The sequence below is a fragment of the Paenibacillus sp. JQZ6Y-1 genome (assembly GCF_040719145.1).
GTDB classification, from domain to species: domain Bacteria; phylum Bacillota; class Bacilli; order Paenibacillales; family Paenibacillaceae; genus Saccharibacillus; species Saccharibacillus kandeliae.
On sequence record NZ_JBFDUZ010000003.1, the window covers coordinates 173,015 to 288,357 of the forward strand.

The 115,343-nt window shown below is 47.6% G+C and carries 103 protein-coding genes, 1 riboswitch and 1 other annotated feature (2 of these 105 running past the window's edge); of the genes, 38 read left to right on the forward strand and 65 right to left on the reverse strand.

What is annotated here, in order from left to right:
- From ABXR35_RS17005 to ABXR35_RS17015, 3 genes are all read right to left on the reverse strand, one after another.
- Positions 1 to 783, reverse strand: the 5' portion of a protein-coding gene (locus ABXR35_RS17005) for a DEAD/DEAH box helicase (RefSeq protein WP_367063103.1). The gene continues 666 nt to the left of window position 1, outside the view; the window shows 783 of its 1,449 coding nt (coding positions 1-783); its start codon is at positions 781 to 783; its stop codon lies off the left edge, out of view.
- 234 nt (positions 784 to 1,017) lie between these two features.
- The gene (locus ABXR35_RS17010) at positions 1,018 to 1,794 is read right to left on the reverse strand and encodes an SDR family NAD(P)-dependent oxidoreductase (RefSeq protein ID WP_367063105.1); all 777 of its coding nucleotides are present in this window, start codon (positions 1,792 to 1,794) and stop codon (positions 1,018 to 1,020) included.
- 164 nt (positions 1,795 to 1,958) lie between these two features.
- Entirely contained in the window at positions 1,959 to 2,417 is a 459-nt protein-coding gene (locus ABXR35_RS17015) for a chemotaxis protein CheX (RefSeq protein WP_367063107.1), read from the reverse strand.
- 451 nt (positions 2,418 to 2,868) lie between these two features.
- Between ABXR35_RS17015 and ABXR35_RS17020 the strand changes: the two genes are divergently transcribed.
- Positions 2,869 to 3,771 carry a LysR family transcriptional regulator gene (locus ABXR35_RS17020; RefSeq protein WP_367063109.1) on the forward strand — a complete coding sequence of 301 codons (903 nt, stop codon included), beginning with the start codon at positions 2,869 to 2,871 and terminating at the stop codon, positions 3,769 to 3,771.
- Between the two features lie 116 nt (positions 3,772 to 3,887).
- Entirely contained in the window at positions 3,888 to 4,697 is an 810-nt protein-coding gene (locus ABXR35_RS17025; RefSeq protein ID WP_367063111.1) for a histidinol-phosphatase, read from the forward strand.
- Between the two features lie 433 nt (positions 4,698 to 5,130).
- Here ABXR35_RS17025 and ABXR35_RS17030 read toward each other — a convergent pair whose 3' ends face one another.
- The 9 genes from ABXR35_RS17030 to ABXR35_RS17070 all read right to left on the reverse strand — a co-directional run bounded on the left by ABXR35_RS17030 (position 5,131) and on the right by ABXR35_RS17070 (position 13,931).
- Positions 5,131 to 6,090, reverse strand: a complete 960-nt coding sequence (locus ABXR35_RS17030) for a DMT family transporter (protein WP_367063113.1) — start codon at positions 6,088 to 6,090, stop codon at positions 5,131 to 5,133.
- Positions 6,087 to 6,725 carry a GNAT family N-acetyltransferase gene (locus tag ABXR35_RS17035; RefSeq protein WP_367063115.1) on the reverse strand — a complete coding sequence of 213 codons (639 nt, stop codon included), beginning with the start codon at positions 6,723 to 6,725 and terminating at the stop codon, positions 6,087 to 6,089. Before ABXR35_RS17035 ends, ABXR35_RS17030 begins: the two co-directional genes overlap by 4 nt.
- 18 nt (positions 6,726 to 6,743) lie before the next feature.
- Positions 6,744 to 7,487: a metallophosphoesterase family protein gene (locus ABXR35_RS17040; protein ID WP_367063117.1), complete on the reverse strand. Its 744-nt coding sequence runs from the start codon at positions 7,485 to 7,487 to the stop codon at positions 6,744 to 6,746.
- A 55-nt stretch (positions 7,488 to 7,542) separates the two neighbouring features.
- Positions 7,543 to 8,535, reverse strand: coding sequence for a metallophosphoesterase (locus ABXR35_RS17045; protein ID WP_367063119.1), 993 nt, complete (start codon positions 8,533 to 8,535; stop codon positions 7,543 to 7,545).
- A 202-nt stretch (positions 8,536 to 8,737) separates the two neighbouring features.
- Positions 8,738 to 9,517: a DUF3891 family protein gene (locus ABXR35_RS17050; protein ID WP_367063121.1), complete on the reverse strand. Its 780-nt coding sequence runs from the start codon at positions 9,515 to 9,517 to the stop codon at positions 8,738 to 8,740.
- Positions 9,518 to 9,565: 48 nt separating this feature from the next.
- On the reverse strand, positions 9,566 to 10,363 hold the full coding sequence (locus ABXR35_RS17055; protein WP_367063123.1) for an AAC(3) family N-acetyltransferase: 798 nt from the start codon (positions 10,361 to 10,363) through the stop codon (positions 9,566 to 9,568).
- 159 nt (positions 10,364 to 10,522) lie between these two features.
- Complete coding sequence (sdhB, locus tag ABXR35_RS17060; RefSeq protein WP_367063125.1) at positions 10,523 to 11,311, reverse strand: succinate dehydrogenase iron-sulfur subunit; 789 nt, start codon at positions 11,309 to 11,311, stop codon at positions 10,523 to 10,525.
- 139 nt (positions 11,312 to 11,450) lie between these two features.
- Complete coding sequence (sdhA, locus tag ABXR35_RS17065; protein WP_367063127.1) at positions 11,451 to 13,193, reverse strand: succinate dehydrogenase flavoprotein subunit; 1,743 nt, start codon at positions 13,191 to 13,193, stop codon at positions 11,451 to 11,453.
- 69 nt (positions 13,194 to 13,262) lie between these two features.
- Entirely contained in the window at positions 13,263 to 13,931 is a 669-nt protein-coding gene (locus ABXR35_RS17070; protein ID WP_367063129.1) for a succinate dehydrogenase cytochrome b558 subunit, read from the reverse strand.
- A 326-nt stretch (positions 13,932 to 14,257) separates the two neighbouring features.
- Between ABXR35_RS17070 and ABXR35_RS17075 the strand changes: the two genes are divergently transcribed.
- Both ABXR35_RS17075 and ABXR35_RS17080 read left to right on the forward strand, forming a co-directional pair.
- On the forward strand, positions 14,258 to 15,235 hold the full coding sequence (locus tag ABXR35_RS17075; RefSeq protein WP_367063131.1) for a LysR family transcriptional regulator: 978 nt from the start codon (positions 14,258 to 14,260) through the stop codon (positions 15,233 to 15,235).
- 260 nt (positions 15,236 to 15,495) lie between these two features.
- Positions 15,496 to 17,607 (forward strand): CPBP family intramembrane glutamate endopeptidase, encoded by a 2,112-nt coding sequence (locus ABXR35_RS17080; RefSeq protein WP_367063133.1) that lies wholly within the window; start codon positions 15,496 to 15,498, stop codon positions 17,605 to 17,607.
- A 209-nt stretch (positions 17,608 to 17,816) separates the two neighbouring features.
- On the opposite strand, the gene uvrC is transcribed toward ABXR35_RS17080, so the two are convergent.
- The 3 genes from uvrC to dnaI form a co-directional block, all read right to left on the reverse strand.
- Positions 17,817 to 20,108 carry an excinuclease ABC subunit UvrC gene (uvrC, locus tag ABXR35_RS17085; RefSeq protein WP_367063135.1) on the reverse strand — a complete coding sequence of 764 codons (2,292 nt, stop codon included), beginning with the start codon at positions 20,106 to 20,108 and terminating at the stop codon, positions 17,817 to 17,819.
- A 523-nt stretch (positions 20,109 to 20,631) separates the two neighbouring features.
- Positions 20,632 to 20,949 carry a thioredoxin gene (gene trxA / locus ABXR35_RS17090; protein WP_367063137.1) on the reverse strand — a complete coding sequence of 106 codons (318 nt, stop codon included), beginning with the start codon at positions 20,947 to 20,949 and terminating at the stop codon, positions 20,632 to 20,634.
- A gap of 253 nt (positions 20,950 to 21,202) precedes the next feature.
- Positions 21,203 to 22,165, reverse strand: a complete 963-nt coding sequence (gene dnaI, locus ABXR35_RS17095; protein ID WP_367063139.1) for a primosomal protein DnaI — start codon at positions 22,163 to 22,165, stop codon at positions 21,203 to 21,205.
- A 313-nt stretch (positions 22,166 to 22,478) separates the two neighbouring features.
- On the opposite strand from dnaI, the gene ABXR35_RS17100 reads away from it, so the two are divergent.
- Positions 22,479 to 22,730 (forward strand): hypothetical protein, encoded by a 252-nt coding sequence (locus tag ABXR35_RS17100; RefSeq protein WP_367063141.1) that lies wholly within the window; start codon positions 22,479 to 22,481, stop codon positions 22,728 to 22,730.
- 33 nt (positions 22,731 to 22,763) lie between these two features.
- Here the strand turns inward: ABXR35_RS17100 and ABXR35_RS17105 are convergent, their stop codons facing one another.
- A complete protein-coding gene (locus ABXR35_RS17105; protein WP_367063143.1) occupies positions 22,764 to 24,335 on the reverse strand; it encodes a replication initiation and membrane attachment family protein in 1,572 nt (523 codons plus the stop codon).
- A 431-nt stretch (positions 24,336 to 24,766) separates the two neighbouring features.
- On the opposite strand from ABXR35_RS17105, the gene hemQ reads away from it, so the two are divergent.
- Both hemQ and ABXR35_RS17115 read left to right on the forward strand, forming a co-directional pair.
- Positions 24,767 to 25,516 (forward strand): hydrogen peroxide-dependent heme synthase, encoded by a 750-nt coding sequence (gene hemQ, locus ABXR35_RS17110; protein ID WP_367063145.1) that lies wholly within the window; start codon positions 24,767 to 24,769, stop codon positions 25,514 to 25,516.
- A gap of 329 nt (positions 25,517 to 25,845) precedes the next feature.
- On the forward strand, positions 25,846 to 27,927 hold the full coding sequence (locus ABXR35_RS17115) for a methyl-accepting chemotaxis protein (protein WP_367063147.1): 2,082 nt from the start codon (positions 25,846 to 25,848) through the stop codon (positions 27,925 to 27,927).
- A 160-nt stretch (positions 27,928 to 28,087) separates the two neighbouring features.
- On the opposite strand, the gene ABXR35_RS17120 is transcribed toward ABXR35_RS17115, so the two are convergent.
- Complete coding sequence (locus ABXR35_RS17120; protein WP_367063149.1) at positions 28,088 to 28,342, reverse strand: hypothetical protein; 255 nt, start codon at positions 28,340 to 28,342, stop codon at positions 28,088 to 28,090.
- Position 28,343: 1 nt separating this feature from the next.
- Positions 28,344 to 29,537 (reverse strand): NAD(P)/FAD-dependent oxidoreductase, encoded by a 1,194-nt coding sequence (locus tag ABXR35_RS17125; protein ID WP_367063151.1) that lies wholly within the window; start codon positions 29,535 to 29,537, stop codon positions 28,344 to 28,346.
- A gap of 714 nt (positions 29,538 to 30,251) precedes the next feature.
- Here ABXR35_RS17125 and ABXR35_RS17130 point away from each other — a divergent pair.
- The 7 genes from ABXR35_RS17130 (at position 30,252) to ABXR35_RS17160 (ending at position 36,042) form a co-directional block, all read left to right on the forward strand.
- The gene (locus ABXR35_RS17130; protein ID WP_367063153.1) at positions 30,252 to 31,250 is read left to right on the forward strand and encodes an NAD(P)/FAD-dependent oxidoreductase; all 999 of its coding nucleotides are present in this window, start codon (positions 30,252 to 30,254) and stop codon (positions 31,248 to 31,250) included.
- Positions 31,251 to 31,665: 415 nt separating this feature from the next.
- Complete coding sequence (locus ABXR35_RS17135) at positions 31,666 to 31,857, forward strand: hypothetical protein (protein ID WP_367063155.1); 192 nt, start codon at positions 31,666 to 31,668, stop codon at positions 31,855 to 31,857.
- A gap of 37 nt (positions 31,858 to 31,894) precedes the next feature.
- Entirely contained in the window at positions 31,895 to 32,581 is a 687-nt protein-coding gene (locus ABXR35_RS17140) for a TraX family protein (RefSeq protein WP_367063157.1), read from the forward strand.
- Positions 32,582 to 32,732: 151 nt separating this feature from the next.
- Positions 32,733 to 32,960 (forward strand): hypothetical protein, encoded by a 228-nt coding sequence (locus tag ABXR35_RS17145; RefSeq protein WP_367063159.1) that lies wholly within the window; start codon positions 32,733 to 32,735, stop codon positions 32,958 to 32,960.
- A 332-nt stretch (positions 32,961 to 33,292) separates the two neighbouring features.
- The gene (locus ABXR35_RS17150) at positions 33,293 to 33,949 is read left to right on the forward strand and encodes a hypothetical protein (protein WP_367063161.1); all 657 of its coding nucleotides are present in this window, start codon (positions 33,293 to 33,295) and stop codon (positions 33,947 to 33,949) included.
- A 166-nt stretch (positions 33,950 to 34,115) separates the two neighbouring features.
- Positions 34,116 to 34,724 (forward strand): hypothetical protein, encoded by a 609-nt coding sequence (locus tag ABXR35_RS17155; RefSeq protein WP_367063163.1) that lies wholly within the window; start codon positions 34,116 to 34,118, stop codon positions 34,722 to 34,724.
- 448 nt (positions 34,725 to 35,172) lie between these two features.
- Positions 35,173 to 36,042, forward strand: a complete 870-nt coding sequence (locus ABXR35_RS17160; RefSeq protein ID WP_367063165.1) for a hypothetical protein — start codon at positions 35,173 to 35,175, stop codon at positions 36,040 to 36,042.
- A gap of 298 nt (positions 36,043 to 36,340) precedes the next feature.
- Here ABXR35_RS17160 and ABXR35_RS17165 read toward each other — a convergent pair whose 3' ends face one another.
- Positions 36,341 to 37,168 (reverse strand): hypothetical protein, encoded by an 828-nt coding sequence (locus ABXR35_RS17165; protein ID WP_367063167.1) that lies wholly within the window; start codon positions 37,166 to 37,168, stop codon positions 36,341 to 36,343.
- Between the two features lie 224 nt (positions 37,169 to 37,392).
- Between ABXR35_RS17165 and ABXR35_RS17170 the strand changes: the two genes are divergently transcribed.
- On the forward strand, positions 37,393 to 38,115 hold the full coding sequence (locus tag ABXR35_RS17170) for a metallophosphoesterase family protein (RefSeq protein ID WP_367063169.1): 723 nt from the start codon (positions 37,393 to 37,395) through the stop codon (positions 38,113 to 38,115).
- A 214-nt stretch (positions 38,116 to 38,329) separates the two neighbouring features.
- A complete protein-coding gene (locus ABXR35_RS17175) occupies positions 38,330 to 38,539 on the forward strand; it encodes a hypothetical protein (RefSeq protein WP_367063171.1) in 210 nt (69 codons plus the stop codon).
- A gap of 257 nt (positions 38,540 to 38,796) precedes the next feature.
- Here the strand turns inward: ABXR35_RS17175 and ABXR35_RS17180 are convergent, their stop codons facing one another.
- Positions 38,797 to 39,159, reverse strand: a complete 363-nt coding sequence (locus ABXR35_RS17180; protein ID WP_367063173.1) for a HesB/IscA family protein — start codon at positions 39,157 to 39,159, stop codon at positions 38,797 to 38,799.
- Between the two features lie 451 nt (positions 39,160 to 39,610).
- Between ABXR35_RS17180 and mqnE the strand changes: the two genes are divergently transcribed.
- Together mqnE and ABXR35_RS17190 are read left to right on the forward strand one after the other, a co-directional pair.
- The gene (gene mqnE, locus ABXR35_RS17185; protein ID WP_367063175.1) at positions 39,611 to 40,717 is read left to right on the forward strand and encodes an aminofutalosine synthase MqnE; all 1,107 of its coding nucleotides are present in this window, start codon (positions 39,611 to 39,613) and stop codon (positions 40,715 to 40,717) included.
- Between the two features lie 324 nt (positions 40,718 to 41,041).
- Positions 41,042 to 42,118, forward strand: a complete 1,077-nt coding sequence (locus tag ABXR35_RS17190) for an NAD(P)/FAD-dependent oxidoreductase (protein WP_367063177.1) — start codon at positions 41,042 to 41,044, stop codon at positions 42,116 to 42,118.
- Between the two features lie 139 nt (positions 42,119 to 42,257).
- Here ABXR35_RS17190 and ABXR35_RS17195 read toward each other — a convergent pair whose 3' ends face one another.
- Positions 42,258 to 42,512 carry a YuzB family protein gene (locus ABXR35_RS17195; protein ID WP_367063179.1) on the reverse strand — a complete coding sequence of 85 codons (255 nt, stop codon included), beginning with the start codon at positions 42,510 to 42,512 and terminating at the stop codon, positions 42,258 to 42,260.
- Between the two features lie 299 nt (positions 42,513 to 42,811).
- Between ABXR35_RS17195 and ABXR35_RS17200 the strand changes: the two genes are divergently transcribed.
- The gene (locus tag ABXR35_RS17200) at positions 42,812 to 43,060 is read left to right on the forward strand and encodes a NifU family protein (RefSeq protein WP_367063181.1); all 249 of its coding nucleotides are present in this window, start codon (positions 42,812 to 42,814) and stop codon (positions 43,058 to 43,060) included.
- Positions 43,061 to 43,146: 86 nt separating this feature from the next.
- Here the strand turns inward: ABXR35_RS17200 and ABXR35_RS17205 are convergent, their stop codons facing one another.
- Complete coding sequence (locus ABXR35_RS17205; protein WP_367063182.1) at positions 43,147 to 43,917, reverse strand: SDR family oxidoreductase; 771 nt, start codon at positions 43,915 to 43,917, stop codon at positions 43,147 to 43,149.
- A gap of 244 nt (positions 43,918 to 44,161) precedes the next feature.
- On the opposite strand from ABXR35_RS17205, the gene ybaK reads away from it, so the two are divergent.
- Positions 44,162 to 44,641, forward strand: a complete 480-nt coding sequence (gene ybaK, locus ABXR35_RS17210; protein ID WP_367063184.1) for a Cys-tRNA(Pro) deacylase — start codon at positions 44,162 to 44,164, stop codon at positions 44,639 to 44,641.
- A gap of 149 nt (positions 44,642 to 44,790) precedes the next feature.
- On the opposite strand, the gene ABXR35_RS17215 is transcribed toward ybaK, so the two are convergent.
- From ABXR35_RS17215 to ABXR35_RS17290, 16 genes are all read right to left on the reverse strand, one after another.
- Positions 44,791 to 45,633, reverse strand: coding sequence for a MetQ/NlpA family ABC transporter substrate-binding protein (locus ABXR35_RS17215; protein ID WP_367063186.1), 843 nt, complete (start codon positions 45,631 to 45,633; stop codon positions 44,791 to 44,793).
- A 79-nt stretch (positions 45,634 to 45,712) separates the two neighbouring features.
- Positions 45,713 to 46,390 carry a methionine ABC transporter permease gene (locus ABXR35_RS17220; RefSeq protein WP_367063188.1) on the reverse strand — a complete coding sequence of 226 codons (678 nt, stop codon included), beginning with the start codon at positions 46,388 to 46,390 and terminating at the stop codon, positions 45,713 to 45,715.
- Positions 46,387 to 47,406: a methionine ABC transporter ATP-binding protein gene (locus tag ABXR35_RS17225; RefSeq protein ID WP_367063190.1), complete on the reverse strand. Its 1,020-nt coding sequence runs from the start codon at positions 47,404 to 47,406 to the stop codon at positions 46,387 to 46,389. The genes ABXR35_RS17220 and ABXR35_RS17225 overlap by 4 nt, the downstream gene beginning before the upstream one ends.
- 131 nt (positions 47,407 to 47,537) lie before the next feature.
- Positions 47,538 to 47,690: riboswitch (SAM riboswitch) on the reverse strand.
- Between the two features lie 313 nt (positions 47,691 to 48,003).
- On the reverse strand, positions 48,004 to 49,014 hold the full coding sequence (locus ABXR35_RS17230) for a COX15/CtaA family protein (RefSeq protein WP_367063192.1): 1,011 nt from the start codon (positions 49,012 to 49,014) through the stop codon (positions 48,004 to 48,006).
- A gap of 213 nt (positions 49,015 to 49,227) precedes the next feature.
- Entirely contained in the window at positions 49,228 to 49,584 is a 357-nt protein-coding gene (locus tag ABXR35_RS17235; protein WP_367063194.1) for a thioredoxin family protein, read from the reverse strand.
- A 28-nt stretch (positions 49,585 to 49,612) separates the two neighbouring features.
- The gene (locus ABXR35_RS17240; RefSeq protein ID WP_367063196.1) at positions 49,613 to 51,238 is read right to left on the reverse strand and encodes a putative polysaccharide biosynthesis protein; all 1,626 of its coding nucleotides are present in this window, start codon (positions 51,236 to 51,238) and stop codon (positions 49,613 to 49,615) included.
- Positions 51,239 to 51,497: 259 nt separating this feature from the next.
- Positions 51,498 to 51,983, reverse strand: coding sequence for a DUF456 domain-containing protein (locus tag ABXR35_RS17245; RefSeq protein WP_367063504.1), 486 nt, complete (start codon positions 51,981 to 51,983; stop codon positions 51,498 to 51,500).
- Between the two features lie 228 nt (positions 51,984 to 52,211).
- Positions 52,212 to 52,964, reverse strand: a complete 753-nt coding sequence (locus tag ABXR35_RS17250) for a Cof-type HAD-IIB family hydrolase (protein WP_367063198.1) — start codon at positions 52,962 to 52,964, stop codon at positions 52,212 to 52,214.
- A gap of 943 nt (positions 52,965 to 53,907) precedes the next feature.
- Positions 53,908 to 54,789 carry a metal ABC transporter permease gene (locus tag ABXR35_RS17255; RefSeq protein ID WP_367063200.1) on the reverse strand — a complete coding sequence of 294 codons (882 nt, stop codon included), beginning with the start codon at positions 54,787 to 54,789 and terminating at the stop codon, positions 53,908 to 53,910.
- On the reverse strand, positions 54,779 to 55,699 hold the full coding sequence (locus ABXR35_RS17260) for a metal ABC transporter permease (protein ID WP_367063202.1): 921 nt from the start codon (positions 55,697 to 55,699) through the stop codon (positions 54,779 to 54,781). Before ABXR35_RS17260 ends, ABXR35_RS17255 begins: the two co-directional genes overlap by 11 nt.
- Positions 55,700 to 55,709: 10 nt before the next feature.
- Positions 55,710 to 56,531, reverse strand: a complete 822-nt coding sequence (locus ABXR35_RS17265; protein WP_367063204.1) for a metal ABC transporter ATP-binding protein — start codon at positions 56,529 to 56,531, stop codon at positions 55,710 to 55,712.
- Between the two features lie 208 nt (positions 56,532 to 56,739).
- Positions 56,740 to 57,747 carry a metal ABC transporter solute-binding protein, Zn/Mn family gene (locus ABXR35_RS17270; RefSeq protein WP_367063206.1) on the reverse strand — a complete coding sequence of 336 codons (1,008 nt, stop codon included), beginning with the start codon at positions 57,745 to 57,747 and terminating at the stop codon, positions 56,740 to 56,742.
- A 336-nt stretch (positions 57,748 to 58,083) separates the two neighbouring features.
- Positions 58,084 to 60,102, reverse strand: a complete 2,019-nt coding sequence (locus ABXR35_RS17275; protein WP_367063208.1) for a peptidoglycan D,D-transpeptidase FtsI family protein — start codon at positions 60,100 to 60,102, stop codon at positions 58,084 to 58,086.
- A gap of 462 nt (positions 60,103 to 60,564) precedes the next feature.
- Complete coding sequence (locus ABXR35_RS17280; RefSeq protein WP_367063210.1) at positions 60,565 to 62,601, reverse strand: peptidoglycan D,D-transpeptidase FtsI family protein; 2,037 nt, start codon at positions 62,599 to 62,601, stop codon at positions 60,565 to 60,567.
- Between the two features lie 279 nt (positions 62,602 to 62,880).
- Positions 62,881 to 64,035, reverse strand: a complete 1,155-nt coding sequence (locus ABXR35_RS17285) for a transglutaminase-like domain-containing protein (protein WP_367063212.1) — start codon at positions 64,033 to 64,035, stop codon at positions 62,881 to 62,883.
- Positions 64,036 to 64,138: 103 nt separating this feature from the next.
- Complete coding sequence (locus ABXR35_RS17290) at positions 64,139 to 64,588, reverse strand: ATPase (RefSeq protein ID WP_367063214.1); 450 nt, start codon at positions 64,586 to 64,588, stop codon at positions 64,139 to 64,141.
- 227 nt (positions 64,589 to 64,815) lie between these two features.
- Here ABXR35_RS17290 and ABXR35_RS17295 point away from each other — a divergent pair, with 227 nt between their 5' ends.
- Positions 64,816 to 65,157, forward strand: coding sequence for a toprim domain-containing protein (locus ABXR35_RS17295; RefSeq protein ID WP_367063505.1), 342 nt, complete (start codon positions 64,816 to 64,818; stop codon positions 65,155 to 65,157).
- A 175-nt stretch (positions 65,158 to 65,332) separates the two neighbouring features.
- On the opposite strand, the gene cyoE is transcribed toward ABXR35_RS17295, so the two are convergent.
- Entirely contained in the window at positions 65,333 to 66,241 is a 909-nt protein-coding gene (gene cyoE / locus ABXR35_RS17300) for a heme o synthase (protein ID WP_367063506.1), read from the reverse strand.
- A gap of 392 nt (positions 66,242 to 66,633) precedes the next feature.
- Between cyoE and ABXR35_RS17305 the strand changes: the two genes are divergently transcribed.
- Entirely contained in the window at positions 66,634 to 67,629 is a 996-nt protein-coding gene (locus tag ABXR35_RS17305; protein WP_367063216.1) for a metal-dependent hydrolase, read from the forward strand.
- A 377-nt stretch (positions 67,630 to 68,006) separates the two neighbouring features.
- On the opposite strand, the gene ABXR35_RS17310 is transcribed toward ABXR35_RS17305, so the two are convergent.
- Genes ABXR35_RS17310 through ABXR35_RS17320 form a run of 3 tightly spaced genes read right to left on the reverse strand, consistent with a single transcriptional unit; the run spans position 68,007 to position 71,044 of the window.
- The gene (locus tag ABXR35_RS17310; protein WP_367063218.1) at positions 68,007 to 68,957 is read right to left on the reverse strand and encodes an ABC transporter substrate-binding protein; all 951 of its coding nucleotides are present in this window, start codon (positions 68,955 to 68,957) and stop codon (positions 68,007 to 68,009) included.
- A gap of 54 nt (positions 68,958 to 69,011) precedes the next feature.
- Positions 69,012 to 70,037: a FecCD family ABC transporter permease gene (locus ABXR35_RS17315; protein WP_367063220.1), complete on the reverse strand. Its 1,026-nt coding sequence runs from the start codon at positions 70,035 to 70,037 to the stop codon at positions 69,012 to 69,014.
- The gene (locus ABXR35_RS17320; protein WP_367063222.1) at positions 70,037 to 71,044 is read right to left on the reverse strand and encodes a FecCD family ABC transporter permease; all 1,008 of its coding nucleotides are present in this window, start codon (positions 71,042 to 71,044) and stop codon (positions 70,037 to 70,039) included. The genes ABXR35_RS17315 and ABXR35_RS17320 overlap by 1 nt, the downstream gene beginning before the upstream one ends.
- A 310-nt stretch (positions 71,045 to 71,354) precedes the next feature.
- Between ABXR35_RS17320 and ABXR35_RS17325 the strand changes: the two genes are divergently transcribed.
- Complete coding sequence (locus tag ABXR35_RS17325) at positions 71,355 to 71,540, forward strand: hypothetical protein (protein WP_367063224.1); 186 nt, start codon at positions 71,355 to 71,357, stop codon at positions 71,538 to 71,540.
- Positions 71,541 to 71,596: 56 nt separating this feature from the next.
- Here ABXR35_RS17325 and trpS read toward each other — a convergent pair whose 3' ends face one another.
- Positions 71,597 to 72,586 (reverse strand): tryptophan--tRNA ligase, encoded by a 990-nt coding sequence (trpS, locus tag ABXR35_RS17330; protein ID WP_367063226.1) that lies wholly within the window; start codon positions 72,584 to 72,586, stop codon positions 71,597 to 71,599.
- A gap of 339 nt (positions 72,587 to 72,925) precedes the next feature.
- Positions 72,926 to 73,299 (reverse strand) — a binding site (T-box leader).
- 161 nt (positions 73,300 to 73,460) lie between these two features.
- On the opposite strand from trpS, the gene ABXR35_RS17335 reads away from it, so the two are divergent.
- On the forward strand, positions 73,461 to 74,438 hold the full coding sequence (locus tag ABXR35_RS17335; protein WP_367063228.1) for an aldose 1-epimerase: 978 nt from the start codon (positions 73,461 to 73,463) through the stop codon (positions 74,436 to 74,438).
- A gap of 530 nt (positions 74,439 to 74,968) precedes the next feature.
- On the opposite strand, the gene ABXR35_RS17340 is transcribed toward ABXR35_RS17335, so the two are convergent.
- Positions 74,969 to 75,376: an O-methyltransferase gene (locus ABXR35_RS17340; protein WP_367063230.1), complete on the reverse strand. Its 408-nt coding sequence runs from the start codon at positions 75,374 to 75,376 to the stop codon at positions 74,969 to 74,971.
- Between the two features lie 588 nt (positions 75,377 to 75,964).
- On the opposite strand from ABXR35_RS17340, the gene ABXR35_RS17345 reads away from it, so the two are divergent.
- The gene (locus tag ABXR35_RS17345) at positions 75,965 to 77,662 is read left to right on the forward strand and encodes an S-layer homology domain-containing protein (protein WP_367063232.1); all 1,698 of its coding nucleotides are present in this window, start codon (positions 75,965 to 75,967) and stop codon (positions 77,660 to 77,662) included.
- 597 nt (positions 77,663 to 78,259) lie between these two features.
- On the opposite strand, the gene ABXR35_RS17350 is transcribed toward ABXR35_RS17345, so the two are convergent.
- Complete coding sequence (locus ABXR35_RS17350) at positions 78,260 to 80,065, reverse strand: M3 family oligoendopeptidase (RefSeq protein WP_367063234.1); 1,806 nt, start codon at positions 80,063 to 80,065, stop codon at positions 78,260 to 78,262.
- Positions 80,066 to 80,288: 223 nt separating this feature from the next.
- Here ABXR35_RS17350 and ABXR35_RS17355 point away from each other — a divergent pair, with 223 nt between their 5' ends.
- Together ABXR35_RS17355 and ABXR35_RS17360 are read left to right on the forward strand one after the other, a co-directional pair.
- Positions 80,289 to 80,441 carry a YycC family protein gene (locus ABXR35_RS17355; protein ID WP_367063236.1) on the forward strand — a complete coding sequence of 51 codons (153 nt, stop codon included), beginning with the start codon at positions 80,289 to 80,291 and terminating at the stop codon, positions 80,439 to 80,441.
- A complete protein-coding gene (locus tag ABXR35_RS17360) occupies positions 80,438 to 80,668 on the forward strand; it encodes a hypothetical protein (protein ID WP_367063238.1) in 231 nt (76 codons plus the stop codon). Before ABXR35_RS17355 ends, ABXR35_RS17360 begins: the two co-directional genes overlap by 4 nt.
- A gap of 424 nt (positions 80,669 to 81,092) precedes the next feature.
- On the opposite strand, the gene ABXR35_RS17365 is transcribed toward ABXR35_RS17360, so the two are convergent.
- The 3 genes from ABXR35_RS17365 to ABXR35_RS17375 form a co-directional block, all read right to left on the reverse strand.
- Positions 81,093 to 82,823: a methyl-accepting chemotaxis protein gene (locus tag ABXR35_RS17365; protein ID WP_367063239.1), complete on the reverse strand. Its 1,731-nt coding sequence runs from the start codon at positions 82,821 to 82,823 to the stop codon at positions 81,093 to 81,095.
- Positions 82,824 to 82,989: 166 nt separating this feature from the next.
- Positions 82,990 to 83,706 carry a DUF2225 domain-containing protein gene (locus tag ABXR35_RS17370; RefSeq protein ID WP_367063241.1) on the reverse strand — a complete coding sequence of 239 codons (717 nt, stop codon included), beginning with the start codon at positions 83,704 to 83,706 and terminating at the stop codon, positions 82,990 to 82,992.
- A gap of 55 nt (positions 83,707 to 83,761) precedes the next feature.
- Complete coding sequence (locus ABXR35_RS17375) at positions 83,762 to 84,139, reverse strand: globin domain-containing protein (RefSeq protein ID WP_367063243.1); 378 nt, start codon at positions 84,137 to 84,139, stop codon at positions 83,762 to 83,764.
- Positions 84,140 to 84,855: 716 nt separating this feature from the next.
- On the opposite strand from ABXR35_RS17375, the gene ABXR35_RS17380 reads away from it, so the two are divergent.
- Positions 84,856 to 85,665 carry an NAD kinase gene (locus ABXR35_RS17380; protein ID WP_367063245.1) on the forward strand — a complete coding sequence of 270 codons (810 nt, stop codon included), beginning with the start codon at positions 84,856 to 84,858 and terminating at the stop codon, positions 85,663 to 85,665.
- 111 nt (positions 85,666 to 85,776) lie between these two features.
- Here the strand turns inward: ABXR35_RS17380 and ABXR35_RS17385 are convergent, their stop codons facing one another.
- A complete protein-coding gene (locus tag ABXR35_RS17385; RefSeq protein WP_367063247.1) occupies positions 85,777 to 86,439 on the reverse strand; it encodes a YutD family protein in 663 nt (220 codons plus the stop codon).
- Positions 86,440 to 86,459: 20 nt separating this feature from the next.
- On the reverse strand, positions 86,460 to 87,353 hold the full coding sequence (gene lipA / locus ABXR35_RS17390; protein ID WP_367063249.1) for a lipoyl synthase: 894 nt from the start codon (positions 87,351 to 87,353) through the stop codon (positions 86,460 to 86,462).
- A gap of 213 nt (positions 87,354 to 87,566) precedes the next feature.
- Here lipA and ABXR35_RS17395 point away from each other — a divergent pair, with 213 nt between their 5' ends.
- Positions 87,567 to 88,805, forward strand: a complete 1,239-nt coding sequence (locus ABXR35_RS17395; protein WP_367063251.1) for a multidrug effflux MFS transporter — start codon at positions 87,567 to 87,569, stop codon at positions 88,803 to 88,805.
- A gap of 282 nt (positions 88,806 to 89,087) precedes the next feature.
- Positions 89,088 to 89,483: a hypothetical protein gene (locus ABXR35_RS17400; protein ID WP_367063253.1), complete on the forward strand. Its 396-nt coding sequence runs from the start codon at positions 89,088 to 89,090 to the stop codon at positions 89,481 to 89,483.
- 140 nt (positions 89,484 to 89,623) lie between these two features.
- Here ABXR35_RS17400 and ABXR35_RS17405 read toward each other — a convergent pair whose 3' ends face one another.
- Positions 89,624 to 90,169 carry a hypothetical protein gene (locus ABXR35_RS17405; protein WP_367063255.1) on the reverse strand — a complete coding sequence of 182 codons (546 nt, stop codon included), beginning with the start codon at positions 90,167 to 90,169 and terminating at the stop codon, positions 89,624 to 89,626.
- A 407-nt stretch (positions 90,170 to 90,576) separates the two neighbouring features.
- On the opposite strand from ABXR35_RS17405, the gene ABXR35_RS17410 reads away from it, so the two are divergent.
- The 3 genes from ABXR35_RS17410 (at position 90,577) to ABXR35_RS17420 (ending at position 95,254) form a co-directional block, all read left to right on the forward strand.
- On the forward strand, positions 90,577 to 91,164 hold the full coding sequence (locus ABXR35_RS17410) for a biliverdin-producing heme oxygenase (RefSeq protein ID WP_367063257.1): 588 nt from the start codon (positions 90,577 to 90,579) through the stop codon (positions 91,162 to 91,164).
- A 39-nt stretch (positions 91,165 to 91,203) separates the two neighbouring features.
- Positions 91,204 to 93,747, forward strand: a complete 2,544-nt coding sequence (locus ABXR35_RS17415; protein ID WP_367063259.1) for a diguanylate cyclase domain-containing protein — start codon at positions 91,204 to 91,206, stop codon at positions 93,745 to 93,747.
- 502 nt (positions 93,748 to 94,249) lie between these two features.
- The gene (locus ABXR35_RS17420; protein ID WP_367063261.1) at positions 94,250 to 95,254 is read left to right on the forward strand and encodes a cation diffusion facilitator family transporter; all 1,005 of its coding nucleotides are present in this window, start codon (positions 94,250 to 94,252) and stop codon (positions 95,252 to 95,254) included.
- A 111-nt stretch (positions 95,255 to 95,365) separates the two neighbouring features.
- Here the strand turns inward: ABXR35_RS17420 and ABXR35_RS17425 are convergent, their stop codons facing one another.
- Positions 95,366 to 96,013, reverse strand: a complete 648-nt coding sequence (locus tag ABXR35_RS17425) for a hypothetical protein (protein ID WP_367063263.1) — start codon at positions 96,011 to 96,013, stop codon at positions 95,366 to 95,368.
- A gap of 156 nt (positions 96,014 to 96,169) precedes the next feature.
- Between ABXR35_RS17425 and ABXR35_RS17430 the strand changes: the two genes are divergently transcribed.
- Entirely contained in the window at positions 96,170 to 97,096 is a 927-nt protein-coding gene (locus ABXR35_RS17430; protein WP_367063507.1) for a dipeptidase, read from the forward strand.
- Between the two features lie 29 nt (positions 97,097 to 97,125).
- Here ABXR35_RS17430 and ABXR35_RS17435 read toward each other — a convergent pair whose 3' ends face one another.
- The 3 genes from ABXR35_RS17435 to ABXR35_RS17445 all read right to left on the reverse strand — a co-directional run bounded on the left by ABXR35_RS17435 (position 97,126) and on the right by ABXR35_RS17445 (position 99,774).
- Positions 97,126 to 97,464, reverse strand: coding sequence for a DUF3139 domain-containing protein (locus tag ABXR35_RS17435; RefSeq protein ID WP_367063265.1), 339 nt, complete (start codon positions 97,462 to 97,464; stop codon positions 97,126 to 97,128).
- 214 nt (positions 97,465 to 97,678) lie between these two features.
- A complete protein-coding gene (locus ABXR35_RS17440) occupies positions 97,679 to 99,394 on the reverse strand; it encodes an ABC transporter ATP-binding protein (protein WP_367063267.1) in 1,716 nt (571 codons plus the stop codon).
- A gap of 155 nt (positions 99,395 to 99,549) precedes the next feature.
- On the reverse strand, positions 99,550 to 99,774 hold the full coding sequence (locus tag ABXR35_RS17445; RefSeq protein WP_367063269.1) for a hypothetical protein: 225 nt from the start codon (positions 99,772 to 99,774) through the stop codon (positions 99,550 to 99,552).
- Between the two features lie 284 nt (positions 99,775 to 100,058).
- Between ABXR35_RS17445 and ABXR35_RS17450 the strand changes: the two genes are divergently transcribed.
- Together ABXR35_RS17450 and ABXR35_RS17455 are read left to right on the forward strand one after the other, a co-directional pair.
- A complete protein-coding gene (locus tag ABXR35_RS17450; protein ID WP_367063271.1) occupies positions 100,059 to 100,652 on the forward strand; it encodes a sigma-70 family RNA polymerase sigma factor in 594 nt (197 codons plus the stop codon).
- Complete coding sequence (locus ABXR35_RS17455; RefSeq protein ID WP_367063272.1) at positions 100,649 to 101,761, forward strand: hypothetical protein; 1,113 nt, start codon at positions 100,649 to 100,651, stop codon at positions 101,759 to 101,761. Before ABXR35_RS17450 ends, ABXR35_RS17455 begins: the two co-directional genes overlap by 4 nt.
- A gap of 58 nt (positions 101,762 to 101,819) precedes the next feature.
- Here ABXR35_RS17455 and ABXR35_RS17460 read toward each other — a convergent pair whose 3' ends face one another.
- The 5 genes from ABXR35_RS17460 to ABXR35_RS17480 all read right to left on the reverse strand — a co-directional run bounded on the left by ABXR35_RS17460 (position 101,820) and on the right by ABXR35_RS17480 (position 108,728).
- Entirely contained in the window at positions 101,820 to 102,818 is a 999-nt protein-coding gene (locus tag ABXR35_RS17460; RefSeq protein WP_367063274.1) for a Gfo/Idh/MocA family protein, read from the reverse strand.
- 357 nt (positions 102,819 to 103,175) lie between these two features.
- Positions 103,176 to 104,681: an alpha-glucosidase/alpha-galactosidase gene (locus ABXR35_RS17465; RefSeq protein ID WP_367063276.1), complete on the reverse strand. Its 1,506-nt coding sequence runs from the start codon at positions 104,679 to 104,681 to the stop codon at positions 103,176 to 103,178.
- 137 nt (positions 104,682 to 104,818) lie between these two features.
- Positions 104,819 to 105,802 (reverse strand): helix-turn-helix domain-containing protein, encoded by a 984-nt coding sequence (locus ABXR35_RS17470; RefSeq protein WP_367063278.1) that lies wholly within the window; start codon positions 105,800 to 105,802, stop codon positions 104,819 to 104,821.
- Between the two features lie 292 nt (positions 105,803 to 106,094).
- Complete coding sequence (locus tag ABXR35_RS17475) at positions 106,095 to 107,501, reverse strand: NAD-dependent malic enzyme (protein ID WP_367063280.1); 1,407 nt, start codon at positions 107,499 to 107,501, stop codon at positions 106,095 to 106,097.
- Positions 107,502 to 107,837: 336 nt separating this feature from the next.
- Positions 107,838 to 108,728: a LysR family transcriptional regulator gene (locus tag ABXR35_RS17480; RefSeq protein ID WP_367063282.1), complete on the reverse strand. Its 891-nt coding sequence runs from the start codon at positions 108,726 to 108,728 to the stop codon at positions 107,838 to 107,840.
- A 183-nt stretch (positions 108,729 to 108,911) separates the two neighbouring features.
- On the opposite strand from ABXR35_RS17480, the gene ABXR35_RS17485 reads away from it, so the two are divergent.
- Positions 108,912 to 109,820, forward strand: a complete 909-nt coding sequence (locus tag ABXR35_RS17485) for a DMT family transporter (RefSeq protein WP_367063284.1) — start codon at positions 108,912 to 108,914, stop codon at positions 109,818 to 109,820.
- 312 nt (positions 109,821 to 110,132) lie between these two features.
- On the opposite strand, the gene ABXR35_RS17490 is transcribed toward ABXR35_RS17485, so the two are convergent.
- On the reverse strand, positions 110,133 to 111,278 hold the full coding sequence (locus tag ABXR35_RS17490) for an NADH:flavin oxidoreductase (RefSeq protein WP_367063286.1): 1,146 nt from the start codon (positions 111,276 to 111,278) through the stop codon (positions 110,133 to 110,135).
- A 354-nt stretch (positions 111,279 to 111,632) separates the two neighbouring features.
- On the opposite strand from ABXR35_RS17490, the gene ABXR35_RS17495 reads away from it, so the two are divergent.
- Positions 111,633 to 112,241, forward strand: coding sequence for a TetR/AcrR family transcriptional regulator (locus ABXR35_RS17495; RefSeq protein ID WP_367063288.1), 609 nt, complete (start codon positions 111,633 to 111,635; stop codon positions 112,239 to 112,241).
- A 54-nt stretch (positions 112,242 to 112,295) separates the two neighbouring features.
- Here ABXR35_RS17495 and ABXR35_RS17500 read toward each other — a convergent pair whose 3' ends face one another.
- From ABXR35_RS17500 to ABXR35_RS17515, 4 genes are all read right to left on the reverse strand, one after another.
- On the reverse strand, positions 112,296 to 113,051 hold the full coding sequence (locus ABXR35_RS17500; protein WP_367063290.1) for a 2'-5' RNA ligase family protein: 756 nt from the start codon (positions 113,049 to 113,051) through the stop codon (positions 112,296 to 112,298).
- Between the two features lie 277 nt (positions 113,052 to 113,328).
- On the reverse strand, positions 113,329 to 114,180 hold the full coding sequence (locus ABXR35_RS17505) for a MetQ/NlpA family ABC transporter substrate-binding protein (protein ID WP_367063292.1): 852 nt from the start codon (positions 114,178 to 114,180) through the stop codon (positions 113,329 to 113,331).
- Between the two features lie 77 nt (positions 114,181 to 114,257).
- Entirely contained in the window at positions 114,258 to 114,911 is a 654-nt protein-coding gene (locus tag ABXR35_RS17510; RefSeq protein ID WP_367063508.1) for a methionine ABC transporter permease, read from the reverse strand.
- Positions 114,912 to 114,930: 19 nt separating this feature from the next.
- Positions 114,931 to 115,343, reverse strand: the 3' portion of a protein-coding gene (locus tag ABXR35_RS17515; protein ID WP_367063294.1) for a methionine ABC transporter ATP-binding protein. It continues 349 nt past the right edge of the window; the window shows 413 of its 762 coding nt (coding positions 350-762); its start codon lies beyond the right edge, outside the window; it ends in the stop codon at positions 114,931 to 114,933.

Here is a 115,343-nt window from a genome sequence, read left to right on the forward strand (position 1 = left end):
CTTGGATTCTACTTCGGCAATTTGCTCAGTATCGTTCACAAATACGATCGAGCGCGGCGCTTTGTAATGACGCAGCACACGGCGCAGTGTATCGACTTTGTCGCGTTCCTCGGTTACAAAATACACATGATCAATCGTAGACGCTGTTTGTCCCGGCTCGATGCCGACGATCGCATGATCCTTCATCTCGCGATGAGCGATGCTGTGAATCTCTTCGTTGATCGTAGCAGATAGGAAGACGAGCTGACGGTCACGTTTAGCGCTTTTGATAATCCGATGTACATCCGCGCCGCCGCCCAGTCCCAATACCTGATCGACTTCATCAACTACGATGGTGTTAACATTGTGCATTTTCAGCTTGCGTACATTGATCAGCTCGTTGATACGTCCCGGCGTACCAACCGCGATATGCGGATGACGACGCAGCTTTTCGATCTGACGCTTGATTGCCGCGCCGCCGATCAGACCCAGTGAAGTGATGCCTTTCTCTTCACCATAACGCTCGCACTCGCGAACAATCTGCATCGCCAGCTCCTGCGTTGGTGCGAGAATGAGCGCCTGCATATCCTTTTGTTCTGGATTGATCTTTTGCAAAATCGGCAGCAAATATGCCAACGTCTTGCCGCTACCTGTCTGCGATTGTGCAAGCACATCGCGTCCTTCTAAAATAAGCGGAATGCTCTGCTCCTGCACCGGTGATGGTGCGGTAATGCCATAACGGGACAACGCATCATTCAGCGATTCGCCAATGCCCAGCCCAAGAAAATTTACGTTCGTTTCCATAAGTTTCATCCTTTATCTTTCCATAATATAGCGCAAAGGCAGTCTGCCTGTAGACTAGCATCCTGTCACACTGAACTGCTGCTTGAGCGAAAGTCGGTCATGGCTTTGCCATAGCACTACATAGTGCAATCGCCATACACATTGCCATTATCCACCAACCGATAGTTCAAGCTGTGCAGCAAGTATCATTATATCAGCAATCTGCCCCGATCCGCATCCAATCTACGCCTTCTTTTATTTGCGATCAAAAAACGAATAGGTCAGCCGATCCACCAAACGCGGCATCAGCTGATAAAAACGCAGCGCAAACCCGGCGTAACGCGGCAAATCAACCTCCTCGCGCCGCCGCTCCATCATGCGTATCATCTCGCGGCACACTTTATCCGTGGACAGCATAAATCGGCTCACATTGCTCACATATGCGCCTGTTGGATCGGCACGGTCAAAGAAAGCCGTGTTGATCGGCCCGGGGTTCACAGCAGATACAGTAATGCCGCTGTTTCGCAGCTCTTGACGCAACGAATTGGTAAAACCTAATACAGCAAACTTGGTCGCCGTATACGCAGTCGATTTGGCAGTCGGAAATTTGCCTGCCATCGACGCTACATTGATAATCTGACCACTGCCGTGCTCTAACATGGATGGCAAAATAGCTTTGGTACAGCGAACGATGCCCATATAATTTACATCCATCATCTGCGCATATTCATGCACATCCGTTTCCGCCAGTGTGGTGAATTGTCCGTAGCCTGCATTGTTTAGCAAAATATCAATGCGTCCGTACTTGTCCAGTACTTGCCGCACCACTTGCTCCACATCATCCTGCTGCTGCACATCCATACGATATACGCCATGCTCACCGTGCAAGCCAGCCGATAACTTGTTTAATTTATCCTCCGAACGGGCAGTCAATATGGGAATGGCGCCTTTCTCCGTTAATAACTGCGCCATATGAGCGCCCAATCCACTTGAAGCGCCAGTAATGAATACGATTTTGTTGTTCAATGTCAACGCCAATCCCTCCAGTCTACCTTATTTTAGGTGATGCGTGGTGACATATCCAGCCCAAACAAAAAAGCCGTTCTTCTCCCTCTATCAAAAGGGCGAAAGAACAGCCTGCTTGTTTACTGATGATACCGTATTCGGATGATACAAGAGCCAAACCATATCTTGGATTAGGATACCATAACCTGAATATCCAGCTCACCGATGCCATCCATGATCAATGGGATCGTCAATGCTTTGGTAGACATAAAGCCTGTTACCGCGCTCGTTTTCATTACTTTCGGTGGTGTAATATCCACCGTTACGCCTTGATTGGATAAAATCGTGCTCGCGTTACCGCTGATCATATTACCCAGCTCGGAAATCGCGCTTTGTCCCATCTCATCCATCTCAGTGAGTACAAAACCGCCCATCATAGCCGAAACCATACGTAGTGCAACACTCTCATGGATACCAAAAATAATATCTCCGCTCATTTGTCCTGTCATACCAATTTGAATCCAGATATGATCATCAACCAGCTCGATATCTTTGATACCGAGACTGCCTGTAGAAGGAGAGACCTGAACGACCTGACCAATCACGAGTCTCGCTGCTTCCAAAAATGGATTAATAACTTCCGCCTTCATACCTTAATGCTCCCCTCCACTTGTGGGTTAATATTTTAAATGAAACTTATGACCTATAATTAATATGCTCATTATACCTTATAACCTAGGACAATTCATCCAGAAACATAGTAATAATCCATAATTTTAAAAATTATTTTACATATTTCGAATTCAATCGACATGAATATATTTTATTAGGTATAAAGGCCGGTTCAACGGACTTTTTTATGGGTCCATTTGACGACTTTTTATTATTATCGGAAGGTAGCTAGGTTTTATGTAGACCAAATGCTGTTGTTTTATTCAAATTTCAGTGTTTTTCTGGTAAAACTTTCGTCGCATTCCGCTGCAAACGATGTATTATCGCTTTTGCAAAACTTGCGAAATGAAGAATTGGATTTTCAGCATCATTGCTGGTTTTTCGGCAATCCACTATAATTTACTCACAGGTGTACATAAGGAGGAACTCATGAATATCAGTCAACTGGAAACATTATTGACCATTTCGCGGACGATGAGCTTCCGTAAAGCAGGCGAGCTGCTGAATCTGACGCAGCCTGCGGTGTCCGCCCAGATCAAAAGTCTGGAGGACGAGTTCAAGACGGTACTGGTGAACCGGAACCAACCGGTAACACTGACCGATCAAGGAACAGTCTTTTTGGAGCATGCCGAGCAGATTTTGGCTGTTGTGGAACAGCTGAAGCAGCGACTGGCAGATCTGGATGAGACTCCGCAGGGGCGTATTCTGCTTGGTACAACAACTTCATTTGCCATTCAGATTCTGCCGCGCGTGCTTGCTTATTTTCAAAATCAATTTCCACTGATCAAAACGATGATTCATTCGATGCCTTCCTCCCAAATCTATTACAGTGTGGAAAATGGTATGGTTGATGTTGGAATCGGTTATCTGATTGAACGCAATCCGAACCTTGAAACTTCCATTCTGTATTATGATATGTTCGAGCTGGTCGTTTCTCCCCAGCATCCGCTGGCCCGTACCAAAAAGGCAACCATTCAGGATTTGCAGCATCTGCCGTTTATCATGCTCTCGCCGGATACGGTTGGACGCAAATTCGTGGATGATGTATTCAAAAAGCACGGTGTCGTGCCAGAGATTATTATGGAACTGTCCAGCAGTGAGGAAGTGAAGCGCATGGTCGAGATCGATCTGGGCGCTGCTATCATCTCCCGCCAATCCATCTCTAGCGAGCTGCGTCATGGCACACTGGTGATGATTCCAATGCCGGAGTTTGAAGTGAGCCATCCGGTTGGTCTGATCTACAAATCCGGTCGTTATCTCAATTCTGCGATGCGCCAGTTTCTAGACGACCTGAAAGGCATGCCGGAAGACCGCTTTATCAGTTCTGAGTAAATCAACAGGATATCTGTACGAAGTTCCGATTCTCGTGTGTGACAACCGGCAATTATGCTTGCTGTACCGGTTGATTCGCACCCTATTCCCATTGAAGCAAAGGAGCCTTTTTGCCAATGAAATTCGATCTTCATACTCACCATTATCGCTGTGGACACGCGGATGGCGACATCCGAGACTATATTGAAGCCGGTATTGCCGCCGGATTGCAGGTGATCGGCATTTCCGATCATACGCCGTATTTCGGCTTTGACGAAGACCAAGCCTTTCCTAATATCTCTATGGGCAAAAGCCAGCTATCTGCTTATGTGCAGGAAGTACTGGATTTGAAAAAGGAATATGCGGGCAAAATCGACGTCCTGCTGGGCATCGAATCTGACTATTTCCCTCATCATGCTCATTTGTACAAACAACAGTTGGATCAATATCCATTTGACTATATTATTGGCTCTGTCCATTTCAGCAGTGGTCGCAGCATCTTCGATACTTCACGCTGGCAGGAGCTAGACAACGCCGAGCAGATCGCTGTCAAAGAAGAATATTTCCGCATGATCGGCGAATCTGCCCAAAGTGGCATGTTCCATATCCTCGGTCATATCGACGCGATGAAAAGCAACTACCCAGCCTTCACCGACATCGAAGCGCCGCACGCACTGGACAAAATGCTGCAAACCATCGCCTCCTCCGGCGTCGCCATCGAGGTCAACACGTCCGGCAAAATCAAGGCCTGCGGGCTCTGGCACCCGATCGATGCGATTTTAGAACGCGCCCACCATTTCGGCGTAGAAATCTCCTTCGGCTCCGACTCCCACATCCCCCAACGCGTTGGCGACGACTTTGACTTAGTTGCCCAGAAGCTACGCGATATTGGTTATACCGAATGGGTGTATTACAAACAAAAACAACGCCAAGTTGTGGCGTTGTAACGTTACTAATTAAGTATATAATTATCCCATACAAGCCCTGCTCACCAAAGCAGGGTTTTTTAACTTTCCCACCCAATTGCGTAGATTCCTGCGGCTCCACGGGAGTCTGTTTCCCTATCCACTTACAGAGCGATTGTCGCCCCAAGCTCCAAATGCCGATTTTCCAGCCATACTCCCACATAAAAAGAAACCCGCCAAGTCGACGGGTCTTTGCATATACCAAAAAGGGGGTCTTACACTATGTATCTTACCTGCTCCCTGTTAAAGTTAGATTGCAACCACATTGCAATTGCATAACATTCACCAACAAGAGCATGACGACATCCGGTGATAGAATGTCCCATCATTTATACCCCATACCGCACCATCTAGCACTATCCACCACGATGTCTTTCTAAAAAGACAACACGCCACTGAATCGATACCACTCTTACTAATGTGTTCCAGACGCATTCGCCGCATCACTCGCTGCTACACGTCGCTCCCGATTCACCAGCACAATGCTACAGGTGACCAGCGCCAGAGCTGCAAACGACCAAACGGATGCTTTTTCATGCAGCCAGAGCGCTGACAGAATCACGCCGAATGGCGGTGACAAGAACAGATACATCGATACCTTGCCAACCTCATTGTACTTCATCACCGTATTCCACAGTGCAAATGCCCCCGCCGACAGCAGCGACAGATACAGCAGCATTAGTAGCCCTGTCCCATCCCAATCAAACGGAAATGGATTCCCAGACGCACAGCCGACCACAACCAGCCCGATTCCGCCCCAGAACATCTGCCGTCCTGTCAGACTAATCACTGGCTCAAAAGCCGCCTGACGGCGTGCCAGCACATTGCCTACACCACCAGATAGAGCGGACAGCAGCATTAGCAGCTCTGCAACACCAAACGCCAGATGCTGATTCCCGCCTGACGCCATCCCCATCACCGCAATACCGCCAAAGCCAAGCAGTAAGCCCAGCCATTTACGCGTAGACAGACGTTCCGTACGCACCAGCCAGCGCACTGCCAGCAACTGAAATAACGATACCGAGCCTGAAATGATCGACATCGTCATCCCTGAGCCATTGCCCAGCGCCGCATATACAAAAATATATTGCAAAAAGGTCTGTGTCAGCGCCAACACCACGAGCGAGGAAGCCGGAATACGCGCCGCCGGAACGCCGCGTGGCTTTAATAGCCATGCCAAGCCCATTAGTAGTAATCCTGACAATACAAATCGATAGCCCGCAAACAGCCACTGAGCGAATAGGTCGCTACTGCCAATATGCAGATGCGCATAGCTTAATTTGATAAACGGTAATGCACTTCCCCATAGCATCGTTGCCAGCACCGAGCTGACGACGACGCCAAGTCGACTTGTAAACCAGCGTTCCACCGTCATGGCGTCACAGAATCGCCGCCATGTTCACGCGATGACGAATACAGCGCAGCCCGGTTCTTGCGCAGCTGGAATTCACTTTGAGCAACTGAGTATACGATAATGCCCATTTCCTGCCAGTAGCTCTTAATACCGGAATTGGAAGGCGGCTGCTGACGCATACCGTTCTTTTCTAGTACGCGGATCGACAGATCGTTTTTGATATGACAGCGACCGACGATATGGGACAATCCCATTTGCTCAAAGCCAAAGCTAATCAGACTGCCTACCGCTTCGGTTGCGTAGCCTTTGCCCCAGAATGTTTTGCATAACGCAAAGCCAATTTCCGCACGCGCGGCATGCTCATCCCAACGCTGAAAGGAACAAACCCCATACATCGACTCCCCGTCTCGGGACATAATCGCAAAATGGATCGAACTCATACTACGAAACGCTTCCTCTACTCGGCGTCCCAACCGATCTGGCTGTAGCACCTGATATTCCTTCATCTCCGGTGTACCGTACAGATAAGTAAGCACCTGCGGATCGCTAGCGCAGTCCCACCAGCGCTCCACATGCTCCGCTGTAAGGCGACGCAGCACCAGCCTGTCGGTATGCAACTCGGGCACAGCTTGTTTCAAATCCTGTTTACTCAGCATCGCCATTCCTCCGCTTTCTTACTTCTGCAATGCCCGGTAGATGCCGGTACGCAGTTCTTTAATATAATAATCCATCGCCGGAATGTCGGCGTCAATGGCATCCTGTACGGCTTGCTCCACATCATACGGAATACGGGCAAACTGAATGGAATACGGAACCGGCTCGGTAGCATCCGCTTCGCCTTCTAAAATAACATAGGATGCCCCTTTGCCATCCAGCGGATTACCAACGCTACCGGTATTGAACAGCACGCGTCCATCCAAATGCTGCAAATACGCATTATGAATATCGCCGTAGCCGACCAGTTCAGGAATTTGAGGTGACGAAGCTTCTCTACCATCCTGCACCGGAGCAAACATATTCATCCGACTTTCCAGATCGTCCCACGGCTGTACCCGCTGAAACACACTTTCCGGCGAAGCATGCACAAGCGAGATCAATCGTCCGCTCAAGGTAAAGTCATATCGCAATGGCAGCGAATCCAGAAACGCCAATCGCTCCTCACCTAGACGACGGTGATGCCAGCCGAACAGCTCATCATTGTTGCTCATGCGCACGATTAACTCCTCCCAGTTACCGCGCAGCACGACTTCACAACGTTCTCGCACACTGTCTGTAATAGAGACCGAATCTGGTCCCTTGCCTACAATGTCGCCAAGACAAAAAATGCGCCGTATCCCACGGCGATCAATATCATCCAGCACCGCCTGCCAAGCAGGCATATTTCCATGAATATCTGATACAAGTGCAATACGTTCCATGATTTCCCCCTCCATCCTGACCGTTTGCCAGCATGATTCCATACGTGCCTGCAGATCAGGTCGACGCGCGGTGCAGTGTAAAGATGGTCAGCTCCGGTCGGCACATAAACCGTACCGGTAGCTGCGACATCCCGATTCCCCGATTCACATACAGTGGCAGATGACCCTCTTTGCCAGCCTTGTAGCCGCCCATCACATACTTGCGAGAGCCTTTTGGCGTAATAACCGCTCCAATCAGAGGTACCCGAATCTGTCCGCCGTGACTATGCCCAGACAGCTGTAAGCCGAATTGCAATTCTTCCGGTATGCGGTCAGCGTAATCTGGTTCGTGCATAAGCAGAATACGGCAGGCATTCTCTGGAATGCCTTTGGCTCCTTTATGTATGTCTGGGTTGCCCAGCAGTTGGTCATCCAAGCCAGCGATAGCCAGCACACCGTCGTCGCGGGTGATCACATGATTTTCGTTAATCAGCATCTGGAATCCACCTTGGCGCATCTGCTCCGATACCGCCAATACATCATCCAAATAGTCGTGATTGCCTAACACGGCGAATTTGCCTAAAGGTGCCTGCATCCGCTTTAGAATATCAATTCCACCATTCAGTTCGCTGGCGTATTCATCCACCATATCGCCAGTAAAGCAGAGCAGATCGGGCTTTTCGCCCATAATCACATCCGCCAGCTTGTCTAGATCGCTAGTATTCTTGCCCATGCCGAGATGCATATCGCTAAATTGCACCAATCGCATCCCATTCAAGCTGGGTGGCAGATTGGGAATGTCCAACGAAATATACACCTTTTCCAGCCAGTTCGGTTCACCGATCCAAGTGTAACTAAGTCCGCCCAGACCAAGTGCAGCGCCAGCCGCAAGACTACCTTTTAGAAACTGACGACGACTAAAGGTGCGGGCGTGCTTCGAGTCATTTTGATTACTATTTGAATTGATAGATGTCCATACACGCAATTCCGGGGAATGGATACTCCCGAAGCGGGTATATGCTTGAGTGTGATATGGCTTCAGGCGTGTTCCCTCCATTTCCCATGACAACGATAATTCGCTTTGATCATTATACGTCTGATATAGATATAATGATTATTTTGCCGAATCCTTGCGCCGCCGTCAAATGTAGAGGAGAGAAATGGAACATCATACAGCGCCTATTGCCAGTAATATCACCTATGTTGTACTGCGTTACCTGATATATACTCGACCTCGAAACATCATCTGTTCGTCATAGTAGAACGTATGCTTATACCGATTCCTTGCCGCGGAATACCACTTCCTGCACTTGCTCCTCTGACGCCTCATATGCCGCTTCAATGCCCTTTTCAGCAATAAGAGACTTGGATACTTCACGATAGATGATCGACGTTTCAAACGGCTGCAGGAACGGGAAAGGGTCAAGTACTACCTGCCGCTCATCTAGCCATGTTGGCATAATCGTCTCGTGGTTGGCGGCATCCAGCTTTTTGCCAACCTCAAAGCCCTTTTTCCACCATTCCATTTCGTCTTCCTTGGACACGCCCGGCTCGTTCAGACATACATACAGTGACAGATCGTCGCATAGCTCCAGCACCGCGCGATGGTAAAGTAGCTCCTCTTCGCCCGGTGAGGTCTGCTGCTTAATCCGCTCCTGACGCTTCTTCTCCTCATCCAGAAAATCACGTCCAAACGAGTTCTGTGCACCATATTCGCCGATCAGCGCACCGTAATGGAAGCTGGCAAGCATCCCAGCATACGGACACATTTCTTCCAGCTGATCAATCCCATAGCGATAAAACACCAGCTTCGCAGGCTCTGGAAAATCCAAAAATGAAAATGGACGCGCCTTCACTTCATTCCACATCGGAATCTGATCCAGTGGAATCCAGCCGCGGTCATGCTGCTCGCAGCCGAGCAGCACGTCTTCCCAGCGCTGCTGATCGCGCGAAGGCCCTTGATCCATTTGACGGGAAATCGCTCCCGATATGCGCGCATGGTCATGCTGCCGTATCATAATAAATGAGTCTTTGCGTTCTCTCCAGATCATATTTGTTAGCCCCCTTGTTCTGTACGTGCTATCACTATCTATATATCCTTAGCGGTTCTGTTCCAACCAGCTTGCTGCATAATCCACCAAGCCCCGTTGTTGGATCAATTTAGTAGTAGCATTTCCGATGGTTCCGGTTACAACGAGATGTGGACAATCACGCTCCAGATCAGCACCAATCCGATCAAAATCATCCGAATCAAAATTCAGATCGCGGAACCGTACCCATTGCTTGCCTTTATCCGTCGTTATCGGTGCATCCATGAAAATCTGCTTTTTCCCTTTCCATTCACTATGATATTCCGCCAGATGAATCGAGGTGTTGGTGTGATACGTCGTACCTAGCATCAGCACATATCCATTCGCATCGTATAAATGCTGTAGCGGCGATTGATCACCCAATCCATAATCAAGCGGATGCTGCTCTGCCCATGCCTTCGCATGCTTGCCACGAATCGCAAACGATACATGGGGATGATGGCTACGATGTACATCCCGCTGCTTACGGAATGTCTCAGCAATCACACCCATGCCTGACGTCACCGTAAAGTCTGGATCGTACGGCGGCATACTTTCGCGGATCAGATCCCACCAGCGCTGCTCAGCAGGCGGATAACGCCATAATTTCGGATCGGTCAGCTGCGATGTCTGCGTTGGCATCATCAGCGTGCCTTCTGAACCGAGTACATCTTCTAGCGCAAGAATGACGGTCTCTGCACCACCGGGAATCCAGCCGCCAATTTGTTTCAGCGAGGAGTGCAGCAGTACATTCATGCCTTGTTGCACGCCAAGCGCTGCAAATTCCGTTTTCAATTGGTTATAGCTAATCGGTCGTTCTGTAATCATATTCATTCCTCCGGTCCTATCCTGTTTCTATGTATATTCATTATGCGAGACCAAACAGATATGAAAAAGCGGGCCGCACGATTGTGTGCCACCCGCCTTCACCGAAAGATGCACGATGAGCGCATTTTCGTTCTGTATTTACTGCCGGTCTATACCAAATTATACACTCAACCAGCGTTTAAACATACGTTTGTTCGTTTCCTTGTTCAGATCCGCGATGGATGTAGTGAGCGGGATACCTTTCGGGCAAGAGCGCACGCAGTTTTGCGAGTTCCCGCACGCTTCGATACCGCCTTCGCCCATGATCGCATCCAGACGTTCTTCCTTGTTCATTTCGCCCGTCGGATGCGCGTTGAACAGGCGTACCTGAGACAATGGTGCAGGACCGATGAAGTCCGTTTTTTCGTTCACATTCGGACAAGCTTCCAGACAAACGCCGCATGTCATACATTTGGACAGCTCATATGCCCATTGACGCTTTGTTTCTGCCATCCGCGGTCCCGGACCCAGATCATACGTACCGTCGATGGGAATCCATGCTTTGACCTTTTTCAGTGCGCTGAACATGCGACTGCGGTCGATAACGAGGTCGCGTACGACTGGGAAAGTTTTCATCGGTGCAATCGTGATCGGCTGCTCCAGCTTGTCAACCAGTGAAGAACAAGCTTGGCGCGGTTTGCCATTGATCACCATGGAGCAGGCTCCGCATACTTCCTCTAGACAATTGGACTCCCAACATACCGGTGCGGTGTCTTTACCACCACTGTTTACCGGATTCCGTTGAATTTCCATCAGGGCGCTGATGACGTTCATGCCCGGACGATATGGAATCTCGAATTCCTCGTTATACGATGGGCCTTCCGGTTGATCCTGACGGGTGATGACAAACTTCACTTTCTTGGCTGTCTGCTGTGCTGCCGGGTTGCCGGTGGTTACTGCTTCCGCCATTGATAATGCCCCCTTGTTTGGACAATAAGATAGGTTGCGTGTGCAACATGATGCTAATCAGGCTCCCTGTTGCATTGTTTCCTTCACAGGAAGCCTTAAATCAATGAAACCTGACAGTATACGAAATAGACGTGACGTCTTAGCTTTTGGAATAGTCGCGGATACGCGGTGGAATGAGCGATACATCTACTTCATCGTAGGAGATCTTCGGTCCATCCGGTGTCCATGTAGCAACAGTTGTTTTCAGGAAATCTTCATCATTACGATTCGGGAAGTCTGGCTTGTAATGCGCGCCGCGACTTTCGTCACGCATCAACGCACCCAGCGTCATCGCTTCAGCCAGTTCCAGCATGTTCCACAGCTGGCGGGTAAAGGCTACACCCGGATTGTTCCAGCGAGAAGCATCGTTGACGTTGATTTTGTTATAACGCTGCTTCAGTTCCTTGATCTTATTGATCGTAGCTTGCAGCTTGTCGTTATAACGAACAACCGTCATATTGTCGGTCATCCATTCGCCCAGCTCACGGTGAATGACATAGGCATTCTCCGTACCATCCATGCCGAGCAGACGCTCATACTTGTCTTCCTGCTGCTTACGCGCGCTGTCGAAGACGCTTTGCGAGATGTCAGCGGACGATTTTTTGAGACCTTTTACATATTCGACTGCTTTTGGACCGGCGATCATGCCGCCGTAGATTGCGGACAGCAAGGAGTTGGCGCCCAAACGGTTTGCACCATGGTATTGGTACTCACATTCACCGGCTGCGAACAGACCTGGAATATTGGTCATCTGATTGTAATCGACCCACATGCCACCCATCGAATAGTGAACGGCTGGGAAGATTTTCATTGGAATTTTGCGCGGATCGTCGCCCATGAATTTTTCATAGATTTCGATGATACCGCCCAGTTTTACATCCAGCTCTTTCGGGTCTTTGTGAGACAGATCGAGATAGACCATGTTCTCATTATTAACACCCAGCTTCTGGTTGACGCAGACATCGAAGATTTCGCGAGTTGCGATATCACGTGGCACCAAGTTACCGTACGAAGGATATTTTTCCTCCAAGAAGTACCATGGCTTGCCGTCTTTGTATGTCCAGATACGTCCACCTTCACCACGCGCCGATTCAGACATCAGACGCAGCTTGTCGTCGCCCGGAATAGCAGTCGGGTGAATCTGGATAAATTCGCCGTTCGCGTAATTTACGCCCTGTTGATACACGGCACTTGCCGCTGTACCTGTATTGATAACCGAGTTGGTCGTTTTACCGAAAATAATACCGGGACCACCGCTCGCCAGAATGACCGCATCTGCACCAAAGGTAACGATCTCCATCGTACGCAGATTTTGTGCAGCCACACCGCGACATACACCTTCATCATCCAGTACGGCATTCAGGAACTCCCAGTTTTCGTACTTAGTAACCAGACCGGCTGTTTCCCAGCGGCGCGCCTGCTCATCCAGTGCGTACAGCAATTGCTGACCTGTGGTCGCGCCCGCGAAAGCGGTACGGTGATGCTTCGTTCCACCGAAACGACGGAAATCGAGCAATCCTTCTGGTGTCCGGTTGAACATAACGCCCATCCGGTCCATCAAGTGAATGATGCCCGGTGCTGCGTCGCACATCGCCTTAACCGGCGGCTGGTTGGCAAGAAAGTCACCGCCATAGACTGTATCGTCAAAATGCAGCCAAGGCGAGTCGCCTTCCCCTTTGGTATTAACTGCACCGTTGATGCCGCCCTGTGCACATACGGAGTGCGAGCGTTTCACCGGTACGAGTGAGAATAAATGAACGTGAACGCCAGCTTCCGCCGCTTTGACGGTTGCCATCAGACCAGCGAGACCGCCGCCCACGATGATAATATTGGATGTTGCCATAAGAAATTACCCTCCCCTTATAACGTGCCTGCTCCGGCAAATGAGCAAGGAATTCGCTCCACCGGTAATTTATGCAACTAGATGACGAATACTTTCAAATGCAACAGTCGGGTCCTGGAATTCCATGTTGCGGAATGCCACCATGGACAGCAGGAACATGATTGCTACAACCACGAAGATGGTCATACAGATATAGCTGGATACACGCTGCGCGCGCGGTCCTACCGTAATGCCCCACGTAACGAGGAAGGACCAGAGTCCGTTAGAAAAGTGGAACGATGCGGAAACAACGCCGATCGCGTACAATACAAAGGTAACGGGATTGGTCATAATATTGTGCATGATCCCGCCAAGCTGTTCATGCGTAACATTGCCCAGAGCAACTTGGAAACGTGTATCGTACACGTGCCATGCCACATAGACGAATGTAATAACACCGGTTACACGCTGAAGCGTATACCGCCAGTTGCGTTCATTGCCAAAATGGTTATTGTTCGGCTTCGCCTGATAAGCGATATACAGCCCGTAAATACCGTGATACAGCAGTGGCAAGAAGATAAACACAAGTTCCAAAACGAGGACCAGCGGCAAACCGTTCAAAAATGCCACGCCTGCGTCAAAGGATTCCTTTCCCCCTTCGTATGCGGAAAAGTTGGTGATCATATGCTCGATAAAGAACAATCCGAGCGGAATGATCCCGAGCAGCGAGTGCAGCCTTCTGGCGTAGAAGCCTTTCATGAATGACGTTCCCCTTTCATAATAAGAGCGTTTTCATTGCGACAAGCATGTAAAATGCCGCCTAGACTCGGATAGACGGTAATGGATCGGACCTCCGGCTACCCTTGCATAGGAAGTTCCCCATCTTCCGTAGCGTTGCAACCTGTTATTTAGAAATCAGCGTATTTTGACGTTACAGACACTCCATTTGAGGAGGCTGTCACATAAAATTACGTTGTGAACAAGTTGTGTCTTTTTCATGTTACTCTAAATTGTCTTATAATGGAATTGCAATATAATTATTAATTGTTATAACTTTTTTGCATAAGAGAGGAGACTTTTGTCAGATGATTGAAGATCTGGATGTGTTTGCAGTCGTTGTGGAGCAATCTAGCCTCAACCAGGCTTCACGACTGCTCAACCTGTCGCAACCTGCCTTATCGCGTAAAATTGCCAAATTGGAGGAACAGCTGGGCGTATCGCTGTTCAATCGTAACGGAAAGCGGCTGGAGCTAACCGCCATCGGGCGGCTAACGTATACATTTGCACTAGAACAGCGTCAGCAGCAGCTGCGCTTTTTACAAAGTCTGAATCGGTATAAGTCAGAAGAACAAACCACCGTCACCTTCGGCGCTAGCCTGACTACATTGCAAACGACGATGCCACCACTCGTCCGCAGCTTTACCGAAAAGCATCCGTATGCCGAAGTGAAGCTGATTACAGGCAAGACCCATGAGATTGTCAATGACATTCGTGACAAGCGGGCAGACATCGGCATCGTCGCTTCGTCGATTCATGAATCGGGCTTAGTATGCGCGCCGCTGTTCGACGATCATCTGGAACTGGTTATTCCCAAAAGTCATCCGCTGGCTGACCAAAAACAGCCGGGTATGCAAAGTTTACAAGGATTGCCGATGATTATGTTTTCCAAAGGCACGTGGTATCGCAAGCTGATCGACGATGTATTCCACCGTTATATGGTGATGCCGGATCTGCGGATGGAGATCGATTCGTTTGAAGCAATCGTTCGTTTGCTGCCGATCTGTATGGCGGCGGCACTGCTACCACGCTCGTATATTGGCGAGCAGCTGCTATCCAGCAATGAATTGGTATCCCTGCATATCCCAGAGCTAGAGCAGACGCGGCGCACGACCTGCCTGATCTACAATGAAGCCGCCGAGCTAGGCAGTGCTGCCCGCCAGTGGATTGCTGATACAACTGCTAACTTCAGCAATCGTTCGCCGATGATCCGCGATGCCAATATTCGAGTAGAGGACAATCCGCCGCTGCTAGAAAATGAGCAATTATCGCCGGATGAAGAGTAAGAATGATACTCCCTTTCCAGGCGTTGCAGCGACTGTCCGATCTGCATACAATCCCGTTATAAACGAAGGTGTAGTGCTTTTGCAATGGGTAGCCGATTGCGCTACACTTGCATTACGCATACCTGTCATCGCCCAACGCTTGGTGACAGTACAGAGAAAGCTGATTATGGCATGGTTTTTTACGGTTAATACGCCGTATAGATACCGTATGCCGCTGCTGTATACATGCCATCATTTATTTTCATTACAAGGAGGAACTCATGAATCCCACAGGACAGCCCGTACAATTGAAACCCAATTATAAAATACTGGGCATACTCGCTATCATCGGTCTGGTTTTCTTTCTATTTACACAGGTGTTTCCGATTACGCCTTCCGATACGCTGGAAACCGAACAGACTGCATCCATTACGTCACAGCAAGCGATACAAAAGGCGGAAACGTTCCAATCCAGTCTGCCCCTCAGTGAGCAGGAACGCAGCAATCTCGGTACGCCTAGCGTTACCTATGTGACCAATCCAGAACTAAGCGGTTATATCGCGCGCGAGAAGCTGGGCAGTGACTACAGCAAATCCGTAGAAAAGCTCGCTCCCTATGATGTATTCCGCGTACATTACAGCAATCCCCAACATTCTGTAGATATTGATGTACATATGAACACGGGCAATGTGGTTGGTTTCAAGATCGGTCAAATGTCGAAGTCGCTGACTGATTTGACTACTGATTCTCCATCCAACAACGACGGATCGCTCACGCTTTCGGAAAAAGAAGAACTGGCACATCCACTACTGCTGACGCTCGGCTATGATCCTTCCAAGCTGAAATTGCAAAGCACCGAAGATCAGCCGGGTCTTGATTATATCGTGGACGGCGCCAGCATCGGCGAAGCTCAGCTGCATCTGAAGCTGGCATTTGACGAGAATCAAGTTGCTTCATTGGAGCCTGTGCTAACACCACCTTCATCCTATACTAGCTATATCAAATCCCAGACCAATCTAGCGATTTGGTTGACGATTGGTGGTTACGGCTTCTTCACACTTGTACTCGGCGTACTTGCCATCGTATTCGCTTCGATCAAGCGCCGCCATACTTCTTTTAAAAGAGGGATTCTGCTTAGTATTATCTATTTTGCCGTATCCATTATTAGCGTCGTCAACATGTGGCCGTATCTGGAACGCCTGTATGGCGGCAACTCGTATGGCGAAGTGATATTGCTCGTTATGGTCGCGCTGCAACTGGTGCTAAACGTGCTGATGGCAGTGCTGCTATACTTCTCACTCGTGGGCGGAGATGCCTTGTGGCGCGAGCGCGGTATGAATATGTGGCCGCGTCTACATGAAAAGGGCTATGGCAAATACGTACTACACAGCGCAGCGATTGGTTATCTGTTTGCCATCATCCTGCTGGGCGTGCAATCAGTTATCTATCTGCTACTGGAAAATTCGCTCGGCGTCTTCTCTTCCAGTGACGATTCCAGCTCACCGTACAATATGGTGATTCCAGTTCTACTGCCGTTACTCGCTTGGATGGCAGGTATCGGTGAAGAGGGCGTCTACCGCCTATTCGGGATCGGCATGCTGAAAAAGCTGCTGCGCAATACATTTGTCGCGTCTGCACTGACCTCCATAATCTGGGCGCTCGGTCATACGCTGTATCCGATCTATCCCGTATATTCACGTCCGATTGAGCTGCTGATCATCGGTCTGCTGTTCAGCCTTGTATTCCTGCGCTATGGCTTTATCGCTGCTGTCTTCGCTCACGTGATGTTCGATACGATTCTGATGTCGTTCAGTCTGATGCTGACTGGCGGAGCCAGCAATGTTGCGTTCGGTATTTTCTATATCATCATGCCAGCGATTATCGCTTATCTGATCTATCTGTATGCGCGCAACAAGGGCGTAGATAACGCGTATCCACCGTACACACCACCGCAGCAGCCGTATGCTCCATTCCCGGGTGCTGTACCGGAAGGCGAACAACCATACTATCGTCCAGATCTACCACCACCGAGCAATGTGCCTAACGACCCGCAGCGCTTCCGTATGTACGAGGAACCGCAGCAAGGTCAATCACAGCCGTCTCATCCGCAACAATCGGAACAGCAGTCATCACAGACACCATATGACGGGCATTCTATTCAACAGGGAACACCAGCAGTACCGCAACAACCAACAGAACCATCTGTGCAAGCCGAGTCTCCATCGACGCCTATGCAACCGCCTGTAGAGCCTTATACACCTAATCTGCAAAAGCCAGTTACGCCTACAGAGAACGAAAGCACAACCAAGCCATCGGAGCAGGATGACTCTACTACACAACGGAACGACTCTGATCCACTGGACAAAGACGACGATCCTTATCGTAAACCTTGAATCTCGAATCTTAGTTAAAGTGTCCTGCATCACCCATTCAAACGAAACATCCATTCGTAAATAGAATAATATAAGAAAAGCCCTGACCTGTAACGGTCGGGGCTTTTTCTTATGGATTCGCTAGCATTACAACTATACAATTCCACTTACCTTGCTCATTCTTCGTGTCATTCTTATAGTCCATTCAACTAGCACATTTCATGCTATTCCTATTCTTCCTTCAACGCATCCAAAATCGTGCGCGCCAGCTTATCGCCAATCGACAGCGGGCGGAAATCTTCAATGCTCGCCTCACGAATTTTTTTCACCGAGCCAAAATGCTTGAGCAGCTGCTTACGCCGCTTCTCCCCGATGCCCGGAATACTATCCAGCTGCGAGACGACCATTGACTTGGCGCGCTGCTCACGGTGGAATGTAATCGCGAATCGGTGAACCTCGTCCTGAATCCGCTGCAATAGGTAAAATTCCTGACTATCGCGTGCCAGCTTAACCGCTTCCGGTGGATCGCCAATCATCAGTTGCGCGGTACGGTGCTTCGCATCTTTGACCAGACCGCATACCGGAATAAACAAGCCCAGCTCATTTTGCAGTACATCAATCGCCGATGAAATCTGACCTTTCCCACCATCGACTACGATCAGATCAGGCATCTCCAGATTTTCCTTGAGCACACGCTCATATCGGCGGCGAATGACTTCACGCATCGTGCCATAGTCATCGGAGCCTTCTACCGTGCGTACTTTGTATTTGCGATATTCTTTGCGCGCAGGCTTACCATCTACAAATACGACCATCGCTGATACGGGATTAGTCCCCTGAATATTGGAGTTATCAAACGCTTCAACCCGGTGCAGATTCTCCAAACCGATCGCTTGACCGAGATTTTCGGCAGCCTTGGAGGTACGTTCCTCATCGCGTTCAATCAAACGGAACTTCTCGTCAAGCGAAACGCGGGCATTGTCCTGCGCCATCGTAATCATCTGCTTTTTCAAACCACGGCGTGGGATCAGCACCTTCACACTCAGCCATTGCTGTAATAATGCCGCACTGCTAATTGCATCCATAGAATCCTTGCCACGATTAGCAGCTTCGCCTTCGACAGCACCAGCTTCATCCGATCCATCCGGCGCTTGAATTGCTGCTTCGTTAGAAACCGAAGAAGCGTTCACGTTGTCTTCTGTACCTGTATAAGAAGCCGCTGCCGCTTCAAAGGCAGTCTGCTCAGCGCTTTCTTCATCAGCATCCTCAGCAGCCAATTCTTGCGCATCAATACGCAGCCATGATGTCTGGTTTGGATTGGCAGATGAGCTGTCCGAATCTTCCGGCGTAGCTTCGTCATGCTGCTGTGCTTCCTCAGCCTGCTGTGCAGCCGATTGTATCGCATATGCCTCACCCTGCTCTGCGACACGTTCCGTTACATCATTGAAGCCAGTCGCTACGTCGTTACGGTCGACATCAACATCATGTAACCCTTGCTGTTCAGCAGCATCCAACGCCACATCATCCGCTCTGTTCAGATCGACAAATAATTCCTCTGCGGGCAGCATAATTTCCTGCGGCATTGCCGGATTATCACTATAATACTGAGTCACATACGACATAAAGTCATTGTATGGCTCGCCGTAAAAAGGAAAGACCGACGCATGACGCTCGATCATTTTGCCTTGACGCACGTACAGAATTTGCACGCACATCCAACCTTTATCCACAGCAAAGCCAAACACATCGCGGTCTTTGGCATCTGCCATCGTGATTTTTTGCTTTTCCATCAACGCATCAATATGGCGAATCTGATCGCGCAATTCCTTCGCACGTTCAAAATATAAATCCTCCGCCGCTTCTTCCATTTTGCGCTGCAAATCCTTCTTAATCTCTTCATGACCACCGCTCAGAAAACGTGTAATCTCCTGACGAATATCCTCATAGGATTTCTCTGGCACTTCATATTCGCAAGGCGCCAGACATTGCCCCATATGATAATACAAACAAACTTCCTTCGGCATTACTTTGCATTTACGCAGCGGGTACATCCGATCCAGTAGCTTTTTCGTCTGCTGCGCGGCAAACGCATTCGGATACGGTCCAAAATATTTTGCCTTATCCTTCAGCACTCGGCGCGTCACTTCCAGCCGTGGATGAGCTTCATTCGTAATCTTGATATATGGAAAGGTTTTATCGTCCTTGAGCAGAACATTATATTTGGGCTGATGCGTTTTGATCAGGTTACACTCCAAAATAAGTGCTTCCATATTACTACCAGTAACAATGTATTCAAAATCGCGAATATCCGCGACCAAACGCTGTGTTTTGCCGTCATGACTGCCTGTGAAATAAGAGCGGACACGGTTTTTGAGAATTTTCGCCTTACCGACGTAAATGATCGTGCCTTCCCGGTTTTTCATCAGGTAACAGCCCGGCAGATCAGGCAGCAGTGCAAGCTTATTGCGAATGTTATCCATCGCATGCTCCTGTTCCTGAATTGTTTCGTAGTGCGAATCCATAGACTGCTCCTTTCTGTCTCTGTACGCAGATTGCCGATTCTGCCGAAGAACCTCACCTGTCTATAAAAGAAGGTAACTCCCCTCGCATCGACCTGCTTCTCTGTTGTATCGGAATTACCGTTATCATCGTTCGTTCGGGTAGATAGCTTGTTCCATATAGCACTATAAAGAACAGCAATCGCCAAAATGATGACTACTACCTATTAACCGCATCCGGCGTACTTGCCGCGCGCTTGCGGATACATATGCTATATCCTCTTCTTGACCATTTCTATCCTATACATCAACATTCTCACATGCTTTATAGCACTGATCTACTTTGATATAGCAACATATGTTCTATTCTATTATAAAACAATAGACTCTCAGTAATCCATCCCTATCTATCCAATCCACCCATTCCATGATGAAGGATAAAGGCATACAGCAAACAACAATGACGCCCACACGACAAAAATACGGCAACCGCCCAGATGGACAGTTGCCGTATCATATTGCATGACATTCAAGAATGAGATGCGAATTATTGGTGTTTTGCCAGGATCGATTTCAGGGAGTCTTTGGAGTTCAGACCTACCACTTTATCAACTGGTTGACCGTCTTTGAAGAAGATCATTGTTGGGATACTCATTACGCCGAAACGGGAAGCCGATTCAGGGTTTTCGTCAACATTGACTTTAGCGATTTTTACGTTGTCGCCAAGTTCAGTGGACAGCTCATCCAGAATTGGAGCTAGCATTTTACAAGGTCCGCACCACGGTGCCCAGAAGTCTACCAGTACTGTGCCTTGTCCTTCCACTTCGTTTGAGAACGTTTGATCAGATACATTAACGATTGCCATGGAAAAATCCTCCTCATGAATACATTTATTTGAAATATTACTTATTTAAACAACGAATGCTGTCATTACAACACTATTATAACACAGAAAACCGCATTCCGAAACAATAAATACGAATTTTTAATATATAACTTTATTTTAGTAAGTTATATCCAATTTGAAACTATGTTATAAAAGATGTCTTTTTTTATTATAATCGTTTCGCACAAAAAAGGAATCTTCTTCATCAGAAAATCATAATCCAGCTTTTGGATTAAAACGTGTCCATATTGCCGCGCTTATTGTCGCCGCTCACACTAACCACTTCCACAAAAGGCGCAATCCGATTCAACAGACGCTCCCCTTTATATCGTTCCTCGCCGTCTTTATTCGTAAAGCTGAGATGCTGTAGCAATGCCTCCAGCGAATAATTCGAGGTATAAAAGGTCGGCTTTCGCTCCATCCGATAGTTGAGAATCGCGCCGAGTACATGGTCGCGCGCCCACGGATTGAGATTCTCTGCGCCAATATCATCAAAGATGAGCAGATCCGTATTTTTCATCATCTCAATCGTTTCCTTCAGTCGATTGTTATCCTGCATCATGAATTTCAAATCTTCCACAAATTCAGGCATATATACAATCACGCCGGTATAACCGACTTTTGCCAGCTCATGCAGCATATACGACATCAAAAAGGTTTTGCCTGTACCAAAGTGCCCGACCAGATACAGCCCTTTGTCAGTCAGACCGTTTTGTTTGACTCCATTAATATAATTAAAAATTTGCTTCACCGCCGGTACGCGCTCCATATCCTTGGATACGATCTCGACAGCGTTATAGCCTTCATTCAGTGCACGATCATCCACATAAAAGCTGCGAATGCGCTCGCGTACTTGAAGTTCGTGCTGATGCACAAGCTGCTTCTGGCAGGGCGTTTTGCGTTCATGCAGACGCGCTCCATTCTCGGATGGCTGCACAACCAGATTTGTATAATGTCCCTGAAAATCATTCGGGCATTTATCCAGTCCGGGGCAATTATCGCAATGACGCCGATCCCCGACGTATTGATACAGTTTACTTAAATTGGTCAGCAGCTCCTGATCGGTCAGATCTGGGTGCTTGCTTCGCAGTTCCAGTACCAGCGGGTCGCCGAGCAGCTGTGCGGCAATTTTATTCGATTGTTCCCGAAAACGAGAATTTTTCATCTGCCGCAGCAGATCACCGATGGATTCCATGGTGGTTGGCTCCCTTCAAATGTAATGGTTTTGGTGTGTTTTACTTTGCATTGTTTGGAAGCGGGTGGAGATGAGTGCTGTTGAGGAACAGCGCTTCGGAAAGGGATGAAGGCACGGACTCCGGTGGAGCCGCGGGAATCTACGGAATGGGATTTACTTGTAGATTCCCGCGCTCCAAAGTCGTCCTTTGCCTTCATTCCCTTTCCTTCGCTCCGTGCAAAGCGTTTATTTGGGTGCTTGTAAGGTGTAAAGCAATCCCCACTTGTGGGGAGTAGTATGAAAAGGGCGATTGATGCTGGGTGGTTCTTTGTGAATGTCTGTATCTAGGTTGGGCATGGTTATTCTACTTCATAAAGTAAAGCCATTTGTAGGCTACTTAGAAGCTGTTAGAAGCCATTGGAACTGGTGTAATATTGGGTATGACTTTCCTGATCAGACGGAATATTTTCAAAATATCGAACGGGTGTTGCTCTTTTCCCGTTCTTTTATTGTACTGTTCTTTTGTGGGATGGGCTATTGTTTTATTTGGTGGCAAAATGGGCACAAGCAGGCTGCGGCAGCCTGAGATTGGAGGCTGGTGCGGCCTGCTTGTGGGAGTTTAGCTTCCGTTTTTGCCGGATTGCATTTGTTCGGCTAGGCGCATAACTTCGGCGAGTTCCTCTTCGGAAATGCCGGATGGTTGGCCTTTGGTATTTTCGACGATTGGGATTTCCGGTTTGGGACGGGCGTTGCGGTTGTAGGTGCGACCGGGTGCGCGTTTGCCACCGGCAGCAGCTGCACGTCCGCGTGCAGGATCACTAAGCTGAACGTCGAGCTTTTGCTGTTCGCGTACGTAGCGGACGGCTTTTTCGTATGTGTCGACCTGCTGGTTGAGCATATTGGTCACGATCCAGTCGACGAATTTGCTGCTTAGGCGCTCGCCGGGCTGCGACATTTTGATTGCCAGCAGATAGTGAATGAGTACATTCATCACTTCTTCAGGCAGTTTGTAATTAATATCGATATGTTCAAATATATCGTGAATGCTGTTCGGTACACTGCCGGGATAGAACATTTCCAGCACTCTTGTGTACGGATGATTGCGTAGCATCATATTGTACTGGTGGATATCGCATTTGCCAGTAAACTGGCGCGGTACCTCCAGATAGTATTCCATCTCTACCGCGTACTCGACTGGCAACTCCTGTGTCTGCTCTGGCTTTTCGGCGGTCTCGGCAGCCTGCTCGGCTTCCTGCTGTTTGCGCAGCGAAACGACCTTCGCTTCATAAATCTGTCGTTCCTCGGTACGCTTTTTGCCTTGTCGAAATTGCAGATTGGCGCGGCGCTGGATTTCTTCCTCAGCAAGCTCCCCAGCGGAAGTAAATACCCCATCCTCATCCAACATACGACAGATGTCTTGAATATCCAGCTTGAATTTGTAGGCGATATAGCTCAGTACATTCATCTGCTCCGGTTGGAAACGTAATTGCTCCACCTGCGCTCGATTGCGGGAGCCACGCGGGAAGTAACGGATAATATCCGCATAGTTGATCAGATCTTCCTCGCTTACTTTATGCTGACGACTGCGCGGCTGTGCGGTCACTTCAGTCAGTGCCTGCTCCAGCTCGTAGTCGATCACATGCGTATTCAATTCGAAAATATCGTAAAACGGCTGCGAGATATTTTCCCGCTGCAATGATGGATGCTCCCATCCTTCCGGCTGTGGTGCAAAAAACTGTTCCCGCAGCGACAGCACAGCAAATTTGCCGATTTTGTCCCGCAGCAGCAAGGTCAGATGCTGGGTTCGGAAGAACTCGCCCGGTGATAGCGGCGGTTGAAGCTCGTATTCATATATATAATCATCCTGCTCTGGAAAATACACACGGCTCGTTTGCAACAGACCGACCGCTTCTAGTAGCGAAGCCTGCTCCATCAGCTGCTTGCGTCCCCGCTCTCCTGGCTCCAAGCCAAGCGTCAGAAACAGTCCGCGCTGCTGCTCAGCTGCGGAATATCCGACTCGACGAGCATCGACCTGCTCACACAGCAACCGATACAAACTGATGGCAAAAGCGCCAGTCAGCGGCTGGTACACCAGATTCAGCATCCGTTCGTCCAGACTGCTCAAGCCGAATTCCCGGTATACGCAGTAACGATGATTTTCAGTAAAATGTAGTAAATTCTTGATGCGCATAGTCCGCCCCCCTTCTATTTGCGCTTCATAATGCGGAATTTCATTCTACCACAAAACCAATCGCGCAGGCGGCAAAAAGAAGTTCAAATTCGCGACAAAATCATCGTCGCTCGGGCTGAATATCCATCGTTTGCCGACATACGCCAGATCGCCTGTTTTTTTGTGTTGATCCGGTATTTGCGTTTCCTTACAATCACCGCGACGTTAAGCTGAACAGCATATTCTCATCTACAACGTTTCTTTTGTAGACAATGAAACAAGCATGAACAGACTGTGAAGTCAATTGCCCTGTCCATGTGCTTGCGGTACAATGGAGTGGTTAGATTTTGCATGCTTCGTCTGTCTCTCTGCTTGCCTTTTACCTAAGTCGTAGTAGACAGGCGATCCGAAATAAATGTATTTTATCAACCATTACAGGAGTGAATTATCATATGAATGAAGCTGTAGCTACATTGGAAGGCTGGTATGCCTTGCATGATTTCCGTACCATCGACTGGACAGCATGGAAAGCGACAGATGACGAAGAGCGCGCTGGCGCGTTGGAAGACCTGAATGTGCTGCTGGATCAGTGGAATAGCATTAGTGAAGCAGGCACCGGTAGCACTGCGACCTATAGCATTGTCGGTCAAAAAGCGGACTTTGTCTTTATGCACCTGCGCGAGACGCTGGAAGAGCTGAATGAGATCGAAACGGAATTTAACAAAACAGCCTTCGCCAAGTTTACGCAAAAAGCATATTCCTACGTGAGCGTGGTCGAATTGAGCAGCTATATGGCTGGCAATAGCGACGAAGATCCGATGCAGAATCCGCACGTCGTTGCCCGTCTGAAACCGGCACTACCCGGCTCACGCTATATTTGCTTCTATCCGATGAACAAAACGCGCAATCTGGGCGACAACTGGTACATGCTTCCAATGGAAGAACGCCGTGAGATGATTCGTAGCCATGGTCTGATCGGACGCAGTTACGCTGGCAAAGTAAAACAAATCATTACCGGCTCGGTCGGTTTGGATGACTGGGAATGGGGCGTTACCTTGTTCTCCGACGATGCTCTGCAATTCAAAAAGCTGGTCTACGAAATGCGCTTTGATGAAGCCAGCGCACGCTTTGGCGAATTTGGCGCCTTTTATGTTGGTAGCCTGCTGAATAGTCAGAAATTCGACGACATGCTCAAGCTGTAATCCTTACTTCTGTATAGCAATTTCGATGCCTTATCGTTCCTTTCCATCGACGGAAAAACGATAAGGCATTTTTTGTAGTGTATATTATTGTAATATTACATAATCATGCAAAATAGTAAGCGATACTACCTATCATTCTCGTTTATATCCTATGATTTACTATATTTTTACAAAATAGGAGACTGAAACATTGATTTTATAGAAATTTTTGTCGAAAAAGGTAATCTTTCAGAGAGCAGCAGACGATATAAACAACAAGCTGATTTACATCGACTTTCTCAGACAGAACGTCAGCAAAACTAGATGACCGTGAAAAGAGGGGAACGCTTATGTCATTGAAATTCAAATTGATTTTGCTTGTCGTATCTGCCGTCGTGCTGATCGCTGTACCTGTGGGGGGAATTGCGTTATATGCGATCAAGGGCGAAGCTACAGAGTCCGTTCACAATGAATTACAAAACACTGTTCAAAGCGCCGTCAGTCAAACCCAAGGATGGGTTAATACCAATCGAAAAATATTAGAAACGATGGGTAGCTACATTCAAGATAATATTCCACTCGATCAAGTTACTGTCAAACAATTATCCGTTTACAAAAATGAATATAATAACGGTAATATCTCCGATATGTATCTCGGTCTGAGCAATAATAAGCTTGTAGATGGAAGCGGCTGGGTACCAGAAGCTGGTTACGACCTTCGCACACGTCCTTGGTATATCAACGGCAAAGCTGCTGGTAAGCTTGCAGTTAATGATCCATATCTCGATATGAGCAGTAACAAATACTCCGTACCCATGACTATGCCAATGAAAGATGCCAATGGCGACTTTGCCGGTATTCTGGCTGCCGATATGTACCTCTCCACCATTACCGACTATATCAACTCTATCAAAACACCGGGTGGCTTCAGCTTCCTGCTCGATGGCAAAGGGACCGTATTGTCCTACCCAAATGCAGATTTTGTCAACAAACCGTTGTCTGAACAAGCAGACTATAAATCCATCGCTGCCACACTGTTAGCAAGCGATGCTGGCAATGTGACATACAGCTATAATGGTGATCCACAGCTGATGTACTTCCAAAAGCTACCTGACACTGGCTGGGTCATTGCGACTTCCATTTCCGAAAAATACGCGTTTGCTGAATATGTAAAATTACGCAATAATATCGCGCTTGTGCTGATTGCACTTACTATCATCCTCGTCGCACTTGCTGTGATTAGTGCAACTCGCATCGTAAAACCACTCATCAAACTCAAAGAAAATGCACAAAAAATGGCGGAAGGCGATCTGACCAGACAGGTTACCGTCAAAGGCAAAGACGAAATCGCCCAGCTCGGCACCGCATTCAATACGATGTCTACCTCCCTGCGCGGCTTGATCCGTACCGTTTCTGGTTCGGCAGACAGCGTGAACGACGCTTCCCAGCAAATGCACCGCAATGCTGCCAATTCCGGGGATATTGCGCAACAAATCTCTACCGTTATCGAAGAAATTGCCCGTGGCGCCAATGAACAAGCAGAATCAATCCAAAGCGGTGCAGAAATGGTTGGCGATATGACATCCTCGTTGGATAAAGTATCGGGTCATGCCGAACAAGCTGCCAGCATGATCGGCAGTGTCAACGAAGCTATGACACGCGGTACAGATGCCATTGCCCGTCAGTCCTCCTTGTCGCAAGCGAGTCAAGAAGCGACGGGACGCGTCGAATCGTCCAATACGCTATTGCTGCACAAGCTGGATGAGATCGCCAAAATCACACAAGTTATCCGTGAAATCAGCAGCCAAACAAATCTGCTGTCGCTGAATGCTTCTATTGAAGCAGCACGTGCTGGTGAACATGGACGCGGCTTTGCTGTCGTTGCTAGCGAAGTGCAAAAGCTAGCTGAACAAGCTGCTGGTTCCGCCGAAGACATCAATCGTCTGCTGGGCGAGCTGCAAGAAGCAGGCAAACAAAGTACCGAGGTGCTGGGTATTTTCCGCGACACCAATACACAGCAGCTTGGCTCGATGAACGAAACCAAAGCTTCCTTTGACGAAATTCGCGAATCGGTAGACGGCATTATCTCTCGCATCACGCTCGTGTTGTCCGGTGTGAACGATGTACAGTCCGGCGCCGCTCGCGTCTCCGATGTAATTACAGGTCTCGCCGCTGTTGCCGAAGAAAGTGCAGCTGCAACCGAAGAAGCAGCTTCGTCCACATTGGAGCAAACACAATCCATTTCTAGCATCTCTACATCGTCCCGCAATCTGACCGAAAGCGCCGACCTGCTGCTGCAAGAGATTGGACAATTCAAAGTGGAAAGCACAGACGATGCGACTCCAGCATCAAATGCTGCACCTTCCGACAAAACAGAAAGCAACGAGACACCTAAAGGTAAAAAAGACGGCTTCTTCCGCCGCTCGGCTTAACGCTAAGCCATAATTATCATATAGAACAGCAAAAAGCAGGTTTTCCGATAATGGAAAACCTGCTTTTTTGTATCATCCGCTATATTCATTTCAGATGGAGCTTTGCTGGTATCAACAATTACTTGAAGCAAGCTATTGTTGATTGCGTCGTGCACGATATTCAGTCAGCATCTAGGGCAGAGCCGTCCTGTCGGGAAGCCAGATAATCCTGTTCCTCCCGATCACGGGTACGGCTTTTGTCCTTGAGCCGTTCGATGGCTGGCAGAATGAGAATATCCACTTCCTGCTGGATGATATAAGCAAGATCATACTTGCTCTGATCCTCCAGAAAGCCGCCGACTTCCATTAAACCGTTATATCGGTCCAACTCCTCGCGTGTGAGTAGACCGCGCACCTGAACGCTGCAATGTCGCATCTTAGAAGAATTTACCTTTTTTCAGTGCCAGCGATACGCCGCCGATGATGAACAGCCAGCGAATATCGATTACTTTTTTCAGTTGTGCAGCTACGAAGCCTTTCAGCTTGCGGTCGCCTACGATACCTACTGCTTCGCCTTTACCCAGGGAAGCTACAGTACCTTTGTTGTGGAAGACGAATTTCTTCGGCTGTTGACCACGGATCGAAGCTACGATATTTTGTGCAACTACTGGACCTTGTTGCATAGCGATTTGTGCAGTTGGAGGGTACGGACGACCTTCTGGGTTGAACATCAAGGCGCTGTCGCCGATGATGTAGATGTCGTCATGACCTGGTGCATGCAGGTACTCGTCGATTTTGACGCGACCACGCATGTTCTCAAAGCCAGCTTCTTCTACGATACGGTTACCACGGATACCACCTGTCCATACAACAGTGTTGGCAGGGATTTTTTCCAGATCGTCGCCAACGACTACGCCGTCAGGCTGACATTCTTTGATCGCAATACCGATTTTGAAAGTAACGCCTTTGTTTTTCAGAACGTTCATTGCATACTCAACCAGCTCTGGATCGAAGCCTGGCAGTGCAGTTGGAGCTGCTTCCACGTTGTAGATTTTAACGAGGGAACGATCAATACCGTGCTTGCGGCACAGTTCAGGGACACGATCAGCAAGCTCGGCTACGAACTCGATACCTGTGAAGCCGGCACCGCCGACAACAAAGCTCAGACGCTCTGGTTTTTGATCTTGTTTGTAAGCTACGAATTGACCTTCGATGTGCTCACGGATTTTACGGATGGAGTTGATGCTGCGAATCATCATCGCATTTTCCATCATGCCCGGAATACCAAATGTTTCCGGCTCGCCGCCCAGGGAGATAACGAGGTAGTCGTAAGACAGTGTACCGTCTTCCAGAACAACCTTTTTCTCTTGTGGCAGGATTTGTTTGATGTTGGATTTAACCAGATCAACTTTGAATTCGTCAACCAGTTTGGAGATTGCTACTTGTGCGTTCTCCTCTGCATCGGTACCTGCAGCAGGCATATGCAGATGCGTAGTGAAGTAATGATAGTCGTGACGGTTAACCAGTGTCACGTCAGCCTCATTATAGTTCAGTTCTTTTTGAAGACGTTGTGCTGTCATCAGACCGCCGTAACCAGCGCCCAGAATGACGATTTTTGGAATGCTACTCATGTCAGTTTTCCCCTTCCAGATTTGTTCGATTATAGGTAATTGAAAATAATCTACTCATTATTAACCATACTTCCGATACCGGTTTGCAAAAATACCGGAAATCAGCAAAGTATGGGCTGTATTCCGGGTGAACGAGCTTTCCTGCAACGATTGTATAATTGTGAAAATATACACAACAGTATGCAGAGATACGCGTTTCAATAAAAGTACTATGTTATATCTCACATAACATTGTAACCTTTATTGCTTCTTTTTTCAAAAAAATTTTGACTTTTTTCAAAAAAATGTTCGTTTTCTGTCACAAACCAATATCGACACAACTGAAATGATAGCGATTTTCAGACAAAAGATCAAGAGTTAAATTGACTTTATCTGCAATTTTCACGTTTTATTCTTTTTCCGTCGTCAAATGGACGTTTATTCGTTTGTTATGCGGTAGAAGCGGCATTTCTCTACTCCACTCTATCTCGATATTTGTGCCGATCCATACTTCGTATGTAGGAAGTGGTATACCTCTCTATGATCCACCACCTGTAATTAGTACCTTTTCTTTTCCTTTGAAAATCGTTCTCACTCGACTTATAATGAATAGACTGGTGTTGACCGGATGAATCGCTGTTAGTTCGTCATCCGCAATCCTATATATACAGAACATTATTGCATTATGCGCTGCTTACAAGCCGCAATCATTTAACCCTTATGGAGGTGTACACGGTGACATCTACAACCACCGGAGAACGTACTGATATTATTATTATTGGCGGAGGTCCTGCGGGCATGTTTGCCGCATTTTATGGCGGTATGCGTCAGGCATCCGTGAAATTGATCGAAAGTATGCCACAATTGGGCGGACAGCTGGCTGCCCTTTATCCTGAAAAATACATTTATGATGTCGCCGGTTTCCCGAAAGTGACAGCGCAAGAGCTGGTTAACAACCTGCAACAGCAGATGAACCTGTTCGACGCTGATATCCGACTGGAGGAAAAAGTAATCAGCGTGGAGAAAAAAGGGGATCGTCACTTTGTCGTGACTACCGATAAAGGCACCCACGAGAGCAAAGCAGTGATCATTACTGCTGGCGTTGGCGCATTCGAACCACGTCGTCTGGAGCTGGAAGGCGCGGACAAATTTGAAAAGCAAAATCTGCACTACTTTATCAGCGATCTGAGCCGTTTCGCTGGACGTAAAGTGCTGATCAGCGGCGGCGGCGATTCCGCAGTCGACTGGGCACTGATGCTGGAGCCTATCGCAGCCGAAGTCACACTGATTCACCGCCGCGACAAGTTCCGCGCTCATGAGCACAGTGTAGAGAATCTGATGGCTTCGGGTGTGAAAGTAATCACGCCAACGGAAATCATCGAGCTGCATGGCGAAGAACAAATTGAGCGCGTTACCCTTTCTCATGTAAAAACGAAAGAAACGCAAGAAATCGAAGTGGACGATGTGATCGTTAACTTTGGATTCCTCTCCTCCCTCGGTCCAATCGCGGAATGGGGAATCGAGATCGATAAAAACTCCATCGTCGTTGACTCCCGTATGGAAACCAACGTTGAAGGTATCTTCGCTGCTGGCGACATTACGACATATCCGGGCAAATTGAAGCTGATTGCTGTCGGCTTTGGCGAAGCACCAACGGCGATCAACAATGCAAAAGTATATGTTGATCCTGATGCGAAGCTGTCTCCGGGACATAGCAGTAACTTGAAGCTGTAATTTACGCTAGCTGTAAATAGATTTACCTATAAACAAATCAATTAGAGTTGTAGTGGCATTCTGATCGCGCAAGGAAATATCATCATTTCAATGAAGCATATTCCTCGATTGTATGCACCTTCTGCCATATGCACAAAGCGCCTGTTCCGCTGTATCGGTTATGATGCACGGAAAAGGCGCTTTTTTGCTGTCAATGTTGTTAATTGTTCAACTTTTATAGGGCAAATGCGATGTTTTTTGTCGTATAGTATAAAGAAGTGAAGCAAACTGCTTTAAATTGGGTTATTTCAAATCAAACGTAATACAATGGCAGCCTTGGGGCTGAATAGATCATTATTCGTTTCTGCCTAGTGTTTGCCTATTTATGAGGTCTGCTATGCGGACATATGCTTATATTGTAAAGGAGGTTTACGGCTTGAGCATTGGTGTATATCTGATTCTTCGCGTGGTGATTTCGCTTGTACTAGCTGTCATCGGCGGTATGATGGTCATTCTTGGACGCAAATTTTTCAAACAGACGAGCAAGGCAGCGGGTATCGGCTTTGTTGTCTTCGGTCTGCTCGTTATTTCGCTTGCCGTGCGTGGCGTCATTATGAATTTCGCCTGATTGTTAGCGGCTCGAATGAACGTCTTGGAGGTGCGGCATGCTGCAATGGCTCGCAATGATTACGATGCTGATTGATCATCTAGGATATGCTTTTTTTCCAGATGAGCGTTATTTGAGAGTAATCGGGCGGCTCGCATTCCCGATTTACTGCTACTTTATTGTGGTCGGCTACAGCTACACCCGCAACAAAGGCACCTATGCCAGTCGGCTGTTAACCATTGCGGTATTGGCACAGTTTCCGTTTATGTTCGCTTTTAACATTCAAAACCTGAACGTTGTGTTTACGCTGCTGTTCGGTCTGCTGCTTATCATCGCGATAGATCGGATTCCCAAGCGCTATGTTGCGTTATCCATTCTGCTGGCGCTTGTCGTAGCATGGATCGCTGAAGTGCTGCATACGGATTATGGAGCATATGGTATTCTGCTAATTCTCATCTTCCGGTATGCAAAGGGCTACTGGCGGGTGCTTCTGCATCTGGTCATGGATATTCTGTTCGTGCTTGGTCATCTGAACAGCTCAATCCAGGTGTATAGCATACTTGCCACATTGCTCATTACAATCAGCGAGCAGATGCAGGCCCAGCATACAGCAAAATCGCCTGCTGAACGTCCTTCGTGGCTGGGCTGGTTACAGCCGCCGCGCTGGTTGTGGCGCGCTTTCTATCCCGCTCATCTGGCGATCATTGCTATCATCGTACAAGGAAGCGCCTACGGTTATCTGTAGGTGCTTTTTTTACCGATACCATGAAGATTTTCCGATTTTTTCTGTTTTTATATAAAAAGCTATCGCCAGATGAACGGGCATGGAGTATAATCTTTACCGGAACAATTCCGCCGTCATCCAGGCGGTTTTAAATATAGGAAGGGGCTCCTCCATGAAATCGAACAAAAAACATAACCTGACTGAAGACATTCATTTTTTTACAGCAGGGCTGTCTGGTAGTCTAATTACCGTATGGCAAGAAGATGCTGCGGGTGTCTATTGTGAAATCGGGCGTGGATATGTTGAAGCTTACACCAACAAGTATGTGCGTGTGCGTAATTTGCAATCCGGAACGAAAAGCCTGTACAGTCGCGATGTAACGATGTTTCAAACAGACTGAGTGAACAACGGACGAATAAGGTAGGGATATTCAAGCATACTGCTGATTGAACGACATGAACCACTGTTTCCTGCATGAGCGGGGAGCGGTGGTTTTTTTGTGCATTTCGATGATGGTGTCTGGTCTACACTTCTACGCAGGTATCGTGCGTGGAGCATGTTTGCTGTGCGTATTTCCCTTCTTTTATGTGCTGAATTGATGAACAAAAGCTGAAAATGATTTTAGCTCCTGTTCACGCGTCGTTCATTTCACGCACCTATACTTCATCTCAGAGCCGAACCAATCACAAGCGATTCAGCTATAACGGCTCTCACTCAAAGGAGGAATTTATAATGAAAACGAAAACTCTGCACATGTTGTCTGGCGTTGCCCTGTCTACTGCTATTCTGGGAGGTACATTCGCTTCGTTCAGCACTGCCAGCGCAGCGACTCCGGCATCTACCGTCATCCATAAAACAACTGCCGTCACGGCGCAAAACACAACCGCTCAGGCGAAGCCTGCTGCACTGACCGAGGAGCAATGGGCAGCGCAACAAGCAGCACAAGTGCAAGCACCAGACACGGATGCTCCAACGCCCATGAATAATGAGGCTGCTGCACCTGCTCCACTACCGGATGAGCAATTGAACCAAAATACTCAACCGGCGCCAGCGCCTACCAAACCTGCTGTCAAAGCAGCATCTATCAATAAAGTGAGTACAGCCAGCGAGCAGGATCTAGTTATTGGTAAAATCAAAGCGATTACCGGTAACAAAATCACCATCTACCGCTCCAAAGACGAAGATTGGGACAGCCCTTCGTACAACGGAGCAACCGTCACCTATACCTTGACTGAATCGACACCAATTACGACCGTCCTGCATGACGAAGACGGCGATGTGATCAAGGAAACCAAACAAAACCTCTCCAATCTAAACGTCGGCGATCTGCTTGCTGTCCATCTTGCTTCTGGCAGCCAGAAAGTCATCGAAGTTGAGTTGATGAAATAATCTCTTCATTTGGCGCAGCTGATCCATTCCTTAATGAATATTAAGAACTTATTTATACAACTTCAGACTTTATTCATTGGGAGTTCATATAGCCAGCCTATACTTTGTAACAGTAAGACAGTCACCTGGCTTACACTAACCTTAACATTTCGGGAGGAACTCTATAATGAAAGCACTGAAAGTTATATCCGGTATCGCATTATCCGCAGCTCTGCTGGCTGGCACCGCTGCTGCATCCGTTTCCACTGCTAGCGCAGCTACAACAACCAAGGCAACGACCACCAAATCGACAACAACGAAGTCTAGCACTGCCAAAGCAGCAACCGCTAATACAAATGCGATCGTTGCTAAAGTAAAATCAGTAAGCAGCGGCAAGTTAGTTGTCTACAAATCGTCCACTCAACCGGATATTCCAAGCGGTACGGAAGGCTCTACAGCTCCAAAAGCTGGCGAAGCTCCACCAAGCGGTACAGCGCCTACAGCTCCAGCAGATGGCGTAGCCAAAGCCAATGCAGGCGGTCAACCACCTAGCATGAGCTTTAGCACTACCGCAACTACACTGACTACAACCAGTGCAACAAGCGTCGTTAGTGTAACCCGTACAGCGAACAGCACCAAAGCAACAGAAACGAAAAAATCTCTATCTTCCTTAAAAGCCGGTGACGTTGTCTTCATTACGCTAGCATCGGGTAGTACAACCAAAGTTAGCAAAATCGAAATCATGCCTGCTCAAACAGCTACCAAAACAACCGCAAAAACAACAAGCAGCAAATAATCATCATTATCTTGCAGCCTCAAGGCTATACCATTGGCAGCAAGAACGTACGGCGTTGGTACCACTGCCTGACAGCGTCGCTGCATAGGTATATTCACGATTGCGCATACGTCATATCGCTATTATTTATAAATAAGAACCGCTACCGATTTATTCGTTGGTAGCGGTTCTTTTTGTGCAATTTCACTGCGTCTAGCTCCTGTTATCCGTCTTACAAACGAAATTCAGCACTCTTTTTAAATTTTTTTATTAAAATTCAATCTAATGTTCAAAATGTATACAACCCGCATCACTATAGGCTTTATGAAGATGAAATGGTGTTGTCAAAGAGCGAATATGAGAGATTTTTAAGCTTTTGTTCATATAGAGTTCATATAGCCTGGGTACACTGCGTTGGAACATATTTTTAAACATCATGTTCAGCAATATTAAGGAGGAATGAACAATTATGAAGACAACTTGGAAAGTACTCTCCGCATCGGCATTCTCAGCAGTATTGCTCGCTGGCACAGTCTCTACAACATTCGTATCCGCAGCTTCCAATGAACAAAGCAGTAATGGTAGCAACGGACGTGCAGCTCAAGTACAACAAGCTCCGGCAGGCTTTGGCCCCGGATCTCAACAGCAAAATCAAACGCAGGCGAAAAGCTCGTCTTCTAATAGCGCAACAGCACCAACTGGTGAGCTTCCTGCTCCTCCACCAGCACCAGCAAACGGCGAAGCACCAACGCCACCAGCACCACCGGCATTGCCAGATGGAGCAGCACATGAAAATCGTGTAGATGGTCACATCACAAAAATCAGTGGCAGTTCGATTACCGTAGAACGACCAACGCCACCGACACCACCAACTCCACCGGTGAATGCGGACCAATCGACCAAAGCTACAAAAACAGACAAATCGGTGAAAACAAGCAAAACGTCTAACCGTTCGACCTCTGTTCAACGTGATACGTATGGACAGAATAAACCCGCCCAACCATTGCCTTCTGTAGGTAAAGACACGTATGGCGGCAGTTCAACCGTAACTGTAACCGACTCGACGTATATTGTAAAAGTAAGTGGCGATCCGAAATCTGGCATCACCGAAACGAAACTGTCCTTGTCCGATCTGAATGTGGGTGATCATATCGCCGTCGTTCTGGCAAGTGACAGCAAAAAAGCTACTCGCATCGAAGTACGCGAAGAGCCGAAAGCACCAGCAAATGGTGAAGCGCCTCCTGCACCGCCAGTTCCGGGTAAAGATGCTCCAACTCCACCGGATGCTCCACCAGCACCACCGGTAGCAACAAATGAATCCACTTCTTCGGAATCTTAATTCCTTCGGGTCTGCATCAGCTTGTACAGGTGAATGCAGCTAGAATATAGCTAGCGTGATCGACAACAAAGAACCCGTATCTCTGAGTTATAGAGATACGGGTTCTTTTCTATTCCTATTTTGTGATCTTCTATTGGTCATTGCTATCCTGCTCTATCTTCGTTCGTATCCTTGCTTAGAACATGCTTCTCGGCTTAGAACGCGCTTCTCGGTCATCAAGTACGTTGGTTGCTGTTAACCGTAGTAGATGCGGAAAAGAAAGATCAACGAGGATCAATGAATCGCCAGCCCAGTTTACTTAACCTGCCGACGTTGTGGATGCACTGCTGTCGGTGGCAGAGTCAGAATTGCTGCTGTCAGCGGATGCTCCGCCTTCGTTGCCTTGCGGTGCTCCACCAGCGCCGCCACGGCCACCCATACCGCCGCCTTGCATGCCTCCACCCATACCAGCAGATAACTGGATCTTGTCGGCTGCGGAAGAATCGCTGGCGTTCAGCCATACGCTGATGATGTCGCCTTCTTTCAGATCAGAAACGGATTTGGTTGTCGTGCTCATCTCATTGTTCTCCATCGTCGTGGCGGAGATTTCCGTACTGTCGGAGACAGTAATGGTGATTGTTTCGTCAGAGAACATATTTTGTCCGCCACCTTGTCCCTGTGCATTACCGCCACTACTCTGCGAAGTCGATGTAGACGAAGTTTCACTGGATTGTCCGGCTGGTGCTTGCGTGCCTTCATTCGGTGGAGCGGTTGGCGTCTCGCCATTCGGTACAGCAGGTGGCGTCTGACCCCCATCAGCTGGGGAAGCGCCGCCGTCGCCCGGTTGTCCTTGCGGCGGTGTACCGCCTCCTCCACCACCCATCGCGGATGGATCCATATTGGATTTGTACAATGTGATCGTATTGCCGTCTACCGATTTGATTTTACCAAATAGATCGGCTGCTTGTTGATTCTGCATACTGTCTGTTGATGCAGCAGTATGATCGGCTGCGGATGAGCCGTCGGTTGTTGATGTGCTTGTTGCTGTCGTTGCCGCGCTGGTTGCTGCTGTATTCGTACCGGTGCTGCATCCTGCCAGCATCGCGATTGCCATTGTTGTACCTAAAACGATGGTCCATTTCTTCATGTTCGTTGCCTCCTTGTGTTGTAGCCGCTGCTGTCATCCAAGTTGTATTCGGCTATAAAGGCATTGTAGAAAAGGCTTGTGAACTGCGCGTGAACACTTTCTAAAAAAATTTTAAGGTAATTTATGATATGATAAACGGAAATATTGTTTATTATTTCAGTATGATTTTCACATCACAGGTTGAGCCTGTACATCCCCGTATTGTATGCAGAGGAGGAATCCCCATGACACAGCGTATGATTGCTATCAGCGATATTCACGGTGAGGTTGACCTGCTGAACCAACTGCTTGAACTAACGGAATATGATCCTGCACAGGATCAGCTTATTTTGCTCGGTGATTATGTCGATCGGGGCAGTGATGCACGCGAGACGTTGGAGCGCGTGATAGAATTGGTGGATCAGGGCGCGGTTGCCCTACTTGGTAATCATGAGGATCTGATGCTAACGGCGCTGACCAGCGGACGCGAAGCGGATTGGAATCGCTGGCTGAAAGTGAATGGCGGACTGGCTACGCTGCAAAGCTATGGGTTTACCCGCGAGCAGCTCATTACGCTGTCTGGTGAAGATTTTCATTTGCCGGATCTGCATAATGATGTGCTGGATCGACATCTGGCGTTTATCCGTACCCTACGACTGTATTATGAGACGCCCCATTATATTTGTGTGCATGCTGGCATTGAACCCGGCAAAAGACCAGAGGAATGCTCTAGACGCGAGCTGATCTGGATTCGCGAAGCGTTTCATAACGGATATGATGGTGACAAATTCATCGTATTCGGTCATACGCCCACGTTTTATCTATATCATGACAATAGCAATTTCGAGATTTATTACGGCACGAACCGGATTATTGGCATCGACGGCGGCGCGGTATATGGCGGTCAACTCAATGCGCTTGATCTGACCAACGGCACAGCGTATTCGGTGCGCAAAGTACAGGCATAAAGCTTATTGTGCAACACCTCGGTTTGCACGGCTCCTATAGTAAATATGTATCCGTTTCGTGACGAATAGCCAGAATATTTGTCATAGGGGGATATAGCTTTTACAATAGATGATAGGGCTGTTATCTAACAATGATAATAGCTACCGGCAAACCGAGAGATGCTGCTACTTTTCCTTTTCTATTGGTTACCGATGAACAAACTAGGAGGCGCCCATGAACGAAAGCACAGAACGCAAATTAACCACCAATGTCCATTTCTTCGCCGCCGCCCTGTTTCAGGAACGGATCTACGCCTGGCAGCCCGGCTTTAGTGTAGAGCATGGTGTGATCGAGCGAATCGGCAGTGATTACATAGCACTGAGAAATGAACTGGGAGACTTAACCTTTTATCAGCGTAACCAGACAATCTTTGTCAACAAGTAAGTCTGCCACCAACAGCACGATGGGGTGCTGACGGCTGGCGGATTTTCAGTTTGTACATAATGGATTATCTAGTCTATGATCAGCATCGACATTCGCCTATGAGCATCTAAGCTACAAATAAAATATCAGCACAAAAAAGCACCTGCTCTACAGAATGAACGTCTGTAGGCAGGTGCTTTGTACGTACTATGTGCTTTTCGCAATTCCAACATACTCCGAGTATTGTTATACCAGCGCACGGATTATGCGCCATACACTCAATCCTCGCAAGGCTGAGCCAATACTTCGTCCTCTTGGCGCGTGCGGAACGACGAACCGCAACCACAAGTCGCAATTGCATTCGGATTATGAATGGTGAAACCGCCAGATAGACCGGATTCTTCAAAATCGATCTCCAGACCGTTCAGAAACTTGAGGTCTTCCTTATCGACAACTACCTTCATATCCTGAATCGTCATATATATATCCTGTTCGGATTCCTCGCTGTCAAAGCCCATCGCATACGAAAATCCGCTGCATCCGCCGGCATTGACGCCTACGCGAACAAACAGGCCGGGAATGTCCTGGTCAGCCATGATTTCCTTCATGCGTGTTGCTGCTGCATCACTGATTATAATCATCTGTATTCCCTCCTTTTCCCTTTCCATTATACTCCTCCGCAGAGAGGGTCTCAAGGCATATTCCTGTATGAAAATACCCCATTTTTTAAGCATTTGTGTTGCCCGTGTCCCAGTAGAGGTTTATAATGGATAAGTGAACGCTGACATCAAATGTCGAATTTTCGTCATAAACAATTCTCTTTTTAGCCTTATTTTTCGTTGTACCTTTTTTCACAAATATAGTCTTTTGCTGATGACTTCTTATGTATATTATTGTATATTGGATAATGGACATTATTTTAAATCTGAACTATCGATGTCGAATGCTGGCATCAATCGCAGATGAAATGATGAGCGATATACTTCTACTATTATTCAATAGTGCCAAATTGGTGTAAGACAGGACAAGGGGAGTCTTACCGGATGATGACACCAGAGACAGAAGCGTCAAGGAGAACAGGAGGAATCTAGCATGTCCACCATTATTACACCGCATACGGATACTCGCATGGCGGAGATCATTCACAAAGTACGCACCGGTGAGCGTTTAACGCTTGAAGATGGCGTCTATTTATATGAAAGTGACGATATTTTGACCATCGGGCAGCTGGCGAATGAAGCCAACCAGCGCAAAAATGGCAATAAAGTTTACTTTATCGAAAATATGAGCCTGTACTTTACCAATGTGTGCGAAGCACATTGCGCATTTTGTAACTTCCGTAAGGATGAAGGGGAAGAAGGCTCGTATACGCTGAGCGGCCAAGAAATGGTCGATTATGTGAAGCAGCATATTCATCCGGGCATCCGTGAGTTCCATATTGTCGGCGGTCACAACAACAATGTACCGTTCCAATATTATGTAGATTCCCTTCAAGCCCTGAATGAAGCATTCCCAGAAGTTACGCTCAAAGCCTATACAGCGGCAGAGATCGATTTCTTCACTCGGATCAGCGGCTTGAATATACGCGAAGTGCTGATCAAACTGCGCGAAGCAGGTCTGCAATCGCTGACCGGTGGCGGTGCCGAGATTCTGTCTGACGAGTATCGCAAAAAAATGCGCGTCGACAAAGCCAATGTAGACCGTTATCTGGAGGTTCACCGTACGGCGCATGAGCTGGGAATGCGTACGCATACCACAATGCTGTACGGCTCCATTGAAAGCTACGAAGATCGTGTACAGCATATGATTCATATCCGTGAGCTTCAAGACGAAACCAACGGATTCCAAGTATTCATTCCGCTGTCTATGCAGCCAAAAAGCAAAAACGCAAGCATCATGCGCCGCAACTCCGCGTATGAAGATCTCAAAACGATTGCGATCAGCCGTCTAATGCTGGACAATATCGATCACATCAAAGCATATTTCATTAACATCGGTACCCAGCTGACGCAGATGGCACTGGCATTCGGTGCATCTGACGTACACGGCACTATCCTCAAAGAACGTATTAGTCACGCAGCCGGCGCTCTGACACCGGAAGGGCTGACACGTAAGGAATTGGTATGGCTTGTCAAAGGTGCAGGCCGCATTCCGGTTGAGCGGGATACCTTCTATAACGAAATCAAAGTGTACGACTGAGCATATGACATAGGATCACGCGCGGCATGACCGCGCGTTTGCTCCTTCATTCGCTTCACGCTCCACATTTCAACCTATATCGGGCTTTACTTTTGTGAACTGCATGCCTACATGTACGCTCATCAAGTAAAGCCTGTTTATACGCCTGCCGTCGTACATACCTACGGCGCTAAGTCAGGCCAATCGGCTTCACCCGGTTTCTTCTATCCTCAATCGTGCCGGATGATGCCTGTACACATCATGATCATTTCCATCTATATCATTGCTATTCGGGAATCCACTGTATTCCCTATCCATCACACTGCATATAAGGGAGAAGATACTATGAAAAACTTTGTCATTCTAGGCGGAGGCTACGGCGGCATTACGCTGCTGCACGAACTGCTGGATCAGAAAATACCGGCGGATACCCAACTGATTTTGGTAGACCGCATGCCATTTCAAGGGCTGAAAACCGAATACTACGCATTGGCGGCAGGCACATCCTCCGATATGGAGTTGCGCGTAAAATATCCAACTCATCCCAAGCTGAATATTCGTTATGGCGAAGTGACCGGCATTCAATTGGACGAGAAAAGTATCCAGTTTGAAGATGGTGAATCGCTCGCTTACGATCAGCTGGTTATCGCACTGGGCTGTACTGACAATTTCCACGGCGTACCCGGCGCAGATGAATATACATGCACGATTCAAACCTTTGAAGCGACTCGCGAGACATATCGTCGCATCAACAATCTGCCTCCACAATCGACGGTTAATATTGTCGGTGGTGGTCTGAGTGGTATTGAGATCGCTGCGGAGATTCGGGAAAGTCGCGAAGATCTGCATGTACGCATCCTGGATCGCGGTGAACGTCTACTCTCCTCTTCACCAGCACGTATGTCCAAATACGTAGAAGCATGGTTCCGCGAGCATAATGTAGAGCTTCGCAACAAAATCAATATTAGCCGTGTCGAAGCAGATTGCGTCTATAACGGACCCGACGAGCGTATTCCTGCGGATATTACAGTATGGACTGCCGGTATTCGTCCCGTGCCGCTGATTGATGAACTGAATGTTAACCAAGATAACTCTGGTCGCGTCATTCTGGATGATCTGTACCGCATCCCAGGTCGCCCAGAAGTATTTGTATGCGGTGATTGCGCTTCTCTGCCATTCGCAGCCAGCGCACAAGCAGCAGAGTCTCAGGCGGAGCAGATTGCTAACGTCGTCGTTGCTGGTTGGAAAGGCGAAACACCAAAAGTACAACCACTTAAGCTGAAAGGTACACTCGGTGCACTTGGTAAGCATGCGGGCTTTGGCTCCGGCTTTGGCTTTGGCGGCAAAAGCTCCGTTACCGGTCGTGTTCCTCGCCTGCTGAAAAGTGGCGTACTGTGGATGTCCAAGCACCATTTCGGCTAGGATATACTATTATCGCGATCTGATACAGGTCGGTTACACTAGAATAGAATATACAACAAAAACCTTCTATATCCGTACGTTGGAGCTACTGCTCCTTGTACGGGATAGAAGGTTTTTTTATGACGCTATTGATCATCTGTCAATCGAGATCCAGATTCGCCCACGCATCGGCTTCGGCGATCTTTTCCTTGATTAAAGTATATAGGGAATCAGCATCGTCCGCTGATACGATCTCTCCGTTGACCAGTGCATACGGCATAGCGTAGCATTGTCCGCAGTTGCCAAGACAGCCATACTCTACTACATCATAATCCGGGTTGCCTTCCAGCTCCTTCAGGATCATGTCCGTCCCATTATGCATATTGCTTTGGCAAAATTCGATAATCGGTCTCATTATATATAACACTCCAATCTGTATTGCTCTGTGATGCTCGCTTTTTGGCATGATTCTTGTGCGTAGCCCACTCCATTTCTAACAAAAGTAAAAGGTCTGCAAACCTGCAATTGACTGCACAGATCAGCCATCTTTTGCAGCGCTACATCCTTTTTATTCTAGCACGATGTGCCTCTTCTGTATCGGATAATAAGGCAAATTTTAAAATAAATTTGAAATGAGTATAAAAATCAATGGTACAAATGCTGAAATTGGTTTACTTTTATATTATAATGTAGTTACGAAAGGAGTTGAACAATATGAGTGATAATAGCGTACAAACACAAATGTATGATGAAGTGCTTGAAGTGCTGGATAAATTGCGTCCGTTCCTGCAACGCGATGGCGGTGACGTGGAACTGGTAGACGTTGAAGACGGTATCGTCAAACTGAAGCTGATGGGTGCATGCGGTAGCTGCCCAAGCTCCACGATCACACTGAAAGCTGGTATTGAGCGCGCCCTTTTCGAAGAAGTTGAAGGTGTGGAAGAGGTTGTACAGGTATTCTAATCTGTTTCCTGTTCATGCTTAACGTATAGGCGATTACCAGCCAAAAGAGACCTTTCCACTACGGAAGGGTCTCTTTTTTATGCTGATTATTTACCAACGTAGGGACGGATCGGGTCCAGCCCGCCGGAGATGTCCATAATATTGCCTGTGATAAAATCAGAATCCTGCTCGCACAGATACGAGATGACACGGGCGATATCCTCGCCGCTTCCCGGGCGTCCACGCGGGGTTTCGCCATCGCTCATCCCGAGTACATCCTCAATCCGCTTTTCCTTGTTGTCGCCGCGTATATCACCCGGACAGATCATATTCACGGTGATGCCATTGGATGCTTCCTCTACAGCAAGTGTTTTGGTAAAGGACACCAAGCCGACTTTAGCTGCTGCATAGACCGCGCGATGTGGCCATGAACGCGATTCAGCAGCATGACCAAAGCCAAAGTGGATAATACGCCCCCACTTACGTTCACGCATACCAGACAGCACCCGATGATCCAGCAGCATCGTGCCGATCAGATTGCCCTGTAGCAGCTCCATAATCTCGGAACGCTCATAGTCGGCAAATAAGCGCCGTTCACGGATAAAGGGTCCCGCGTTGTTCACCAGAATGTCGACTGTACCTAGCTGCTGCTCCACCTCATCCACCAAACGGTCAATGTCCTGCTCTTTAGATACATTTGCCTGCACCGCAATACAGTGCACGCCCATATGTTCAATCTGTCGCTGAAGCTGCTCCGCTTCCTCTCGACTGTGTACGTAATTCAATGCAATATGATGACCCTGGCTCGCCAATGTGAGCGCCGTCATTTTGCCAAGACCTTTGGCACTTCCGGTAATAAGGGCGGTTTTACGTTCCAATCGTGTGCCTCCTTCAATCGATCTTGCGTACGTTTCATGTCCAGTGTACCGATTTATTTACTACAATGTCAAAATAGTGAGTACATTTCATTTCGTATCTCTGACAATACAGCAGGTTAGCTATCAAATTCCTTACCCGTGCTGTGATTGGTTTGAAACTCCACCCTATTTGCAGTACATTAGAAAAAGAAGCATGTAAACAAGGAATTCGTGCTCCATAGAACCTGAGGAAAGGAACATGATCATGAGTTCAGCCAAAGCCAAAACGAATGCCATGCGCATTCTAGATAAAGAACATATCACGTATCACGTACACGAATACGATCCCGAAGACGGTCAAGTACACGGCAATGCCGTAGCCGAAAAAATTGGTAAGCCTGCTGAGATCGTACATAAAACACTCGTCACCCGTGGAAAACATGGGCTGCATATCTTCGTCATTCCTGTCGCGGAAGAACTGGACCTCAAACAAGCAGCACGAGCAGCAAACGAGAAAAAGCTCGATATGCTGCCTGTGAAGGAGCTACTCGCCCATACTGGCTATATTCGTGGTGGTTGCTCCCCCGTTGGCATGAAAAAGCTCTATCCTACCTTTATTGATCATCGTGCGGAGACGCTGGAAACGATCATCGTTAGCGCTGGTAAGGTGGGGATGCAGGTGGAGCTTGCGCCACAGCAACTGGCAGAGGTGGTCAAAGCCCAATTTGCTGAGGTGTGCATTTGATTGTAATTGTATGTATGTGCAGATGCTTAGTGCATTTCTGTAGAGATTAATGGTGGCTTGATGGATATCGGCTTGAGGAATATAAAAAGAGCATCCCGCTTGTCATAAGCGGAATGCTCTTTTTGATTTGTTCATCTGTTCGCAATGACTTAGAATGCAGGGATAACTGCACCTTTGTACTGTTCTTCAATGAACTTTTTGGTATCATCGGAAGTCAGCGCTTTTGCCAGCTTTTGGATTGCTTCGGAATCTTTGTTATCTGCACGGGATACCAGATAGTTGGCATATGGAGCGCTGCTATCTTCCACCACCAGTGCAGATTTAGGATCGATTTTTGCTTCCAGTACATAGTTCATGTTGATCATCGCCATATCGACTTGATCCAGCTGACGAGTCAGCATCGCTGCATCCAGCTCTTTGAATTGCAGGTTTTTCGGGTTGGATGTGATGTCTTTGATAGTCGAAGTGATGTTTGTTTTGTCTTTCAGCTCGATCAGACCGTTATTAGCCAGCAGGATCAGTGCACGCGCACCGTTGGATACTTCGTTCGGGATCGCGATGGTTGCACCGTCAGGCAGTTGGTCAAGCGACGTATACTTTTTGGAATATCCACCGAATGGCTCGATGTGTACACCTTGTACCGTTACCAGATCCATACCACGGGATTTGTTTTGCTCATCCAAGTAAGGCTTTGTTTGGAAATAGTTTGCGTCCAGCTTGCCGTCATTCAGCTGTACGTTTGGTTGGATGTAGTCTGTGAATTCAACAACATCTAGGTTAACGCCTTCTGCTTCCAGCGTTGGTTTCAGGTGATTCAGGATTTCAGCATGCGGTACAGCAGTTGCGCCGACGCGCAGCGTTACTGGCTCAGAAGAGCTACCGGAAGCACCGGATTGTGCGGACTCATTACTATTGCTGGAAGAGCTGTTACCACAAGCGGCAACAACCGCAATCAGCATTACGCTAAGAAGTGCAAGCAACCATTTTTTCATGTTCATGTTCCCCTTTTTCTAATGTAGTATGAGTATGATAAAAGTGTCATAAACGCATTATACCTACCCGATAACTTGCTTATCGGCGTGAAAAATGAATCACCAGACGATCGCCCAGCATTTGTAGCGCCTGTACGATGACAACCATCAGTACGACCGCTACGAGCATAACGCCCATATCATAACGGTAATAACCGTAGTTGATTGCGAGTGTACCCAGTCCACCTGCACCGATCATACCAGCCATCGCTGTATTGGATACCAGTGCGACGATTGTTACGGTCAGACCAGCCAGCAGTCCCGGCATCGCTTCGCGCAGCAGTACTTTACCGACAACTTGCCCAGTTGATGCACCCATCGCATACGCTGCTTCAATCACACCGCGATCCACTTCACGCAGCGCAGTCTCCACTAGCCGTGCAAAAAACGGCGCAGCCGCAATAACAAGTGGTGGGATCGTTCCTTTGACACCAATCGATGTACCAACAATCATGGCCGTCACCGGCAGCAAAGCCACAATCAGGATAATAAATGGTACGGAACGCAAAATATTCACGATAACCGACAGTACCGTATACAATCCGCGTAAAAAGCCGGATGTAGAACGTGCCGTCATAAACAGCAATACGCCTAGCGGCAGACCAATCAGCAAAGTAAACAGTCCAGATGCTCCGACCATCTCTAGCGTCTCAATCGTCGCTGTACCGAATTCGCTCCAGTCAATCTGTGAAAAGTCCAGTTCGCCAAAGTTGCTCACGATTCCATCACCTCCACATTCAGACCTTCCGCTTTCAGCGTTTCCAGCGTTCGCTGCACTGCAGCCGATTCACCGTCAAAGCGTACAACCAGTTGTCCATACGGCACACTTTTTAGCGTTCCGATCGTTCCTTGTAAAATAGCAAAGTCTACACCGGTTGCGCGTACGGCACGCGACAAAATCGAATCGTACGTCTTCTCTCCAAGGAACGAGACTTTCACAGCCAATGAAGAAGCGCTGTGTGGACCTGCCAGCACAGCATCGAGCAATGTACCCTCGCTCGATTCGCGCGTAATGAAGTCGCGCGTAACCACATGCTGCGGCTTCAGGAACACTTCCGCAACAGGACCCTGCTCCACAATGCCACCCTGATGAATGACGGCAACACGGTCACAGATCGTCTGAATTACATTCATTTCATGCGTGATGAGCACAATCGTCAGATGAAAGCGCTGATTAATATCCAGCAGTAGATTGAGGATTGAGTTCGTTGTCTGCGGATCAAGCGCAGACGTCGCTTCATCACACAGAAGTACATCCGGGTCGCTTGCCAATGCACGAGCGATACCGACACGCTGCTTCTGTCCACCAGACAGCTGCGCTGGATACTTGCGCGCATGAGCTTCCAGACCGACCAGATTCAGCAGCTCCTGCACACGAGAGCGGATTTTCGCTTCCGGCGTTTTCACCAGTCTCAGCGGGAAGGCGATATTGTCATACACCGTTGCTGAGGAGAGCAGATTGAAATGCTGAAAGATCATGCCAATTTTACGGCGACGGGTTTGCAATGCCCGCTTGCCTAGTCGAGTCATATCCACATCATCAATCCAGACATGCCCAGAAGTTGGACGCTCCAACAAATTGATACATCGGATCAGTGTACTTTTGCCTGCACCGGAATGACCGATCACACCGAAAATTTCACCCTTTTCGATCGACAGGTTCAGGTTATCCAGTGCCGGACTCAGGTTCTTGCCTTTTCCGTATACTTTGGTTAGGTTCTCAAGACGGATCAAACGTATGGTCCTCCTCCCTGTTGTCAATCATGTTGCGATTTCGTTCGTATCTATTTTCAACTGGTTCTTTTTATACACAAAAAAGAGCCCATTTCCTGCAGAAAAGGGCTCTCTATCCGTAAGATATTGCCTTCTCATCTGCCAAAATCACAGACTGTGCATATGCTGTACAGCTGTCATCTTGTAGGATTTAGCACCATGTCATTTTGAAAAGGCGTATTGCCATCCGCAAAATCGGTTGCCGGGCTTCATCGGGCCAGTCCCTCCACCACTCTCGATAAGAAAATATGAAAACATCGAATGAAAATCTTTACTCAGTATATTGAACTTCACAGTCTTTGTAAAGTGCAAAATCCGCTTTTTTCACCTATTTCAGCAAATATTCATATTGGTAGAAAGTTCCGCCATTTCCCGTTCACATCCAGTTATATGGTGTATGGGAAGATGCAAAATGGTGTACGATGCTGGAATAAAATCATTGTTGTCTCATATGAAAACAGCTGACAAACACCATGAGATCGGTGTTGTCAGCTGGTATGCAACTCGTAGCTCGTAGCTCGTGCTAATGGTGCTGCGGTACAAATGATTTGTATATCATCAACGTGGTGCAGGCACGCCTTTGTCGCTTGGTGTTTCTTTGTTCCATGCGTCCGGCGCAATCTCACCGCGTGGACCGCGACTCAATTGCCATGTACGCAGACTCATATAACACAGAATCCCGAACAGGAACTGGATTAATAATGTATGCGCCATTGTAGCGAAGAAGTAGATTTCCGGTACGCTCATGGTGAAGATGTTGACTGCACCGCTGACAAATTGCAGCAGAATGAACAGGACTGCAATCAGACCCATTTTGCGAATGCCCGGATTGTTCGGATGGTAACGATATGCGTAATGACCAAGAATCGCAATAACGATCACCAGTGCCACTGCTGCTACACGGTGCAGGAAGGCAACAGCTACACCACCAGACAATTCCGGTACAATTGCTCCGTTACAAAGCGGGAACCCAGAACAACCGCCGCGCGAATCCGTATGCGTCACAAACGCTCCGGTGTAAACGACAATATACGTGAAGATCGTAGCAAACCAAGTCAGATTACGGAAGCCCTTGCTGACTGGCGGCTGATTGGACAGATCATGTGTCTGTTGGCGAATATGCAATCGCCGCGCTGTGAATGCCATCAGCATCGCACTGGAGAAAGCGATCATCGCAAAGCCAAAGTGCAATGCCATCACAGCCGAGGATTGGGAAAAGACAACCGCCATCGCGCCCATAATTGCCTGCAAAATAACGAATATAAATGTCAGCAGCGCATACAGTCGCAATTCACGATTTTTGTTAAAAAACATAAATCCGATAAACGAGAACAATGCAGTCAAACCAGCAAATCCGCTCACTGCTCGGTGCGTGTACTCAATCAACGAGGCGATCGTATAAGCGGGAATAAATTGACCGTGACAGAGCGGCCATTGTGCACCGCATCCCATTCCAGAGCCGGTCTTCGTAACGACCAAACCGCCCATTGTAGCCAAAAACATAGCGATACAGGTTATATAGCTCAACCATTTTAACTGTCGAATCGTGATCAGTGGCTTACGTGCCATAATAAGAATCACCCGCTGTTTAGTTAATAGTGACGTTCATGTGAAGTCCTCTTTTATTATAACGAAAGGACGGGCGGAGATACCGTATGCTTTGTGACAAAAAATGATCAATCTTGCCTGTACATCCAACGTAAACAGCCTGCTCCGCATCAGATGGGAACAGGCTGTAAGGTAGTACTTTTTATTCGGCAGTTTGTGCATTGGTAGTACTTTTTATTCGGCAGTTTGTGCATTCAGTGTATTGTACACTTCAACTGCACGATCCAAAAACTGCTCAATTTCTTGACGGGATTTGCGCGCTTTGTTAACAAAACGGATCAATTCTTTGCCGTTCGCATAAGCTACAAAGCTTGGGATGCCCATAATATTTTGCTCTTGGCTCACGTCGCCCACGCCATCCACATCTACTTCCACCAGTCGCAGACGATCTGCATAGTGAGACTCTACCTCTGGCATAAATGGATCGATATACTTGCAGTCTCCGCACCAATCGGCTTTGAACACAGCAATCGTCAATTCTGGTGAAGCAATGGTTGTATGAAAGCTTTCGCTTGTATTGATGATTTGCATGACCTATTCCTCCTTTTGGAACATCAAATTAAGATGCTTTGCCGCGCTGCAATCGCATTAGCGGACCGAGCAGCTTACGCAGCGGACCCGGATACGAGGATAACTCCTCTGCTCTTACGACGCGCAGCACCACCAGCAAGACCGGATACATAACCAGCGTTGCTATTCCTACCATACAACAACCGAGGAAAAATGCAACCCTATGATTCATATACGCAGTCAGCGCAATGCCACCCTGATTTAGCAGCAGACCTACTACTGTCAATATAATCACTGTCAGCAAAAATCCAATCCAGCGATTCCCCAGTACAGAGAACGGTACCACCTGACGCAACGAACGCAGATTCAGCACCGTGATGAGGATGAAGCACAAGCCTGTCGCCGCGATAATGCCATAGATGCCTAGCAGCGGTGCCAGTGCGACGCTCATAATCAGCTTCAGTACAATCCCAGCGAGCACATGGAACATGGACAGATTGACCTTGTTAATCCCGATCAGCATCGAGTTGGTTGTCATCATCGTAATCTGGAAAATCGTACCCAGCGTGAGCAGCGCAATAATGCCTGCTCCTTCCGTATTCGTAAACAGCAAACCGTTAATCGAATATGCCGCTGTCGTTAGCATCAGAACAATTGGAATCCCCGTTAATACCGAAATGCGCAGCGCCAGCGAAATCTGACGCTTCAGCGTATCCTCTTCTCGGCGCGCATAGGCTGCCGAGATCACCGGAATGAGCGATGTACTAAGCGCAATCGCTAGAATCGGTGGAATACCGGCAATGCTTTGTGCGCGTGTTCCGAGAATACCAAGCGCCGCAGTAGCTGCGCCGTCGCCGATATGACCGACCAGCAGTGGCTTGATCAGCGTACCGTCGATAAAGTTTACTGCCGGAATCGTCAGCGATGAGATGACAATCGGAATCGATAGTTTGAAAATATCACCATAAATCTGGCGCAGTGGAATAACCGTTTCCGATGCACTGGACGCTGTACTGAGTCGGTTGGCTGCATCCTGACGACGCAGCTTCAAAGTGTAATACAGCATTACGGCAAATGCCCCTATACTGCCCAGCACACTACCAAACGATGCACCGGCTGCAACTTCAATATCCCCATAACCGATCCGCAGCAGCGTATATGCCAGCAAAATAGCAGTCAGTACACGTGCAAACTGCTCAACAATTTGCGAAATACCGCCAGCAGACATCATATTGCGTCCTTGGAAATATCCGCGCATCATCGCAATGGCTGGAAACAGCAGCAAGGATGGTGCAATCGCCTGCAATGCCAATGCCGCAGACGGCTCTTTTGCCATCTGTGCATAGTACGGTGCCCCTATGTACATCAGCAGCGTCATCACTACACCAGCTGCTCCCGCAAATAACAGTGCCGCATAATAAATACGCTGTGCTTCATGTGGACGTCCAAGTGCATAGCGTTCAGATACCATTTTGCTGAGTGTACTTGGAATACCAGCTGTGGCAACCGCTAGCAGCATCAAATATACATTGTTAGCCAGCGTAAACGAAGCATCCCCAGTAAAGCCGAGCATATGCTCCAGCGGCACACGCTGCACCAGACCGAGCACACGCGCTACAAGTGCAGCGGCTGCCAGAATGATCGTGCCTTTAATAAATGATTCGCCTTTAGACAAAATGATTCCCCTTCTCTCAATGCCAATATTGCAAACTAGCAGACAATATAAAAACCGGAAGGCTGATTCGCCCTCCGGTCGTCGTTTTACGTCAGCATTACTATTATAGACACGCATCGCCCCGCTTCGCAATGCGACAAAACAAACGAAATCGTCACAGTGTTATAGAAAACCACAACTTAAACGATTACTGTCGATATGCGGTATATCGATATCACCTTTTGTGTACGAATGTTCCACCATCGCAAAAACAGTATCATCAATGCACAACAATCCAGATGATCCAGACACCGATCATAGCAAGCTGCAAAATGATTTTGACAACAGCGCTGGCAAACAGTCCAAGCACGGTTCCCCAGCCGACACGCAGCGCGTTCTTCCAGTCACGTCCCTGAATCAGCTCTGCCGACACCGCACCGATCAATGGACCAAGAATCAAGCCAAATGCCGGAATGACAAATGGACCAATCACCATACCGATAACAGATAAAATCACTGCCAGCCTTGAGCCACCGAATTTCTTCGTTCCATAAGCACCGACCAAATAATCGGCGACGAGCAGTACAACCACAATTACCGTTTCAATGATCCAGAACCACGGTCCAAACTCAGCAAATGTGAAAAACCAGCCGTATACGAAAAAGGCAAAATAAATCGCTACAACCGAAGGCAGGATTGGGTAGATGGTACCCAGCATCCCGATAATAAACAGGGCAATGACCAGCACCCAGCCAATAATCTCCATCGTCATATATCGTCTCTCCTTGTTACGATGTCCAATACGCGGATCATCGAAATCGATGTGTATTGCTATGAAGGTTGGCAAATGACCTCATAGGTTTGTATACCTGTATACTCTGCAATTGACACATTCGTTTCAAAAACATGTAGAGAAATGAAGACATTGACTATGGGGACTTCATCAACATGTATATCATGCCATGATATATGGTTGTAGACCGATACTTATACGTTAAACGAGAATATGATCGCGGATCACTTCAACGATGCCGTCATCATTGTTGCTGGCAACGACCAAATCGGCTTCTTGTTTGACTGTATCCTGTGCATTACCCATCGCTACGCCCAAACCGACCGCTTGAATTACTGCCAGATCGTTCAGACTATCGCCAACTGCGACCACTTCGGACATGTCAATATTCAGCAGCTTACATACTTCAGCGATACCTGTTGCTTTATTAATGCCGAGTGGATTGATCTCCAGATTGTACGGAGACGAATTGGAAATTTCCAGTCCACCCATGTCCTGCAAGGTCATAAGAATATCATGACGCAGCTCGTCGTTAGGCGTGTTATAGCCAAATTTGAGCCATTCTACTTGCTCTAGCGGCTGATTCTCGTCCAGCCAGTTATCTCGGTTGTAAAGACGCTCAACGGAATATGCCCAGAACCAGACATCCTTGTCGATAGCCAGCTGGTGCATTTTGCGGATATTGTCCGGGTCAAGCAGCGTACGACGATACAGCTCGCGCGGGGATTTCCATACTTCACTGCCGTTGACAGTGACCATCGGTGTTTCCAATCCCAGTTCTTGTCCGTATGGCAATGCGCTGGAAGCAGCACGACCAGTAGACAGGCAAACGTGAATGCCAGCGTCCATCGCTTTGTGGATCCATTTGCTTGTTTCAAGGCTGATTTCGTGATTGTCGTTGAGCAGGGTGCCATCCATATCGAGGGCGAGTAGTTTGTATTTAGGGGTTGTCATTGGTGGGTCCTCCAGTTGAATTTAGTCTGTTTGGAAATTAACGTTTTGCGTTGGAGCAGTGGAACAGTAGAGCGTTGATGATTTATCCACTGCGGAAAGGAATAAGGGAACGTCCTCGGGTGGAGCCGCGGGAATCTTTTGGATTAGGAAAGAATGAAGATTCCCGCAGCTCCAAAGCTGTAAGATATTTCGCTTCGCAAAAATCACTTTTTATCGAACCCCGTGTTTGCAAATCACAAACACTGTAAGTCGTTCTTTTCCCTTATTCCTTCTCTCCGTTCCGTGCATATTCTCACTTCTTACTCGTCACTTGTCACTTGTCACTTGTCACTTGTCACTTGTCACTTGTCACTTGTCACTTGTCACTTGTCACTTGTCACTTGTCAAATTATAGCGATGTAGACAGAAAAGTATTTCAAACTATATGCAGTATCTACATACCGTTTAAGACAGCAATGGAACAGTTGCGCACTTTGGGATAAGTAGGATCATTTACACTTTTGCGAGATCGAGTATATTCGCAATCTCATTAACTTCATATCAAGATAAGTGTAGCATACTCTGATTCGTGCTCTCAAAATTTTTTGTAAAATGTAAATCAGGTTTTCGTAAGATTTTTCTTTTGAATTATGTATATACCCATTTTCAGAAAGATGATAGGAATGCGGTCAGATGAATGGGTTGGATCATTGAGAATAAAACCAAAAGGCACAGTGTATGTTGCACTGTACCTTTTGGTTTAGTTAGTAGTTTTATTCTATATGGGGTGGCTGTTGTGTTTGGTTCATGGGGTTTGGTGTTTCTGGATGGTGGTGATATGTTGGGTTCACGTAGGCAAATATTGCTTGCTTCTAATCTGCCCTGTGCTGCTCTGCTCTTTTTTCTATGTTCCACTCTGTTTTAGTCTGTTTCCCTCTATTTTTCTCTGCCCTGTTCTACTGTATTACTCGGCTGGAACAGCCCTGGTTTGGCGCCATTTGCGGAGTAGGATGCCATGGCGAGGAGAAAGTAGGAAAGTGATGATGAACAGGATCCCTGCAGTGGTGACGATGCTGCCACCGATGGAGGCGTTTAGGATGTATGCGGCGGCGTAGCCGAGGATCGAGCTGGCGATGCCGACAGCTACACTAGTCAGCAGCATGATATGCAGGCGGTCAGTTAGCAGGTAGGCGGTTGCTGCCGGAATGACGAGCATACCGACGACGAGGATCGCGCCCACACTTTCAAATGAAGCGACGGAAGTCATCGACACCATACCCATAAGCAGGTAATGGAATAACAGTACGGGAATGCCGCAGGCAGCCGCGAGTGCTGGATCGAATGCGGTTAGTTTGAATTGTTTGTAAAAGAGCGTTAGCAGCGTTACCACTACGATCAAAGTGAAGCCCAGCATCCAGATGGAGCGTGGTCCCATATCCATGCCGTTCAGTGTCCAAGTATCCCACTGTACATAGGCAATTTCGCCAAATAACACACAATCAAGGTCCAAGTCGATGTTGCGTGCATTCAGACTGACAATGATTACACCAATGGCGAATAGGACGGTAAAAATAATGCCAATGGACGCATCGGATTGCACACCAGAGCTTTGCAACCATTGAATCAGAAAGACCGCCAGCAATCCCAACGCAGTCGCGCCGATCATCATTGCCAGCGAATCCCGTCCACCGCTAAATAGAAACGCGATGGCGATGCCCGGCAATACAGCATGGCTAATCGCGTCGCCGATCAGTGCCATTTTGCGCAAAATCAAAAAGCAGCCCAGCAATCCGCAGCTTGCCGACATGAGAATCGCTGTCGTTATAATCCAAAAATCACTGCTCATGTGTTACCCCTCCATTGCGCTGCCATTGTTGCCGATTGCGACGATGCTGCCACATCCGTGCCAGCCAGCCGCGGCGTGGAGCTAATAATGCCGATGCAGCAAAGATCAGCGTTGATGCCAATACGGTTACAGGTCCAGTCGGTAACTGCGATACCATTCCACTCCATAACGTACCAACTATGCCGCTCACAGCCCCGAATATTCCGGCAATGATCAGCATCATATACAAACGATCTGTCCAATACCGCGCCGCAACTGCTGGCGTAATCAGCAGCGCTGACATCAATACAACGCCAACCGCTTGAATGCCGGATACGACCACGACAACGGTCAGCAGCAAAATCAATTGCTCCAGCCAAACTACGCGCCAGCCCAATCCGCGAGCAAAATCGCGGTCAAAGCTAATCAGCTTGAACTGTTTGAACAGTAAGCCGCATAATACTAGCAGCACCACACTGATTCCTGTGAGCAAATACAAATCCTCACGCATCATAGACGCCGCCTGACCGAACAAAAATTTGTCCAATCCGCTCTGTCCACCGTCCCCGCTATGCTGAATCCGAGTAAGCAGCAATACACCGATACCGAAAAAGAGCGACAGTACAATGCCCAGCGCTGCATCCTGCTTGATGCGTGAATAGGTCGTAATCCAACGAATACCAAAGGTCGCAATTACCCCGGCAATCAACGCCCCGATAAAAAAGCCCAGCGCCGATTTGGCGCCCGTCAGCATGAAGGCGATACAAATACCCGGCAAAGCGGCATGAGCAAGCGCATCACCGATCAGGCTACGCTTTTGCAACACCATATAGCAGCCGATGACGCCACTGCTTAGTCCGAGCAGCATGCAGCCTGCGATAATCCAGCGTACATTGGGATCGCCAAGCATGGAGATGAGCATAGTCATCATATATCCCTCCTTATTTTCCGGCGATGATTATGCCGCCTTGATCGTTTGACTGTAAAAACGTAATCTTGCCTCCGTAGGCACGTTGGAGCATGTCCGCTGTAAATGTCTGACCAACCGGTCCGGCTGCTACCAGTTCACGGTTCAACAACAGTACATCGTCAAAATAGGATTCCACGGTCGACAGATCATGATGCACGACAAGAACGGTTTTCCCCTGCTGCTTGAGTTGTTCCAGTAGTGTAATAATCGCCTTTTCGGTCGTTGCATCCACACCAGCAAAAGGCTCATCCATCAAATACAAATCCGCCTGCTGTGCCAATGCACGCGCCAAAAAGATACGCTGCTGCTGTCCGCCAGATAGCTGGCTAATCTGGCGACTCGCATAATCTGCCATCCCTACCTGACGCAAACATTCCATCGCGGTTTCTTTTTCCTTTTTGCCTGGACGACGGAACCAGCCTAGCCGTCCATAGGTACCCATTAGTACAACATCCAATGCGTGGGTAGGGAAATCCCAATCGACTGATTCGCGCTGCGGGACATAACCGATTCGTTTGCGCTGCTCGGTATAGGGCTTCCCGTAAATGTGTACCTGTCCACTGAGCGTTGGTACCAGTCCCAGCATTGCCTTCAGCAGCGTCGATTTACCAGCACCGTTCGGTCCAAGCAGACCGATCAGGCGACCTTCGCCCAGTGTAAACGAAACATTTTGTACAACTGGCTTTTTATGATAACTGACTGTGATGTTTTCAACGCGGAGCGGACAATCATTTGCAGAGATAGAACCACTCGTGATATGGGCTGAGGTGGATGCGGATAACGATGTAGTCATTGAATCGCCCTCCTTTAGGAGCTAGGATTGTTTTCTCGTACTGTATTCGTGTCTTCGGATTGTACATTGTATGTGGTGCAGAGATCATTTCATCATTGTTATAGCTGTACATTCATGCGATAGCGCTACAAGTTATACCTATCGTGATACCTATGATGATTACTGTATCTATTCATGTAGTACGCGATACTCAGTAGAATATCGGATGTTATTTCAACGCATCGACGATGGTTTCCGTATTGTGTTTGACCATACCTGCATATGTGCCTGCTTCGCTGTCAGCAGCGCCCAACGCATCGGAATATAGCTCACCGCCCATGCTCACCTGATGCCCCTGCTCGGCAGCTCCGGCGATGATCGCTTCCATCGAGCGTGCTGGGATACTGCTTTCCACAAAAACAGCTTTGATACCGCGTTCCACTAGCATATTTCGCAGCTCGACTACATCTTTGGAGCCGTATTCGGAAGCGGTGCTAATGCCTTGCAAGCCGCGTACCTCCATGCCGTAAGCATCACCATAATATCCAAACGCATCATGAGCAGTCACAAGCACTCGGCTTTGCTGTGGAATCGTAGCTATTTGCTGCTGAATATCAGTGTGCAGTTGTTTCAGCTCTGATAGATACGCATCCGCATTGCTGTGATAATCATCAGCATGAGCAGGATCGGCTGCTACTATCGCATCACGAGCACGTTCAACCGCGCTCATCCACAGGCTAACATCAAACCAGATATGCGGATCATGCTCGTTTGCATTTTCCTCACTTTGCCGGAGTCGTTCTGATGCAATCTGGTCCGTGATCGCAACAACTTGCCGTGTATCGCTCATCTTTTCCAAAATGTCAGTCATACTTCCTTCCAAATGTAAGCCGTTGTACAGCACCAGATCGGCATCATCCAGCTTGCGAATATCGCCTTGGGAGGCTTTGTACATATGCGGATCGACACCCGGTCCCATGAGACCAACAACCTCTACATGCTCGCCGCCTATTTGTCGCGCAGCATCGGCGATCATGCCAGTGGTAGCAGTAATATGCAGAATGCCATCCTGTCGCTTCCCTTCTGCCTGTCCATTGCTGCATCCGGCAGTGATGACAATGAGAGCAGCTAGCCAAATGAAATGAATCCAACGGTAATGCTGTGTACGCACAGGTTGATTACGTTGATGTAAGAGTTGCTTTAGTAACTGCTTGAATACAGATAGGCTTTGATACATAAACGATTCCCCTTTCGTGATTCACTTTTGATAGATGCTAGAATGGGTATGCTGATTCGTCGGTAGCTGACTGATATGAGATATGAGACTGTACTATTTGTGCAGAGCTGCACAACGCGGCAATAGGAAATGACACACCGTATGTTTCCTTTATGACTTTATTTTTATATAAGCCACATTTGTTTCCTTTGTGCAAATTTTAAGGCGTAGGGAAAGAAAAAACAAGAATGTAATTGTAAACATATCGTTTGGGAAAACGGATACTTTGAGGCATACAAAAAAGCCTGCTTATCCATGAGAGGACAAGCAAGCTAGATTGCAGGAATCGAATGTTTCTTATTGCGTGCTATTCGTTTCTGCATCACCGTTTTGATTCTGGGTTTTCTTCGGTACGCCGTCCAACCCGTACTCTTGGTCATAGGCGTCAAAGATTTTGACTGCAACCGGAGCCGCACTACGGGAACCGAAGCCACCTTCTGGAATAACCACGGCGACAGCTAGTTTTGGATTATCGCGTGGTGCGAAGGCGATGAATACGCCGTTATCGACGATTTTGCCGTATACGGACTGCTGGGATGTACCCGTTTTCCGTGCCACGTCATAACGATAGTTTTTCAACACTTCTACCTTACTACGCATCCCGTTGATAACTACATTCCAGTCTTCGGCAGGGAAGTTGATTGTATTAATCACTTCGCGTCCGTATGTTTTGACTGTATTGCCTTTCGCATCTGTGATTTTGCTGACAAATTGAGGCTTTAAGCGTTCTCCTCGGTTAGCAATGGTAGTTACATATTGCGCCAATTGTAAGGTAGTATAACGTCCTTGCTGTCCAAAAGCAGCATATGCCATTGCTGCCTGAGCACTACCTGCTGCTTCGATATTGGTATACTCACCACGCCCAGGATTTTCATAAGGAAGTCCGCTATTGGTTGTTACACCAAGGCCAAATTCCTTCATGTATTTGTCCCATACATTGACCGATTCGTTGCCGTATTTGCTGTATAACGGTTTACCGATCATATCGATCATGAATGCGTTAGACGATTTCTCAATAGCTTTTGAAGGAGTCAAAGAGTTTAATACCTCGCCTAGTGCATTTCTTACACGAGTTTCATAGCCTGCTCTACCAAATTCAGCATAGCCGCGATCATAATAACCCGCATAAGGTCCGAAAAATCCCTCTTTCATCCCAATCAGAACGGTCAAAGGCTTAATAACTGAACCCATTAAGACAAGCGATGAAGCGCGTTTGCCGTTATAAATCTCACGAATGGTTCCGTTTGGATAATAGGGCTCAATCGCCTTCAACTGTTCAGCAGTCGGCGACTGCGACCAGATCATAGGGTCATAATCCGGCATGCTTGCCATCGCGACGACATTCCCTGTATCGACTTCCATCGCCACCGCATAACCTGTTAGCGCATTGGCAGCATGTGCATTGCCGCTGCGATAGGAACGCAGAAATGAAATCTGATCCATGATCGCCTGCTGGGTAGCCAACTGTACATTTTTATCAATCGTCATCCATAGATTGTAGCCCTTCTGTGGTGGTGTCAGCTGCGCTCGTCCATCCACACGATTGAGCGCATTGATCGGTGTGCTGCGTACGCCATTTTTACCGCGCAGCTCATCTTGGAATGTGTACTCCAATCCATCCACGCCAACTAGCTCGGTATCCATATACCGTTCATCGGTGCCACTAAGACGAGCACGGTTTTTGTATTTGTTCATACTAGATTTGACACCGGAAAAGCCTTTCAAATAGCCGATGGTCTGCACAGCCACCCGATCAGGGCTGTATTCGCGAATACTTTCCTCGCGTACTTCGATTCCCTGATAGTCGTCTTTATGCTCGAGGAAATAAGCGATTTCCTTGTTGCTCAAATCTTTTTTGATTCGACGCGGGGTATAGCCGTAGTTTTTGCGATACGTAATATCCATCGCTTCAATAATCTGATCGGCAGTCATTGTATGATTCGGGTCACCATATGTATTGAATACCCGCTTCAGATCGCCGACGATTTTCAAAAATTCCTGTTTATTCTCATCCAAACGGTAGTCCTTGCTCAATGTAAAATAGAGTGATTGCGTAGATACCGAATAAGCGATCTTACTGCCAGACGCATCGTAAATGATGCCCCGACTTGGCATAATCGGCGTCTCATTATTGACGATACTAGACTCCGCTTCCGTCAATGTAGGACCTTCCACAAACTGCAAAATCGCCAGCCGAACCACAAGCACACTGAAGATCAGAAACGTTGCAAAAAAGAAAATATTCAAACGGATCGAGAACTGCCGCCGGTGACTCTCTTCAAATTCTTCCGAATCGGTCGAATTCCATTTTTTCATCGACTGGGTAAACCTCCTATGTCCTATCAAGTATATGCGCAAGCGACAGGCAAACGTATTCATATTCAACAATTATCATATTCCATAATATGTAGTTGTTTCTTCATTTTAGCATATGTGTGAACAAGAACAAATGCCATTCGCAATCATAATGAAAACACACCAACTCCTTATGCGGTCTTGGCAGCAGTAGACTTTATTTAGTATTACCTACTATTAACCATGTCATGAGGACGATGCCTACCTGCTGTAAGCCGTATAGCAAATATTTCTATGTATGAATCATTTTGTATCGCATGTAAAACACTCGAACTGTACATTTTCTATGTCTATTCCTATCCCTTACTATCTACACGTTTACAGTATGACCTAAATAAAAAAGAAGCAAGCGTAGTGCCTGCTTCTTTTTCACTTTTGCCTAACCTAGTCCATGAGGATATAGCGGCTGATACTCATATACTATTATTGACTTGTATTTGTGCTATCCTGATTGTCTGCATCCGCAGTAGCATCTGTGGATTGCTTTTTCGGTACGCCATCCAGTCCGTATTCCTCATCGTAAGCATCAAAAATCTTACGAGCGACTGGCGCCGCACTTTGCGAACCAAATCCACCCTCTGGAATCACAACAGCAACAGCCAGTTTTGGATTATCACGTGGTGCAAAAGCGATAAATACACCGTTATCGACAGTATGACCATAAATCGATTGCTCAGATGTACCTGTTTTACGAGCAAGATCATACGGGAATCCATTGAATGAATCTACCTTTGTCTTCATACCTCTAATAACTGTATTCCAATATTCATCTGGGAAATTAATAGTATTGACAACCTGTGGCTTGAACTGCTTCACCACATTGCCTTCCGCATCGGTAATTTTGCTAACCAATTGCGGCTTCAAACGTTTCCCTCTATTGGCAATCGTCGTTACATACTGTGCCAATTGCAACGTTGTATATTTCCCTTGTTGACCAAACGATGCAAATGCCATCGCTGCCTGTGTACTACCAGCAGCTTCGATATTCAGATACTCGCCAGAACCTGCACTTTCGCCAGGCAGACCACTTTTGGTCGAAACACCCAGCCCGAATTCCTTCATGTATTTATCCCATACATTTACAGAATCTGCTTGATATTTACGATACAATGGCATACCGACTTCGTCGATCATAAAGGCATTAGAAGAGTGCTCAATTGCTCTAGCAGGATCAAGAGAACCATATACGTGTCCGCTAGCATTTCGAATTTTGGTTGTATGACCTTCCTTACCGATCTCGGCATACCCTCTATCTTGATAATACGTATATGGAGTAATCACGCCTTCTTTCAATCCAATCAGTACAGTAAGTGGTTTAATAACCGAACCCATCAGTACCATGGAAGAAGCATGCCCCTCACGATATACCTCTTTAATCGTTCCGTTTGGATAGTACGGAGTAATTGCTTTGATCTCATCACTGGAAGGCGCAGTGCCCCAGATATTAGAGTCGTAATCCGGCATACTTGCCATTGCCACAACATTACCTGTAGCCACATCCATCGCGACCGCATAGCCTGTTTGCGCATTTGGCGCATAGGAGCTTCCGCTACGATACGAATGCAGGTAAGACAATTGATCGGTAATCGCTTTTTGCGTTGCCAGCTGTACATTTTTGTTAATCGTCAGCCAGACGTTATCGCCTTTTTGCGGAGCGGTCAGTTCCGTGCGTCCAGTTGCGATATTCAGCGAGTTAACCGGTGTTGTTTTCAGACCGTTTTTGCCGCGTAGGGCGTCCTGATACGCATACTCGATACCGTCGACCCCTACATACTCGGTGGACAGGTATTTTTCATCCGCATCGGTAATACGCGATTTGTTGATATAGTGATCCATCGTAGTGCTGACACCACTGAATTGACGCAGATAACCGACAGTCTGTACGGCTACGCGATCCGTATCATAGTGACGTACACTTTCCTCTACGACTTCAATTCCGGGAAATTCGTCTTTATGCTCCAGAAAATGAGCAATTTCTTCGTTCGTCAGATCTTTTTTGATCCGTCGTGGGGTATAGCCGTAGTTTTTCTTGTAGGTGATGTCCATCGCATCAATGATCTGCTGGGCAGTCATTTTCTCGTTAGGATCACCATATTTGTTGAATACCTGCTTCAACTTAGCAACAATGTCGTATAACTCAGGTTTATTTTTCTCCAGCGAGTAGTTTTTGGACAATGTAAAGTAGAGTGACTGGGACGAAGTGGAGTAAGCGATTCGCTGTGTACCGGTAGCATCTAAAATGTTACCCCGGATTGGCGGGATTGGCGTGCTTTTGGTGGAGATGCTTGCTTCCTGCTCACGCAGATTCGGACCTTCTACAAACTGTAAAATCGCCAGACGTACAATGAGAACAGTAAATACGATAAACGTGGCAAAAAAGAACACATTCAGACGGATAGAGAATTGGCGCTGATTTCTGAGTTCGCGTTTAGACGACTCATCAATACCCGATTTTTTCATTACTCGATCTTTTCCCTTCTCTGGCAGCACTGTATCATGATGCCTGCTTGAATCTTGGTTTTGCGTAGTTCTATACCGATGGACGACAGCAGCTTACGCTGCACGAATATGCAACAAACTTTATATTAGCACAGGAATTGCCGTGTTGAGAAATTTTGCGTTTCTAGACGATGCATATGCACTCTTGCCGTGCTATTTTTGGCAAAATAGCGGAAGGACAGCAGTCTCCCAACAACGCTGCCATAGAGCACCTTCGTCCACTTGTTACCTTACCTTCTCTTACAATACACTCTGCTCTACGTGTGTTTCAGCAAACTTCGGCGGGTTGAACCAGTTGCCTGCGGATGCCCATGTCGGATCAAGCGGAATCCATTGACCGGAATCCGGCACATACACCTGATTCCACGCATGCGGACCATATCCGCCTTGACCGTTATATCCAAGCCCAGTCACAACGCGTACATCGATCCCCTGCGAACGTGCCATCACGGCATACAAACGAGCATAATCAATACATACGCCCAGCTTCGTTTCAAATGTATCTTCCGGTGTCTGTTCATGCCACACGCCGCGCTGCTCGTAATCTGCCACCTTGCCGTAATCATAGCTGACCCGTGAGCCTACCCAGTCATACAGCAGCTTGGCTTTTGTTTCCGTATCGGTCGTATTGCCGACAATCTCGGCAGCTGCCTGCTCGATATTATCTGGAATACTGCGATCCACTACATCATATTTACGCTGGAAAATGCCAGTCAATTCCTGCTCCACAGCACTGGTGAAGACGGGTAGCGTATTTTTGACAAAGGAGCCAGTCAGCGGCTGCACCACCGACTTGACCGTACCGCTGTATAATGACGATGCTTCTACATATGATGACCATTTGTTGTTGGGATACAGGCTGACCGCGATGAACAGAATTACGATCACAATCGCGCCGCGCAGCACCCCATTGAGCAAGCCAACCAGCCCACCAAGAATGCGGCTCACCCAGCCTGCGCGCTGTCCTTCCGTAGGAACCGGACCGCGGCGCAGACGTTCTGGAATAAGCAATACTGCCAGCAATGAAAAAGTGATATTGGCTACAACATAGCTCAACATGAACAGCACAGCGAAGCGTAGCAGCGAAAATTCCGAGATCAGGTAAATGGCAGAGTAGTACATTTCCCACCACCACTGCAAATCGCCCTCTGGTACAGAGTTGGATATTTGTTCCGCCCGTGATTGCACATAAGGGGAAACGAACAGCGCAAACGGCGCCGCCAGCAGCAGCGCCAGTACCGTTAGCAGCGTACGTCCTGCCCACGAAAATAGACGTCCTGCCGAACGGCTTGCTCCGCTACGGACGCCTTGCAGCACCGAGATCAATACAATGACATACAGCAGGCAGGAAACCAGACTGCTGTCAAACCACGCTGCAATATCCTTTATTTCCATGTATGTCCTCCTCTAACGTTGCGGTCTGTATACCGCTTGCCAGCATCCTGTATGATTGATCCATCACCTGAAATCATAGTAACTATCATGGTACTAATCAACCTCATTTGCTTGCTGCCGTGTTTTGCTTCGCTTGGGTAATAACGGATTGAATCGTACTATTTACATCCCATTCGCCCAGCGGTACGCCACGGAAAGTCATGCTAACCTTGCCTGCGCCCGGCTCGCCGCTAAACTCAATATTGTCCGACTTCACCGTATATGTGCCGTCTCCATTTTGGATAAAGCGCGCATCCTTGGCTTCATTTTTCATCACATCTAGTGCCTGATCACGCAAGGCGCCGACTGTCTGATCGGTCACATTGGTAACGGTATCGCGAATCTGATCCAGCGAGATTCCGCTGTAAATACACACCGCTGCTACGATAATAATCACGATGAGCCATTTGATGACCGTTTTGACCAGATTGATCACAAGAAACAATATAATCAGGGCTACCAGAATAATGAGCCAATTCTGCCTGAAAAATTCGCTCCATACTTGCCAATCCATGCGTATAACCTCCAGTATGCGTCTTTCTATGTTGTCTGTATGATGTATTTTCATCCATGATGTTATTCAGCAGCCAGCTTTTTGGCTAGTCTATAGTATAACCGAAGTATACCTGCGATGTCAGCAGTCGCCTTGCCATCGTAGGATGCCGTGGATGCAGCTCTAAACATGTCTATTTTGCATCCTTTTGCCGCAATCCTTTACAATCTTAGACAGAGGTGATTCCCCTGATTCATATTATCGTAGAAGGTAAAAATGATCGCAGTAAGCTGCGCCGCGTGCTACAACCGGATGTACAGATTTTGTGCACCTTTGGCACGCTGAACTCGCAAAAGCTAGAAAAGCTGCGCAAGGAAGTGGGACAGGATGAAGTATACCTGTTTCTAGACAATGATTCCTCCGGTCGCAAAATTCGTGGCGTGCTGAGCGATGCCTTTCCAGACGCGACACATCTGTATACTCGCCGCGGATATGCCGGTGTGGAAGGGACGCCGGATGAATATGTGGCAGCACAGCTAGAAAAGGCAGGATTGGACGAATATATTATCTACCCTGCTCCGCCTTTTTAACGTTTTATATTGTGTATCTTTTTGATGCCATATATAGAGTACGTAGTAACGTCATGAATTAAAATGCCTGTCATATGTCACATGTCGTCCTATACTGAAAACTGCCGCAGCGAATACTCACTGCGGCAGTCAGAATCGTTTGTAAGCCGACACGGTTGCCTACCAACCATATAACTCAGCGATGCACTGTATCAATGATCATCAGAATAAAGCTGAGCGTCAGATAGTTAATCGAAAAGATAAATGCCGTTTTCGCCCAGCGATCCGTATCCTGTTTCCGAAGACCAGCTACTGCCATCAATAGCCACACTACCGACAATACTAATGAAGTGATCATATAGATCAAACCGGTATAGCCATAGCTGTACATCAGAATCGGCACCGGAATAAGCAATGCGATATACGGCAACATCTGGTACTGCGTACGGCGAATACCTTTGACAACAGGTAAAAGTGGAAAGCCTGCTGCGCGGTATTCTTCGACCCGACGGATGCCTAGCGCCCAAAAATGCGGCGGTTGCCACAAAAACAGCATCGCAAATAGCAGCCATGCACCCATATCAATCTGCTGGGAAACTGCTACGTATCCGATCACCGGCGGCATCGCGCCAGATATGCCACCAATGGATGTGCTCCAAGTAGAGCTTCGCTTGAGCCACAAGGTATAGATAACGATATAGACAAACATACCCAGTACGCCAAGTGCCGCTGCCAGCAGCCCGGAGAACACGGATAGGACAGTTAAGCCCAAAATGCCAAGCCCAATCGCATACCATAACACAATGGTCGGCGACAGACGGCGCGTCGCCAATACGCGGTCACGCGTGCGCGCCATTTTCGTATCCAGCTCGCGATCCCAGTAATTGTTGAATACACACGACGATGCCATCACCAGCATCGTTCCGAGTAACGTCCATAACAAATGTCCAAACTGAATATGCCAGCCGGAGGCAAGCCAGAAGCCGCCAAAGGTAGCAATCAGATTGGAGCGCAAAATGCCCGGTTTGGTTAGCGCGATGAAGTCTCGCCAGCCTGCACCCTGCTCGCTTGGAGCTGGAGCGTTATATAGGGGGGAATCCGGTATGGTAGAATAGCCCGGTTGTTTATCCAAGGAAACTCGTTCCTCCTTCATATTGAGTTGTCTGCAACCGATGATTACAACATGGGCTGCTCATAAAAAAGGTTCACCTTTTTCACTGCCTATGCGGAATAGGAAGAGGAAAGGTGAATCTCTATAAACCCGTACAAATCGCCTTATCCACTTTATCATACCTGACTGTAATTGTCTTTGCCTTTGTTTAGGGGGCATGACGATTATGACAATTTGTTGAAAGATGGTGATTTTAATCTGAGTTTCACGTTTTTGCTAACTGGTTATGGTAAACTACAGGCGAAATGAAGCAAAGCCTATGCGTCATTGCAAAATTGGAATTGCATACGAGAATAGACGCCGAATGACTAAGGAGAGAATATTCAATGGATACTGCCACCCATTTTGCCATGGGGTTTGGACTTGCCGGACTCGCTTATGTGGACCCTGTTGTCGCTTCCGACCCCAGTCTAGCGATTGCGGTCATGGTTGCAACGATCATTGGTTCGCAGGCACCGGATTTTGATACCATTTTACGTTTAAAAGATAATGCTACGTATGTACGCAATCATCGCGGCATTACGCATTCCTTGCCATTTATGGCGCTCTGGATTGCGCTCATTGGTGGCGGCACTTCGCTGCTGCTGCATCATGAAGGCTTCTGGCACATTTTATTATGGACTGCGATTGCGGTGGTACTGCATGTATTTACCGATTTGTTTAACACCTACGGAACGCAGGCGGTACGCCCGTTTAGCGAAACTTGGATTTCATGGAATATTATTAATATTTTTGACCCATTTATTTTCGGTGCGCATATTGTAGCGCTGCTGCTGTGGGTGACAGGATTGATTCCGCCTGCACCGCTATTTATTACGCTGTACTCTACCATTGCTGTCTATTATGTATGGCGGACGACGACACACTGGTATTTGACCCGCAAGGTGGAGCGTATCGATATTGAAGACGGACGTTCGACAGAACCGGATGGACATTATGTGCTAATCCCGACCATTTCACTGCGTCGTTGGCATGTCGTTCATGCCAAAAAAGACGGTAGTTATCGAGTAGGCTGGTATAGCCCTGATAAATTGATCTGGATCGATGCGGTAGCGTCGATGGATCATCCAGCCATTGAAGCGTCCCGTCAGCATCGAGATATTCGAGCGCTGCTGTACTTTTCATCGTATACCATTTCTGAGGTAGAGCAGACAGCAGGCGGTTACATTGTACGCTGGGCGGATGTGCGCTATCGTCATCGTCGCCAGTACCCGTTTGTAGCGGTTGTGGTAATGGATAAAGAGTTTCATGCGATTGATTCGTATGTAGGCTGGCTGAGTCCTGATAAGATGAATGAGCGGTTGAGTGTGCATGTTGGGTAGATGTGAGGAAAGGCCGAAATGATTTGGCGGGGTGACATCCATCACTGCGGGAAGGAATAAGGGAACGGCACTCCGATGGAGCCGCCTCATGTTCAGCTTTCACACAGTGGTGCGGAGTAGGATTTAAACCATGAAACCCGCTATGTAGTAGAAGTAAGTTTTGTATTTTGAATTTAATGTTTATGTATTCAATTCTTTTATGTGTTCAATTTTTGTTTTATTAGTTTATTGGTTTGTTTGTCTATTGATAGATAGTAAGTATTGGAGACTTCATATTTTCAAAAAAGCCCTGATTGGTTTCACAGCTGGAGTGCTGGGAACCGGATCAGGGCTTTTTGGTGTTTGGTTTTTACTGTTTTTACAGTTTTATGAGAGTATTAATTGGAAAATAGTTTTTCGGCGTCGTCTAGTGCCATGCGGTGTCCTAGGGATGAATAGTCTAGCCATTTTTGGCCATCGAGCATGTAGACGTGTTTTTCTTTAACGGCTTTGAGGTTTTGCCAGACTGGGTTTTTCTCTAGTTCGTCGAAGGTAGCTTTGGCTTCGTTGCCTTTGCTGATGATGACAAAGATGGCATCGGCGTTGTAGTCGGGCAGTACTTCTTTGGAGATGACAGCAAATGGTTCATCGGTAGAGATTTGTTTGACCATGTCGGGTGCTTGCAGCTTCAGGTCAGTGTACATGATGGGTCCAAGTGGACGAGCGGTGCTCATGACGCGCAGTTCTTTAGCGGTTGCGCGGATTGCCATGACTTTGGCATTGTCGCCCAGTTTGCTATGGATCAGGGTGCTGACTTCGTTAGCTTTTTGTGTGTATTCTTTGATGAATGCATCGGCTTTATCAGTCAGACCCATGTGTCCGGCAATTTTCTTTAGATGATCCTGCCATGTGCCTTCGTCCATGTTGATGGAGATGGTGGGTGCAATTTCCTCGAATTTGGCAAGATCTTTGCCAGAAATGGATTCGTCGATATAGATAACATCTGGATTCAATGCCAGCAGTGCCTCCATATCAGGATCATCCGCTTTGCCCAGCTTGGTTGTGCCTTGCAGACGATCCGCTACATGTGGCAAGAAGTCTTTGACATCACCGCCAATAACTGAACCTACCGGTTGAATGCCCAGTGCGAGCAGATCGTTAGTAACGTGGATGGACAATGAAGCGACACGCGCGTCCGCGGTATGTGTAATGTTTCCATTTTCGGTTTTTACTTTAGACGACGTGTCACCCGAAGTGCTACCTTCAGTCGTGCCTGAGCTTTGACCACATGCTGCCAGCAGGGCAACCAGCAGTCCCAATACGATCAATAGATTAAACTTTTTCAACATGTCTCTTACTCCTCCAAATGAATGCTTGTTTATTTATCATGGTCTTGCATGTGTTCAAAATTTACTGCGGAATAGCAAATACAAAAAGTACGGTCCGCCAATCGCCGATACTACTACACCCGCAGGCACAGCATTAGGCTGGAAAATAGAGCGTCCGATCGTATCAGCAAGCAACAGAATAACCAGACCGATCATGCCTGCTGCGGGCAAAAAATGCTTGTGCTGCGCACCGGTCAGACGACGGGCAATATGGGGCGCTACTAGACCGATAAAGCCGATTGAGCCAACCATCGCCACACTAGCGCATGACAATGCAACTGCCAATAACAGCAATTCGATGCGACTACGATTCACATGGCCACCTACTCCCCATGCCAGCTCATCGCCAAGTGCGAATACATCCAGTCGTGACGAACGATAGTAGACCCAAGGTACGATCAGTACAATCCACGGCAATAGCGTCCACACATGAATCCAGTCGCGCGCCCATACACTGCCCGCCAGCCAGGTAGCCGTAAAGCTATACGTATCTTCATCCAGCCGCAACGATAATAGCAGTGTCAGTGCGCTGATACCCGCCGCTATTGCAATACCGACCAGAATGAGCCGAATGGGCAGCAGCCCACGTCTGCGGTCATATGCAAGTATAAAAATAACTAGGGCGGTCAGCGTACCGCCAATAAAGGTAAACACCGGAATCCAGATCGATGATGAGCCTTCTAATGTACGAAAAAAAGAAACGTACACAATCAAGCCCAAGCCAGCTCCCGCATGAATGCCCAATATCCCCGGATCAGCAAGCGAATTGCGCGATGTTCCTTGCAAGATTGCACCAGCGATGCCAATGCCAATACCAGCCAGCATCGTAATCAGAATACGAGGCAGCCGATACTCAAACAAAATCAACTGCTCTTGCCTGCTGCCTGCTCCAAATAAAGTCGAGAGTACGCGCAGCGGAGATAAACGAATCGTACCGGTATTGAGACTGATCAGCACAACGAGCACTGACACGACGAGCAGCAGCAAACTAACAGTCCACGCCCGACGTGCTTTTTTCGTCTGTACATTATGTATATCCATCACAGCCCCCTCCCTTCTCGGCGCGCCAAATACAGGAAGAATGGAACACCGACCATCGCCACCATCGCTCCAATCGCGAATTCACGAGGTGGCTGCACCATTCGCGAAGCAAAGTCTGCCCATACAAGCAGAATCGCTCCCAGCAAGGCGGAAAATGGAATCACCAATCGGTAATCGACACCGATCAAGCGTCGCGCCATATGCGGCACAACCAATCCAACAAAGCTGATTGCTCCCGCTGCTGAAACGGATACACCTGCCAGAATCACCACAGCAATCAGCGCTAGGACCTTGATCCATCGTACTCGCACACCTAGATTAACCGCAGACTCCTCTCCAAGCGCCAGAAAGGTAATCGGTCTCCCGAGCGTGATTGTCCAGATCGTCGTCAGTACAATGATTGGGACAAGCAGCTTCAGCTGCGACCAGCTAATGCCGCTGACACCACCTGCATACCAGAACGCTAGATCCTGACTCAGATCATAATAGATGGCGATTCCAGTACTCAGCGAATGCAGCATCGCCGCAATGACCGCTCCGGCAACGGTTAGCTTCATGGAATTCAATCCGCCCGGTGTCGATGCGCCTAGCACAACGATCAATACCGTCGCCAATGCCGCTCCGACAAAGGACATCAGCATGAGTGACGAATACGATAGGGCTGGCAGAAATGCAAAGCTCAACGCTACGACCAATGAGGAACCGGCATTAATACCTAGTACGCCAGTATCCGCCATCGGATTCCGTGTAACACCCTGCATGATCGCCCCGGCTACCGCAAATGCCATGCCTACCACGATCGCTCCAATCACGCGCGGCAACCGCAGATTATAAATAATCTGATCTGCCGTTGCCGCAGGATTATAATGAAAAACCGCCGACCATACAGCCGACAGTGTTAATTCTTTGGCTCCATACGAAATGGCAAAAAAGACGGACAGCACTAGCCCGGCTACCGCACAGGCAAACCAGATGCCTGTTTTCAGTTGTTTGTGTAATCCACTCAAAGCATACCGCCGCTTTCTTCCAATTAATAGTGAGAATCATTATCATTATAACATCGTTATTATAACGCATTCCCGACATTTGTATATAGTCCATTCTGTCATTCGTTTGGCTTGACCATCTTCTGAAACTACGGCAAAATAGAAAACAGAAGCCTTGTAATACGCTTACATGACTTCTGTTTCCAGATTCCTATGATATGCTGTTGTGACGTTGGAATACAAAAAGCAGGTGTTCGCCGATCTTCCATGGGATACATCGACGCACACCCGCCTTTATTTATCTTATTTCTTTCAGGAGGCTGTCATCGCTATGAGCAAGATTCTTTCCGCCTGGTTCGCCTTTTCTTCCATTATTCTGCTGTTGTTCTGTGCTGTTGCTATTTCGTATTCCGCTTGGCTTGCAATTTTGCTCGGTGTACTCGCTATCGGCAATATCGGCTGGGGTTTTGTGATCAAAGCGAAACAACAACGCCGTAGTGGCAATCACCCCGCCTAACAGAAACGAACTTCACAAAACCTCTTGCCTCATTACATTACAGCTGTGTTGGCTGCTTATCGTGATGCAGGCAGAAAGCCCATTTTTTCTTTTACGCCAGTCAATATTTTCTCTGCCGAGGCTTGCGCACGTTCCGCGCCTTGGCGGAGAATATCGCGTACTTCGCCAGATTCACGGATTTCCTTGTAGCGCTGCTGCAATGGTTCCAGACCGGCAACAACCACTTCCGCCAATTCCTTTTTGAATCCTCCATACATTTGACCTTCAAATTTGTCAGCTACCTGTGCCAGACTCAAGCCTGAGAATTGCGAATAAATCGTCATCAGATTGCTCACTTCCGGTTTGTTTGCCGGATCATATTGCACTTCGCGTCCAGAGTCCGTCGTTGCACGGCTGAACTTTTTGCGAATGACATCTGGTGGGTCGAGGATCGCAATGTAGCTACCTGCATTGGGATTACTTTTACTCATTTTTTTGCTAGCGTCGTCCAGCGACATGATGCGTGCACCCACTTCTGGGATATACGGATCAGGAATCGTGAAATATTCGCCAAACCGATGATTAAAGCGTGCTGCCAGATCGCGGGTCAGCTCCAAATGCTGCTTCTGATCGTCGCCTACTGGCACAAGATCAGCGTTGTACAACAGAATATCTGCCGCCATCAGTGCTGGGTAGACAAACAGACCAGTACCGATATTTTCTTTACCTGCGGATTTATCCTTAAACTGGGTCATACGTTCCAGCTCGCCCATCGAAGCGAGCGTCGTCATAATCCATCCCAATTCCGCATGCTGCGGCACATGCGATTGCATGAAAATATTCGATTTGGACGGGTCCAGACCTGCGGCAAGATACAGGGCGGCAACCGATTCGGATGCTTCGCGCAGTGCTGCCGGTTCCTGAGCAACGGTAATTGCGTGCAGATCAACGACCATAAAGTAACAGTTATATTCATTTTGCAGTTGAACAAAGTTCTGGATGGCTCCAATATAGTTACCGATGGTCAACAGACCGCTCGGCTGGATGCCGGATAATACAGTTTTCATGCTTGTTTCCTCCCTTATTGTTGACTTGCTGGGCATACAGTGATGTGCATCCTATATACCAATCGTGTTTAGCCGACATATAATCGCGGCAGAGACACTGCTTAGTTGCTGTACCAACTACGCTTGCGATGCACGCTATGCAGTTATGATTGATATAAGCCAAATGCTGTACTGTAGCTTGCAAGCCTTGCTAGTATTGCCGCTTTGAAACGTTGTACGTCAGTGCAGTTACATCTCAAACTTCGTACTATTATATGTACAGCGCGTCCAAATGGTCTGCCCATTGATCCGCCTGCACCATCATCGGATATGGGCAAACGCAAAAAAGGCCCACATCCTGCAAGGGACGTGTGACCGTGGTGCCACCCTTATTTACCGGAACAGAAAATACTACAACAGACAGCAAACACTGCGTTTTACAACAATCGCAGCAATCTGTGCGCCTACCTGCCTTTTATCACGGCAAGTACACAACAGCGTAACATATACGCTGTCCCGTTCGTAACCACTGCAACCCAGCAGTTCTGATCCGGCCTTTATGCCACGTTAACGGCGGGCTGCCGGCCGGCATACTGAGGACGATCGCTGGGCAATCTCCGCTTCAACCTAGCACTCCAGAGTCCATTCGGCAAACCATCTTCACCGGTTTCCATCACCCACCGGCTTTCTGTAGAAGCATTCTTCTGCCTACTCTTCTCTATCATCGTTTTCAAATATTGAGAAAGAATACGTATAAAAAATACGTGTTCTTTGAAACTCATCATAATTGGCAAATCGTCAAATGTCAAATCGCTTTTTGCCTAAAAAATCTGGTATGATAATGATAATATTTTTGCACTTTATTTGTTCTGCAAGAGGAGGAAGGAGCCGCGCAATGACAGTTAGCAAAGGAACGTGGAACCAGTACGAAACCTATATTCTTAAAAGCAAACAGCTCGAAGTCACGCTGCTGCCCAAGCTTGGCAACAATGTAATCGGACTGCGCGATATGCAGGAGAATCGTGAGATTTTGCGCCGCCCTGAAGAAAGCGAACTCGATTTTTATTTGCAAAAACCCTACCACTTCGGCATGCCGATGTTAATGCCGCCGGGACGTATCCGCCGTGGACATTTTGAATTCGACGGTGTGGAATACCAGTTTGATCAAAATACAGCCAACGATAACCATATTCACGGCTTGCACCGTACGCAATCATGGCGTGTTGCCGATATTGATGAAAGCGAAGATGGCTGCCAAATCACCACCGAGCTGCTGACTGCCGACGATCCCAACTGGATGCGTCAGTATCCAACACCGCTCAAGCTAGAAATGACCTTGCAGCTACAGGGAACCTCCCTTATGCAGCGTCTGAAAATCACAAATTTAGGTGAAAATTCTGCGCCATTCGGGTTCGGACTGCATACTTGGTTTTTGCTAGATGGCGAGCCAGAGCGCTGGACATTGAAAATTCCGGTCAGCAATCAGCTGTTGCAGGATGAAGAGCAGATTCCAACTGGCGAAGTGGTACCGCTGAATGAGTGGGAAGAACTGAATACTGGCATGAATATGCAGCATCGCAATTGGGATAATCTGCTGCGCATTGGCGATAAACGTCCCGTAAGCGCCGAGCTCAAACGCGATGACGGCTATGGTTTGCGCTATTCTGCTGATCCTGATTATTTTAAATATTGGGTACTGTACACCAAAGGTGAAAGTGACCAATTTCTGTGCATCGAGCCTTATACCAGCCTACCTGATGCGCCAAATTCGACGCATCCGCGCGAATTTATCGGGCTGATCGAACTGCATCCGGGTCAACCGGTAGAACTAAATTTGCAGCTGGATGTGATTGAGAAGTATACACAACTGTAAAGATACATGGACATGCTATGGTATAACTCAGATTCCAAGCAACAAAAAAAGCGATTCCATTAGGAGCCGCTTTTTTTTGTTATCCATTGTTCCATCCCAGTGCACTAGGTATGTGGCTCAATCGGGCCGAATAGGAATATAAATTAATATAATGGCATGAATCATGATGCCTGTTCCGGTTCAATGGCAGTTTTGCTTATGTCGCTTAGTTATGATATTTGTGGTCAATCGTTATGATAGTTTCTTATTTTACTACTTACTATAGTGTATCTAATTTACTTCTGAATGATTGATGCTTGTAGGTATTACTATTGTTATCTGCATCCACTTGCTGTACTTTGGATTACTTCTCACTGCTTAGTGTACTTCTTAACTTTTTAGTGTTCCTAATCGCAAACTAGTTGTTACTCTACGTTTCTTGCTATTTCATTGCTTGAACTATACCCCATCTTAACTACCCTGTAATGCTATCTTTATTACTGACTTCTCACCGTTCGCTACATTACATCGACGGTGCACATACTGGCTAATCACGAAAATTCTGCATTTGCCTCGTTGTATGTAGCTCTTGAATATCGAATCATGTGGTTCGCCATGTTATAGTTGGATTCGATAACCGTATCAACCATGATCAATCCTTTGGATACAGCGAATTCATAACTGAGTTCTCCGTGTGTCCAGTGGTTTTTGAATTTTAGCGATTCAATTGCCATTTGGCGGAAAGATTTGATTTGCATTGCCGTCAAACCATCCTCTGGACCGTTCCATTCTCCATTTCTACCGCTGATTGGGTTGTGCTTAATACCAAACTTGCCAATCATGTTGTTGCGAATCTGTACGAATACCGTTCCAGAATCCAGATGCGCCAGCTCATTCTCCAGTTCTTTGAATACAATGTCTATTTGTCTGGATAACGAAGGCAAATCATTCTTAGGCATTTCTTCCCCTTCCTTTCTCTGTCAATCATGTAAATTCAGGACTTCGGACTCATTATATGGTGATTATGAAGTAGTGGCAAGTAAATATTCTATAAATAGTTATAAAGAACTATTATTCGACAAATTTCACTGTTTTATATTCCAAAAAACTACAGGATCTAAGCTAAATATAGCGTTTTTAATCTTGCGCATTTATGCAAACTAAAGCTTCTCTTTTATACATATTTAGTATGGTGTAAAATGATTTTTGCGTTGTACAGATCGGCTAAGATTGAATAGAAGCTCATGGATTGCATAGATATTCCATCTGCAACTCAATTTATTGCTGTATCCGATCGGCAGTCATGTCTAGGAATACATTCATATCAGCGATGCTTGCATCAACTGCACGTTGACAGCGTTATCATTTTTGTTTAAGGTAAAGCTACAAATGACAGGGTTGTAACGGCGAAAGCGGGCAAAACCTGACATATGGTTCCTTTATGAAGCTCCTTGCGATGCAAAGCGGGCTGCGTGAAGATCGGCCATTTGTTAGTGTTAAGCCCGCTTTTTTTGTCGTACATTCCTAAGAGGGAGGCTGTAATCGATATGAATTGGGTGAAAAAAGGAATCGTTGCTGCTATAGCGGCGGCACTGGGAGCTAGTAGCTTTGCATATCCAGCAGTGGCTGCAGATGATGCAGCTAAGGTTCACATTACCGGACAAGCGCATGTAGGCGATGCAGGAACGATGGTAACATCGTTCGATATTGAGGTAAGTGATCCTGCGCACTATAGGGATCTGACAGCAGGCGATTTTGATATCACAGGCAATTATGATGGCTATCCACTCAACGTGAAGGGTGAAGTCGTACAGAACAACTATGCCGATGATGAATTAAACGTATCCATGCAGGGACAGTTGATCCACCTGAATTTTAGACCGTTTCTCTATAAAGGCGGCTCCATCGAAAAGTTTGCTGTGAAAAATAGTCGATTCCCAGAGTTGTCCTTTACAGCGGATGACGTGAGCCAGCTTTCGATTCAAACGGTAGATGATTTTAAACCAGGTGTGATCACCTCTAGTGATGGTGAATCATTACCGTATCGCTTGAAGCTTAGCTCCTCTGCTGGTCCTCGTCCACTCGTCGTATGGCTTCATGGAGGTGGCGAAGTAGGCACAGACAATATAAAGCAGTTGACCGAGAACCGTGGCTCGACCACTTGGACAGAGTCTGGCAAGGATACTTCTGTGCTAGCGGTACATTATCCACAAAACTATGACTGGGCCATCTATGATAAGCCAGATCAACTAGCCAAAATGCAGCAGTATTTTACGATGCAGCAGCAATTCATCCAGCAGCTCATAGCTGACGGCAAAGTCGATCCGAATCGCATCTATGTAGCTGGCGTGTCCAGCGGTGGCGGCGGTGCCTTCCGCTTTCTGATGCAATACCCTGATTTGTTCGCTGGCGCAATCGTGATCGCCGCTAAAGATACCATTGCTGATTATAAAGGCTCAGTGGATGCCTTCAAAACTGCGCTGAAATCACTTGTACATACGCCAATCTGGATCGTGCATGCCGAAAATGATCCGATCACTGATAGTCGTACAAGCAAGCTGGCATATCAGGCATTAACAGAGCTTGGATCGACACAAGTGAAGGAAACACTGTATAGCGATGCCTTTATGGATAGCCAACGCTTCTATGGTGCGATGAAGCACTGGTCGTGGGTACCTGCCTTTCATGATCAGAGCATGATGGATTGGCTGTTTGCTCAGCACAAAACAGGCGACACTACAGCAGCCGACTCCAGCAATACACCTGCTGGTAATTCATCCAATACCCCAATCACCAGTACACCGATCACTAGAGCAGAGCTTGCAGCTTTACTCCGTGCAGCAATGAATGATACCACTCTAGTTTCTACAGCAGCAACACGCTATACGGATATCGCTAATGTCCCACAGAAGGATGCTATCCAGGCTGTGACCGCGGCTGGCTGGATGCGCGGGGTAGGAAAAAAGCAATTTGCCCCTAATGCAGCAGTCACACGAGCACAGCTAGCCGTCATCGTGGCAGCATGGCTTAAGCAGGTAGACCCAAGTCAGCAGGTCGCTACTACAGGATATACTGATGTCCCCCCACAACATTGGGCGTATACAGCGACACTTGCTGTCAAGCCACTGAGCATACTACCAGGTACCTCAGAAAAGTTAGAGCCAGTTAAAACGGTATCTACAGCAGAAGCGACTCAGCTTATCACAGCGCTCACTACCTATGCTAATAACATGAATAAGCAATAATCGGGTAACCCTAACTTTATATGATTATTGCGTAAATGATGATTCTCACCATGCTACACTTTCAGCCTCTTCTTAGTTCCTGTTATCTCTTATTGGTCTTTAATCGTTCTGCCTCGCGCTTGCAATCACCACAGCTAAATTACCAGCTCATCAAAAAGCGACTACCAGATAGGTAGTCGCTTTTTCACTCGCTTCCCTGCTGAAGTCTACTTGCTAAAGTAGTCTACAGGATTCATCTTCTAGCATGTACTCTTATTCTACGTTCGCTTTACTGTATGTAACTCTTCGATACCGAATCATGTGGTTAACCATGTTATTGTTAGATTCAATGACGGTGTCAACCATACTCAAGCCTTTACAAACAACAAACTCGTAGCTGATCTCGCCGTGTGTCCATTGGGGTACTATCATGATCAACATAAAAAGGAAGACGCTCACGCGCCTTCCTGCATACTGCATACTTCACTGTTATTCTTTATTTGCACTACATAATGCTTGTAGAAATTATTATTAATATTATGATTCATCCTATGGCAGTACATCTATATTAATAAAGAAATCCTATAGTTTCTTTTCCCTTTCAGAAAAAACGTCCTTTTAGGAACAAGCATGCTCCTCTGTCATTTCCAGGAACAGCTTCACATCGGCAATACTCACATCGACAGCGCCCTGCCAGAATTCTGGTTGAGTCAAATCGACACCAAGATGCTTCTGCGCCAGATCTTCTACCGTCATGCGCCCTGTATCGCGCAGCAACGCATCGTAACGTGCAGCAAAGCTTGGACCTTCCTGCTGAGCCAGCGCGTAGATGCCAGTGCTGAACAGGTAGCCAAAGGTATACGGGAAGTTATAGAACGGAACCCCTGTTTTATAAAAGTGGAGCTTGGACGCCCAGAAGTGTGGATGATACGACGACAGTGTATCGCAAAATGCTTCGCGTTGCGCATCTTCCATCAATTGATTAAGCTGGTCGCTGCCAACCATACCAGAACGACGTTGCTCGTAAAAGCGTGTTTCAAACAGGAAGCGCGCATGAATATTCATATAAAAAGCGATGCTACGCTGAATTTTATCTTCCAGCAGAGACAACTTTTCTTCCTCATTGGAAGCGCCTTTTACCAGTGAGTCAGCAACAATCATTTCAGCAAAGGTAGATGCTGTTTCCGCGACATTCATTGCATATTGCTGACTGAATGCAGGCAGATCGTTCATCACATGCTGGTGATAACCATGACCTAGTTCGTGCGCAAGTGTCGATACATTGGATGCTGTACCGCTATACGTCATGAAAATCCGTGTTTCCTTGCTTTGCGGCAGCGATGTACAGAAGCCACCTGGACGCTTGCCTGCACGGTCTTCCGCTTCAATCCAACGCTGATCAAATGCTTTGACTGCAAAGTCTGCCATGTCAGGATTGAATTTGCGGAATTGCTCTACAATCAGCTCAGCGGCATCATCATAGCTGACTTGACTATCCACATTTCCGATAGGCGCATCCACGTCATTCCAGCTTAGTTTCTCCACACCTAGCACTTGGGCTTTGCGCTCTAGATATGATACGAAGATCGGTTTGTTTTTTACAATGACATCCCACATTGTATCCAGTGTTTGTTGGGACATGCGGTTAATCTGCAATGGCTCTTTGAGTACGCTGTTCCAGCCGCGGTTATCATACAACTTGAGACGAAAACCGCCCAAGTGATTGAGCGTATCGGCGCAGAAATCCTCTACTCCTGTCCATGCTTCCTCCCATTTGCGGAACATGTCTTCACGTACGTCGCGGTCGGTATCGTTCATTTTGTTGGCAGCTTGTCCGGCGGATAACTGTACCGTTTCGCCATTTTGTTCAAATGGAATGCGGACATGACTGACGATGGTATCGTAAAAATCGCTCCAACCGTGGTATCCGTCGACTGCCAAGCCGAGCGCCAGACTTTCCAGTTCCGGTGTCATTTTCTCGCGTGCCAGACTGCGAATTTCATGTAGGAAAAAGGAAATCGGCTCTACTTCTGGACGTTTGATCCATTGTGCGAATACGTCATCCTCTGTATTCAGCAGCACACTCTGGAATTGTACAAACAGACTTTGCAAACGTGCGGACAGATCGCCTAGCGATGCCGACAGACGTACCGCCTGCTTGTCATTCTGATCCTGCGCCGTCAAACATCCTGCAAAAGAGGAAGCTTCACGCAGACGGATACGAGCATGCTGCAACTGTTCCAGCAAGCCGTCAAATGCAGTGGATTCTTCTACTGTGTTCGGAGCAGACACGGTTTTGACCTGTTCAGTTAGGCTTGTAATATCTTCAGCCAGCTGCTGCAAATGTTGCTGTAGTGGTTCCGAGCTAGAGCCTCCAGCAAAGATCGGTTCCAGATTCCAGGTTTGGTTGAGCGGATGGTTCATGATGACATCACCTTTCTGTGTGAGTTTGCAGATAGACCACCTTGGGTCCATATGTACCATAGGGTATAGACACCTTTAATAGGCAGGTATCTATGTCAAATAGTTGGCGTAGATCTTGCTGTCATAGTGTGATGAAACAAGCATAGATCTCCCATCGCCAAGTGGGTATAACTATAGTATACTCTAATTCAACACTATTTTGGTATGGAGGAGGAAGCCTGACATGCGACCATTGCAAATTTCAGCCGACACCGCCGTCAAGCTGGCAGAGAAGCTGAATATTCCGCTTGAACAGCTGATGCACATGCCTCAGCATATTTTAATGCAAAAATTGGCTGAACTAGCCAAGGATGAACAAGGTGACTCATCTCAATGATTCCGTTCAACCAGGCATGGCCTTACGATATTATGATGAACGATGTATATATTCAGGAGTGTCCATTTTGCAGAGCGGAAAATGTACTACTGCCGATCAAGCCGAAGGAGCTGGCAACGATCCACAGCGGTAAAAAAAAGCTGCTTGTGTTCCCATGCTGTAGCAATCGGGTGACGTTGTTGGATAGCGACAGCGATTATTTGCTGACCGATGCTGTATTGCGCTAAGCTTGCGACTGTTGATTAGATGATCCTTTCATGAATCGACATTGTGCTTGCTATTCAATGAAGCTGGTCTACATGATAGGTGTAGTAGATGTGCCGTCTAGTATGGATCATGTATATACCATATCCGATGTACCTTGCTACGATAGATCATTTGCATTCTATTGAGGCGATTATACAAAAAAACAGGCTTTGACTCGCATATTGCGTGTTCAAAGCCTGTTTTTTTGTATATCATGTCCCTACGTGCCATGCTCTTTTATATCATGCTTTTACATGTCATGTTCTTGTATGTCATGCCCTCTAGGTTAGAGCTATCTATCCTCTAGCTTGTATTCGCTTCATTCCACTGCATCGATCCACGGAATCCAATACTACGGTATCTAAGCCTGATACGATCATACATGGAAGCGTTGAATGACCTGATTCAGCTCAAGTGCCAAATTCCGCAATTCTTGCGATAGACTTGCGATAGACTTGATACTTCTTCCATCAAAGCCAGCTGCTCCTCCGAAGACAAGCGCGCTTTGTTGGCGCTAGCGGATGAACGGGAAGCTACCGAACCAAGCTGTGTTAAGGAAGCAGCAATCTGATCGCTGCTGGCAGACATCTGCTCTGAAGCTGCGGATACATCATATACTTGTCCCGATACCTGCTGAATAGACGATACGATTTGGCGGAAGGTAGATGCAGCCATATCCGACATTTCTGCACCTTTTTTGGCTACATCGACCGATTCCTCGATAGAGGTAACCGCCTGCTCGGTATGGGTTAGAATACCTTTCAAAATGGAATCGATCTGATCGGAGGACTCTTTAGAGCGACCTGCTAGCTTGTGAATCTCCTGCGCTACTACTGCAAACCCTTTACCAGATTCGCCTACTCGAGCCGCTTCAATCGAGGCGTTCAATGCTAGCAAATTGGTTTGTTCCGCAATCTCACGGATAAAGGACATAATTTCCTGAATGCTACTATTGAGCTGTTGCAGCTCGTGCAGAACAGTAACAGTTCCCGACATATTGTGCTCAATTTTGTGCATTTGCTCAACCATAGTGACAATTTCTACTTCGCCCTTACTAGCGCGTGAAGTAGCATCGGAAGCCAGTTCGGCTACGACCTGTGTCGATTCGGCAATGCGTCGGATGCCAATCGCCATCTCCTCAATAGACGTTTGGCTCTCATGCGTCGCTTGTTGCTGCATCTCCGCCCCAGATGACACTTCCAGCATCGACTCAGTAATTTCCTGCGATGCTTCGGTCGTTTTCTCGGCACTAATCTGCAAGTCCGCCGCCGAGCGCGTCACATTGGTAGAGGTCGATTGGATACCGCGAATCAGCTGCTGCAAGCCGCCAATCATATCGTTAAATGCCTGCGCCGTATGCCCGATCTCATTGTTGCTTTTGACGGTCAAATTGACAGTCAGATCACCGTCCGCTGCCAGCTTGGATACGGCAGCCAATTTTTGCAGCGGCTTGAGTACAATACGTACCAAGATGATCAGCACACCGATTAAAATCGCAGCGATCAGGAAGCCTACACCCAAACTGTACAGCAGCATGTGCATCTGCTCCTGCTTGACTGTGGATGCTTCCAAATCCAGCCCGAAAATCGCCAGCGGGCGACCGCTATCATCTTTGATCATATTCAAGTACGTTACCCATGTGCCTGCACTGTCTGTATAAGGCTCAGTCAACGCTGTGCCTTGTTGAAATACTTGCGTATATGCACCTTGCACATCCGTTGGAATTTCATACTCTGCACCCGGTAGCATTTGCATATCGTGCAATGCTTGATTCGCTTGCAGCTCTTTTAAGATTTGTTTGCCGTCCCGTTCGGTAATATCTGTAGAAAATATATATGCGTTCGTAACCGAAGCTGTTCCGACCATCGCATCCAATTGTCGCTTCAAATCCGTCAGCTGTTGAGATGAAGGTTGATCACTTGCTTGTAGCTGCTGTAACCCTTGTTGCATTTCGCTGCTGCTCAATTGAAGCTGACTCGAAAATGCCTGCCCAACCTGCCTAATTTCTTCATCATATGCCGTCTGACTTTGTTTGTAGTTGAGCAAGCTCATACCAACAATCAAAGCCAATAGAATGATGGCAATCAATGTTGAACTGGTAAAGACTAGACTTCTGTTCCGAAAATACTTTGGCATAATGATAGTCTCCTTTTTCTTATACCTTGTCATCAGCTATATCGGTAGCAAGAAAGCAATCATGTATATTGCGAATAGGAGAATTCTCATTTTTGTTCATGACAAATAAAACCGTATCCAGCAAGGCGGGTTAGCCTGCAAGATACGGTTTAGGAATGGTGCATCATTATTCATTCTCTTTCATTTCGTCAGGCAGATCGTGATTTTTTGCAAGCATCTGCTCACGCAGCACGACCCACTGCTCACGCGAAGCACGAATCATCGCGGAGTCGGTAATACGCTGATCATTGATGACGCGCGAGAACCATTTGACCGCTTCATTAAATAGACCCAACCGTCGGTGCAACTCACCGATTAGGAACATCAGTCGGGCATCACTGCCACCGATACTTTCCAGCTCATATACACGGATGTAGGACTCCATGCAATATGTTAAAAAGCGCAACTCCTGCTCCGTCTCGCCGTTATAACGATGAAGCCAAGCGATATGATGCAAAAAGCTGGCGATAATGCGTTCCCGGTCGCCGATCGTCTGTGCGCACATGAGAGCAAGCTTGTACGTTTCCAGTGCCTGCTCACGTGTACGATGACCACCCATATCGCGTTTGGCAAGACGATTGCCGATTTCGGTCATAAACTTCTGCTTGTGCGCTGCACTAAGCGTTGCCATCGAATTTTCCGTAGAAGCAAAGCCGCAGTGTGGACAAACACGTACCACGTAGAAATCAGGATTCTCGTGTTGGTAATAGGCGCAAAAGTCAGAATCGCGACGCGAAACGCGCTTCAGGCTAGGACGCACGCGGCTCGTTTGAAACGTTTCCTCGCACTGCGGGCAATGGACGGTGATTTGATATAGCGGTTCTAACTGTATGGAATCCTCCATCTGTACTTCTTCCCCCACCATTTATTTATAATTCCGCATCCTGACGATGCAGAACTCAATGACTGTTCACAAAATGATGCGCCGGACCAGACAAACGGTCGACGACAAACTCACGTAGCTCATCCTGAACGCCAATCTCTAATAGCGCGGCATTCATGCAGGCAAGCCAAGCGTCCGCCTTTTCATTGGTGATCGGAAAAGGCATATGCCTTGCCCTCATCATAGGATGACCATACGCATCAGAGAACAACGATGGACCACCAAAAAACTGTGACAAAAACATATACTGTTTCTCCATCACAGGTCGAATATCTTCTGGAAATAAAGGACCGATCAATGGGTCCTGCTGTACTTTCGGATAAAAAGCCTCCACCAAACGGCGGACACCTTCGGCACCGCCAAGCAGCTCATAAAGGGATGCACGAGTATTCAAAGCGTATCGCCAACTTTCCTTACGTTGTTGCCCAAAGTATACCATAGTTACCGGATCAGTGGGATGCGCGTTGTCGAAATTTCTGCTATCTCGCGATCAACAACAATGACGACATATAAAAAAGGACGCTAACTCAATGTTTAGCGTCCTTTTGCAGCGCATTGTATACTATACGCTACGTCTATAGGTTCAGGTTCGACAAGTAGATTCACATTGCTTATACTGCCGACTTGCTGGCAGTTCTTCATTCAGCCTATACGTCATAACAACGGATTTCAGTACATGCTGCCGTCTTCTTCCCCCGGTTGCGCGAAAGAGGATCGGATGACATATACAAAACCACACACTAGAAGTCCGGAAATAATACTTACACCCATCATGATCACTCCAATTCTTGAATGTGTTGTTGACTGCCGACGGTTGATTACGGTTAACTTATGGTTTCATTTTACCATACTGAATATAAAATAGTACCCTTTTTGTAAGCGTTTACTTTAACAATTAGATTACAGGCTCTTTACAAAAGCTTGTATTATTGCGATTTTGTTGCACAACGCTAACGAATGTCAACTTTTGCCTGTTAACTGGCTTTCTATCTAGGATTTATAGCAGCATCCTATCAATCTAACTAACCAAAAAGATTGTGTTCATTGCCAGAATTGATTATCATCAAAAGGGAGCAGGTTAACGATTCTGGATAAAGGAGCTTCCCTAACTTGAGATACTATGTACTGGATCGCGGAGACCAATTATCGATTGAACTGAGTGAACGGTTTCATAAGCTGGCTGCCGGATATGGCTTTCAGCTGGATGCGGAATCGCCGGAAATTGTTGTTTCCATCGGTGGAGATGGCACGATGCTGCACGCTTTTCATACGTTTATTGACCATATTCCCGATCTTGCCTTTGTCGGCATCCATACCGGTCATCTGGGCTTTTATGCTGACTGGAAAGCGGATGAGCTGGAAGACTTGGTAAAATTCATGGCAGGTGAAGTCAGCGAAGAGGATGACACCAATCCGAAGATTGTAAAATATCCGCTGATTGATCTGGAGATTCACGCCAAAAGCGGAGTGTCCCGTTATACGGCACTGAACGAGTTTACGTTGAAAGGGCTGGATGGCACGACCATCGTGGCACAGCTGGATATTAATGATGAGATTTTTGAAATGTTCCGTGGCGACGGAATCTGTATCTCTACCCCTTCTGGCAGTACAGCCTATAATAAGGCACTTGGCGGGGCGATGGTGCATCCAACAATTGAAGCGCTACAAATCGCCGAAATCGCATCCATCAACAATCGGGTGTATCGTACACTCGGCTCATCCATGATGCTGCCGAAGCATCATCACTGCGATATTCACTCACGCAAGCAGCAGCGTTTGCAGCTGACTGTGGATCATCTGAATATTCCGATTGAAGATCTAATCTCAATCCGTTGTCAGGTATCGAATATTCGCGTCAGCTTTGCTCGCTATCGCCCTTATCCGTTCTGGAATCGGGTACGGCAGTCGTTCCTCGGCTAAGCCAATAGCGGCAAATAGGATGCGATACAGCATTCCAATAGTATAAATACCAAAAAAGCCTTCCCTGCGCCAACCGGATAATCCGGCGGAAATGGGAAGGCTTTTTGCTATTCAATCCTTCTGTGGCTCATTGGCTGCCTGTGGAGCTGCTGCGGGCGCAGGAGCTGCCGGAGCAGGAGCTTGCTGTTGCCGATTGGATTGCGTCTGTTGCTGAGATTGCTGTTGAGACTGTTGGTTCTGAGGTTGCTGGTTATTCTGCTGTTGTTGATTCTGGTGTTGCTGTTGATTCTGGTGGTTCTGCTGCTTTTGCCGTGGAGAAGACTCCTTGGTCTGGTGATCGGCAGAACTGTTGGCTGTGGACGAAGCAGCGGCTTGTTGCTTGCCCTGCTTTTGACCGGAAGCGCCTTTGTCCTGACGATCGCCACGGTCACGTTTGCCGTGGTTTTTGCTAGAGCGCTGCGGTTTGTCGCCGCCTTCGCTGGATTTGGCTTCCGGTGGACCATCTTTAGTCTTTTGCAGAACAAAGTAGGCACAGCCGAAATTGCAGTATTCGTTAATATATTCGGTCAAGCTGGACAATGAGCTATCCTTCGCCGCTTTGGGATGTCCGTCTCGGTAAAACCCTTTGAGCCGAAGCTGATTGTAGCCCCAGTCGCCCAAAATATAGTCATACCGTTCCAGCACCTCGCTATAGCGTTCACGGAAAACCTCGTCATTCCAGCCATTCCGATATTCTTTGATGATCTCGTAGGTTTTGCCACCAATCTGAATCAAGGTCGTCCCGCCTTTCGCAATTAAACGGTCGAAGCTTCCTTCGACTTGGATGCGGATTTTACCTGTTCATGCGCATGGTAGGAGCTGCGAACGAGCGGACCGGATTCTACATGGCTGAATCCGCGCTTCAGTCCTTCTTCTTTTAAAATGGCGAATTCTTCCGGCGTATAATATTTGGCCACGTTCAGATGCTTCGGACTTGGCTGCAAATATTGACCCAGCGTCAGAATATCGCAATCCACGGCACGCAGGTCATCCATAGATTGTAAAATTTCGTCCCATTCCTCGCCCACACCTAGCATGATGCTCGATTTGGTCGGAATGTCCGGTTGCAGCGTTTTGGAATTGCGTAGCAGTTCCATCGAACGCGGATATTTCGCTCTCGCTCTGACGCGATCAGACATGCGCTCTACCGTTTCGATATTATGGTTCAAAATATCCGGCTTGGCATCCATTACAATTCGGAGCGATTCAATATCGCCCATAAAGTCAGGAATCAGTACTTCTACGCTGCACAATGGCAAGCGTTTACGCATGGCACGGATCGTTTCCGCAAAAATCATTGCCCCGCCGTCTTTCAGATCGTCACGGGCAACACTTGTAATAACACAATGATTCAGGCCCATCTGCTCCGCGGCTTCAGCTACCCTTTCTGGTTCTTGCAAATCAAGCTCTGTTGGCATGCCTGTATTGACCGCACAGAAACGGCAGGCGCGCGTACAGATATCCCCCAGTATCATGAATGTGGCAGTCCGGTTCGCCCAGCATTCGTAAATGTTCGGGCAACGAGCTTCCTCACATACGGTATGCAGCGTTTTGGAACGCATCATGCTTTTGATTTCCTGATAGTTTTCGTTGTTGGTCATCTTGATTTTGATCCATTCGGGCTTCGGTTGCTTAGCTTTTGTAGACAAGATGCTTGACCTACCTTCCTCGGGTGTATTGTCATTCAGGATTTATCGATCATTGGGATTCATTATAGCATGAAATGTATAAGCCTGAAATCTTTGCTTTGTTTAAATGGTAATGATCGTTTACACTAAGGATTGTCGTGCGGATGCTCCACTCCCGTCATACGGCGGTTGCAAGGCGATTCGCCAAAGCTACAGAAAGGACTATATGATGATATGAACAAAACAAATACCAATAAAACGCTATCAGCCGCAAACATGAGCTCCTCACGTCGTCTGCTGACTGCGCTCATTCTCGGTTCGCTGTCGGCATTCGCGCCACTATCTATTGATATGTATCTACCGGCATTGCCAACGCTGGCGGATAATCTACATACGCAGGCATCGCTTGCCCAGCTTAGTCTGACGGCGTGTCTGCTCGGTCTTGCCTTTGGACAGCTGGTGGTGGGACCACTCAGCGATGTGAAAGGTCGCCGGATGCCGCTGTTATTCTCGCTTGTGCTGTATACGATCTCCTCGCTTCTGTGCGCCTTTACAGGCAACATTTGGGTGCTGATTCTGCTGCGATTTATTCAAGGTGTAACCGGAGCTGCCGGAATCGTCATTTCGCGGGCAGTTGTACGGGATTTGTATTCCGGTCATGAGTTGACCAAATTTTTCTCTCTATTAATGCTGATCAACGGGGTAGCACCGATTGCTGCACCGATCATCGGCGGATTGCTGCTCAAGGTCGTGCCATGGCAAGGCGTGTTCGTGGTACTAGCAATTATCGGAGCTATTATGCTTTTTGCAGTTTTATTCGGATTGCCGGAATCGCTGCCAGCGGATCGCAAGGCGGAAGGCGGTCTGGGTCGTACATTGCGTACGTTTGGACGGCTTGTACGTGATCATGCGTTTATCGGCTTCGCGCTGTCGCAAGCATTTGTGACGGCGGCGATGTTTGCTTATATTTCCGGTTCCCCCTTTGTCATTCAGGATATTTTCGGCGTATCGGCGCAGGGCTTCAGTCTGTTCTTTGCACTGAATGGTCTTGGGATCGTCATCTGTTCGCAGCTGGCAGGTCGTCTGTCTGGCAAGTTCGGTGAATTGCGCATCCTTCGTCTTAGCTTAACAGTTGCGTTTACCGCAGCGTTGTTGCTGCTCATTATCGCCTTTGCTGGTGGCGGATTGTTCTTAATCGCAGCCATGCTATTCCTGATTGTATCGTGTGTTGGCTCGGTTGCTGCCACCTCTACCTCATTAGCGATGCAAACACAGGGCAATTCAGCGGGTAGTGCCTCCGCTCTACTCGGTCTTCTGCCATTGACGCTGGGAGCTGCTGCATCGCCATTGGTTGGTCTGGGCAGCGGAACGACAGCAGTGCCGATGAGCGTCGTTATTTTCACAGCGGAGACGCTAGCGGTGATCTGCTTCCTATTGCTGGTCAAAAAAAGACAATCTTCTGTACACTCATAATGTAGGAAGACAATTATTTAACTGGATATTCGCTTGAGAAAAGGCGGCGTTTTGCATCATTTGCAAAGCGCCGCTTTTTTGTTTTCGATTTGGATCACTTCATTACCTTATTCGATTGATCCTAAATCCATTAATATCCATAATAATCTACATTTGGGATAGAATTATCCGATATAAAACTGTAACCAACTCATACCGATGTACGAACGTATACGACTATATCGCTTTGTAGAATATATGACTTTGTATGAACTATAACTTGAATGGTAAAGGGGAATGTAGATGATGTGGATTGATAAGCATTTTGGTAAAATAACCGGGGCAGTCGTGTTTGTCATGATTATAAACTTTCTATGGCTACATACCGGGTGGAATGTGCTGCTTAGCATGGTCTATGTGGGAATGACGGCGGTACACTATCGGGATCGGATTCGCAGCTTTGTTCATCTGTCGCTGCTGCATCGGTATGGTACCGCACTGGGCGGGCTGGCGATGACAGGTGTTGTCTCTCTACTGCTGTTCTGGTACGGACTCGATCTGGTACGTCAGTCGCAGCATGCTGCTCTACTGCATTGGACATGGATAAGCGCTGTTACAGCGACGTTGCTGGCTGCGTATCTGTTCTCCATCCTCTGGCTGCGCAAAAAACCTGCTGCATCGAATAGCTCCTCCCTTTGAGCAGGTTTGAATTGCTAATTCTTTTCATAACAAATGAATGATGATACAACAAACAGGCTGTCTACCGCGCTTCTTGCCCGGTAGACAGCCTGTTTGCTACTATTCATCGTTTGCAGTTGTATGATTCGTATTTTTCAATATTAGCGGGTAATATGCCCATGATACAGCCATTGCCCATCCGTACTGCGTACATAATCAAACACAATCGTATAGCTAGGATTCTCGCCCTGCGGTACATAGGCAAAGCCTAATTCGATCTGATTTGCACTTTGCGGAAAATAATAACGATATTCCAGATTGCCCAGCCCGATTCCCTTTAGAAAAGGACGTTCATAATCGTCCACGGTTATACTGTGTCGCTCGTTATTGATCTGAACATCTGGTGCGGCAATGGTTGATATGTAAGCGACATCATTTTTTTGCATAGCATTCAGCAATTTAAAGGTAATATTCAGTGTATCCTTGAGCGCCTGTCGTGCCTGTTCATCATAATGAAGATCGGATGTCTCCTGCGCCGGAATAGCCTCGCTGCTCTGAGCTTGCACAATCGTTCCTGTGGAAGCAGTGGAAATGGCAGCTTGGTTGACGGCGGCAGCAGATGGCTGATGGATGGAACCGGTACTACATGCAGTCAGCAATGCAACACAAGCAACTGATAACAACGACGATACAAAGGATATGTTCATACATGGTCACCCTCCATTATGTAGAATCATGGATCAAAATGAGGTGTTTTGGTGACAGATTGATTTGCGTTTGTCTCCATTATATGGTACGTTCTGCTACAATCCTACTATTTTTCGTGTGTTTTGTGGAAAAATCTGTTTATGAAAGCAGTGTAACATTGAAATCCAAACTATTTTTGCCCGGTTGGTCGTGTTAAAATGGTGGGACAGTTTTATACAGGTAGCTTTGCTTTACCGATCAGACTTGAGCCTTGATGCCTTATTAGTTAAAGCGGTTACTTATATGTGCAAAAATTCTCATTGCTCCGAACGATAGGAACGCTTGTGTTTGCTGTGTATCGAACAACCTTATGAATGTATGTTTATGTATACCCCTATATATTTTTTCTGTAAAGGATGCGATGAGAATGACCACCGATATTTTGGAGCGTCTGCGGACCGATACTGCGGAAGCACATCGTCAGATTGAAAACAATGACTATGCGCGCTCTATGATGAACAAAAGTATGACTTTGCCTCAATATACAGAATACTTGAAGCTGTTTTACGGCTTTTTGCGTCCATTAGAGCAGCATGCTATCTCCTCTGGCCTGCCGCAGCAGCTTGGACTAGATATGGATATTCGTGGAAAGACCGCTCTGCTAGAGCAGGATCTGCTGCATTTCGGTGTCACTCGCGAGCAATTGGATGCACTACCGTTATGCGATCGTCTGCCAGACATCTCTGCGCCTGCGCGCCTCATTGGCAGCATGTATGTGATCGAAGGCTCCACGCTAGGTGGACAGATTATTACGAAACAATTGATGAAATTCCTACCGGTTGAACCGGGAGCAGGTATTTCTTACTTTCATGGATATGGTCAGGAAACACGTGACCAATGGCAGAGTTTCCGTGAGTTGGTCATCAATAGCGGTCAATCGCCACAGGAGCAGCAAGAGATTATTGATGCTGCCCGCCAAACATTCCAGCTACTCGATGCTTGGTTTCATGCTTAATCCGTCTTCTCACAACAAAGGAATGGAGGTCAGCTTGATATGTCTGACGCCAGCAACAAGAATGATCAGCCGCTCAATCGCACGCTGCTAACCGACGGAAATTACGTTACCAAGGAACCGATTGACCTAACCAATTGCGATAAAGAACCGATTCACATACCGGGCCGCATCCAGCCGCACGGTATCCTGCTTGCCGTTACGAAGGATAGCGAGCATCAGATTGTTCAGTGTAGTGCCAATACGAAGGATTTGTTGGGTCGCACGCCAGACGAGTTGATTGGTCAACCGCTGGAAGCGATCATCGGTGAGGAGCAGCTATTTGCCCTGCTGCGTGGCGATCTGCGTGCAGAAGCCACATCCGATCTGCAATATATAGAAATAGAGGTGGAAGTCGGCGATGCAATGGTCGACTTCTATGTGGTTTTACATGAAAGTGAAGGGCTCATCATTATTGAAATGGAATACCCTGCCGAGGATGAAGCGATCAGCAGTAATGAATTCCAATGGATTCAAAGCTTTTTCGGCAGAATCAAGCAGACCAGCAATCGTGTCGAAGCCAGTCAAGCGGCAGCGGAGCAGATTCAAGAGATGCTTGGCTATGATCGCGTCATGATCTATGAATTCGACAGTCAATGGAACGGCAAAGTCATCGCTGAGTCCAAAAATGAAGGGCTGGAGCCGTTTCTTGGTCATCATTATCCCGCTTCCGACATTCCGAAGCAGGCGCGTGCGCTGTACCTGCGCAACTGGCTGCGACTGATTGTCGATGTGAATTATGAGCCTGTGGAAATTGTTCCAACAACTCAGCCGCTGACTGGCAAGCCGCTCAATCTCAGCCTGTCAGTACTACGCAGTGTATCCCCGCTGCATATTGAATACTTGCACAATATGGGTGTCGGTGCGACGATGACCATTTCGCTGATTCATGACAATCAGCTATGGGGTCTAATCACCTGCCATCATTATTCGGCTAAATATATTTCGCATCGCAAGCGCAATCTGTGCAATTTCCTCGGTTCGTTCTTCTCCAGTGAGCTGTATCAGCGGCAACAGCTGGACGATTATGAATCCGAGTTACAGCTGCGTAAAACGGCGCTGCGCATTGCTGGCTTTTTTACCGGCAATTCAAGCTCGGTTCGTGTATCAGAGCAGCTGCATGACGAGGAAAATACATTGCTGGCACTGATGAGCGCTTCCGGCGCGGCGATCAGTTATCAGGATAAGCTGCTCACATTTGGGAATACACCGACTCCACAGCAGATTCGGGAGCTTGCTGGTTGGATGGGCGGGCGTTCGCGCGAATATATCTATGCGACTTCGCGCTTGAGTCTGGAATATGAGCCTGCCAAAGCATACAAAGCCAAAGCGTCTGGTGCGCTGTATCTGGCTATTTCGCCGGGACAGCAAAATTACATCATCTGGTTCCGTCCTGAGGTACTACAAATTGTAGATTGGGCGGGTGATCCTGCCAAAGCGGTCATTCAGGAGAACGATGGTATTCGTCTGTCTCCTCGTAAATCGTTTGAAAAATGGCGGCAGGTTGTGCAATCGACCTCATTCCCGTGGCAACCCAAAGAGCTGAATATTTTACCAGAGCTAAAAGCGATTGTTCATCGACAAACGGAAAATCAGCTACGACAGGTAGAAGAACAGGCATTACAGGATGCCCGTACCCTGCGTCGGAATGAGCAGCGCTACTTACAGCTGATGGAAATGTCACCCGTCGCTTTCTTCACCCTGACGGAACGGCGAATCATTTACTCCAATCATGAAGCAGCCGCCATACTTGGTCTGGACAACAGTGAGGATTTGCTCGGTCTGGATTTCCTACAATTTGTACAGGATGAATCCAAGGATGAGATGATTCAGTATTTGGAGCAGCTGGAACAGAATCTGATCCATATGATCACCAACAATAGCTTTTTCCAAAACCGGAACGGCGATTCGTTGAAGCTGGAATTGACGCTCGCTTCAATTAGCTATGGTGGTAAGCCGTCTGTCATGATCATTGCGCGAGAATCGACTCCAGACACCGGTCTCGAAGAGGCGTACAATGTCATGAGTGATCAGCTACAAAGCTATATGACCACCGATCCGCTGACGGATATGCCTAACCGCGTATCATTTGAGAAAAAGCTGATGGAGGACTGGTATACTGCCATTCAGCAGGAGGAGCTGATGTCACTGCTGCTCGTCGATATTGACGATTTGCGTGAATATAATGCGATCCACGGTCTCAACGGCGGCGATCTGTGCGTACAATGGGTCGCGGACGTACTGAATGTAATCGCAGGTCGCGCCGAAGCGGATATTGCTCGGTTTAGCGGCGGTACCTTTATGATCAATCTGCGCGGCAGCAGTAAGGATGATGTGGTACAGCTTGCTGAAGATACTCGCAGCAGTGTACTTGCCCTACAAATCCCTGCCAATATGGCGGAAACCGGCGACTTTATTACGGTCAGTGTCGGTGGAGTTATGATGCAGCCAGATCCACTCATTCACCCAACAGACCTCATTTTGCGTGCGGAAGAAGCATTGATGCAGGCGAAGAATTTAGGCAAAAATCAGGTTGCCTTTTTGTAAGGAAATGAGAGTAGATCCGTCATAGATCGAAAGGAATAGGAAGAATACAAGAAAACAGCCCGCATCGCCGGAGCCATCGCAACGAGATTGTACAGATGGTAAAGGTGGATGACGGGCTGTTTTCGGTTGATGGATCAAAAAGGCAATGAGTCGGCGGTGCAGAAGGAGAATACAGATATTTATCAAAAAAATATAGCGGCGTTGGAAGCATCTGACGTTGCGCTTTGTAAAACTTTGTTAGACGCATTTCCAACATCATCCCTTTCCTCATCAAGTGAATATTATGACGTATCCATTATGTAGGTGCAGATATAAAGGAACGAATCAGAGCTTTTTATGGCACATGACACTTCAACAGATTGCTGTATAATAAGCTAGGCTACCGTTAAACAACCTACATATCGCTGCCAAATCTCACGGTATCCGACGCCATACGGTTAGGAGACATTATGTGGTGATGCGGTATAGCAACACGACTATTTTATTCCTCAAGGAGGGTTATATGTCCCAGCAACCACCAAAAGAATCTCTGCTACAACTGATCAAAAAAGGAAATACCTCATCCGCGGTTGCCATGATCGGCAATGCAGTTATTGCCATCTGCAAAGGCGTTGCGTTTGCCTTTAGTGGCAGCGGCGCAATATTCGCGTCAGCGATGCACTCATTAGCAGACGCGGTCAATCAGGGCTTTGTCTTTGTTGGCAGTGTCTTGTCCGAAAAGAAGCCAACCCCCCGCTTTCCCAACGGCTTCGGACGGGTTATTAATATTTTCTGCATGATTGCGGTCATTGTCGTCACGATTATGGCGTACGAAACGATCCACGAAGGTATTCATCTGCTTCAACATCCCGCAGCGAGCGGTAGTGGTGTATGGCTGAACATTGTTGTGCTGATCATTAATATTCTGGTGGATGGACTTATTCTGATCAAAGCAATGAAGGAGATTATTCACGAGTCGCGCGCACCGGAAGCGCACGGCTTTGGTATTGTAAGCAGTGCGTTCCGCAATGTCGGACGCGCAGCACCTCCGACACGTCTTGTCTTTTACGAGGATATTGTGGCGGTACTAGGCGCAACACTGGCGCTCATATCAGTCATTGTCATTGCATTGACCAACTTTGCACTGTTAGACGGTATCGTCACGCTGATGATTGGCTGTCTGATGATCGCTGTTGCCTTCCGAGTCGGTTATGACAATATGATTGGCTTAATCGGTGTCTCTGCGCCAAAGGATGTAGAGGATAAAGTGACACAGACGATCTTTGCCGATGAACAGGTCGCGGATATTCAAATGCTGCGTATCGTCCAAGAAGGTCGGTATTATCATGTAGATGGTGTGATTGAGCTGAAGCAGGGCTTAACACTAGCAGATGCGGATGATATCAAATTGCGCGTACAGCAAGCGCTGCTCACCAATCCTGATATTGCTGACGCAGCGCTCAGCATCATCGAGGATGATCGGGTTCAAACATGGAAAGACAGTGATGCCGATCTGGATCGCGTATAATCGCTTGGATGTCCGTTTGATTTTGCAATACAATAAGCCTGTGCAGATTTCTTCTTCTGCACAGGCTTATTGTATTGCAGGTACACATTTAGCTAGGAAAAGAGGACATCCTCAAGCGCGATAATACGTGCCGACTACTTTCAGTTCTGCCGATTTGACGATGCGAAACGGGTAAATATATCCGTGCCGGATTTTTCTTTTCCCTTTCCCCCAGATGTCGGTACCGCTAGTAAATCGATATGCCTGATCAATAAATTTGGAGCAATAGTTGCTGGCGACATCATCCATCCCCGTCTGTAAACGATACGCCTTGACCTGTTGGTAATGCTGCTCTGCCCACTCTGCTGCCTGCACACCTACGCCTTCACGACGCGCACGGAAGACGACAAAGCGATCGCCAATATAAAAGCGTTTGACATACCATTCCACCGTATCCGAGAATACGGGACCAAATGGATGCACATGATATACACGCCCATCTGTACCGAGAATGCCCATATGCCCAGCATAATACGTCGATTCCGAACTAGGCGTATACAGAATATCGCCCGGTTCCAGTGGAATCTCACGGATTCGTGAGACGGGTAGATCACTCTCCTGACGACGCGCTGCTGCACGCTTGCGCGGAGCCTCCACCAATGCGCGGTGAAACACACCACCTACTGCCAAATACACCTCTGCCCATTTGATGCTATGATCCTGATCGCGATCCAGCCATTTGCTAATAAATGACCGAATACGTTGTATTCGTTTCCCCATGCTGCACCTCTACTCTTATCCAAACTTACTCTGCATTCTATTACCCATTATTCGCATGTCGCCTGTACTTTATCCTAGGGCTGGGCTATGCTGGATAGTAATCTTATTTTGATACATAGACAGTATCCAAATCAATCTTGGAAGGAGCAGGAAATGATGTATATTATGGATCTACATTGCGATGCGTTATATAAGCTGGCGGAAGCGCAGGGCAAGCTTAGCTACAGCGATGCGCCAGAGCTGGAAACGAATGCCGCTCGGCTACAGGAGGGACAGGTGCGCATGCAGGGCTTTGCTATTTTCGTAGACCCCGCCCTACCTGATCCGCTGCGGTTCCAAAATTGTCTGGATCAGGTGCACTACTTTTACGAGGAAGTGCTGGATAAGCATCCGCAGATGGTACATATTACACAATGGCAGCAGATTGCCCAGTTGCAGCCCGGACAGATCGGTGCATTGCTGACACTAGAAGGCGTCGATCCCATCGGCAATGATCTGAAAAAGATGAACATTCTGTATCGACTTGGTGTGCGTTCGGTGGGATTGACATGGAACTTTGCCAATCTAGCGGCAGACGGAGCGTTAGAGGAGCGCGGAGCAGGTCTAACAGCGTTTGGACATGAGCTGGTGCAATTCTATAACAAGCATCAGATATTGACGGATGTTAGCCATCTATGTGAGCGCTCGTTCTGGGATGTGTTGGAGGTGGCGGATTATCCGTTTGCTTCACACTCCAATGCACGTGCCATTTTGGATCATCCACGCAATCTGACAGATGAGCAGGCAACAGCGATGTTTAAACGGAATGCGATGATTCATGTGGTGTATTGTCCGTATTTTATCAAAGAAGGCGAGCAGGTCACTGTGACAGATCTGCTGCGGCATATCGATCACTTCTGCTCCTTGGGCGGTGTAAAGCATATTGGGCTAGGGTCAGACTTTGATGGAATTAGCGAGCATGTACAGGGTCTGGAACATGCGGGCAAATCGCAACATGTGATCAATGAGCTGCTCAAGCATTACAGCGAGGAGCAAGTACGCGGGTTTGCGCATGAGAATTTTATTCAGCATTTGCCTAAGTGAACATTTGCCTAAGTCAAAGGAAGAGGGTATCAGTCTGATTGATCATCTGAATGTTCCCAATGCTTGAACTGTCCGCCTCTATGTATTACATCTTCATTGGGAAACAATTGCGTCCATTGCCCGACGCCACGATCGGTGTAGGTATAGATTCGATTAGGCTCGTCACGAAAAACGACATACATGGGAAACGTAGGGAGCTTGCTGATTTTGGTGTCGATACTATAAATATCGGCTGCGGTATAATGCTGGTCATGGATAAGATAATTCATCAGGTCTTGCTTTAGATGCTTGATTTTGATAGTTATACTTATCACGATTAGGGTTGCGATGCCTGTTAGCAGGAGTAGTGTCCACCAGCGCTTTTTCATCCTTCTCCTCCTCTATATGATCACGGATCACTATTGCTGGAATTGCATTCCATGTCTATTTTGCAAATGGCATGTCTAGCATCAAACAGCATACATTTCATTATGTACACCTCAACCGGACTACAGATTGACGCAGCCCGGTTGAGGTAGTTGGTGTTGCATTTTATTTTTTAGGTTGAACTATCTCATACTACTGTGTAGCAAATACCTGCTATTACGCACCAAATTGAGCAGCATGCAGACGGGCATATGCGCCGCCAGCTTGGATCAGCTCATCGTGTGCGCCTTGCTCGGCGATGCCTTCTTTGGTCACAACGATGATACGGTCAGCGTTTTTGATTGTTGCCAGACGGTGAGCGATAATCAGCGTTGTGCGACCGACGGACAGCTCGTTCAGCGATTGCTGGATTGCTGCTTCCGTTTCGGTATCCAACGCCGATGTAGCTTCGTCCAAAATGAGGATCGGCGGATTTTTCAGGAACATGCGGGCGATCGACAGACGCTGCTTTTGTCCACCAGACAGTTTCACACCGCGCTCTCCGATGATTGTATCCATGCCTTCTGGATACGATTGGATCAATGTCTCCAATTGAGCACGACGCGCTGCCTGCCAAATCTCCTCATCGGTCGCATCCAGCTTGCCGTAGGCGATATTGTCGCGGATGGTACCATCGAACAGGAACACATCCTGTTGTACGATACCAATCTGGGTACGTAGCGATGAAATGGTCATCTGTTGGATATTGAGACCATCAATCGAAATTTCGCCTTCACGAATATCGTAGAAGCGCGGTAGCAAACTGCATAGCGTCGTTTTCCCAGCGCCGGATGGACCGACCAGTGCTACCGTTTCGCCTTCGCGAATATCCAGATTAATATTGGTCAAAATATCATCCTTGCCCTCGTAACCGAAGCTCACACCACGATAGCTAATCTGTCCGCGCAGTGGCGGCGCAGGCTGAGCACCCGGCAGATCGTGAATCTCGGTATCGGTTTGCAGCAATTCCTCGTAACGACGGAACCCTGCGATTCCTTTCGGATACGTCTCAATTACCGAGTTCAGTTGCTTGATCGGTGTCAGGAACACATTGGATAGTAGGACGAAGGCAACAAAGTCACCGTATGTCATGCCGCGCTCCAATACGAACCATGTCCCACACACCAACACAAACAACGATACAAATTTCATCAAAATATAACTGATCGACGAGTTCCATGCCATAATACGGTACGCAATCAGCTTCGTGCGACGGAAGCTACCATTGTCTACAGCAAATTGAGCGATCTCATGATCTTCGTTAGCAAATGCCTGTACCACACGCATACCGCTCACGTTATTCTCGACGCGCGCATTGAAGTTAGCAATATCGCCAAACATTTTGCTGAAGGCGCGCGACATTTTACGACCGAAAAAGATCGACAGATAGATCATAAGCGGAATGACGATAAAGGTCAGAATCGCCAGCTCCAGATTCAGACTCGCCATCAACGCAAATGCCCCGATCAGCGTCATCACCGCGATGAACAGATCCTCTGGTCCGTGGTGGGCAATCTCCCCAATATCCATCAGATCGCTAGTCATACGCGATACGAGATGCCCTGTCTTTGCATTATCGAAAAAGCGGAACGGCAATCGCTGAATGTGATCAAACAGCTTTTTCCGCATATCCGTCTCGATGTTAATTCCAAGCTTGTGACCCCAGTATGTAACAATGTATTGCAAAATTGAACTCACGAGGAAGATGCCGAGCAATCCAGCACACGCCCACAAAATAACCTGCCAATTGCCACTCGGCAGCAAATCATCAATGACCCGCTGTACAGCAATCGGAAAAGCCAGCTCCAACAGCCCTGCGATGACTGCACAGCCAAAGTCGATCATAAACAAACCACGATACGGTTTGTAATAAGCGAAAAAACGACGCAGCATATAACCCCTCCCTTTTCTGGCATTTACCAGGAACATCATAACACAGCACAGCGCCGTACGAACGACAACAAATGCCGTACATACAGCGCTGGGCTGCACTGAACATCAATTATAGCACTACCATCCACAATTGAGAACAGTTATCAATTACTTTTTTACATAAATGCGCGGATAAAATAGAGTACAGGTACCGCTACGACATAAAACATGGCGAATTGCAGCCTTTGTGAGCGCGGCATCGTTAATAATCCAATCACAATCCCCGCCGTCAATAGTACCATCCCGATCAGTACTGCTGCCCGTGTCTGAAATAAAATGTATACCACCATTGCAGCCAGTACGAGCAGCCAGCTTGCCCATTTATACATCGTGTTGTTCATGATCGTCATCTTCCGCACCTCATCTCGATAGAATGATTCCCTCTGCTGAGTGGCTACCTTCGCTTATCCGGCTATAGGAACGGAATCGTCAAGCAGGTGACGTCGTTGTTTGTAAAATAAGATCAGCGCTATGTTAAGCCAGTCAGTATAGTATGTATTTCAACCAATTCAGGCAGCTTCTATCAAAAAATGTACATATTCGATATATTTTTTTGTAGTGAATTGAACTTTTTAAAGAAATCGAGCCAATATCAGGTATAAAGCACGATCGGAGGTGAACAGAAATGGAACAACAGCATTTACAAACATGCCTGACACGAATGAAGCAAGGCGATAAAGAAGCGTTTCGCCAGTGGTACAACGAATACGGAGCGTACATATATCGAACGATTCGATTGTTGGTGAATCGACCGGAGGATGCGGCAGATGTGGCAAGTGAGGTCTATATGGCGGTATTCCGTTCTCTGCATCAATACGATATGAACAAGCCTTTTATCAAATGGTTAAATGGAATCATCGTGGCGCAGTCGTCCAATTGGAAGCGCCGTTTGTGGCGAAGATTCCGATTGAATCAACGGCATCAGGAGCAGCATAGCCTAGTACCCCATCAATCTCCAAGCGCTGAGGACACATCCGAGCAACGCGAACGATACGATGAATTATTACGCCTTGTTGAACAATTGCCGTTCAAAGCACGCAGTGTTATTATCTTGCGCTATTATCATGAATACTCGTTTCAAGAAATTGCCGATACCTTGGGTATTCCACTCGGCACTGCCAAATCTAGACACCATCATGCGCTGGAGCGTTTACGCCAACAGCATCAACAAGGGGAACAGCTATCCTTTTACAGTGAACAGAAAGGAGAATCCTTATGAGACGAACAAATACATCTTCAACCGAATGGGAGAAAAAGTTAACTCTCGCATTACAGCACAAAGCCGCTCATATCGCCGTACCGAATGAGCTGACTACACAAGTGGAGCATCTTTTTGAAAAGCATGTTGCATGTATAGATGAACCGACACAACAAAACCTGCATACCGTATCCACCTCTACCTCTGATCGCCAGCGTACGGTGTATCGGGTGATGCAGCGGGTCAAACATCACTTTCGGTGGCGTGCAGCCGCTGTATTACTAACCATGATGATCGTACTCAGTGGCGGCGCCTATGCGTCCAATATGGTCTACTCCATCATGTCCGGTCAGATGATGATTACGTTGAATAGTCAAACTAGCCACAGTATAACATCGGAACAGACTCTCCAATATCGCAACATGACTACTACCATACTGGCACAACTCCAACCCGGTCAGCGTGCGTATGTATATAGCAACCTGCTTCCACAGTTAGGATTTGACTCTGTCGTTATACTGACCAAGCCTAACGAGTACGATTCGATTGCTCATTTGCAACAGGCTTTACAGCCAACAGCATCTGGATTTCCGAAGCCGCAGTATATACCATCTCAGTATCAATTTGCATATGGAACAGATACGAGCTGGATTGAAAATAATAGCCTCTATGGCGGCGAATCCAAAATACGTTTAGTTCGCGGTTTGCTACAAAATAAACTTACACATCCGACTGCAAACTATGCTTGGATGCCCGTACCACCTGCCGATGCAGAGACGATCACCCAACCCGACCTGTTACCCAGATTGATCTATACTTCTTCCAACGGACATACGCTTAGTATGTCGTTTAGCAAGCTGGATCAAGTAGCCCATGATACACTCGATTTGAATATGCCGCAGCAGGCTAACACCTCTATCGTTCCATCCAGTAAAGGCAAAATGATCTATACGTCTACCGACCATTCGTATATGGAAGGTATAGCTCAATCGGGATGGTCTACCATTCAGACGCTAAATTGGAGTGAGCATAGCACAAAACATGATACCTCGTGGTTGATCAGCCTATCCAGCGATGATCCTGCTCTATCCCAAGCAGACATGATTCGAATCGCTGAACAAATACAATAGCAGTATAAAAAGCAGGTCCCGCCGAATACGATGGGACCTGCTCTTGTTCGATGAGAACTTATTGCTCAGACGGATATTTCAATCCCCACTGACTGCGCACTTCGTCCAGTATGCGCATGATCGACAACGATTCTTCCAGCGGCATAATATCACTTTCCAGCTGACCTTCCAAAATGAGACGACCCGCTTCCTCTGCTTCAAAGGCATAGCCTTCACATTCGCGTTCATCGTTCATATGTTCTACTTCTTCGCCGTTTATATACAAGTATGCTTCGCGGCTGAAGAGGAATTGCGGGATGCGGATATAGCCTTCCGTACCGTGAATATACGCTTCATTCGGGAATAGAAAATTAATCGCACCATTCAAACTAGCAGCGCGCCCACCCTCATAATTTAGCAGGATCGAAAATTGCTCATCTACATCGGTTTGCCCAATATATGAGGTGCTATGAATCTTCTCCGGCTTGGCACCTAACACCATCGAAGCAAACGATACTGGATAAATGCCGGTATCAAGCAGCGCCCCGCCACCCAACTCCTTATTCAGCAAACGATGCTCTGGATCACCATTAAAGCGGAATCCAAAATCTGCCTTAACCAGTCGTACTTCACCGATCTTGCCATCCTGAATCCATTCACGCACTTGGCGCAGCGGTGGCAGGAAGCGCGTCCACATGCCTTCCATCAGGAACAGCTTTTTCTCACGGGCAAGTTGAATCGCTTCTTCCAGTTCGCTCGCATTCATCATAAACGGCTTTTCGCACAGTACATGCTTGCCAGCATGTAGCGCGTCGAGCACATTTTGCTTATGTAATGGATGCGGCGTACCGACGTAGATCGCATCGACCTTCTCGTCCTGCAATAACTTCTCATAGCTATCGTATCCAACCGTCATATTGTATTTGCGTACAAATGCATCCGCGCTTTCTTGACTACGGGAACTGGCAGCATACGCCACTCCGTTATTCGTAAACGGCAGATCGCCGACAAATTTATTGGAAATGCCACCGGTGCCGATGATTCCCCAATTGATTTTGCGTTCACTGGCTTGAGACATGAAATAACCCCCACTTCGATAATATGATTTGCGGCATAGTGCTGCTAGTTCTATATTTCACCATTACCACCTTCCTTTAAGCGTAAAAGGTTTGGACGGTGACGTATAGCAATATCCTGATCGTTTGTATCATATATTTGCGCTCATGTTACAGAGGATTGCAAAATAGCGAAAAGAGCAGCCAGAGATCGTTGATCTCACTGCTCTTTTCGCTACATGATGTGGCTTATACCGACTCTATTGTTAGCCTTGTTCTTCTCATGCTTACCTTACGTAGTTCCGTACGAATTGCTGGATAGATTGCTGTACAGATGAACAACCATATCTCCATAGTTATTGCGATACGAACTGCTAAGCTTACTGTTGTACCTTTTCCCGATCCTTACCTTTATCTGCTTCACCTGCGTTGCGGTTGGCAGCATCGCGGTCCTGCTGCATCTCGGCGACGGTTTTGACTTTGAGACGGGCTGCACCAGTGTAGTCTTGAGTCGGTAGCAGATTGCCGTTATTCAAACGCTGCTTGGCGGATGATATTGCTTCGCCATATTGCGGCAACCATGCTTCGCCTGCGACCAGCATTTCGTCGACCATTTGCCAAATTTCCGGTGGATTGCAGACCGCCCCGATCAGCGGGTCCATCATAAACGCCTGACGCAGCAGCTTATCGTCGCCATGTACAGCGGCTTCCACCGCTAAGCGCTGCACGGAAATACTCACATTGCACACAGCTGCTGGACCGAGTGGCAAATCCCCGACATGCGGCATAGAAATGCCATTGCGATCTACATAACCGGGCGCTTCGATCACGGCATCATTCGGCAGATTGGAGATTACGCCGTTGTTGATCATATTAAAATGACCACGGTACACACGTCCCGTTTCCAGTGCTTCGATAATATACGAACCGTGTTCCTCGCTCCGTTCCTCCGCTGCAAAACGCTTCGGCTCCTCCTGCATCCAGTTCGGAAAGTCCGTTTCAAACCAGTTCCGCCCTTCAGTACAGACACGCAGATAACCGCCAGTCTCGCCGTTAATCCAGCTGTTCAGATCAATCCAATCCCCGATCTCCTGCGCACGCTTCCGATACCAAGGCACATATTCGCTCAAATGACCATTCGATTCGGTGCTGTAATATCCAAATCGCCGCAGCATGTCGATACGAACCTTTTCCGTGCGGCTGTATTCCTCATGCCGCTCAAATGCTTCCAGCAATCCAGCCGTCAGATCGCGCCCTTCATGACTCGCACGAATATACCACGTCTGGTGATTGATGCCCGCACAGACGATATCGACATCCTTTTTGTCCAATCCGTACACTTCGGCAATCTGATGATGCCCATGCTGTACGCCGTGACAGAGACCAACCGTTTTAACACCGCCATACGTGTTGCACGCCCACGTCAGCATCGCCATCGGGTTAGAATAATTCAGCAGCAGCACATGATCGTCCGCCACCTCACGAATATCACGGCAAATGTTCAACATCTCAGCAATGCCACGCTGACCGTACATAATACCGCCCGCGCATAACGTATCGCCAACGCACTGATCCACGCCATATTTGAGTGGAATATCTACATCGGTCGCGAATGCTTCCAGTCCGCCGACTCGAATCGTACAAATGACGTACTTCGCATCCTTCAACGCTTCCCGGCGGTCGGTGGTTGATTGGATACGGATATTCAACCCGTTGCCGTCGATGTCGCGCTGGCACAAGCGCGTCACCATATCCAAATTGTGCTCGTTAATATCTGTAAACGCCAGTTCAATATTCGTAAATTCCGGCACTGCCAGCAGATCGCGCAGCAGCCCACGCGTGAATCCGATACTACCTGCTCCTACAAACGCTACTTTCAAAGACATAGTACAATCCCTCCATCTATTATGATGAATTCATTGTAAAATGCCTTATGAAGTAAGCGTTATCAATATCGTGACTCTTTCCACAATGACCTGTCCAAAATCCTAACCTTACTCTATTTTAACTATTTGCTATCCACTTAATCCTCTATTGATTCATGCTCTGTACCCATGTCTCGCTCCTGTCTCCTTGTATCCCCTTGCTTGTCCATCTGTTCTTGATATTCGCGAACAAACCGTTCGGATTGCATCCGATAATCGGCAGGCGTGCGACCAGTATACTTTTTGAATAGCAGATGAAAATACGGTCGGCTGGCAATGCCCACATAATCGGCAATCTCGGCAATAGGAATATCGGTCTGACGGAGCAGCATCTTCGCTTTGTCCATACGTAATGTATTCAAATAATCGGTCGGCGTATGGTGCATATGCTTTTTGAAGATACGATGCAAATAGCTTGGATGCACATTCACCGAAGCGGCAATCTGCTCCATACGGATACTGCGGTCGTAGTTCTGGCGCATAAACTGGATACTTTGGCGTACATACCATTCACTCTGCGACGTTTGCTCCTGCCGATGCTCCTGTGACAGCCGTGCAATACGTACCAGCATTTGCGCAAACAGTAAATCGCCCAGCATAGAACCTTCTCGCTGCTGATCAAGCTCCAGCACAAGCGACTTGAGCGTATAATATACATCCTCTGGGTCGGATAGGATCATATAGGGCTGAGGGGTACGGATCAGCTCTGCCAGTTCTTTTTCCTGACAAATCAGTTGATGTAAGATGGATGTCGTGGATGGACAGCTTTGCAAGCCAAATTCCAGATTGAGCATCCGACATGGAGTATCGCCAACGATCAGGCGATGTGGTATATCGGCATCAATCACGATATATTGCCCCTTTTGCAAATGGACAGTAACTTCCTTGGATGGAGATGTGATTAGATCGATACGGCACGAGCCGGAGATCATGTACATAATCTCGGTGGAATGATGGTGATGATATTCCATTTCATATTGCTGCCATTGCTTGTAGTAATACGCATAATGTTGCGGTCGATAGCCAGATTCGGCGATATGAGTATGGTAAAGGCTAGCCAATAAGGGGGGTCTAGCATTCATAGTGGATCACCTGCCTAATTGCGATATGATACTCTATTGCAACCTTACCTCATGCACACGGTCTGCAACAAGCATAGGATTGGCAATATTGCATGCTGTTCTATTGGAGTACCTCTTCCTTTCTTCTTATGTATAGGCATAGAAAAAGCTTCGCCATTATCGCATAATTGCTGGCGAAGCTTGTTGTTTGAAATGGAGAAATGCAAATAGAATGCGCAATCCTGTCACGATTATCAATCAACTCATCCGATAACGGATAGATTCATAAAACACTAATGCCATAGGTATGAGATCAACGGAACTCTGGTGGTGTACGACGTGCTACACCAGTCTCAATCGCTGCTTGAATGACGCCACGACGGACTTCCTGCACTACCTGCTCGTTGAATACACCCGGAATGATGTACAGCTCGTTCAGCTCATCTTCCTTGACGACGGAAGCGATGGCACGTGCGGCAGCGACCTTCATTTCCTCATTAATGACACTCGCACGGCAATCCAATGCTCCACGGAAAATGCCGGGGAAGCACAGTACATTGTTGATCTGATTCGGATAATCGCTACGCCCGGTTGCCATCACACGTACATGGCGTTCCGCCACTTCGGGATCAATCTCAGGATCGGGATTCGCCATCGCGAATACGATGCGATCATCTGCCATCGTATGCAGATGATCCACTGTCAGCAGACCCGGACGAGATACACCGACAAATACATCGGCGCCCTGAATCACATCGCTCAGACTGCCTTTTTCCAATTGCGGGTTACTATTGTTCGCGATCCAGTTCCACATCTCATGCGGATATTCTTCATCGCGTACCAATGCACCACATTTATCGACAGCGATCAGGTTCTTGGCACCCGCGGAGAGCAGCATTTTGACGCAAGCCGCTCCGGCAGCTCCGATACCGAGCACGACAATCTTCGCTGTTTCCAGCGATTTTCCAACGATGCGTAGCGAATTGAGCAGCCCGGCAAGCACAACGACTGCCGTACCATGCTGATCATCGTGGAATACGGGAATATCCAGCTCCTCGGTCAATCGGCGTTCAATCTCAAAACAACGCGGCGAACTGATGTCCTCCAGATTGATACCACCAAATCCCGGAGCCAGCCATTTGATCGCTTGAATAATCTCTTCCGTATCTGTCGTATCTAGGCAGATTGGGAAGGCATCGACTTCGCCGAATTGCTTGAACAGCATTGCCTTACCTTCCATCACCGGCATGGCGGCTTCTGGACCAATATCGCCCAGTCCGAGCACTGCCGTACCATCGGAAACGACTGCGATCATATTGCGCTTGACGGTCAGTGAGAATGCCTTTTGCCGATCTTCGTGAATCGCCATACACACCTTGGCTACGCCCGGTGTATACACATGGGACAAGTCCTCCCGGTTTTTGACCGGAGACTTGGGCTGCACTTCAATCTTGCCGCCCAGATGCGCTAGAAAGGTACGGTCGGATACGTTCACCACTTTGACTCCCGGCAGTGCACCAACGGATTTCAGCATGCTTTCGCGCACATTTTCCGGCAAATTGATCGTTAAGTCGCGCGTGGTGCTCTCTGGGCTGGCATGAATGACGTCAATCGCCACTACATCGCCGCCAGCCTCGCCAATCGCTCCCGCCACATCGCCGAAACTTACCTGTTTCTTATCCATCTGCAAACGCATAATCATGCTCGTTCCAAGAGCCATCGTTATACCTCCTGCAAAATACGATTTTGGGTATGGTCCATAGACGCTAGTTGGAGATTATCCCCTGCATCCATTGCCATTGTACTGCTGTCTATCCGGCTTGCGCCCGCTATACAAATGGCATCCATCGGTAGTTCAAATGATCCTATGTAAGCGGCATGTTCTTCCATCCGCTTCATTATAATAACGCTTACATTGGAAGACGGACTTAATTATAACATAGTTTACGACGAAATAAACGCAGTCCGACGCTCGGAAATGAGAAGCCGTTTATCATTTTCGATACGCCGGTTGGATGTTCGTCATTCGCTATTCCCACTCATGGATCGTTATGCTTCAAGATTCCGCTGCTTGGCTATCCTGCTGAACCCATTCTTTTACATATTCCAAAAATCGCCGCATCGCAGGCGAAGCTTTGGATAGCGATTGCACCGCCAGACCAAGTGAACGAACGCTACGCTCCTCCAGCTCTAGCATCCCCGCATTGTGATCTCGCCCCTGTAACACCAGCTCTGGTAGAATGCTGATCCCCAGTCCATTCTCCACCATCGCGATAATCGCATAATCGTCGCCCAGTACAAAACGCACATTGGGCGTAATGCCCGTATGCTCTAGCACGCGCCGTACATCGTAATCCGAGCCTTCGCGTGGCATAATAAAATCCTCCTCTGTCAGCCGCGACAATGGAAAATACTCTGCTTCACGTAGCGGATGATCCGGCGGTACAATGACCAGCATCCGATCCTGACGAAGCGGCAAAATATCGAATGTGCCACGTGCAGGCAATGTCATGAATCCACAATCAATCTCACCGTTGGCAATCCACTCTTCAATCTCTTCATAATCGCCCTCGATCAATCGGAACGTAATCCCCGGATAATGACGCTGAAATTCCTTGATCATGCCCGGCAGCCAGTGCACAGATACACTCGTAAAGGTACCGATACGAATGACACCGGATGCCAGTCCATGAATAGAGGAGACGACCTGCTTAAGCTGCTCATTCCAGTTCACTGCTTCGCGTATGGGAATCAAGACGCGTTCGCCATTCGCTGTCAGTCGCACACCGGAACGATCGCGCAGCAATAATGGAAAGCCAAATTCCCGTTCCAGCCCATGAATGATATGACTGACCCCGGATTGTGTAAAGCCGAGCACCTCTGCTGCGCGTGTCAAACTGCCCAGCTCTACGACCTTGAGCAGCACCTCATATTTATGAATACTCATTCTCTATCTGCCCCTTTAATATGCAAGAAATAAATCATTACTTTTTCTCATGTATTCCATTACAAACATTCAATATACTTATATCTCTAACGCTACTATACTGATTTTATCAACGCGTTGCCAGCAGGAATCTTGCATCTGTGTGCAGCGTCTAAGAAACAAATCATTAAAGGATGGATGGACATGAAACAATCGCGGGCCGACCTGCTGATCTTTATCGTTACCTTATGCTGGGGGTCCTCTTATTTATTTATGAAAATGGGCATGGATTCGCTCAGCCCTTACAATCTGATTGCGCTGCGTTTTGGTTTTGCTTTTATCCTGACAGCGTTACTCTTTTTCCGCCAACTACGGCATCTGGACTGGCGCACGACCGGTTATGGGGCGCTGCTCGGATTATGTCTGTTTGGCGTATTTGCATGTATTATGTTCGGGTTGCAGACGACCTCAACGTCCAATGCTGGTTTTCTCTTAAGTCTGACGGTGATTTTTGTACCGATTTTATACTGGGTTATCTTTCGGCGCAGACTGGCAGGGCGGCAGATTGCTGGTGTGCTGATGGCATTGCTGGGCATCGGGCTACTGACCTTGAACGGACAGCTTAGCATCCATCCCGGCGATGCGCTGTGCATTCTAGCAGCGCTGTGCTATGCAGGTTATATTCTAATGACCAGTGCAGCGGCACGTATTACGTCCAGTACGCTGAATTTGGGCATTATGCAGCTCGGATTCGCTGGCTTGTACGGACTGATCTTTTCCTTTGTATATGAAACGCCTAGCTTACCGCAGACAAGTGACGGCTGGATTGCTGTGCTAGCGCTCAGTGTGGTATGCAGTGCGTTTGGATTTGTCATACAGCCCATTGCCCAAAAATATACGACACCTACGCGCACAGGGCTGATCTTCGCGTTAGAGCCAGTATTTGCGGCACTGTTTGCCTTTTGGTTTGAGCACGAAATGCTGTCGATCAAAGGATATATTGGTGCTGGATTGGTGCTTGCGGGTGTGGTGGTGTCGGAGTGGAAGCTGAAGATAAAAGCGACCAAACCGGTGATTGCACCGCAGGAAGTGAAGAAGGTGTCGACCCTGTAAGACTGATGAGTAGATAATTGACTGTAGTTTCTATCCATCATTGCAGGTTCTATCCATCATCGCAGTTTCTATTCGTTATAGTAGATTCTGCTCGCTGTTGTAGCAAAGCAGCTAATAGTTGTCTACACAGATCACTGTTCATTCATAGGTAGTGAAAAATGAGGGGAATAGAAACCTCTACGCACCCTCTACTTATATGTATAAAAATCATCCAGCCGCTAGATTCCCCACTCCGTAGAGGAAGGAATCCAGCGGCTGGATGCGTTGTAGCACATACATTCATATTGCTTATCTATCACTCTGGATCATACATCAGTACAGCTTGCCGACCGCTTCCGCATGAAATGGCTTCAGTTCATCCAAGCGACCGTCATGGATTTTGGCTGCCCATTCTGGATCAGCGAGCAGAGCGCGACCGATGGCGATCAGATCGAATTCGTGGTTTTGCAGTCGTTCTGCCAGAATGCTTACACTGCCCTGCTGCTCGGCATCCGCACCAGAAGCGAAGAATTCGGTAAAGTCCTGTTTTAAGCCAACCGAGCCGACGGTAATCACCGCTTTATCTGTAATCTGCTTCGCCCAGCCTGCCAGACTAAGCGGCGAACCTTCAAATGCCTGTTCCCAGAAACGGCGTGTCGATGCGTGAAAAATATCTACACCTGCGTCGGCAAGTGGCTTCAGCACTTCTGCCAGCTCTTCGGCATTATTTGCCAGCTTCGCGGTATATACAGGATATTTCCATTGCGAGAAGCGGAAGACAATCGGGAAGTCGGGACCAACAGCACGACGGCACGCTTCCACCACCTCCACTGCAAAGCGAGTGCGATTGGCGATGCTACCCCCATATTCATCCTCACGGCGATTGGTCGTTTCCCACAGAAATTGATCGATCAGATAACCATGCGCTCCATGCAGCTCAATCCCGTCAAAGCCTAACTCCTTCGCTTGCACTGCCGCCTCGGCAAATGCCTGTACGACCTCTTGAATCTGCTGTACTGTCATAGCTTCGCCTTTGACTTCCCCATTCACATCCAGACCCGATGGACCAATGGATGGCGCTGCGCCGTCCGGTTGCGGAAAGTTTTCTCTAGCGATGCCCGCATGAATGAGTTGCGGCATGATTTTGCCACCGACACGATGTACCTCGTCCACCACATGCTTCCAGCCTGCACGGGCGGCTTCGCTACCAAAGTCAGGGCTGTTCGCCGGGTCCTGATTGGCAGAAGAATGCGGAATGGATACATTTTCGGTGATGATCAGCCCTACACGCTGCTCGGCACGACGACGGTAATAATCCGCCACCTCCGTTCCAGGTACGCCATTCGGCGAGAAGCCACGCGCCATCGGCGCCATGACGATACGGCTGGATAATGTCAGATTGCCCAGTGTAAAGGATTCAAACAACGGCGCTACATACTGTGTATGATTGGATTGCATATTTTTTTCGATAGAATTCATATTCATGGTAACCTCCAGTGATGTTTTAGGGTATACTATCCTTATTATCTTTAGGAAATAAATATATAAAAGTAAGCTATAGTGTAAAAGAAGTCCCTCCCCGGTGCATGCTGCCGGGTGGGGTATATGCCTGATTGTACAGGCGTGCAAGAACAGATACAACCAACAGAAATCCAGATGTGTCGTTTAAGTATCACATCGTATGGATTGTCGTTTAGATCGATAGGCAACTTTTTTCATTTAAACCCTTATTTTTGTTGTTTGACTTTTGCTCTGTATTTTTATTCTTTTTTGTGTACTTTGGTGAACTTCATACTCTTTATCATCCCTTTTATCCCTAAGGAGGTATACCTTATGAATACTGCTCCCCGTCCCAATCCGCACGACCCGCGCGTGATCCGTACGCAGCGATTGATTCACCAAGCTTTTGTGGAACTGCTACAGACCAAAGAATTTGACGATATTACCGTCAGCGATATTACCCGCCGCGCAACGATTAATCGAGTTACCTTTTATACCCACTATACTGACAAATACGAATTGCTGGAGCATATGATCTCTAGCCAGCTTATTCAATTGCTGTACAAGGGCATCGATCCGCAAAATGCTCTCACACCCGAAGCATTAACTACGCTAATCTATGCACTATGCCATTTTCACGAATATTCCGGTACACAATGTCCCAAAAATATCGATTCCCTGCGTTCACTGGTCGAGAAAAATATGAAGCTTCAGCTTCAGCACTACCTACTGGAGCATCTGACGATGCAATTGCCCGAGCAGGATCAGGCGCAGCTGTTGCCACTGTCGGTGATGATCAGCTGGTCGCTGTATGGAGCGACTCTGCAATGGAGCAGCGAAACGAAAGAGACACGCGATACGCCGATTCAGCTGGCACAGCGTATGATTCCATTGCTGCAAAGCTGGATCAATACTCATCAAGCCACTACCTCAGCTAGATAAGACGCTGAACCGAGACTGTGAATTAACCACATCCATACACATTCGAAATGACACCTATGGCGCGACAAACTCCTGAACAGTACACAGAGCTGGAAAATCGTTCATATGACGGTGCATCTGATACACGAATCGGTTCACGTCTAGTACGATATCCAGCTTGATGCTACGGTTGATCTCATCCATCGTCTGATACAGTACATCAATGTCCGATGGCTGCAAGCCGTCTAATCGAAAATAACAAAGCGACACATGAGGCATATAGGTACCTCGTTCAGGTGACAGCTCGCGAATACGCTCATGCAGCTCCATCAGCAGAGCATAATCGTCAGAATCTTCGGGTACATATTTGATGCTGACGACATCGCGGGTATTGGTGCTGACTCCCAATGCTCTCATGTTGATGTGGCGACCAGCATAGCGCTCAGCAACTTCGCGGAATACCTGCTTCACCTGAGACTCATGTTGGCTCATCTGCTCCTGCACCTTGCCTACACCACCCGCCGTATTGCGCTCATTGCTCAGTGCATGAATAGTCAGATGAAATGTCTCCGGTAACAGCTGGACTAACCGATGGGGCAGCCGATCCAGTAACAGCTGCTGTGCCTGCTGACAACGCATCTGATCCGCTTCACGAAGCGGAATGACCGTTGTATATCCGTAAAAGTCATTCATCGTTCCATCCTCTTTGATTTTGCTAGATAGCCCATCCGATACGGTCCACTGCGCTGGCTTACTGTTCATTTGCTCCTGCCACTCACGCTCTTTTTCCTTAACAAATTGTGTATAATCCATTTGTACATCGTTCATCATCCATTTCCACCCTTCCCCTACTTATCTTGATTTAACTGTGTTCAGCATACCGAGTTAGCACAAACTCTCTTTCCATTTCAATCGCGATCTATGTAAAAACGAGTTCGGCATCAATGAAAACTCTTCGGAAAATGCCAAAAAACCTGCCGCACCCTAAAATGGGTGGGCAGGTTTTTGAAGGTTTGGGTGTTCATGTAGTGCCAATGCTAATGCGTAATAGGAGACAACTTTTCCTTTTATGCAAGCAGCGGTTGGATTCGGTTTGCCGAACTATACCTTAAAATGCTGGTACAGCAATATCTGCATAGTTATCTTGCAGGAATTTCTTCACTTCTGGTCCAGCCATGCGTTCTTTCAGCTTCTGGATCGCGGCAGAGTCTTTGTTGTCTTCGCGTGCAACCAGTGTGATGGCGAAAGTAGAGTCTTCTTTTTCTGTAACGAGTGCATCTTTAACCGGAGTCAGATTCAGCGGTTTGGCATATGCCGGAGTCATTGCTACCAGATCGGCTTCATCATACATACGAGCCAGCATCAGCAGATCGACCTCTTTGAATGTAAAGTGCTTCGGATTGGATGTAATGTCGGCTTGTACCGCATTCATGCCTACGCCGTCTTTGAGCGTGATCATGCCAGCTTGAGCAAACATTTGCAGCGAGCGACCGATGTTGGATGGATCGTTGGCGATAGCGATGGTTGCGCCTTCTGGCAGAGCGTCGATGCTTTTATACGTTTTGGAATAGGCGCCATAGATAGCATTATAGATCGGTTGAATGCCAACCAGATTGCTGCCTTTGCTGGCATTGTACTGCTGCATATATGGAACGTGCTGGAAGAAGTTCGCGTCCACTTCTTTGTTTGCCAGTGCATCATTGGGCTGTACGTTATCCGACAGCACGATCACATCCAGATTGATGCCGTCCTGCTTCAGCAGTGGTTTTACGATGTCGAGAATATCGGTCATTGGCGGGATCAGGGTAGCGACTTTTAGCGTTGTTTCGCCAGTTGTGCTTGCTTCGCTGCTCGTTTCGCTAGATGCGTTATTCGTTTCGGTTGTAGCTTTCTGTCCACATGCCGCCAGCAGTAATGCCATGGCGAACAGCAGGATCAGGATGGATTTTTTGTTTAACATAATGGAATAGATACCCCCGTATTTGTGTAGTGATGATATACATATTACTTTTGGCTTCTCAATCATTTGCCAATCGGTTAGCGCTTGTCGATCAGGCGTGAGATCAGGCTACCGGTGAATTGTACCGCCTGCACTAGAATAATCATGAGGATGATCATATAGACCATCACATCCGTTTCAAAACGCTGATACCCGTATCGAATCGCAAAATCACCAATTCCGCCGCCGCCGACAATGCCGACCACGGTCGAGTATGAAATAAAGCTGATCGCTGATGTCGTCAGTCCCAGCACCAGCCCAGAACGTGCTTCCACATACAGAAACTTGAACACAATCTGCATGCCGGATGCGCCCATCGCACGCGCCGATTCCACGATGCCACGTGGTACATCCAGCAGCGCCTGCTCCACCAGCCGCGAATAATAGGCGATGGCGATGATCGATAGTGGCACCGACGCCGCTTCTGTACCAATCGACGTACCGACAACCAGACGTGTAAATGGAATCAAAAACACAACTAGCAGCAGAAATGGAAAGGAACGTACGATGTTAACGATGCTGTTCAGTAACCCAGACACATATACATTTTCATATAGCTGTCCTTTGCGGGTCAGGTAGATCCATGTACCAAGCGGCAAGCCAATCAGAATAGCGGCTGCCAAAGATATGCCAACCATGGTAAACGTGTCGCCAATCGCTTGCCAAATCTCTGTCTGGTACTTGTCCAGCATCTCACCGAAGGTTCGTGTATTATCCACGGTCGTCACCTCCGATGCCTAGCAGCTGCTCACGATACGATAGCGTATAATCCGGTGCTGATGCGAAGCCGTGCTCTGCCCGCGAATAGCTCTCCACAATCTGTCCATTCGCCATCACAGACACGGTATCGCAGAGACTTTTCACCACATCCATCTCATGTGTGACCAGCACCATCGTTACGCCCAGCTGCTCATTGATCTGCCGGAGCAGTCCGAGAATATCTGCGGTTGTACTGGGATCAAGCGCCGATGTCGGTTCATCGCACAGCAGCACCTGCGGACGTGTAGCAATCGCGCGTGCAATGCCGACACGCTGACGCTGCCCTCCGCTCAATTGAGACGGATAATCGTGTATCCGATCCAGCAAGCCCACCTGATGGAGACACTCTCTAATACGCTGCTCCC

Excerpts from the sequence above, each read along its gene's own strand:
- ABXR35_RS17015 (WP_367063107.1), bottom strand. The coding sequence starts at position 2,417 with ATGAAGGCGGAAGTTATTAATCCATTTTTGGAAGCAGCGAGACTCGTG.
- ABXR35_RS17020 (WP_367063109.1), top strand. The coding sequence starts at position 2,869 with ATGAATATCAGTCAACTGGAAACATTATTGACCATTTCGCGGACGATG.
- ABXR35_RS17025 (WP_367063111.1), top strand. The coding sequence starts at position 3,888 with ATGAAATTCGATCTTCATACTCACCATTATCGCTGTGGACACGCGGAT.
- ABXR35_RS17030 (WP_367063113.1), bottom strand. The coding sequence starts at position 6,090 with ATGACGGTGGAACGCTGGTTTACAAGTCGACTTGGCGTCGTCGTCAGC.
- ABXR35_RS17035 (WP_367063115.1), bottom strand. The coding sequence starts at position 6,725 with ATGCTGAGTAAACAGGATTTGAAACAAGCTGTGCCCGAGTTGCATACC.
- ABXR35_RS17040 (WP_367063117.1), bottom strand. The coding sequence starts at position 7,487 with ATGGAACGTATTGCACTTGTATCAGATATTCATGGAAATATGCCTGCT.
- ABXR35_RS17050 (WP_367063121.1), bottom strand. The coding sequence starts at position 9,517 with ATGATCTGGAGAGAACGCAAAGACTCATTTATTATGATACGGCAGCAT.
- ABXR35_RS17055 (WP_367063123.1), bottom strand. The coding sequence starts at position 10,363 with ATGATTACAGAACGACCGATTAGCTATAACCAATTGAAAACGGAATTT.
- sdhB (WP_367063125.1), bottom strand. The coding sequence starts at position 11,311 with ATGGCGGAAGCAGTAACCACCGGCAACCCGGCAGCACAGCAGACAGCC.
- sdhA (WP_367063127.1), bottom strand. The coding sequence starts at position 13,193 with ATGGCAACATCCAATATTATCATCGTGGGCGGCGGTCTCGCTGGTCTG.
- ABXR35_RS17070 (WP_367063129.1), bottom strand. The coding sequence starts at position 13,931 with ATGAAAGGCTTCTACGCCAGAAGGCTGCACTCGCTGCTCGGGATCATT.
- ABXR35_RS17075 (WP_367063131.1), top strand. The coding sequence starts at position 14,258 with ATGATTGAAGATCTGGATGTGTTTGCAGTCGTTGTGGAGCAATCTAGC.
- ABXR35_RS17080 (WP_367063133.1), top strand. The coding sequence starts at position 15,496 with ATGAATCCCACAGGACAGCCCGTACAATTGAAACCCAATTATAAAATA.
- uvrC (WP_367063135.1), bottom strand. The coding sequence starts at position 20,108 with ATGGATTCGCACTACGAAACAATTCAGGAACAGGAGCATGCGATGGAT.
- trxA (WP_367063137.1), bottom strand. The coding sequence starts at position 20,949 with ATGGCAATCGTTAATGTATCTGATCAAACGTTCTCAAACGAAGTGGAA.
- dnaI (WP_367063139.1), bottom strand. The coding sequence starts at position 22,165 with ATGGAATCCATCGGTGATCTGCTGCGGCAGATGAAAAATTCTCGTTTT.
- ABXR35_RS17100 (WP_367063141.1), top strand. The coding sequence starts at position 22,479 with ATGTCTGTATCTAGGTTGGGCATGGTTATTCTACTTCATAAAGTAAAG.
- ABXR35_RS17105 (WP_367063143.1), bottom strand. The coding sequence starts at position 24,335 with ATGCGCATCAAGAATTTACTACATTTTACTGAAAATCATCGTTACTGC.
- hemQ (WP_367063145.1), top strand. The coding sequence starts at position 24,767 with ATGAATGAAGCTGTAGCTACATTGGAAGGCTGGTATGCCTTGCATGAT.
- ABXR35_RS17115 (WP_367063147.1), top strand. The coding sequence starts at position 25,846 with ATGTCATTGAAATTCAAATTGATTTTGCTTGTCGTATCTGCCGTCGTG.
- ABXR35_RS17120 (WP_367063149.1), bottom strand. The coding sequence starts at position 28,342 with ATGCGACATTGCAGCGTTCAGGTGCGCGGTCTACTCACACGCGAGGAG.
- ABXR35_RS17125 (WP_367063151.1), bottom strand. The coding sequence starts at position 29,537 with ATGAGTAGCATTCCAAAAATCGTCATTCTGGGCGCTGGTTACGGCGGT.
- ABXR35_RS17140 (WP_367063157.1), top strand. The coding sequence starts at position 31,895 with ATGCTGCAATGGCTCGCAATGATTACGATGCTGATTGATCATCTAGGA.
- ABXR35_RS17145 (WP_367063159.1), top strand. The coding sequence starts at position 32,733 with ATGAAATCGAACAAAAAACATAACCTGACTGAAGACATTCATTTTTTT.
- ABXR35_RS17150 (WP_367063161.1), top strand. The coding sequence starts at position 33,293 with ATGAAAACGAAAACTCTGCACATGTTGTCTGGCGTTGCCCTGTCTACT.
- ABXR35_RS17155 (WP_367063163.1), top strand. The coding sequence starts at position 34,116 with ATGAAAGCACTGAAAGTTATATCCGGTATCGCATTATCCGCAGCTCTG.
- ABXR35_RS17160 (WP_367063165.1), top strand. The coding sequence starts at position 35,173 with ATGAAGACAACTTGGAAAGTACTCTCCGCATCGGCATTCTCAGCAGTA.
- ABXR35_RS17165 (WP_367063167.1), bottom strand. The coding sequence starts at position 37,168 with ATGAAGAAATGGACCATCGTTTTAGGTACAACAATGGCAATCGCGATG.
- ABXR35_RS17170 (WP_367063169.1), top strand. The coding sequence starts at position 37,393 with ATGACACAGCGTATGATTGCTATCAGCGATATTCACGGTGAGGTTGAC.
- ABXR35_RS17175 (WP_367063171.1), top strand. The coding sequence starts at position 38,330 with ATGAACGAAAGCACAGAACGCAAATTAACCACCAATGTCCATTTCTTC.
- ABXR35_RS17180 (WP_367063173.1), bottom strand. The coding sequence starts at position 39,159 with ATGATTATAATCAGTGATGCAGCAGCAACACGCATGAAGGAAATCATG.
- mqnE (WP_367063175.1), top strand. The coding sequence starts at position 39,611 with ATGTCCACCATTATTACACCGCATACGGATACTCGCATGGCGGAGATC.
- ABXR35_RS17190 (WP_367063177.1), top strand. The coding sequence starts at position 41,042 with ATGAAAAACTTTGTCATTCTAGGCGGAGGCTACGGCGGCATTACGCTG.
- ABXR35_RS17195 (WP_367063179.1), bottom strand. The coding sequence starts at position 42,512 with ATGAGACCGATTATCGAATTTTGCCAAAGCAATATGCATAATGGGACG.
- ABXR35_RS17200 (WP_367063181.1), top strand. The coding sequence starts at position 42,812 with ATGAGTGATAATAGCGTACAAACACAAATGTATGATGAAGTGCTTGAA.
- ybaK (WP_367063184.1), top strand. The coding sequence starts at position 44,162 with ATGAGTTCAGCCAAAGCCAAAACGAATGCCATGCGCATTCTAGATAAA.
- ABXR35_RS17215 (WP_367063186.1), bottom strand. The coding sequence starts at position 45,633 with ATGAAAAAATGGTTGCTTGCACTTCTTAGCGTAATGCTGATTGCGGTT.
- ABXR35_RS17230 (WP_367063192.1), bottom strand. The coding sequence starts at position 49,014 with ATGGCACGTAAGCCACTGATCACGATTCGACAGTTAAAATGGTTGAGC.
- ABXR35_RS17235 (WP_367063194.1), bottom strand. The coding sequence starts at position 49,584 with ATGCAAATCATCAATACAAGCGAAAGCTTTCATACAACCATTGCTTCA.
- ABXR35_RS17245 (WP_367063504.1), bottom strand. The coding sequence starts at position 51,983 with ATGGAGATTATTGGCTGGGTGCTGGTCATTGCCCTGTTTATTATCGGG.
- ABXR35_RS17250 (WP_367063198.1), bottom strand. The coding sequence starts at position 52,964 with ATGACAACCCCTAAATACAAACTACTCGCCCTCGATATGGATGGCACC.
- ABXR35_RS17255 (WP_367063200.1), bottom strand. The coding sequence starts at position 54,789 with ATGAGCAGTGATTTTTGGATTATAACGACAGCGATTCTCATGTCGGCA.
- ABXR35_RS17260 (WP_367063202.1), bottom strand. The coding sequence starts at position 55,699 with ATGATGACTATGCTCATCTCCATGCTTGGCGATCCCAATGTACGCTGG.
- ABXR35_RS17265 (WP_367063204.1), bottom strand. The coding sequence starts at position 56,531 with ATGACTACATCGTTATCCGCATCCACCTCAGCCCATATCACGAGTGGT.
- ABXR35_RS17270 (WP_367063206.1), bottom strand. The coding sequence starts at position 57,747 with ATGTATCAAAGCCTATCTGTATTCAAGCAGTTACTAAAGCAACTCTTA.
- ABXR35_RS17275 (WP_367063208.1), bottom strand. The coding sequence starts at position 60,102 with ATGAAAAAATGGAATTCGACCGATTCGGAAGAATTTGAAGAGAGTCAC.
- ABXR35_RS17280 (WP_367063210.1), bottom strand. The coding sequence starts at position 62,601 with ATGAAAAAATCGGGTATTGATGAGTCGTCTAAACGCGAACTCAGAAAT.
- ABXR35_RS17285 (WP_367063212.1), bottom strand. The coding sequence starts at position 64,035 with ATGGAAATAAAGGATATTGCAGCGTGGTTTGACAGCAGTCTGGTTTCC.
- ABXR35_RS17290 (WP_367063214.1), bottom strand. The coding sequence starts at position 64,588 with ATGGATTGGCAAGTATGGAGCGAATTTTTCAGGCAGAATTGGCTCATT.
- ABXR35_RS17305 (WP_367063216.1), top strand. The coding sequence starts at position 66,634 with ATGGATACTGCCACCCATTTTGCCATGGGGTTTGGACTTGCCGGACTC.
- ABXR35_RS17310 (WP_367063218.1), bottom strand. The coding sequence starts at position 68,957 with ATGTTGAAAAAGTTTAATCTATTGATCGTATTGGGACTGCTGGTTGCC.
- ABXR35_RS17315 (WP_367063220.1), bottom strand. The coding sequence starts at position 70,037 with ATGGATATACATAATGTACAGACGAAAAAAGCACGTCGGGCGTGGACT.
- ABXR35_RS17325 (WP_367063224.1), top strand. The coding sequence starts at position 71,355 with ATGAGCAAGATTCTTTCCGCCTGGTTCGCCTTTTCTTCCATTATTCTG.
- trpS (WP_367063226.1), bottom strand. The coding sequence starts at position 72,586 with ATGAAAACTGTATTATCCGGCATCCAGCCGAGCGGTCTGTTGACCATC.
- ABXR35_RS17335 (WP_367063228.1), top strand. The coding sequence starts at position 73,461 with ATGACAGTTAGCAAAGGAACGTGGAACCAGTACGAAACCTATATTCTT.
- ABXR35_RS17340 (WP_367063230.1), bottom strand. The coding sequence starts at position 75,376 with ATGCCTAAGAATGATTTGCCTTCGTTATCCAGACAAATAGACATTGTA.
- ABXR35_RS17345 (WP_367063232.1), top strand. The coding sequence starts at position 75,965 with ATGAATTGGGTGAAAAAAGGAATCGTTGCTGCTATAGCGGCGGCACTG.
- ABXR35_RS17350 (WP_367063234.1), bottom strand. The coding sequence starts at position 80,065 with ATGAACCATCCGCTCAACCAAACCTGGAATCTGGAACCGATCTTTGCT.
- ABXR35_RS17355 (WP_367063236.1), top strand. The coding sequence starts at position 80,289 with ATGCGACCATTGCAAATTTCAGCCGACACCGCCGTCAAGCTGGCAGAG.
- ABXR35_RS17360 (WP_367063238.1), top strand. The coding sequence starts at position 80,438 with ATGATTCCGTTCAACCAGGCATGGCCTTACGATATTATGATGAACGAT.
- ABXR35_RS17365 (WP_367063239.1), bottom strand. The coding sequence starts at position 82,823 with ATGCCAAAGTATTTTCGGAACAGAAGTCTAGTCTTTACCAGTTCAACA.
- ABXR35_RS17370 (WP_367063241.1), bottom strand. The coding sequence starts at position 83,706 with ATGGAGGATTCCATACAGTTAGAACCGCTATATCAAATCACCGTCCAT.
- ABXR35_RS17395 (WP_367063251.1), top strand. The coding sequence starts at position 87,567 with ATGAACAAAACAAATACCAATAAAACGCTATCAGCCGCAAACATGAGC.
- ABXR35_RS17400 (WP_367063253.1), top strand. The coding sequence starts at position 89,088 with ATGATGTGGATTGATAAGCATTTTGGTAAAATAACCGGGGCAGTCGTG.
- ABXR35_RS17405 (WP_367063255.1), bottom strand. The coding sequence starts at position 90,169 with ATGAACATATCCTTTGTATCGTCGTTGTTATCAGTTGCTTGTGTTGCA.
- ABXR35_RS17410 (WP_367063257.1), top strand. The coding sequence starts at position 90,577 with ATGACCACCGATATTTTGGAGCGTCTGCGGACCGATACTGCGGAAGCA.
- ABXR35_RS17415 (WP_367063259.1), top strand. The coding sequence starts at position 91,204 with ATGTCTGACGCCAGCAACAAGAATGATCAGCCGCTCAATCGCACGCTG.
- ABXR35_RS17420 (WP_367063261.1), top strand. The coding sequence starts at position 94,250 with ATGTCCCAGCAACCACCAAAAGAATCTCTGCTACAACTGATCAAAAAA.
- ABXR35_RS17425 (WP_367063263.1), bottom strand. The coding sequence starts at position 96,013 with ATGGGGAAACGAATACAACGTATTCGGTCATTTATTAGCAAATGGCTG.
- ABXR35_RS17430 (WP_367063507.1), top strand. The coding sequence starts at position 96,170 with ATGTATATTATGGATCTACATTGCGATGCGTTATATAAGCTGGCGGAA.
- ABXR35_RS17435 (WP_367063265.1), bottom strand. The coding sequence starts at position 97,464 with ATGAAAAAGCGCTGGTGGACACTACTCCTGCTAACAGGCATCGCAACC.
- ABXR35_RS17440 (WP_367063267.1), bottom strand. The coding sequence starts at position 99,394 with ATGCTGCGTCGTTTTTTCGCTTATTACAAACCGTATCGTGGTTTGTTT.
- ABXR35_RS17445 (WP_367063269.1), bottom strand. The coding sequence starts at position 99,774 with ATGAACAACACGATGTATAAATGGGCAAGCTGGCTGCTCGTACTGGCT.
- ABXR35_RS17450 (WP_367063271.1), top strand. The coding sequence starts at position 100,059 with ATGGAACAACAGCATTTACAAACATGCCTGACACGAATGAAGCAAGGC.
- ABXR35_RS17455 (WP_367063272.1), top strand. The coding sequence starts at position 100,649 with ATGAGACGAACAAATACATCTTCAACCGAATGGGAGAAAAAGTTAACT.
- ABXR35_RS17460 (WP_367063274.1), bottom strand. The coding sequence starts at position 102,818 with ATGTCTCAAGCCAGTGAACGCAAAATCAATTGGGGAATCATCGGCACC.
- ABXR35_RS17465 (WP_367063276.1), bottom strand. The coding sequence starts at position 104,681 with ATGTCTTTGAAAGTAGCGTTTGTAGGAGCAGGTAGTATCGGATTCACG.
- ABXR35_RS17470 (WP_367063278.1), bottom strand. The coding sequence starts at position 105,802 with ATGAATGCTAGACCCCCCTTATTGGCTAGCCTTTACCATACTCATATC.
- ABXR35_RS17475 (WP_367063280.1), bottom strand. The coding sequence starts at position 107,501 with ATGGCTCTTGGAACGAGCATGATTATGCGTTTGCAGATGGATAAGAAA.
- ABXR35_RS17480 (WP_367063282.1), bottom strand. The coding sequence starts at position 108,728 with ATGAGTATTCATAAATATGAGGTGCTGCTCAAGGTCGTAGAGCTGGGC.
- ABXR35_RS17485 (WP_367063284.1), top strand. The coding sequence starts at position 108,912 with ATGAAACAATCGCGGGCCGACCTGCTGATCTTTATCGTTACCTTATGC.
- ABXR35_RS17490 (WP_367063286.1), bottom strand. The coding sequence starts at position 111,278 with ATGAATTCTATCGAAAAAAATATGCAATCCAATCATACACAGTATGTA.
- ABXR35_RS17495 (WP_367063288.1), top strand. The coding sequence starts at position 111,633 with ATGAATACTGCTCCCCGTCCCAATCCGCACGACCCGCGCGTGATCCGT.
- ABXR35_RS17500 (WP_367063290.1), bottom strand. The coding sequence starts at position 113,051 with ATGATGAACGATGTACAAATGGATTATACACAATTTGTTAAGGAAAAA.
- ABXR35_RS17505 (WP_367063292.1), bottom strand. The coding sequence starts at position 114,180 with ATGTTAAACAAAAAATCCATCCTGATCCTGCTGTTCGCCATGGCATTA.
- ABXR35_RS17510 (WP_367063508.1), bottom strand. The coding sequence starts at position 114,911 with ATGCTGGACAAGTACCAGACAGAGATTTGGCAAGCGATTGGCGACACG.